This window comes from Streptomyces sp. NPDC057287 (assembly GCF_042667905.1).
Taxonomy (GTDB): Bacteria; Actinomycetota; Actinomycetes; order Streptomycetales; family Streptomycetaceae; genus Streptomyces.
Genome location: NZ_JBHUYV010000007.1, coordinates 1 through 110,211, shown reverse-complemented (window position 1 = coordinate 110,211; position 110,211 = coordinate 1). Strand labels below are relative to the sequence as shown.

Annotated in this window: 108 protein-coding genes, 1 other RNA gene and 2 pseudogenes (1 of these 111 only partly in view); 61 read left to right on the top strand and 50 right to left on the bottom strand. The window is 72.3% G+C overall.

Annotated features, from left to right (window positions below; all coding sequences use genetic code 11):
- The 3 genes in view from efeB to ACFUNE_RS15665 are tightly spaced (at most 22 nt apart) and all read left to right on the top strand, a layout consistent with a single transcriptional unit that may run on beyond the window.
- Positions 1-394, top strand: partial view of an iron uptake transporter deferrochelatase/peroxidase subunit gene (gene efeB / locus ACFUNE_RS15675; protein ID WP_383567076.1) — the 3' end only. 875 nt of this gene lie to the left of the window's left edge; 394 of the gene's 1,269 nt are visible here — the last part of the coding sequence; its start codon lies beyond the left edge, outside the window; its stop codon occupies positions 392-394.
- 22 nt (positions 395-416) lie between these two features.
- The gene (gene efeU, locus ACFUNE_RS15670; RefSeq protein WP_383567073.1) at positions 417-1,352 is read left to right on the top strand and encodes an iron uptake transporter permease EfeU; all 936 of its coding nucleotides are present in this window, start codon (positions 417-419) and stop codon (positions 1,350-1,352) included.
- Positions 1,264-2,262: a hypothetical protein gene (locus tag ACFUNE_RS15665; protein ID WP_383567070.1), complete on the top strand. Its 999-nt coding sequence runs from the start codon at positions 1,264-1,266 to the stop codon at positions 2,260-2,262. The genes efeU and ACFUNE_RS15665 overlap by 89 nt, the downstream gene beginning before the upstream one ends.
- A gap of 69 nt (positions 2,263-2,331) precedes the next feature.
- On the opposite strand, the gene ACFUNE_RS15660 is transcribed toward ACFUNE_RS15665, so the two are convergent.
- Both ACFUNE_RS15660 and ACFUNE_RS15655 read right to left on the bottom strand, forming a co-directional pair.
- Positions 2,332-3,075, bottom strand: a complete 744-nt coding sequence (locus ACFUNE_RS15660) for a bifunctional DNA primase/polymerase (protein ID WP_383567067.1) — start codon at positions 3,073-3,075, stop codon at positions 2,332-2,334.
- A gap of 142 nt (positions 3,076-3,217) precedes the next feature.
- Positions 3,218-3,853, bottom strand: a complete 636-nt coding sequence (locus ACFUNE_RS15655; RefSeq protein ID WP_383567064.1) for a TetR/AcrR family transcriptional regulator — start codon at positions 3,851-3,853, stop codon at positions 3,218-3,220.
- 148 nt (positions 3,854-4,001) lie between these two features.
- Here ACFUNE_RS15655 and ddaH point away from each other — a divergent pair.
- Positions 4,002-4,868, top strand: a pseudogene (gene ddaH / locus ACFUNE_RS15650) (dimethylargininase); the annotation flags it as partial.
- On the opposite strand, the gene ACFUNE_RS15645 reads toward ddaH, so the two are convergent.
- Positions 4,865-5,857 carry a small ribosomal subunit Rsm22 family protein gene (locus tag ACFUNE_RS15645; RefSeq protein ID WP_383567061.1) on the bottom strand — a complete coding sequence of 331 codons (993 nt, stop codon included), beginning with the start codon at positions 5,855-5,857 and terminating at the stop codon, positions 4,865-4,867. The pseudogene ddaH and the gene ACFUNE_RS15645 sit on opposite strands and share 4 nt — an antisense overlap.
- Positions 5,858-6,022: 165 nt before the next feature.
- Between ACFUNE_RS15645 and ACFUNE_RS15640 the strand changes: the two genes are divergently transcribed.
- Positions 6,023-7,333 carry a hypothetical protein gene (locus ACFUNE_RS15640; RefSeq protein WP_383567058.1) on the top strand — a complete coding sequence of 437 codons (1,311 nt, stop codon included), beginning with the start codon at positions 6,023-6,025 and terminating at the stop codon, positions 7,331-7,333.
- 37 nt (positions 7,334-7,370) lie between these two features.
- Here ACFUNE_RS15640 and ACFUNE_RS15635 read toward each other — a convergent pair whose 3' ends face one another.
- Positions 7,371-8,762, bottom strand: coding sequence for a Bcr/CflA family multidrug efflux MFS transporter (locus ACFUNE_RS15635; protein ID WP_383567055.1), 1,392 nt, complete (start codon positions 8,760-8,762; stop codon positions 7,371-7,373).
- An 85-nt stretch (positions 8,763-8,847) separates the two neighbouring features.
- Here ACFUNE_RS15635 and ACFUNE_RS15630 point away from each other — a divergent pair, with 85 nt between their 5' ends.
- Positions 8,848-9,855 (top strand): Gfo/Idh/MocA family protein, encoded by a 1,008-nt coding sequence (locus ACFUNE_RS15630; protein ID WP_383567051.1) that lies wholly within the window; start codon positions 8,848-8,850, stop codon positions 9,853-9,855.
- 17 nt (positions 9,856-9,872) lie between these two features.
- Here ACFUNE_RS15630 and ACFUNE_RS15625 read toward each other — a convergent pair whose 3' ends face one another.
- Positions 9,873-11,540, bottom strand: a complete 1,668-nt coding sequence (locus tag ACFUNE_RS15625) for an alkaline phosphatase D family protein (protein WP_383567048.1) — start codon at positions 11,538-11,540, stop codon at positions 9,873-9,875.
- A gap of 142 nt (positions 11,541-11,682) precedes the next feature.
- On the opposite strand from ACFUNE_RS15625, the gene ACFUNE_RS15620 reads away from it, so the two are divergent.
- The 3 genes from ACFUNE_RS15620 to ACFUNE_RS15610 all read left to right on the top strand — a co-directional run bounded on the left by ACFUNE_RS15620 (position 11,683) and on the right by ACFUNE_RS15610 (position 14,042).
- Positions 11,683-12,438: an SDR family oxidoreductase gene (locus ACFUNE_RS15620; protein ID WP_383567045.1), complete on the top strand. Its 756-nt coding sequence runs from the start codon at positions 11,683-11,685 to the stop codon at positions 12,436-12,438.
- Positions 12,439-12,575: 137 nt separating this feature from the next.
- The gene (locus ACFUNE_RS15615; protein WP_383567042.1) at positions 12,576-13,040 is read left to right on the top strand and encodes a lamin tail domain-containing protein; all 465 of its coding nucleotides are present in this window, start codon (positions 12,576-12,578) and stop codon (positions 13,038-13,040) included.
- A 147-nt stretch (positions 13,041-13,187) separates the two neighbouring features.
- Positions 13,188-14,042, top strand: a complete 855-nt coding sequence (locus tag ACFUNE_RS15610) for a PhzF family phenazine biosynthesis protein (protein ID WP_383567039.1) — start codon at positions 13,188-13,190, stop codon at positions 14,040-14,042.
- A gap of 25 nt (positions 14,043-14,067) precedes the next feature.
- Here ACFUNE_RS15610 and ACFUNE_RS15605 read toward each other — a convergent pair whose 3' ends face one another.
- Together ACFUNE_RS15605 and ACFUNE_RS15600 are read right to left on the bottom strand one after the other, a co-directional pair.
- Positions 14,068-15,066: an aldo/keto reductase gene (locus ACFUNE_RS15605; protein ID WP_383567036.1), complete on the bottom strand. Its 999-nt coding sequence runs from the start codon at positions 15,064-15,066 to the stop codon at positions 14,068-14,070.
- Positions 15,067-15,160: 94 nt separating this feature from the next.
- On the bottom strand, positions 15,161-15,772 hold the full coding sequence (locus ACFUNE_RS15600; protein WP_383567033.1) for a TetR/AcrR family transcriptional regulator: 612 nt from the start codon (positions 15,770-15,772) through the stop codon (positions 15,161-15,163).
- Positions 15,773-15,879: 107 nt separating this feature from the next.
- Between ACFUNE_RS15600 and ACFUNE_RS15595 the strand changes: the two genes are divergently transcribed.
- The 3 genes from ACFUNE_RS15595 to ACFUNE_RS15585 all read left to right on the top strand — a co-directional run bounded on the left by ACFUNE_RS15595 (position 15,880) and on the right by ACFUNE_RS15585 (position 18,934).
- Positions 15,880-17,328 (top strand): MFS transporter, encoded by a 1,449-nt coding sequence (locus tag ACFUNE_RS15595; RefSeq protein WP_383567030.1) that lies wholly within the window; start codon positions 15,880-15,882, stop codon positions 17,326-17,328.
- A 44-nt stretch (positions 17,329-17,372) separates the two neighbouring features.
- Positions 17,373-17,954 carry a GNAT family N-acetyltransferase gene (locus tag ACFUNE_RS15590; protein ID WP_383567027.1) on the top strand — a complete coding sequence of 194 codons (582 nt, stop codon included), beginning with the start codon at positions 17,373-17,375 and terminating at the stop codon, positions 17,952-17,954.
- A gap of 77 nt (positions 17,955-18,031) precedes the next feature.
- The gene (locus ACFUNE_RS15585) at positions 18,032-18,934 is read left to right on the top strand and encodes a glycosyltransferase family 2 protein (RefSeq protein ID WP_383567024.1); all 903 of its coding nucleotides are present in this window, start codon (positions 18,032-18,034) and stop codon (positions 18,932-18,934) included.
- Positions 18,935-18,970: 36 nt separating this feature from the next.
- On the opposite strand, the gene ACFUNE_RS15580 is transcribed toward ACFUNE_RS15585, so the two are convergent.
- Positions 18,971-19,462, bottom strand: coding sequence for a GNAT family N-acetyltransferase (locus ACFUNE_RS15580; RefSeq protein WP_383567021.1), 492 nt, complete (start codon positions 19,460-19,462; stop codon positions 18,971-18,973).
- Positions 19,463-19,637: 175 nt separating this feature from the next.
- Between ACFUNE_RS15580 and ACFUNE_RS15575 the strand changes: the two genes are divergently transcribed.
- The 3 genes from ACFUNE_RS15575 to ACFUNE_RS15565 all read left to right on the top strand — a co-directional run bounded on the left by ACFUNE_RS15575 (position 19,638) and on the right by ACFUNE_RS15565 (position 22,135).
- Positions 19,638-20,168, top strand: coding sequence for a universal stress protein (locus ACFUNE_RS15575; RefSeq protein WP_383567018.1), 531 nt, complete (start codon positions 19,638-19,640; stop codon positions 20,166-20,168).
- A gap of 78 nt (positions 20,169-20,246) precedes the next feature.
- On the top strand, positions 20,247-20,675 hold the full coding sequence (locus ACFUNE_RS15570; protein WP_383567015.1) for a pyridoxamine 5'-phosphate oxidase family protein: 429 nt from the start codon (positions 20,247-20,249) through the stop codon (positions 20,673-20,675).
- Positions 20,676-21,103: 428 nt separating this feature from the next.
- The gene (locus tag ACFUNE_RS15565; protein ID WP_383567012.1) at positions 21,104-22,135 is read left to right on the top strand and encodes a 7-epi-alpha-eudesmol synthase; all 1,032 of its coding nucleotides are present in this window, start codon (positions 21,104-21,106) and stop codon (positions 22,133-22,135) included.
- A gap of 55 nt (positions 22,136-22,190) precedes the next feature.
- Here ACFUNE_RS15565 and ACFUNE_RS15560 read toward each other — a convergent pair whose 3' ends face one another.
- The 6 genes from ACFUNE_RS15560 to ACFUNE_RS15535 all read right to left on the bottom strand — a co-directional run bounded on the left by ACFUNE_RS15560 (position 22,191) and on the right by ACFUNE_RS15535 (position 27,322).
- Positions 22,191-23,456, bottom strand: coding sequence for a cytochrome P450 (locus tag ACFUNE_RS15560; RefSeq protein ID WP_383567009.1), 1,266 nt, complete (start codon positions 23,454-23,456; stop codon positions 22,191-22,193).
- Positions 23,453-24,061, bottom strand: coding sequence for an ATP/GTP-binding protein (locus ACFUNE_RS15555; RefSeq protein WP_383567006.1), 609 nt, complete (start codon positions 24,059-24,061; stop codon positions 23,453-23,455). Before ACFUNE_RS15555 ends, ACFUNE_RS15560 begins: the two co-directional genes overlap by 4 nt.
- A complete protein-coding gene (locus ACFUNE_RS15550; protein ID WP_383567003.1) occupies positions 24,042-24,413 on the bottom strand; it encodes a DUF742 domain-containing protein in 372 nt (123 codons plus the stop codon). Before ACFUNE_RS15550 ends, ACFUNE_RS15555 begins: the two co-directional genes overlap by 20 nt.
- Positions 24,410-24,820, bottom strand: coding sequence for a roadblock/LC7 domain-containing protein (locus tag ACFUNE_RS15545; protein ID WP_383567001.1), 411 nt, complete (start codon positions 24,818-24,820; stop codon positions 24,410-24,412). The genes ACFUNE_RS15550 and ACFUNE_RS15545 overlap by 4 nt, the downstream gene beginning before the upstream one ends.
- A gap of 5 nt (positions 24,821-24,825) precedes the next feature.
- The gene (locus ACFUNE_RS15540) at positions 24,826-26,502 is read right to left on the bottom strand and encodes an ATP-binding protein (RefSeq protein ID WP_383566999.1); all 1,677 of its coding nucleotides are present in this window, start codon (positions 26,500-26,502) and stop codon (positions 24,826-24,828) included.
- 388 nt (positions 26,503-26,890) lie between these two features.
- Complete coding sequence (locus ACFUNE_RS15535) at positions 26,891-27,322, bottom strand: nuclear transport factor 2 family protein (RefSeq protein WP_383566995.1); 432 nt, start codon at positions 27,320-27,322, stop codon at positions 26,891-26,893.
- An 86-nt stretch (positions 27,323-27,408) separates the two neighbouring features.
- Here ACFUNE_RS15535 and ACFUNE_RS15530 point away from each other — a divergent pair, with 86 nt between their 5' ends.
- Both ACFUNE_RS15530 and ACFUNE_RS15525 read left to right on the top strand, forming a co-directional pair.
- Positions 27,409-27,978 carry a PadR family transcriptional regulator gene (locus ACFUNE_RS15530; RefSeq protein ID WP_383566992.1) on the top strand — a complete coding sequence of 190 codons (570 nt, stop codon included), beginning with the start codon at positions 27,409-27,411 and terminating at the stop codon, positions 27,976-27,978.
- Positions 27,965-28,822 carry an SGNH/GDSL hydrolase family protein gene (locus tag ACFUNE_RS15525; protein ID WP_383566989.1) on the top strand — a complete coding sequence of 286 codons (858 nt, stop codon included), beginning with the start codon at positions 27,965-27,967 and terminating at the stop codon, positions 28,820-28,822. Before ACFUNE_RS15530 ends, ACFUNE_RS15525 begins: the two co-directional genes overlap by 14 nt.
- A 290-nt stretch (positions 28,823-29,112) precedes the next feature.
- Here the strand turns inward: ACFUNE_RS15525 and rnpB are convergent.
- The 3 genes from rnpB to ACFUNE_RS15510 all read right to left on the bottom strand — a co-directional run bounded on the left by rnpB (position 29,113) and on the right by ACFUNE_RS15510 (position 31,699).
- Positions 29,113-29,512, bottom strand: an RNA gene (rnpB, locus tag ACFUNE_RS15520) — RNase P RNA component class A.
- A gap of 78 nt (positions 29,513-29,590) precedes the next feature.
- Complete coding sequence (locus ACFUNE_RS15515) at positions 29,591-30,112, bottom strand: TetR/AcrR family transcriptional regulator (protein WP_383566986.1); 522 nt, start codon at positions 30,110-30,112, stop codon at positions 29,591-29,593.
- A 147-nt stretch (positions 30,113-30,259) separates the two neighbouring features.
- The gene (locus ACFUNE_RS15510; RefSeq protein ID WP_383566983.1) at positions 30,260-31,699 is read right to left on the bottom strand and encodes an RNB domain-containing ribonuclease; all 1,440 of its coding nucleotides are present in this window, start codon (positions 31,697-31,699) and stop codon (positions 30,260-30,262) included.
- Positions 31,700-31,833: 134 nt separating this feature from the next.
- Here ACFUNE_RS15510 and yaaA point away from each other — a divergent pair, with 134 nt between their 5' ends.
- Together yaaA and eda are read left to right on the top strand one after the other, a co-directional pair.
- Positions 31,834-32,634, top strand: a complete 801-nt coding sequence (gene yaaA, locus ACFUNE_RS15505) for a peroxide stress protein YaaA (RefSeq protein WP_383566980.1) — start codon at positions 31,834-31,836, stop codon at positions 32,632-32,634.
- Between the two features lie 93 nt (positions 32,635-32,727).
- Complete coding sequence (gene eda, locus ACFUNE_RS15500) at positions 32,728-33,375, top strand: bifunctional 4-hydroxy-2-oxoglutarate aldolase/2-dehydro-3-deoxy-phosphogluconate aldolase (protein ID WP_383566977.1); 648 nt, start codon at positions 32,728-32,730, stop codon at positions 33,373-33,375.
- A 39-nt stretch (positions 33,376-33,414) separates the two neighbouring features.
- Here eda and ACFUNE_RS15495 read toward each other — a convergent pair whose 3' ends face one another.
- From ACFUNE_RS15495 to ACFUNE_RS15480, 4 genes are all read right to left on the bottom strand, one after another.
- Positions 33,415-34,695 (bottom strand): bifunctional RNase H/acid phosphatase, encoded by a 1,281-nt coding sequence (locus ACFUNE_RS15495; RefSeq protein ID WP_383566974.1) that lies wholly within the window; start codon positions 34,693-34,695, stop codon positions 33,415-33,417.
- The gene (locus ACFUNE_RS15490; protein WP_383567782.1) at positions 34,695-35,438 is read right to left on the bottom strand and encodes a zinc ribbon domain-containing protein; all 744 of its coding nucleotides are present in this window, start codon (positions 35,436-35,438) and stop codon (positions 34,695-34,697) included. Before ACFUNE_RS15490 ends, ACFUNE_RS15495 begins: the two co-directional genes overlap by 1 nt.
- The gene (locus ACFUNE_RS15485; protein ID WP_383566972.1) at positions 35,435-36,271 is read right to left on the bottom strand and encodes a Nif3-like dinuclear metal center hexameric protein; all 837 of its coding nucleotides are present in this window, start codon (positions 36,269-36,271) and stop codon (positions 35,435-35,437) included. The genes ACFUNE_RS15490 and ACFUNE_RS15485 overlap by 4 nt, the downstream gene beginning before the upstream one ends.
- A gap of 84 nt (positions 36,272-36,355) precedes the next feature.
- A complete protein-coding gene (locus tag ACFUNE_RS15480) occupies positions 36,356-36,520 on the bottom strand; it encodes a hypothetical protein (RefSeq protein WP_383566969.1) in 165 nt (54 codons plus the stop codon).
- 197 nt (positions 36,521-36,717) lie between these two features.
- Here ACFUNE_RS15480 and ACFUNE_RS15475 point away from each other — a divergent pair, with 197 nt between their 5' ends.
- The 5 genes from ACFUNE_RS15475 to ACFUNE_RS15455 all read left to right on the top strand — a co-directional run bounded on the left by ACFUNE_RS15475 (position 36,718) and on the right by ACFUNE_RS15455 (position 42,537).
- Positions 36,718-38,328: a hypothetical protein gene (locus tag ACFUNE_RS15475; protein WP_383566966.1), complete on the top strand. Its 1,611-nt coding sequence runs from the start codon at positions 36,718-36,720 to the stop codon at positions 38,326-38,328.
- A 519-nt stretch (positions 38,329-38,847) separates the two neighbouring features.
- Positions 38,848-39,765: an ABC transporter ATP-binding protein gene (locus tag ACFUNE_RS15470; RefSeq protein WP_383567779.1), complete on the top strand. Its 918-nt coding sequence runs from the start codon at positions 38,848-38,850 to the stop codon at positions 39,763-39,765.
- The gene (locus tag ACFUNE_RS15465) at positions 39,762-40,484 is read left to right on the top strand and encodes an ABC transporter permease (protein ID WP_383566963.1); all 723 of its coding nucleotides are present in this window, start codon (positions 39,762-39,764) and stop codon (positions 40,482-40,484) included. Before ACFUNE_RS15470 ends, ACFUNE_RS15465 begins: the two co-directional genes overlap by 4 nt.
- Positions 40,485-40,495: 11 nt before the next feature.
- Positions 40,496-41,680, top strand: coding sequence for a sensor histidine kinase (locus tag ACFUNE_RS15460; protein ID WP_383566960.1), 1,185 nt, complete (start codon positions 40,496-40,498; stop codon positions 41,678-41,680).
- Positions 41,681-41,904: 224 nt separating this feature from the next.
- Positions 41,905-42,537, top strand: a complete 633-nt coding sequence (locus ACFUNE_RS15455; protein WP_383567776.1) for a response regulator — start codon at positions 41,905-41,907, stop codon at positions 42,535-42,537.
- A 105-nt stretch (positions 42,538-42,642) separates the two neighbouring features.
- Here the strand turns inward: ACFUNE_RS15455 and ACFUNE_RS15450 are convergent, their stop codons facing one another.
- A complete protein-coding gene (locus tag ACFUNE_RS15450) occupies positions 42,643-44,157 on the bottom strand; it encodes an MFS transporter (RefSeq protein WP_383566957.1) in 1,515 nt (504 codons plus the stop codon).
- Positions 44,158-44,402: 245 nt separating this feature from the next.
- On the opposite strand from ACFUNE_RS15450, the gene ACFUNE_RS15445 reads away from it, so the two are divergent.
- Entirely contained in the window at positions 44,403-45,932 is a 1,530-nt protein-coding gene (locus tag ACFUNE_RS15445; RefSeq protein WP_383566954.1) for an MFS transporter, read from the top strand.
- Here the strand turns inward: ACFUNE_RS15445 and pepE are convergent.
- Together pepE and ACFUNE_RS15435 are read right to left on the bottom strand one after the other, a co-directional pair.
- Positions 45,898-46,626: a dipeptidase PepE gene (gene pepE, locus ACFUNE_RS15440; RefSeq protein ID WP_383566951.1), complete on the bottom strand. Its 729-nt coding sequence runs from the start codon at positions 46,624-46,626 to the stop codon at positions 45,898-45,900. The two genes, ACFUNE_RS15445 and pepE, sit on opposite strands and share 35 nt — an antisense overlap.
- Before the next feature lie 69 nt (positions 46,627-46,695).
- Positions 46,696-47,523 carry an IclR family transcriptional regulator gene (locus ACFUNE_RS15435; protein WP_383566948.1) on the bottom strand — a complete coding sequence of 276 codons (828 nt, stop codon included), beginning with the start codon at positions 47,521-47,523 and terminating at the stop codon, positions 46,696-46,698.
- A gap of 148 nt (positions 47,524-47,671) precedes the next feature.
- Between ACFUNE_RS15435 and ACFUNE_RS15430 the strand changes: the two genes are divergently transcribed.
- The 6 genes from ACFUNE_RS15430 (at position 47,672) to ACFUNE_RS15405 (ending at position 54,074) form a co-directional block, all read left to right on the top strand.
- Positions 47,672-48,625 carry a DUF1177 domain-containing protein gene (locus ACFUNE_RS15430; RefSeq protein WP_383566945.1) on the top strand — a complete coding sequence of 318 codons (954 nt, stop codon included), beginning with the start codon at positions 47,672-47,674 and terminating at the stop codon, positions 48,623-48,625.
- Positions 48,625-50,016 (top strand): cytosine permease, encoded by a 1,392-nt coding sequence (locus ACFUNE_RS15425; protein ID WP_383566942.1) that lies wholly within the window; start codon positions 48,625-48,627, stop codon positions 50,014-50,016. The genes ACFUNE_RS15430 and ACFUNE_RS15425 overlap by 1 nt, the downstream gene beginning before the upstream one ends.
- Positions 50,013-51,320: a M20/M25/M40 family metallo-hydrolase gene (locus ACFUNE_RS15420; protein ID WP_383566940.1), complete on the top strand. Its 1,308-nt coding sequence runs from the start codon at positions 50,013-50,015 to the stop codon at positions 51,318-51,320. The genes ACFUNE_RS15425 and ACFUNE_RS15420 overlap by 4 nt, the downstream gene beginning before the upstream one ends.
- A 94-nt stretch (positions 51,321-51,414) precedes the next feature.
- Entirely contained in the window at positions 51,415-52,110 is a 696-nt protein-coding gene (locus tag ACFUNE_RS15415; protein WP_383566937.1) for a class I SAM-dependent methyltransferase, read from the top strand.
- Between the two features lie 22 nt (positions 52,111-52,132).
- A complete protein-coding gene (locus ACFUNE_RS15410) occupies positions 52,133-53,062 on the top strand; it encodes an N-acetylmuramoyl-L-alanine amidase (protein ID WP_383566934.1) in 930 nt (309 codons plus the stop codon).
- Between the two features lie 184 nt (positions 53,063-53,246).
- Positions 53,247-54,074 (top strand): DUF5336 domain-containing protein, encoded by an 828-nt coding sequence (locus ACFUNE_RS15405; RefSeq protein WP_383566931.1) that lies wholly within the window; start codon positions 53,247-53,249, stop codon positions 54,072-54,074.
- Between the two features lie 78 nt (positions 54,075-54,152).
- Here the strand turns inward: ACFUNE_RS15405 and ACFUNE_RS15400 are convergent, their stop codons facing one another.
- Complete coding sequence (locus ACFUNE_RS15400; RefSeq protein ID WP_383566928.1) at positions 54,153-54,932, bottom strand: maleylpyruvate isomerase N-terminal domain-containing protein; 780 nt, start codon at positions 54,930-54,932, stop codon at positions 54,153-54,155.
- Positions 54,933-54,971: 39 nt separating this feature from the next.
- The gene (locus ACFUNE_RS15395) at positions 54,972-55,529 is read right to left on the bottom strand and encodes a hypothetical protein (protein WP_383566925.1); all 558 of its coding nucleotides are present in this window, start codon (positions 55,527-55,529) and stop codon (positions 54,972-54,974) included.
- A gap of 140 nt (positions 55,530-55,669) precedes the next feature.
- Here ACFUNE_RS15395 and ACFUNE_RS15390 point away from each other — a divergent pair, with 140 nt between their 5' ends.
- The gene (locus ACFUNE_RS15390; RefSeq protein ID WP_383566922.1) at positions 55,670-55,963 is read left to right on the top strand and encodes a hypothetical protein; all 294 of its coding nucleotides are present in this window, start codon (positions 55,670-55,672) and stop codon (positions 55,961-55,963) included.
- An 87-nt stretch (positions 55,964-56,050) separates the two neighbouring features.
- Here the strand turns inward: ACFUNE_RS15390 and ACFUNE_RS15385 are convergent, their stop codons facing one another.
- The 4 genes from ACFUNE_RS15385 to ACFUNE_RS15370 form a co-directional block, all read right to left on the bottom strand.
- Positions 56,051-56,422, bottom strand: a complete 372-nt coding sequence (locus tag ACFUNE_RS15385) for a VOC family protein (protein ID WP_383566919.1) — start codon at positions 56,420-56,422, stop codon at positions 56,051-56,053.
- A 218-nt stretch (positions 56,423-56,640) separates the two neighbouring features.
- Positions 56,641-57,711, bottom strand: coding sequence for a prenyltransferase (locus ACFUNE_RS15380; protein ID WP_383566916.1), 1,071 nt, complete (start codon positions 57,709-57,711; stop codon positions 56,641-56,643).
- Positions 57,708-58,439, bottom strand: a complete 732-nt coding sequence (locus tag ACFUNE_RS15375) for a class I SAM-dependent methyltransferase (protein WP_383566913.1) — start codon at positions 58,437-58,439, stop codon at positions 57,708-57,710. The genes ACFUNE_RS15380 and ACFUNE_RS15375 overlap by 4 nt, the downstream gene beginning before the upstream one ends.
- 52 nt (positions 58,440-58,491) lie before the next feature.
- Complete coding sequence (locus tag ACFUNE_RS15370) at positions 58,492-59,805, bottom strand: glycosyltransferase family 4 protein (protein WP_383566909.1); 1,314 nt, start codon at positions 59,803-59,805, stop codon at positions 58,492-58,494.
- Between the two features lie 231 nt (positions 59,806-60,036).
- Here ACFUNE_RS15370 and ACFUNE_RS15365 point away from each other — a divergent pair, with 231 nt between their 5' ends.
- The 7 genes from ACFUNE_RS15365 to ACFUNE_RS15335 all read left to right on the top strand — a co-directional run bounded on the left by ACFUNE_RS15365 (position 60,037) and on the right by ACFUNE_RS15335 (position 66,434).
- On the top strand, positions 60,037-60,642 hold the full coding sequence (locus ACFUNE_RS15365) for a TetR family transcriptional regulator (protein WP_383566905.1): 606 nt from the start codon (positions 60,037-60,039) through the stop codon (positions 60,640-60,642).
- A 153-nt stretch (positions 60,643-60,795) separates the two neighbouring features.
- Positions 60,796-62,034, top strand: a complete 1,239-nt coding sequence (locus tag ACFUNE_RS15360; RefSeq protein WP_383566902.1) for a substrate-binding domain-containing protein — start codon at positions 60,796-60,798, stop codon at positions 62,032-62,034.
- Positions 62,035-62,037: 3 nt separating this feature from the next.
- Entirely contained in the window at positions 62,038-62,829 is a 792-nt protein-coding gene (locus tag ACFUNE_RS15355; RefSeq protein ID WP_383566899.1) for an ABC transporter ATP-binding protein, read from the top strand.
- Positions 62,826-63,569, top strand: a complete 744-nt coding sequence (locus ACFUNE_RS15350) for an ABC transporter ATP-binding protein (RefSeq protein ID WP_383566896.1) — start codon at positions 62,826-62,828, stop codon at positions 63,567-63,569. The genes ACFUNE_RS15355 and ACFUNE_RS15350 overlap by 4 nt, the downstream gene beginning before the upstream one ends.
- Positions 63,569-64,456, top strand: a complete 888-nt coding sequence (locus tag ACFUNE_RS15345; protein ID WP_383566893.1) for a branched-chain amino acid ABC transporter permease — start codon at positions 63,569-63,571, stop codon at positions 64,454-64,456. Before ACFUNE_RS15350 ends, ACFUNE_RS15345 begins: the two co-directional genes overlap by 1 nt.
- Positions 64,453-65,547, top strand: coding sequence for a branched-chain amino acid ABC transporter permease (locus ACFUNE_RS15340; protein ID WP_383566890.1), 1,095 nt, complete (start codon positions 64,453-64,455; stop codon positions 65,545-65,547). The genes ACFUNE_RS15345 and ACFUNE_RS15340 overlap by 4 nt, the downstream gene beginning before the upstream one ends.
- On the top strand, positions 65,544-66,434 hold the full coding sequence (locus tag ACFUNE_RS15335; RefSeq protein ID WP_383566887.1) for an alpha/beta fold hydrolase: 891 nt from the start codon (positions 65,544-65,546) through the stop codon (positions 66,432-66,434). Before ACFUNE_RS15340 ends, ACFUNE_RS15335 begins: the two co-directional genes overlap by 4 nt.
- Positions 66,435-66,456: 22 nt before the next feature.
- Here the strand turns inward: ACFUNE_RS15335 and ACFUNE_RS15330 are convergent, their stop codons facing one another.
- The gene (locus ACFUNE_RS15330; RefSeq protein WP_383566884.1) at positions 66,457-68,439 is read right to left on the bottom strand and encodes a helix-turn-helix domain-containing protein; all 1,983 of its coding nucleotides are present in this window, start codon (positions 68,437-68,439) and stop codon (positions 66,457-66,459) included.
- Positions 68,440-68,497: 58 nt separating this feature from the next.
- Positions 68,498-69,283 carry a 3-hydroxybutyrate dehydrogenase gene (locus ACFUNE_RS15325; RefSeq protein WP_383566881.1) on the bottom strand — a complete coding sequence of 262 codons (786 nt, stop codon included), beginning with the start codon at positions 69,281-69,283 and terminating at the stop codon, positions 68,498-68,500.
- A 260-nt stretch (positions 69,284-69,543) separates the two neighbouring features.
- Here ACFUNE_RS15325 and ACFUNE_RS15320 point away from each other — a divergent pair, with 260 nt between their 5' ends.
- Positions 69,544-71,028 (top strand): PHB depolymerase family esterase, encoded by a 1,485-nt coding sequence (locus ACFUNE_RS15320; protein ID WP_383566879.1) that lies wholly within the window; start codon positions 69,544-69,546, stop codon positions 71,026-71,028.
- On the opposite strand, the gene ACFUNE_RS15315 is transcribed toward ACFUNE_RS15320, so the two are convergent.
- Positions 71,010-71,528 (bottom strand): hypothetical protein, encoded by a 519-nt coding sequence (locus ACFUNE_RS15315; RefSeq protein WP_383566876.1) that lies wholly within the window; start codon positions 71,526-71,528, stop codon positions 71,010-71,012. The genes ACFUNE_RS15320 and ACFUNE_RS15315 overlap by 19 nt on opposite strands.
- 258 nt (positions 71,529-71,786) lie before the next feature.
- On the opposite strand from ACFUNE_RS15315, the gene ACFUNE_RS15310 reads away from it, so the two are divergent.
- The 5 genes from ACFUNE_RS15310 to ACFUNE_RS15290 are packed head-to-tail and all read left to right on the top strand — an operon-like array spanning position 71,787 to position 77,401.
- Entirely contained in the window at positions 71,787-73,046 is a 1,260-nt protein-coding gene (locus ACFUNE_RS15310) for a prenyltransferase/squalene oxidase repeat-containing protein (protein WP_383566873.1), read from the top strand.
- Positions 73,043-73,732, top strand: coding sequence for an SCO2322 family protein (locus tag ACFUNE_RS15305; RefSeq protein ID WP_383566870.1), 690 nt, complete (start codon positions 73,043-73,045; stop codon positions 73,730-73,732). The genes ACFUNE_RS15310 and ACFUNE_RS15305 overlap by 4 nt, the downstream gene beginning before the upstream one ends.
- Positions 73,729-74,874 carry an energy-coupling factor transporter transmembrane protein EcfT gene (locus tag ACFUNE_RS15300; protein ID WP_383566867.1) on the top strand — a complete coding sequence of 382 codons (1,146 nt, stop codon included), beginning with the start codon at positions 73,729-73,731 and terminating at the stop codon, positions 74,872-74,874. The genes ACFUNE_RS15305 and ACFUNE_RS15300 overlap by 4 nt, the downstream gene beginning before the upstream one ends.
- Complete coding sequence (locus ACFUNE_RS15295) at positions 74,871-76,586, top strand: ABC transporter ATP-binding protein (protein WP_383566864.1); 1,716 nt, start codon at positions 74,871-74,873, stop codon at positions 76,584-76,586. Before ACFUNE_RS15300 ends, ACFUNE_RS15295 begins: the two co-directional genes overlap by 4 nt.
- Positions 76,583-77,401, top strand: a complete 819-nt coding sequence (locus ACFUNE_RS15290; RefSeq protein WP_383566861.1) for an ECF transporter S component — start codon at positions 76,583-76,585, stop codon at positions 77,399-77,401. Before ACFUNE_RS15295 ends, ACFUNE_RS15290 begins: the two co-directional genes overlap by 4 nt.
- 1 nt (position 77,402) lies before the next feature.
- Here ACFUNE_RS15290 and ACFUNE_RS15285 read toward each other — a convergent pair whose 3' ends face one another.
- From ACFUNE_RS15285 to aroQ, 3 genes are read right to left on the bottom strand one after another with little or no spacing between them, the layout of a single operon-like run.
- On the bottom strand, positions 77,403-79,196 hold the full coding sequence (locus tag ACFUNE_RS15285) for a bifunctional sugar phosphate isomerase/epimerase/4-hydroxyphenylpyruvate dioxygenase family protein (RefSeq protein ID WP_383566858.1): 1,794 nt from the start codon (positions 79,194-79,196) through the stop codon (positions 77,403-77,405).
- A gap of 20 nt (positions 79,197-79,216) precedes the next feature.
- Complete coding sequence (locus ACFUNE_RS15280) at positions 79,217-80,080, bottom strand: shikimate dehydrogenase (RefSeq protein ID WP_383566854.1); 864 nt, start codon at positions 80,078-80,080, stop codon at positions 79,217-79,219.
- The gene (aroQ, locus tag ACFUNE_RS15275) at positions 80,077-80,547 is read right to left on the bottom strand and encodes a type II 3-dehydroquinate dehydratase (protein ID WP_383566851.1); all 471 of its coding nucleotides are present in this window, start codon (positions 80,545-80,547) and stop codon (positions 80,077-80,079) included. The genes ACFUNE_RS15280 and aroQ overlap by 4 nt, the downstream gene beginning before the upstream one ends.
- A gap of 155 nt (positions 80,548-80,702) precedes the next feature.
- On the opposite strand from aroQ, the gene ACFUNE_RS15270 reads away from it, so the two are divergent.
- Together ACFUNE_RS15270 and ACFUNE_RS15265 are read left to right on the top strand one after the other, a co-directional pair.
- Positions 80,703-81,365, top strand: coding sequence for a TetR/AcrR family transcriptional regulator (locus ACFUNE_RS15270; RefSeq protein ID WP_383566848.1), 663 nt, complete (start codon positions 80,703-80,705; stop codon positions 81,363-81,365).
- Between the two features lie 245 nt (positions 81,366-81,610).
- Complete coding sequence (locus ACFUNE_RS15265) at positions 81,611-82,975, top strand: MFS transporter (protein ID WP_383566846.1); 1,365 nt, start codon at positions 81,611-81,613, stop codon at positions 82,973-82,975.
- Between the two features lie 76 nt (positions 82,976-83,051).
- Here the strand turns inward: ACFUNE_RS15265 and ACFUNE_RS15260 are convergent, their stop codons facing one another.
- Positions 83,052-85,094: a bifunctional glycosyltransferase 87/phosphatase PAP2 family protein gene (locus tag ACFUNE_RS15260; RefSeq protein ID WP_383566843.1), complete on the bottom strand. Its 2,043-nt coding sequence runs from the start codon at positions 85,092-85,094 to the stop codon at positions 83,052-83,054.
- A 189-nt stretch (positions 85,095-85,283) separates the two neighbouring features.
- Entirely contained in the window at positions 85,284-86,375 is a 1,092-nt protein-coding gene (locus ACFUNE_RS15255; RefSeq protein WP_383566840.1) for a serpin family protein, read from the bottom strand.
- Positions 86,376-86,435: 60 nt separating this feature from the next.
- Between ACFUNE_RS15255 and ACFUNE_RS15250 the strand changes: the two genes are divergently transcribed.
- The gene (locus ACFUNE_RS15250) at positions 86,436-86,912 is read left to right on the top strand and encodes a GNAT family N-acetyltransferase (protein WP_383566837.1); all 477 of its coding nucleotides are present in this window, start codon (positions 86,436-86,438) and stop codon (positions 86,910-86,912) included.
- 18 nt (positions 86,913-86,930) lie between these two features.
- On the opposite strand, the gene ACFUNE_RS15245 is transcribed toward ACFUNE_RS15250, so the two are convergent.
- On the bottom strand, positions 86,931-88,976 hold the full coding sequence (locus tag ACFUNE_RS15245) for a DHA2 family efflux MFS transporter permease subunit (protein WP_383566834.1): 2,046 nt from the start codon (positions 88,974-88,976) through the stop codon (positions 86,931-86,933).
- Between the two features lie 138 nt (positions 88,977-89,114).
- Between ACFUNE_RS15245 and ACFUNE_RS15240 the strand changes: the two genes are divergently transcribed.
- Both ACFUNE_RS15240 and ACFUNE_RS15235 read left to right on the top strand, forming a co-directional pair.
- Entirely contained in the window at positions 89,115-90,122 is a 1,008-nt protein-coding gene (locus ACFUNE_RS15240; RefSeq protein WP_383566831.1) for a peptidoglycan-binding protein, read from the top strand.
- 201 nt (positions 90,123-90,323) lie between these two features.
- A complete protein-coding gene (locus ACFUNE_RS15235) occupies positions 90,324-90,986 on the top strand; it encodes an HAD-IA family hydrolase (RefSeq protein ID WP_383567773.1) in 663 nt (220 codons plus the stop codon).
- A 435-nt stretch (positions 90,987-91,421) separates the two neighbouring features.
- Here ACFUNE_RS15235 and ACFUNE_RS15230 read toward each other — a convergent pair whose 3' ends face one another.
- A complete protein-coding gene (locus ACFUNE_RS15230) occupies positions 91,422-92,636 on the bottom strand; it encodes an amidohydrolase family protein (protein ID WP_383566828.1) in 1,215 nt (404 codons plus the stop codon).
- A 102-nt stretch (positions 92,637-92,738) separates the two neighbouring features.
- Between ACFUNE_RS15230 and ACFUNE_RS15225 the strand changes: the two genes are divergently transcribed.
- Positions 92,739-93,206, top strand: a complete 468-nt coding sequence (locus tag ACFUNE_RS15225; RefSeq protein ID WP_383566825.1) for a MarR family winged helix-turn-helix transcriptional regulator — start codon at positions 92,739-92,741, stop codon at positions 93,204-93,206.
- Positions 93,207-93,354: 148 nt separating this feature from the next.
- Here the strand turns inward: ACFUNE_RS15225 and ACFUNE_RS15220 are convergent, their stop codons facing one another.
- Complete coding sequence (locus ACFUNE_RS15220) at positions 93,355-94,089, bottom strand: ABC transporter permease (RefSeq protein WP_383566821.1); 735 nt, start codon at positions 94,087-94,089, stop codon at positions 93,355-93,357.
- A 231-nt stretch (positions 94,090-94,320) separates the two neighbouring features.
- On the opposite strand from ACFUNE_RS15220, the gene ACFUNE_RS15215 reads away from it, so the two are divergent.
- From ACFUNE_RS15215 to ACFUNE_RS15200, 4 genes are all read left to right on the top strand, one after another.
- Positions 94,321-94,965 carry an HNH endonuclease family protein gene (locus tag ACFUNE_RS15215; RefSeq protein WP_383566818.1) on the top strand — a complete coding sequence of 215 codons (645 nt, stop codon included), beginning with the start codon at positions 94,321-94,323 and terminating at the stop codon, positions 94,963-94,965.
- A 93-nt stretch (positions 94,966-95,058) separates the two neighbouring features.
- Positions 95,059-96,735, top strand: coding sequence for an alkaline phosphatase D family protein (locus tag ACFUNE_RS15210; RefSeq protein ID WP_383566815.1), 1,677 nt, complete (start codon positions 95,059-95,061; stop codon positions 96,733-96,735).
- Between the two features lie 112 nt (positions 96,736-96,847).
- On the top strand, positions 96,848-97,306 hold the full coding sequence (locus ACFUNE_RS15205; protein ID WP_383566812.1) for a DoxX family protein: 459 nt from the start codon (positions 96,848-96,850) through the stop codon (positions 97,304-97,306).
- A 205-nt stretch (positions 97,307-97,511) separates the two neighbouring features.
- A complete protein-coding gene (locus tag ACFUNE_RS15200; protein ID WP_383566808.1) occupies positions 97,512-98,171 on the top strand; it encodes a DedA family protein in 660 nt (219 codons plus the stop codon).
- Between the two features lie 16 nt (positions 98,172-98,187).
- On the opposite strand, the gene ACFUNE_RS15195 is transcribed toward ACFUNE_RS15200, so the two are convergent.
- The 5 genes from ACFUNE_RS15195 to ACFUNE_RS15175 form a co-directional block, all read right to left on the bottom strand.
- A complete protein-coding gene (locus ACFUNE_RS15195) occupies positions 98,188-98,409 on the bottom strand; it encodes a DUF2277 domain-containing protein (RefSeq protein ID WP_033299756.1) in 222 nt (73 codons plus the stop codon).
- A 42-nt stretch (positions 98,410-98,451) separates the two neighbouring features.
- Positions 98,452-99,822 carry a DUF1254 domain-containing protein gene (locus ACFUNE_RS15190; RefSeq protein WP_383566804.1) on the bottom strand — a complete coding sequence of 457 codons (1,371 nt, stop codon included), beginning with the start codon at positions 99,820-99,822 and terminating at the stop codon, positions 98,452-98,454.
- Between the two features lie 22 nt (positions 99,823-99,844).
- Positions 99,845-100,273: a hypothetical protein gene (locus ACFUNE_RS15185; RefSeq protein WP_383566802.1), complete on the bottom strand. Its 429-nt coding sequence runs from the start codon at positions 100,271-100,273 to the stop codon at positions 99,845-99,847.
- A 114-nt stretch (positions 100,274-100,387) separates the two neighbouring features.
- Positions 100,388-100,732: a hypothetical protein gene (locus tag ACFUNE_RS15180; protein ID WP_383566799.1), complete on the bottom strand. Its 345-nt coding sequence runs from the start codon at positions 100,730-100,732 to the stop codon at positions 100,388-100,390.
- A gap of 5 nt (positions 100,733-100,737) precedes the next feature.
- Positions 100,738-100,953 carry a hypothetical protein gene (locus ACFUNE_RS15175; protein ID WP_383566796.1) on the bottom strand — a complete coding sequence of 72 codons (216 nt, stop codon included), beginning with the start codon at positions 100,951-100,953 and terminating at the stop codon, positions 100,738-100,740.
- Positions 100,954-101,149: 196 nt separating this feature from the next.
- Here ACFUNE_RS15175 and ACFUNE_RS15170 point away from each other — a divergent pair, with 196 nt between their 5' ends.
- The 3 genes from ACFUNE_RS15170 to ACFUNE_RS15160 all read left to right on the top strand — a co-directional run bounded on the left by ACFUNE_RS15170 (position 101,150) and on the right by ACFUNE_RS15160 (position 103,157).
- The gene (locus tag ACFUNE_RS15170; RefSeq protein ID WP_383566794.1) at positions 101,150-101,662 is read left to right on the top strand and encodes a hypothetical protein; all 513 of its coding nucleotides are present in this window, start codon (positions 101,150-101,152) and stop codon (positions 101,660-101,662) included.
- A gap of 112 nt (positions 101,663-101,774) precedes the next feature.
- The gene (locus tag ACFUNE_RS15165) at positions 101,775-102,332 is read left to right on the top strand and encodes a flavoprotein (RefSeq protein ID WP_383566790.1); all 558 of its coding nucleotides are present in this window, start codon (positions 101,775-101,777) and stop codon (positions 102,330-102,332) included.
- A gap of 279 nt (positions 102,333-102,611) precedes the next feature.
- The gene (locus tag ACFUNE_RS15160) at positions 102,612-103,157 is read left to right on the top strand and encodes a hypothetical protein (protein WP_383566786.1); all 546 of its coding nucleotides are present in this window, start codon (positions 102,612-102,614) and stop codon (positions 103,155-103,157) included.
- 167 nt (positions 103,158-103,324) lie between these two features.
- Here ACFUNE_RS15160 and ACFUNE_RS15155 read toward each other — a convergent pair whose 3' ends face one another.
- The gene (locus tag ACFUNE_RS15155) at positions 103,325-103,657 is read right to left on the bottom strand and encodes a hypothetical protein (RefSeq protein WP_383566783.1); all 333 of its coding nucleotides are present in this window, start codon (positions 103,655-103,657) and stop codon (positions 103,325-103,327) included.
- Between the two features lie 233 nt (positions 103,658-103,890).
- Positions 103,891-105,255 carry a glutamate decarboxylase gene (locus ACFUNE_RS15150; protein WP_383566780.1) on the bottom strand — a complete coding sequence of 455 codons (1,365 nt, stop codon included), beginning with the start codon at positions 105,253-105,255 and terminating at the stop codon, positions 103,891-103,893.
- Between the two features lie 402 nt (positions 105,256-105,657).
- On the opposite strand from ACFUNE_RS15150, the gene ACFUNE_RS15145 reads away from it, so the two are divergent.
- Positions 105,658-105,855, top strand: a complete 198-nt coding sequence (locus tag ACFUNE_RS15145; RefSeq protein WP_383566777.1) for a DUF6959 family protein — start codon at positions 105,658-105,660, stop codon at positions 105,853-105,855.
- Between the two features lie 56 nt (positions 105,856-105,911).
- Here the strand turns inward: ACFUNE_RS15145 and ACFUNE_RS15140 are convergent, their stop codons facing one another.
- A complete protein-coding gene (locus ACFUNE_RS15140) occupies positions 105,912-106,334 on the bottom strand; it encodes a hypothetical protein (RefSeq protein WP_383566774.1) in 423 nt (140 codons plus the stop codon).
- Between the two features lie 205 nt (positions 106,335-106,539).
- On the opposite strand from ACFUNE_RS15140, the pseudogene ACFUNE_RS15135 reads away from it, so the two are divergent.
- Positions 106,540-106,770, top strand: a pseudogene (locus ACFUNE_RS15135) (tyrosine-type recombinase/integrase); the annotation flags it as partial.
- 502 nt (positions 106,771-107,272) lie between these two features.
- Here ACFUNE_RS15135 and ACFUNE_RS15130 read toward each other — a convergent pair.
- Entirely contained in the window at positions 107,273-109,030 is a 1,758-nt protein-coding gene (locus ACFUNE_RS15130) for a DUF262 domain-containing protein (RefSeq protein WP_383566771.1), read from the bottom strand.
- Between the two features lie 189 nt (positions 109,031-109,219).
- Between ACFUNE_RS15130 and ACFUNE_RS15125 the strand changes: the two genes are divergently transcribed.
- Entirely contained in the window at positions 109,220-110,005 is a 786-nt protein-coding gene (locus tag ACFUNE_RS15125) for a hypothetical protein (RefSeq protein WP_383566768.1), read from the top strand.
- The last annotated feature ends 206 nt before the right edge of the window (positions 110,006-110,211 follow it).

The following is a 110,211-nucleotide window of genomic DNA, read 5'->3' as shown; positions in this document are numbered from 1 at the left end:
TCCGCTGCAGGAGCAGGAGGACATCTTCGGCCGCGACAAGGGCGAGGGCGCACCGGTGGGCAGGGCGAAGGAGCGCGACGAGCCGTTCCTGAAGGCGATGCTGCCGACCGCGCACGTGCGGCTGGCACACCCGGACACCAACGGCGGGGCGACGATCCTGCGCCGCGGCTACTCCTTCACCGACGGCACGGACGGTCTGGGCAGGCTCGACGCCGGCCTCTTCTTCCTCGCCTACCAGCGGGACGTGCGCGCGGGGTTCATCCCTGTGCAGCGCGGCCTCGCCGCCTCCGACGCGCTCAACGAGTACATCCAGCACGTGGGTTCGGCCGTCTTCGCCGTTCCGCCCGGCGTCCGTGACACGGACGACTGGTGGGGCCGGACGCTGTTCTCGTGACCGACACCGTGGAAGGACCGGCATGTTCGGCAACTATCTGATCGGGCTGCGCGAGGGTCTCGAAGCCGGCCTGGTCGTCTGCATCCTCATCGCCTACCTGGTCAAGACCGGACGCCGCGACGCGCTGCGCCCGGTGTGGACCGGTATCGCCATCGCCTGCGCCCTCTCGCTGGCCTTCGGTGCCGCGCTCGAATTCGGCTCCCAGGAGCTGACGTTCGAGGCGCAGGAGGCGCTCGGCGGGTCGCTGTCGATCGTCGCCGTCGGGCTGGTCACCTGGATGGTGTTCTGGATGCGGCGCACCGCGCGGCACCTGAAGCGGGAGCTGCACGGCAGGCTCGACTCCGCTCTCGCGATGGGCACGGGCGCGCTGGTCGCCACGGCGTTCCTGGCGGTGGGCCGCGAGGGCCTGGAGACCGCGCTGTTCGTCTGGGCCTCGGTGCGGGCGAGCGGGGAGGGATCCTCCTCGCCGCTGGTCGGGGTGCTGCTGGGAATCGCGACCGCGATCGTGCTGAGCTGGCTGTTCTACCGGGGCGCCCTGCGGATCAACCTGTCGAAGTTCTTCACGTGGACGGGCGGCATGCTCGTGATCGTGGCGGCCGGTGTCCTCGCCTACGGCGTGCACGACCTGCAGGAGGCCCGCTTCCTCGGCGGCCTGGCGGACAAGGCGTTCGACGTCACGGCCACGGTTCCGCCGGACAGCTGGTACGGCACCCTGCTCAAGGGGATCTTCAACTTCCAGGCCGATCCGACCGTCCTTCAGGTCACGGTGTGGGCGCTGTATCTCATCCCCACGCTCACGCTGTTCCTCGCCCCGGTAGGGTTCAGGCGGTCAGTGCGGACGACGGATCAGAAGGCGCAGAAGGCAACGGATGAGAAGGCTGGGTCGACTGGCGGCGGGGCTCGCGACGGCGACGGTACTGGTGGTGACGGCGAGCGGCTGCGTGACGGTACACGGTGAGCTGGAAGTCGTGCCGGGGGCGACGAAGTCCGAGGCCGCCGAAGCCCTGGAGGACTTCACCGTCGCGTACAACAAGGCGGACAAGGCCTACGATCCGGACCTCGACGCGGACCGGGTGACGGGTTCGCTGGGTGCGATCAACCAGGCCGGTCTGGTCGCGCGGCGCAAGAACAGTCCGCAGGGCAACGCGGCCCACAAACCGCTGGAGCTGACCGACGCCTCGTACGTCATCCCCAGGAAGGCCGGCTGGCCGCGCTGGTTCCTCGCGGACACCGACTCCAACCGCGACCAGGACGGCGGGAAGCTGGACACGCGCTGGCTGCTGGCGTTCGTCCGCACCGGGCCGGACGCCCCGTGGAAGGTCTCCTACCTGGCGGTCGCCTCCCCGTCCGAGATCCCGAAGTTCCGCAAGGACGCCGACGGCTGGGCGCAGCCCGTGCCCTCGGCCGGCACCGACGCGGCCCTGGCCACCTCGCCGGCGGAGCTGAGCGGCACGTACACGGACTACCTCAGGGACGGCGCACCGGACGTGTTCGCTCCGGGGTCGATGACCTCCGGCTGGCGGGACGCGCGGAAGAACACCCGCAGGGCGGGCTTCTCCTACCAGTACGACGACCGGGCGCTGGATTCCGGGACGTTCGCGCCGCTGGGCCTGACGACGGAGGACGGCGGGGCGCTGGTCTTCTTCAGCAGCAAGCACTTCGAGCGGCAGACCGCGGCGCGGGGACTGCGGCCGACGGTCACGGCGGACGTGCAGGCACTCCTGACCGGCGAGGTGAAGAGCACCCTCACCAAGGAGCGCGTCTCCAGTCAGCTGGTCTACGTGCCCAAGAAGGGTGCCGGTGAGGCCGACGGCAAGGTGCGTGTGCTGAACCGGCTGCCCGGTCTGGTCGCGGCGCAGGGCTCCTGACTGCCGCGGGCGGCAGGGCCCGCGGGGTCCGTCGCCCGGCGGCCGCGCGCCTCCGGGTCCCGGGCGGGCTCAGCGGCTGAGCGGCCAGGCCACCGAGTCGTGGTCGAGGTCGCTCTGGTCCGCGGTGTCGGCGTACTGCGCGCAGGCGTCAGTGAGGGTTTCGAGCAGGGTCAGCGGGTCGGGCAGCGGGTTCTCCGGGCCACGGATCCAGTGCACGTCCAGCTCACCGGGGAGCCGTGCGGGCGGCAGGAGGGCGTAGCTGCCGCGGCAGTGCCAGCGGAGGCCCGGATGCTCGTCCATGGTCTCGGGGTGGCAGTCCAGCTCGCAGGGCCACCACTCGTCCTCGTCCTCGGGCGTGCCGCGGGTGGCGGTGAAGAAGAGCATCCGGTCCGTGCCGGACTGGGCCACGGGGCCGACGTCGATGCCGGCGGCGATGAGCTTCTCCAGGGCGACGCGCCCCGCGGAGAGGGGGACGTCCAGGACGTCGTGGATCATGCCGGTCGCTGTGATGAAGTTGGCCAGCGGCTGGTTGGCGGCCCAGCGCTCGATCTGCGCGCTGTCCGTCGTGGACTGCGTCTGCCAGGCGAACGAGACGGGGTGCCGGGCGGGGGTGGGACAGCCGACGCGTTCGCACGAACATCGGTACCCGACCGGGTGCGCGGCGGGCGAGATGGGCATGCCCGCCTCGGCGACGGCCAGGAGCAGCGCCAGCCGGGCGGCTTCCTCGGCCTCCGGCTGCGGTTTCGGCCGCCTGCGCAGCCACTGGGAAATCCTGCCCTCTGTGCCGCGATAGCGGCCGGAATCGGCGCCCATCTATCCCCTCACCTCAGCGGTTGTACCTCCATGGTCCCACCATCCTGCTCCTAGGGTGGCCAGAGTTCCCAAGCGGGGTGTCCGGGCCGCCGAACAGGGGCCGGCGCGCATGTGCGGTATGTCACGAAACGCCTGTCGGGTCTCACGGCCGGACGGAGAGCCCCCGCAGCGCGTGATCGACGACGGCGTCGGCGTACGCGTGGGTCAGCGGAAGGGTTCTCAGCAGCCAGCGGTGCGTGAGCGGGGCGACCAGGAGCTCCAGCGCGACCCGCGGATCGATGTCCTCGCGCACCTCACCGGCCTCCTGGGCGGCCCGTAGCCGTGTGACATACAACTGAAGCTGGGGTTCGAGCAGATTTTCGACGAATTGTGCCCCCAGCGCCGGATCCATGATGCCTTCGGCGGTCAGGGCCCGGGTCGGTGCCGCGGCCGCGGGGTCGTTCAGTCCGTCGACCGTGGCCCGCAGGACCAGCTTGAGGTCGGCCGCCAGGTCGCCGGTGTCGGGGATCCCCAGCTCACCGTCCTCGGCCACCCCCACCCCCTCCACGTCCGCCGACCGGCGGGCGCCCTCGTCGGTGAACGCCTCCATGAGCACGGCCGCCTTCGACGGCCACCAGCGGTAGATCGTCTGCTTGCCGACGCCGGCCCGGGCGGCGATGCCCTCGATCGTCGTCCTCGCGTACCCCACCTCGCCGACGAGTGAGAGCGCCGCGTCGCAGATCGCACGGCGGGAGCGGTCGCTGCGGCGGCTGGAGTCGGGGGCCTTGTGAGGTGACATCCGGCCAGCCTAGAGGGTCACGGGCCGATACGTATCGTCTTGCCGCCTGCCCGGTCACCCCGCAGGAACCACCCGAACGGATCACAGCGCGGCGGCCCGGGGCGGCGCACCATGAACTCACGCACACACCCCGTGCGCATCCCACCGTTCCGCGGCACCGGCCGCCGTTCGTGAGGAGCCTGATTTGACCCGTGACGCCACCCCTCGTCGCTACCTGATGTGCGCCCCGGCCCACTTCGAGGTCACGTACTCCATCAACCCGTGGATGGACCCGTCCAAACCCGTGGACCTGGCCCTGGCCACCACCCAGTGGGAGGACCTGCGCGACCGCTACCGGGCCCTCGGCCACACCGTGGAGCTCCTCACCCCTCGCCCCGACCTGCCCGACATGGTGTTCGCCGCCAACGGGGCCACCGTGATCGACGGCCGGGTGCTCGGCGCACTGTTCGCCTACCGGGAGCGGTACGCGGAGGCCGAGGCGCACCGGGAGTGGTTCCGGGCCAACGGCTTCACCGAGATCCACGAGCCGGCCCATGTCAACGAGGGCGAGGGCGACTTCGCCGTGACCTCGTCCTACCTGCTGGCCGGACGCGGCTTCCGGTCGAGCCCGCTCTCCCACGACGAGGCCCAGGAGTTCTTCGGGCGCCCGGTGATCGGTCTCGATCTGGTGGACCCGCGCTACTACCACCTGGACACGGCGCTGTGCGTGCTCGACGACGCGGCCGACGAGATCATGTACTACCCCGGGGCCTTCTCGCCGGGCAGCCGGTCCGTGCTGGCCCGGCTCTTCCCCGGCGCGCTGCTGGCCGAGGAGGCGGACGCCGTCGCGCTGGGCCTCAACGCGGTCAGCGACGGGCGCCACGTGCTGCTCCCGCAGGCCGCCACGGGCCTCTTCGACCCGCTGCGGGACCGGGGCTTCGAGCCGGTCCCGATGGACCTGGGCGAGCTGCTCAAGGGCGGCGGCAGCGTCAAGTGCTGCACGCAGGAGCTGCGGGCCGGGGACGTCAGCCCCTAGTCCTCCTCGGGCGGCGGCCAGGCGTCGCCCCACGCGGTGTCCCGGGCGGCACGGTAGAGCGTGCCGTGCCGCTTGGTGACCGTGGCGCGCCGCAGGCCCTCGTCCCGGGTGCAGAGCTCCAGCAGCACCTGGCCCTTGCGGATCTGCGGTCTGCGGGTGACCCGGGCGGTGACCGGGGCGGTGGGGAAGCGGGTCGCCACGACGTAGCTGAACTTCTCGTCCTCGTGGCTGAGCGTGCCGCCCTTGACCTGGCGGTGCAGGGAGGAGCGGCTGACCCGGGCCGAGAAGTGGCACCAGTCCGTGCCGCGCTCGATGGGGCACGCCTCGTCGTGCGGGCAGGGGGCGGCCACGGTCAGGCCGGCGGCGATGAGCCGGTCGCGGGCCTCGATGATCCGGTCGTAGCCGTCCGGGGTGCCCGGTTCCACGATCACCACGGCCTGCGCCGCCGCCGCGGCGTCCACGACCGCGGCCCGGTCCTCCGGCGTGAGCTCCTTGAGCACGTACGAGACCGTCACCAGATCCGCGGGCGCCGGGGCCGGTGACACGCCGATCCGCGCCCGCTCCCAGGTGGCGGACCGCAGGCCCGGGACACCCGAGGCCTCGGCCAGCTCGCGGCCGAGCGCCAGTGCGGGCTCCGACCAGTCCAGGACGGTCGTCCGCGGCCCGTCCCAGGCCCCGGCGACCGCCCAGCTCGCCGCGCCCGTACCGCCCCCGATGTCGGTGTGGGTGGCAGGGGCCCAGTCCGGTGCGGCCTCGCGGAGTGCGCCGAGGCAGGACCGTACGGCCTCGTACGTCGCGGGCATCCGGTACGCGGCGTACGCGGCGACGTCCGAGCGGTCCCGCAGGATCGGGGCATCGGTGGGGGTGGTCCCGCGGTAGCTGGCGATCAGCCGGTCGACGGCCTGCGCGGCCTGCGTCGGGGGCAGCCCGTCGAGCAGGGCGGCCAGCGCCGCACGCAGGGCTTCCGCGGTGGGGAGGGTGTCGTTCACCGCCGAATTGTAGGCGCTGCGGACCCGCTCCCCGCAGTCCGGCGGTCCGGGACGGAACCGGGACGGAACGGCTACCGGACCGAACTGCTCTTCGCCATGGGCCCGTTGCTACGCTGGCCGACGCCGCATCGGGGATTGCTCAGGGCTTGGCCCGCCGGGGGGACCATGAGACAGAGGATCGTGCGCCTGGCTCTGGTGGGCGGGGTGCTCCTCCTCGCCCTGCTCCTCCTGCTGGCGACCTGCGGGGGCGGTGGCGGCGGCGGGGAGGACGACGAGCCGGAGAAGCCCGCGAGGAGGAGCGCCGGCCCCGCCACGCAGCTGAACGTCCCGCCGGAGTACACGACGGGGCGCGGCTGGGAGGTCGTCGGCGCGGGGCCCGACTACGCCGTCTCGCACACGACGGGCCGGCTGGCCTATCTGGTGGAGGCCCCCGGCCGCCGCTACCGGCTGCGGACCCTCGACACGGAGACCGGCCGGGCGGGCTGGAGCGGCGAGGCCTGGCGGCCGCCGGACCCGCTGCGCTTCCCGAAGCTGCTCACCGTCGCCAAGGACGACCGGCAGTTCTTCGTGACCTGGTCGTTCGGGAAGACCGGCGGCGGGCTCACCCCGGCGCAGACGTTCGTCTCCCTCGACGTGTACGACGTGGTGGACGGCGAGCGCCGCCGTGTCGAGGTGCCCTGGACCGGCGCGCCGACCGTCACGGCCACCGGTCCGGGCGTCCTCATCAGCGACGGCAGGGCGAACAGCGCGGTCGTGGACCCGGTCAGCGGTGAGGTGTCGGAGATTCCCACGTCCGCGGTGACGTATCCGAAGGGCTGCACGGCCTGCAAGCAGCTCACCGAGGTGCGCGGGCAGACCGCGGAGGGGCTGCTGCTGAGCGGGGTGCGCGAATTCTGGGTGCGGGGCGGCTGGTTCAGCAGGAAGACAGCCCCGAAGGGCGCGGACCCCGCGACCGGGGTGCCGACCGCGGTGGCGCCCGGGCTGATCCTGGCGAAGTGGCGACCGGCCAAGGGCGCGAAGCGGGCAGCCACCCACCAGATGTGGACGGTCCATGACGCGGCGACCGGGAAGCCGGTCGTCTCGGTGGAGTGCCACACCCCGGCCATAGAGCCGGGCAGCTATCCCCGGGCCGTCGTCTCGCCCTCGGGCGGTTACCTGGTGGCGGGCAACCTCGCCTTCGACCTGAAGGCCCGGAAGGCGTTCTGCTTCGAGGAGGCGGACGGCTCGGCACAGCTCACGCTCGCGTCGGTGACGGACGGGGGCAGTGCCTACGGCGCGACCACCGCGCGTGACGCGGACGAGGCCCTGGAGGGCGACGGGGGCGGCCCGGTCACGGTGAGCTTCACGACCTGGGACGTCGAGGCGCTGGCGCCGAACACGCGGCTGCCGGAGGTGGAGAGCTCCGGCGTCGGCGTGTTCCGCTGGACGGACCGCAAGGACCGGCTGCACCTGCTGGGCTATCCGCGGGTGGGCTGAGCCGGAGCCGGCCGGGACCCGCCCGGCCGGCCACGGGTCACTTCAGCAGCGGCTGCCGCGTGCCGCCCGTCCGCTGCCACGGTCGGCAGAGCAGCAGGAAGCACACCACCGCGGACAGGGCGCAGACCACCTGCACCACGGCCATCGGCACCGCGGTCCTCTCGCCGGCGATCCCGACCAGGGGTGACGCGATGGCACCGATCAGGAACTGGGACGTCCCCAGCAGCGCGGAGGCGGAGCCCGCCGCGTGCTTCGTGCGCATCAGGGCCTGGGTGTTGGTGTTGGGCATCGCCAGCCCCATGGCGGACATGAGCACGAACAGCCCCGCGGCCACCGGCAGCAGGCCGACCTCACCGAAGACCCCGGACGTCATCAGCAGCAGGGCGACGGCCGCCAGGGAGATGACGGTCAGGCCGAAGCCGAGCGCCTTGTCCAGGCTGACCCTCCCGACGAGCAGCTTGCCGTTGATCTGGCCGACGGCGATCAGCCCGACGGAGTTGATCCCGAAGAGCAGGCTGAAGGTCTGCGGTGAGGCCCCGTAGATCTCCTGCACGACGAACGGCGACGCGCTCACATAGGCGAAGAGCGCGGCGAAGGCGAGGCTGCCCGCGATCATGTAGCCGGTGAACACCCGGTCGGCCAGCAGTCCGCGCATGGTGCGCAGCGCGTCGCCGACACCGCCGGTGTGCCGCCGCTCCGGGGGCAGCGTCTCGTGGAGCCACTTCCAGACGACGAGGGTCAGCAGCACGCCGACGAGGGTCAGGACGACGAAGATGCCCCGCCAGTCGGTGAACTGCAGCACCTGGCCGCCGATCACGGGCGCGATGACGGGGGCGACCCCCGAGATCAGCATCAGCGTCGAGAAGAACCGGGCCATCTCGTCACCGTCGTAGAGGTCACGCACGACGGCCCGGGAGATCACGATGCCGGCCGCACCGGCCAGGCCCTGGAGGAGGCGGAAGCCGATGAGGAGTTCCGCGGTGGGGGCCACGGCGCAGATCGCGGTGGCCAGCACGTAGACGACCATGCCGAGGAGCAGCGGCGTGCGCCGGCCCCAGCGGTCGCTCATGGGTCCGACGACGAGCTGACCGAGCGCCATGCCGGTGAGGCAGGCGGTCAGGGTGAGCTGGACCGTCGCGGCCGGCGCGTGCAGCGCGCCGGTGACCTCCGGGAGAGCCGGGAGGTACATGTCCATCGAGAGGGGCGGCAGGGCGGTGAGCCCGCCCAGCACCAGCGTGACCAGAAGTCCGGCCCGCCGTGCGGTGGTCGTGGAGGCGGCCGGGATGCCCGGCGCCATGGTGGTGGAGATGGCCGGGACACCCGCAGCGGTGGGGGTGGCGGTGGCCTGGGCGCTGAGTGCGGCGCCCTTGCTGGTCGTCGGTATGTGCTCGTCTTCTTGCTGGGCCCGGCTCGCGCCGCTGTCCGGCATCCTCGTCTCCGCTTCGTTGAAACCACATCTATGCTCTCAGGTCAGTCGTAGTGGTCGATACCTTTTTGCGTGGGAGCGGACGGGCATGAGCGGGACTGTGCGTTGGGGTGTACTGGCGACGGGCGGCATAGCCGCGACCTTCACGGGGGACCTGCTGGCGATGAAGGAATCCGGCGCGGAGGTCGTGGCGGTCGCCTCGCGCACGGAGGCCTCCGCGAAGGCGTTCGCCGACCGGTTCGGGATCGAGCGGGCGTACGGCAGCTGGGCGGAGCTCGTCGCGGACGAGACCGTCGACGTCGTCTACGTCGCCACCCCGCACTCCGCACACCGTGAGGCGGCGGGGCTCGCGCTGGAGGCCGGCAAGCACGTGCTGTGCGAGAAGGCGTTCACGCTCAACGAGCGCGAGGCGCGGGAGCTGGTGGAGCTGGCCCGGGAACGCGGGCTGTTCCTGATGGAAGCCATGTGGACGTACTGCAATCCCCTCGTCCGCCGGATGACGGAGCTGGTGCGGGACGGCGCGATCGGCGAGATCCGCACGGTACAGGCCGACTTCGGCTTCGCGGGCGCCTTCGGGGCGGAGCACCGGCTGCGGGATCCCGCGCTGGGCGGCGGCGCGCTGCTGGACCTCGGGGTCTATCCGGTGTCGTTCGCGCAGCTGCTGCTGGGTGAGCCGGACCGGGTGCAGGCGGACGCACTGCTGTCCCCGGAGGGCGTCGACCTGAACACCGGGATGCTGCTGGGCTGGGACTCGGGTGCCACGGCGCTGCTGAGCTGCTCGATCGTGGGCGACCTGCCGACCTCCGCGACCGTCACCGGCACGGCGGGGCGGATCGACCTCCCGCGGGACTTCTTCCACCCGGACCATTTCGTCCTGCACCGTCCGGGGCGCGAGCCCGAGAAGGTCGTGGCGGGCCCGGGTCCGCAGGGCCTCTCGGGCCTGCAGTACGAGGCCGCGGAGGTGACGCGGGCGCTGCTGGCGGGCGAGAAGGAGTCCCCGCTGGTGCCGTTGGAGGGCTCGCTGGCCGTGATGCGGACGCTCGACGCGGTACGTGACCGCATCGGCGTCCGCTATCCGGCGGACCGCCTCGCCTGACCCCGTGCGGGGCCGGCTCAGGCGGGGGTGAGCCCCGGGTTCCCGGCCTCGGTCACGAAGGAGCCGGCCGTGGCGACGGGCGCACCGGGCGTGGTGACCGCCGAAACCGTACGGAAGTCGGCGCGGGCCTCGTCCCGGTCGAGGGTGACGAGCGCGTAGCCGCGGCGGCCGTTGTAGAACTTCAGGTGCGGGTTGGCCCCGGTCAGGTTGTCCCAGTTGGCGGGCTTGTCGGCGCCGTCCTTGCCGCTGGCGATCGAGGTGGCCACGATCTCGGTGCCGACGGTCCGGGAGGACGGGTCGTCGAAGTCCTTCTTGAGGTCGAAGCCGTAGCCGACGTGCACGTCGCCCGTGAGGACCATCAGGTTCTCGATCCCGGCCGCCTCCGCGCCGTCCATGATGCGCTTCCGGGAGGCGGGGTAGCCGTCCCACGAGTCCATGGACAGCTTGTAGGCGCCGCCCGGCACGTCGCGCCGCTGCGCGAAGGTGACCTGCTGGGGCACGACGTTCCACAGGGCGCCGGAGTTCTTCCAGCCGTCGAGCAGCCAGCGCTCCTGGGCCGCGCCCGTCATGGTGCGCGACGGGTCCTCGGACTCCGGGCCGGGGATCTTCCAGCCGTCGCCGTACGCCTGGTTGCTGCGGTACTGCCGGGTGTCGAGGATGTCGAACTGGGCGAGCCGGCCGAACTGCAGGCGGCGGTAGAGCCGCATGTCGGGTCCGACGGGGCGCTGCGGGGCGCGCAGCGGCTGGTTCTCCCAGTACGCCCGGTAGGCGGCGGCCCTGCGCAGCAGGAACTCCTCCGGGGGGACGCTGTTCTCAGGGGTGTCGCCCGCGTAGTTGTTCTCGGTCTCGTGGTCGTCCCAGGTGACGACGAAGGGGTGCGCGGCGTGGGCGGCGCGCAGGTCGGGGTCGGACTTGTAGAGGCCGTACCGCATGCGGTAGTCCTCCAGCGTGAGCGTCTCCCGGTTGAAGTGGTCCGGCAGGACGCGGTCGGTGTAGCCGCGGGCTCCGCCGGCGGCGGTGACCGCGTACTCGTAGAGGTAGTCGCCGAGGTGGAGGACCACGTCGACGTCCTCCTCCGCGAGGTGGCGGTAGGCCGTGAAGTAACCGTCGTGGTACGCCTGGCAGGAGACGGCGGCCAGGCTCAGCGACCCGGTGCGGGCGCCGCGCTCGGGTGCGGTCCTGGTGCGGCCGGTGGGGCTGGTCCAGCTGCCGGCGCGGAAGCGGTAGTAGAAGACCCGGTCGGAGTCGAGCCCGCCGACGTCCACGTGGACGCTGTGGCCGAATTCGGGGTGGGCCGTGGTGGATCCGCGCCGGACGGTCCGCCGGAAGCGTTCGTCGCGGGCGATCTCCCAGCGGACCTCGACGCGCTCGGCGGGCAGCCCGCCGTCGGCCTCGTACGGGCGGGGCGCGAGTCTCGTCCACAGGAGCACGGACTCCGGCAGCGGGTCCCCGGACGCCACCCCGAGGGTGAAGGGGTCCTCGGTGATCTTCCGGGCGTCGAGCTCGGCGGCGGCGGCCGTGCCCGCGCCGGGCAGGCCGACGGTGAAGGCCAGTGCGGCCGCGGCGCCGGTGGCCGTGAGGAAACGGCGGCGCCCCACACCGGGGCCGAGCCGTCGCGCGGCCTCGCGCAGCTCGGCGGAATGACCGTGCTGACCGGGCGTCCTGCTGATCTGTGCGGGTGTCATATGCCCCTCCCCTGCCGGATGTTGTCAGAGGTATTGGAGTGCGGGACGACGACTTCCCGTTGGCACGTACACAACATCCGAATGGCGGTGCGATGAGCACCGGGTGCAGGCCGCCCGGAAACCTCCCGTACGCTGCCGGGCCATGAACGCTGAGCAGAGAATCGCAGTCGTCACAGGTGCGGGATCGGGGATCGGCAGGGCGGTCGCCGTCACCCTTACGAGTGCGGGCTGGACCGTGGCTCTGGCGGGGCGCCGGGCCGGAGCCCTGGAGGAGACGGCCGCCGCGGCCGGCCCGGGTACGGCGGTGTGCCTGCCCACCGACGTGAGCGACCCGGCCGGCGTGGCCGCACTCTTCGCCGCAGTGCGGGACCGCTTCGGCCGGCTGGACCTGCTGTTCAACAACGCGGGGACGTTCGGGCCGCGCTCCGCCCCGGTCGAGGACCTCGCGTACGAGGACTGGCGGACGGTGGTGGACGTCAACCTCACGGGGACGTTCCTGTGCGCGCAGGCCGCCTACCGCCTGATGAAGGAGCAGGACCCGCAGGGCGGCCGGATCATCAACAACGGCTCGATCTCGGCCCACGCACCGCGTCCGCACTCCATCGCCTACACGGCGACGAAGCACGCGGTGACCGGGCTGACGAAGTCGCTGTCGCTGGACGGCCGGCCGTACCGGATCGCCTGCGGGCAGATCGACATCGGCAACGCGGCGACCGACATGACGGAGCGGATGAGCACGGGGATCCTCCAGGCCAACGGCGAGGTCGTCGCCGAGCCGGTGATGGCGGCGGACGACGTCGCCCGGACCGTCCTGCACATGGCGGAGCTGCCGCTGGAGGCCAACGTCCAGTTCGCGACGGTGCTGGCGACGGCCATGCCGTACGTGGGCCGAGGCTGATCATTCTCGATCCGCGCTTGCCCGGAACTCACCCTCGAATGGCGGAATTTGCGAATTTCAACCATCGAGTCCGGGCAAGCGCGTGCTGCCCGTATGCTGCTGACCTTCACCGAATGAACACAGAAGGACCACAAAGCATGCGCATACGCACCGCCGCGCCCCTCGCCCTGGCCGCCGCCACCGCGCTGGCCGGCTCGCTCCTCGCCACGGCTCCGGCCTCGGCGGCCTCCCATCAGGGCGGGCTGCACCTCGGCAAGATCCAGTACGACAGCCCCGGCAAGGACACCCGGACGAACACGTCCCTGGTCGCCGAGTACGTGGACATCCACAACAACGGGAAGTCCGCGCTGCAGCTCAAGGGCTACAAGCTGAAGGACGACACCGGCTACACGTACACCTTCCCCGGCTACACCGTCGCCGCCGGAAAGACGGTCCGGGTGCACACCGGCAAGGGCAGGAACTCCGGGGCCCACGTGTACTGGAACCGCGGTTCGTACGTCTGGAACAACACCGGCGACAAGGCGCGGCTGATCAAGCCGAGCGGCGCGCTCCTGGACTCCTGCTCCTGGGGCAGGGGCACCGGCGTGAAGGTCTGCCACTGACCGCAGTGAACGGGCCGCCGCGGCCGGGGGGGGTCCGTGGAGCGGCCAGGGGGTGGCCCGGGGAGTCAGGACCCCGGGCCACCCCTGCGTGCACCCCGTGGGGCCCTTCCGGGAATGACCGCCTGCACGCCGCGGTTGACCTGCGACATGAGCTCACACGGCAGCGCCGAGGTCCTCCGCTACACCGCTTTCTCCGCCGACCCCGAAGGGGGCAACCCGGCCGGGGTCGTCCTGGACGCCTCCGGCCTGGACGACGCGGCGATGCTCGCCGTCGCGGCGGAGCTCGGGTACAGCGAGTCGGCGTTCCTCACGGCACCGGACGGCCACGGCGGGCACACCGTCCGCTACTTCAGCCCGAAGGCCGAGGTCCCCTTCTGCGGCCATGCCACGGTGGCCGCAGCCCTCGCGCTCGCCGAGCGGGACGGCCCGGGCGACCTGGTGTTCTCCACCCTCGCCGGCACGGTCCCGGTCAGCGTCGCCCGCGAGGGCGGCGAGCTCCGCGCCACCCTCACCAGCGTCGAGCCGCACACCGAGGACGTCTCCCCCGAGGACGTGACGGAGGCCCTGGCCGCCCTGGACTGGCCGGCGGCCGACCTGGACCCGGCGCTGCCCCCGCGCATCGCCTTCGCCGGGGCCCGCCACCTGGTGCTGGCCGCCGCGACCCGGGAACGGCTGGCGAACCTCTCGTACGACTTCGCCCGCCTGGAAGCCCTCATGCACCGGCTGGACCTGACGACCGTCCAGCTGGTCCGGCGGGAGTCCGGCACGGTCTTCCACGTCCGCGACCCGTTCCCGGTCGGCGGCGTGGTCGAGGACCCGGCGACGGGCGCAGCGGCCGCCGCGTTCGGCGCGTACGCACGCGAGCTGGGCCTCGTCCCCGAGGACGCGGTCCTCACCCTCCACCAGGGCGCCGACATGGGCCGCCCCGGCACCCTCACCGTCGAGCTGCGGTCCGGTGACCCGCGGGTCAGGGTGAGCGGGACGGGGACCCGGATCGGCTGACCCGCGCACCCCGCCCACCCCTCCCTCAGGTGAGCAGGCGGGCGATCTCCGCCATCTGCGCCGGGGCCAGCGGGCCGTGGGCGAGGGCGCCCGCGTTCTCCTCCGCCTGGGCGACCGTCCGGAAGCCGGGGATCGGCACCGTCCGCCCGCTGCGGCCCCACAGCCAGCCGAGGGCACCCTGGGCGAGGGTGCGGCCGTCCGCCGTCAGCACCTCGCGCACCGCCTCGACGCGCGGCGCCCAGTGCGCCGAGGGCACCCCGCCCGCCTCGAACCAGTGCAGCCACGCGGGCGGGGCGGACCGGATGTCACCGGCCGCCGCCCGCCGGCCCGGATCGCGGGCACCGGCGAGGAGGCCCATGGCCAGCGGGCTCCGGACGACGCTGAGCAGGCTCCGCTCCTCGCTCAGACCCAGCACCTCCGGAGCGTCCTCCAGCACGTTGCAGGCGTGCTGGACGGCGGCGCAGTGCTCGCCTCCGGCGAACAGTGCCGCACGCTCCGGGTCGTCGGTGCTCCACCCGTAGGCCCGGATCAGCCCCTCGGCCACGAACCCCTCGCAGGCGTCGCGCAGTTCGGCCGCCTCGTCGAGCGGGGTGTCCCCCAGGTGCAGCTGGAAGAGGTCGATCCGGTCGGTCCCCAGCCTGCGCAGTGAGGCGACGAGCGCCCGGCGGGCATACGCCGGCGACCTGTCGGCTCCGTCCATCGTGCGGGCCCGCTCGTCGAACAGGTTGCCCCACTTGGTGGCGACGACGGCCTCGTCCCGCCTGCCCGCGAGCGCCCTGCCCAGCACGCGCTCGCTGTGCCCCGCCCCGTACACGTCGGCGGTGTCGAAGAATCGCACCCCGAGGTCGAGCGCCCTGCGGATCGCGGCCACCGACTCCTCGTCGTCGACCTTGCCCCAGCCGAGCGGGCTGCCGTCGGGCGTCGACCACTCGCCCCCGATCGCCCAGCACCCGAAGCCGAGTGCGCCGACCTCGATCCCGCTGCGGCCCAGTGTCCTCTTCTGCCAGTCCGTCTCTGTCTGCATGTCGGCAGAAGCTACGAGTTGAAGTGCACGAGAAGTCAAGCGCCCGCCGTTCCCCGCCCGCACGGGCCCGGTCACGCGTGTGCGGGCCCCGCCGTCAGTCGGCGTACACGCCCGCTCTCGCCGCCGCCACGGCTGCCGCGGCCGCCCGGTCGGCGACCGTCTCGTCGAGGGGGTCGCCGCTGGCCAGCAGCCGGTAGTAGAGGGGCGCCGACACAGCCCGGACCACCTCGCGCGCGTCGGTACCCCGGGGCAGCTCGCCCCGCGCGACCGCCGCGTCCACGCAGCCGGCCCACTCCTCGATGCGGACCGCGTAGAAGCGGTGCAGGGCCTCGGCCGTCCGGGCGTCGCAGGTCGCCGCCGCGACGACGGCGGCGAAGAGGGGGCCCTGGCGCGCGTCGGTCAACGTCCGCACCACCAACCGCGCGTTGGCCCTGAGGTCCTCGTCCAGGGAGCCCGTGTCCGCGCGCGGGACGGACTGCTCCGCCATCTCCGTCAGCAGATCGGCGACGAGCCCCGCCGTGGTGGACCAACGCCGGTAGACCGTCGTCTTGCCGACCTCCGCGCGGCGGGCGACATCGGCGAGATCGAGCCCGCCGAAGCCCTGCTCGACCAGCGCGTCACCGGCGGCGCGCAGCACCGACTCCCGCACCCGGGCCGTGCGCCCGCCGGGCCGGACCGTGCCCGGCTCCACTTCCTCAGCACCCATAACGGCTCTCCAGTTCCATTAATAGCCCACTCGCTGGTACGGTGACGCACATACTAACGGAACGAGAGAACCGTTAGCACTTCCGAGCCTTCAGGAAAGGGCACCCCATGTCCACCTCCAGCAGCACGGCACCCGCCACCGCACCTCCCCGGGCCCCGGCCGTCCGCATGACAGGCCGGCAGAAGCTCGTGCTCACCCTCCTCCTCGGCGCGCAGTTCATGATCGCCGTGGACTTCTCGATCCTGAACGTCGCCCTGCCCGCCGTGGGCGAGGGCCTCGGATTCTCCCTCGCCCACCTCCAGTGGATCGCCACCTCCTTCGCCCTCGCCGCCGCCGGATTCACCCTGCTGTTCGGGCGCGTCGCCGATCTGGTCGGCCGCAAGCGCCTCTTCACCGGCGGCATGGTCGTCCTCGGCCTCTCCTCGGCTCTCGGCGGGCTCGCCACCTCTCCCGAGGTCCTGCTCACCGCACGCGTGCTCCAGGGTCTGGCCACCGCGGCCGTCACCCCCGCCGGACTCGCGCTGCTCACCACGGCGTTCAGGGAGGGCCCGCTGCGCGAACGCGCCCTCGGCCTCAACGGCGCGCTGATGTCCGCCGGCTTCACGGCCGGGGCGATCCTCGGCGGGCTGCTCACCGATCTGCTCTCCTGGCGCTGGGCCTTCTTCGTCAACGTCCCCGTCGCCGCCCTCGTCGTCGCCCTCGCCCCGTCCGTCATCACCGACTCGCGGCCGGCCGAGCGGCCGAGGCTCGACCTGCCGGGCGCCGCGGCCGTCACCGGCGGGCTGCTGCTCCTCGTGTACGGCCTGACGCAGGCGGGCGAGTCCGGCTGGACCACCCCCACCACCCTGACCGCACTGCTCGTGGGCGCCGCGCTCCTCGCCGGGTTCTGGTTCGTCGAGAAGCGGGCCGCCGCGCCCCTCGTTCCCGTGCACATCCTCAGGCGGCGCACCGTCGTCTGGGGCAACGCCACCGGGCTCATCGCCTTCGTCACCGAGACGTCCCTGGTCTTCCTGCTGACGCTCTACCTCCAGGAGGTCCTCGGCTACTCGCCCCTCGCCACCGGCCTCGCGTTCGGGGTCCTGGGCATCGGGACCGTGATCGGCGGCATGCTCGGCGGCCGCGCGGTGGGCCGGTTCGGCAGCCGGCGCACCATCGTCACGGGCGGCGTCGTCCAGGCCGCCGCCACCCTTTCCCTGGTGGCGCTCGGCACCTCCGGCGGCTGGATCGCACTCCTGCTGGCAGCGACCTTCGTCGGCGGCGTCGGCAACATGCTGATGATCGTGGGCTTCATGGTCACCGCCACCTCCGGCCTCCCCGACGAGGAGCAGGGCCTGGCCACCGGTCTGGCCACGATGACGCAGCAGGTCGGCATCACCATGGGGATCCCCGTGATGAGCGCGATCGTCACCGCGCGGGCGGGTACGGACACCGGGCCCGGCGCGGTGCTGTCCGGGGTCTCGGCGGCGGTCCTCGTCAACTCGGCGCTCGTCCTGGCGGGGGCCCTGCTCGCCGGGGTGTTCCTCGGCCGGTCCGACGGCCGGACGTCCGCAGGGTGAGTCGGGTCCGGGCGGCGGGGCGCGGGCGCGGCAGGATGACGCACATGGCACAACCGCTGACCGTCCCCAGCATGACCGCCGGAGCGGATTTCGTCCTGCGCCCCTGGGAGATGAGCGATCTGCCCCTCATCCGCGAGGCGGCGGAGGACGACTACATCCCGCTGATCACCACGATCCCCTCGCCCTACTCCGACGAGGCGGCCGAGGCCTACGTCAGACGCCAGTGGGACCGGGCGGCCACCGGGCGCGGGTACCCGTTCGCCATCGCCCGCACCCGGGACCGCCGGCCGGTCGGCTCCATCGGCCTCTGGCTCGCGGACGCGCCGGAGGGCAGGGCGTCGCTCGGCTACTGGATGACCGCCCCGGCACGCGGCCAGGGGGTCGCGGGAGCGGCACTGCGCACGGTCACCACCTGGGCCCTGCACGAGCTGCGCATCCCCCGGGTCCAGCTCCTGGTCGAGCCGTGGAACACGGCCTCACTGAGGACCGCCGAGAGCGCCGGCTACCGGCGCGAGGGCCTCCTCCGCGACTGGCAGGAGATCGGGGGACGGCGCCGGGACATGCTGATGTACTCCCGGCTGAACGGGGACCGGCCCTCCGGTGACCGGGCACCCACGGGAAGCTGAACGCGAGACGTTACGATCGCGGGCACCGCGCAGGACCGCGGTGCCGCAGCAGCCGAAACCCCCTGGAGAGCCGAGCTTTGTCCGTACCACGCGTCGGTGTAGCCATCGTGACCATGGGGGACCGTCCGCAGCAGGTCGAGGCGCTCCTGGCGTCGGTGGCCATGCAGGATGTGCGGCCCTCCCGCGTGATCGTCGTGGGCAACGGCTCCCCGCTTCCGGACTACCGGTCGTTCCCCGGCCTGACGGACCTCGCCGGCGGTGTGACACTGCTCGAACTCGACGAGAACCTCGGCTGCCCCGGTGGCCGCAACGAGGCGCTGGAAGCGCTCGCGGGTTTCGGGGACGTGGACGTGGTGATCGAGCTGGACGACGACGGTCTCCTGGTGGACAAGGACGTGGTCGGCACGGTCCAGGAGCTGTACGCCGCCGACCCGCGCCTCGGCATCGTGGGCTTCCGCATCGCGGACGAGCACGGCGGGACTCAGCGCCGGCACGTCCCGCGCCTCCGGGCCGGGGACCCGATGCGCGGCGGCCCGGTCACCGCGTTCCTCGGCGGCGGCCACGCGCTCTCCATGGAGATGCTCGCCGGAACGGGCCTCTGGCCGGCCGAGTTCTTCTTCACCCACGAGGAGACCGACCTGTCCTGGCGGGCTCTCGACGCGGGCTGGAAGATCCTCTACGAGCCGCGGCTGCTGCTCCAGCACCCCAGGACGTCCCCGGCGCGGCACGCGGTCTACTACCGCATGACCGCCCGCAACCGTGTCTGGCTGGCCCGGCGCAACCTGCCCTTCCTCCTGGTCCCCGTCTACCTGGGCACCTGGCTCCTCCTCACCCTCGCGCGCACCCGCTCGGCCTCCGGCCTGCGCGCCTGGGCGGCCGGCTTCGCCGAGGGGGTGCGCACCGAGTGCGGGCAGCGCAAGCCGATGCGCTGGCGCACGGTGTGGCGGATGACGCGCCTGGGCCGCCCGCCGGTCATCTGACCGCTCGGGGCCGCCCCCCACCGGCGGCCCGGCCGGTCACCCGGTCCCTACCGCGTCCGGCCGGCCGGACGCAGTCCACCGGTAGAGCACGTCCGGCTCCTTCTCCTCGTTGCGGCCGCCGTCGTCGTAGGCCACGGCGACGAAGCCGTGCCGCTCGTAGAAGGCGCGCGCCCCGGAGTTGCGCTGGAACGTGTAGAGGCTCAGCTCCCCGCTCGAAGCCTCCTTCACCTGCTCCAGCAGGCGTGTCCCGATACCCCGCCGCAGGGTGTCCGGCCGCAGGTAGAGCTGGTCGAGCTCGTCCCCGTCCAGGGAGGCGAAGCCCAGCAGCTCCCCCGTCTCCCCCTCGGCCACCCACACCCTGGTGCCGGGGAGCAGCACATGGGTGATCCAGGCGAGCGTGTCCTCGTCGCTGTGCACCCGCGTCAGACCGGGCAGCGCCGCGTCCCGTGACGTGAGGAAGACGCGGGTGATCTCCTCCGCGTCCCCGGCGTCCGCCGCCCTCAGCCGTACGGACGTGTCCTGAGCCATCCTGTCGCTCCCCCCAGCCGGTGAACGCACAGGTATACCAGGAGCGCCCGTCGGGCGTCAGCGGCCCGTCATGATCGGCGCCCCGTGCGTCAGAGGGCCGTCAGCACCGCGGCCGGGCGGCCGCTCGCGCGCTGAGATGGGGGCGACGGTTCGGCGATCGAGAGAGGCGGACTCCATGCGGCCCGGAGTCGTGGTCGGAGTGAGCGGGACACCCGGAAGTCTGACGGCGCTGCGCCGGGCAGCCACCGAAGCCCACCTGAGGAATGCCGAGTTGTGGGCGGTTCTGGCCTGGGACACCCCCGGCGCGGGCTTCGGCGGCCGGGCCGGCACCGGCCCGGCGCCCTCGCTCCGGCTGTGCCGCACGGATGCGGCCGAGAGGCTGCGCGACGCCCTCACCACGGCCTTCGGCGCGGGCGGGGCCGGGGTGCCGGTCGTCGGGCGGGTCGTACGGGGCACCCCCGGAGCCGTACTGGTGGGGACGGCCGCCGCCGAGGGCTGCCTGCTGGTGGTCGGAACCGGTCCGCGCGGTGCGCTGCACCGCTGCCTGTGGCCGTCCGTGGCCCGCTACTGCGTGGCCCACGCCCCGTGCCCCGTACTGGCCGTACCGCCGTCCCCCGTCCGGCGCGAGCCGGCCGCCGCTCAGCGCGGGAACGCCTGGCGGCTGCGGCCGGACGCCCGGGGACTCGTGGACCGGGACGGCGTGTGACTACCCGTCCGGACCGGGGCAAACGTTGCATAATGCGGCCGAAGGCAACGCCTACCGCCCCACCCGAGGAGTTCAGCCGTGGCTTTGACCCGCGAAGAGCGTGAGCAGTTTCTGGCCGAACCGCACGTCGCCGCGCTGGCCGTGGACGCGGTGGAGGACGGCCGGGCCCCACTCACGGTGCCGATCTGGTACATGTACGAGCCCGGCGGCGACCTGTGGATCATGACGGGGCGCGACTCCCGCAAGGGCACCTCCATCGCCGCGTCGGGCCGCTTCAGCATCATGGTCGACCGCGTCACTCCCACCGTCCGCTACGTCTCGGTCGAAGGGCCGGTCGTCTCCACGACACCCGCCACCCGCGAACAACTGGTGGAGGTCTCCTCGCGCTACCTCCCCGCCGAGAAGGTCGAGGGCTACGTCGACTTCGCCTGGAAGGAACACGGCGAGCAGGTCGTCATCCACCTGCGACCCCAGCACTGGCTCAGCTCCGACCTGGGCGAGGCCTGAGCCCTCGCCCGCACCGCCGCCGGTGACCCCCGAGACCTGCCCGGCCGTACGGGCCGGGGCGTGAGGCCGGGGGCGCCGGTGAAGGCGGCATCCCGCCACCCGCACCCCCGGACGCACACCCGGAGCGGCCCGAAGCGAGCCACCGACGCGGACGCGGCACACTTCGGCGATCCACGTGAGGAAACGGGGCAGGCGTCAGCCAACTCCTCCTTTTCGCCCGGCCGGGCACCATGTGAAGCCTTCATTCCGATGGGAATTCTTCCTTCCGATCTTGTGGCATAGATCGTTTAGGCTCTGGGCAGCATCACGGCGCACATGATGAGTCATCAATTTGTGGCTCAAAACGCGCACTTCGAGTCAATGGGCGTCAATCCCGATCGCCCGGTCGCAGGGCGGGGGCCTGTGAATCGTCTCAAGAGAGGACGCCAATGCCACAGGACGTCACATTCGACCTCCCCTTCGATGCCCCGGTGAGCGAGCACCTCGCTCACGCCCGCGAGCGCCACCTGCGCTGGGTGTGGGAGACGGGTCTGGTGCGCAGCCAGGCGGGGTTCGAGGAGTACCGGTCCTGGGACCTGCCCCAGGCCGCGGCCCGGACGTACCCCCACGCCTCGGCCGACGACATGGTCGTCCTGATGAACTGGTTCTCCCTGGCCTTCCTCTTCGACGACCAGTTCGACGCCGGGAGCCCCGACCGCGCGGACCGCATAGCGGAGGTCGCGCGTGAGCTGATAGCCACCCCGCTGCGCCCCGCCGGGACGGCTCCGCGCGTCATCTGCCCGATCACCACCGCCTGGGCCGAGGTGTGGGCACAGCTCTCGGCCGGCATGTCCCTGGCCTGGCGGACCCGCTTCGCCGCCTCGTGGGGGCGCTTCCTCGTGGCCCACACCGAGGAGGTCGACCTGGCGGCCAAGGGCCGCGCCGGGACACTCGGCATAGAGGAGTACGCGGAGTTCCGCCGCCGCACCGTGGGCATCCACCACAGCATCGACGCGGGTGAACGCAGCCGCGGCTTCGAGGTGCCGGCGCAGGTGCAGGCACACGACCTGATGGTCAGGATGCGGGACCTTGCGGCGGACACGATCGGGTTCATGAACGACATCCACTCCTTCGAGCGGGAGAAGCGCCGAGGGGACGGCCACAACCTCATCGCCGTACTGCACCGTGAGCGTGGCGGCACGTGGGAGGAGGCCGCCGACGAGGCGTACCGGATGACCACGGAATGCCTCGACGAGTACCTCGAACTGGAGGCGCACGTCCCGGTGATGTGCGAGGAGCTCGGCCTCGGCTCCGAGCAGCGCGACCAGGTGCGGATGGGCGTGGAAGCCATCCAGCACTGGATCAGCGGCAACTACGAGTGGGCGCTGACCTCGGGCCGCTACTCCGCCGCGAAGGAGGGCCCGGCGGCGACGGCGGAGCTGGCGGGACGCGGTTCGCTGGACGACCTGCTCACCGTCTGACACACCGTTCCCGCCCGGCCGGAAGGTACGGCCGGGCGGGAACGGATGAGTGGACTCAGACGGACTGCGCGGTGAACTCGACCGGCAGGGCGTCCAGACGCGCCTCCCAGGTGGAGGCGGTCGAGGTGAGCTCGTCGGCGCCCACGGCCAGGCGGAGGCCGGGCAGCCGGTGCAGCAGGACGTCGACGGCGGTCTCGATGATGGCCTGGCCGATGTTCTGGCCGGGGCATTCGTGCGGACCGCCGCTGAACGCGAGGTGCGACTGGTTGCCGTGGACGGAGACACCGGAATCCGGCCGGATCTCCGGGTCGAGGTTGCCCGCGGCGAGCCCCAGCACCAGCAGGTCGCCCTCCTTGATCTGCGTACCGCCGAGCTCGAGGTCCGCGGTGGCGAAGCGCCCGGGGAGGACCGCCAGCGGGGGCGTGTTCCACATGACCTCCTCGACGACCTCGGAGACCGCCCGCTGGCCGCTGACGAGCCCCGCCAGACGGGAGGAGTCGGTGAGGATCAGCTCCAGCACCCGGGCCAGCAGATTGCTGGTCGTGGTGTGCGCGGTGATCAGCACCAGCCGCAGATGGCCGAGGATCTCACCCTCGTCGAGGCCCGCCGCGTGGTCGAGCAGCCCGGTCGTGAAGTCGGGGCCGGGCTCGATCCGCTTGCGCTCGGCGAGCTCCCCGAGGATCCGCATGATGCGGTCGTTGTGCGCGAGGGCGTCCGCGCCGCCCTTGATGACCTGGGCGCAGGAGACCGCGAGGCTGCGCCCCTCGGCGGCCGGGAGCCCGAAGAGCCGCGTCAGCACGAGCATCGGCAGGTACTCGGCGTAGTCGCCCACCAGGTCCGCGCCGCCCTTCCCGGCGAACGCGTCGATCTGCTTGTTCGCGAAGTGCGTGACATGGCGCCGGATACCGCGCCCCGCGAGGGTGTCCAGGTTGTCGGTGACCGCCCTGCGCAGCCTGCGGTGCGGCTCTCCGTCCTGGGAGACGCAGTCGGGCCGCCAGCCGAGCATCGGGATCAGCGGCGAGGTCTCCTCGACGCCCCCGTCCTTCCAGTCCTGCCAGATGCGCGAGTCCCGGCTGAACTGGAGGGGGTTGTCGAGCACCCGCCTGCTCTCGCGGTAGCCGAGGACCAGCCAGGCGCGGACGTCCCCCTCCAGGAGTACGGGCGCCACGGCTCCGTGCTCCTTGCGCAGCCGCCCGTAGATGCCCTGCGGGTCGATCGCCGCGTCCGGCCCGTAGAGCCGGGTGAGGCCGTCGGCCCCTCCGTGCATGACGGGGCAGCCGCGGGGGGCGTCCGTGTCGTTCTCCGGGTGTCCGTCGGTCATCGGGGCTCCAGAGCGACGTCGGAGCGTGCCTTGAGATGGCGTATCAGCGCGATCAGCACGTCACGGCTGGAGGTCCGGTCGCGGGCGTCGCAGGTCACGACCGGGGTGTGCTCGGGGATGTCCAGGGCGTCCCGGATCTCCTCGACCGGGTGGTCCTTGGAGTCCGGGAACACGTTCAGGGCGATGACGAAGGGGACGTTCTGACGCTCCATCTCCTCGATGGCCCGGAAGCTGGAGGCCAGCCGCCGGGTGTCCACCAGGACCACGGCTCCCAGGGCGCCCTTGAACAGGCCGTTCCACAGGAACCAGAAGCGCTCCTGTCCCGGTGTCCCGAAGAGGTACAGCACCAGCTCCTCGTTGATGCCGATCTTGCCGAAGTCGAGGCTGACGGTGGTCTGCTGCTTGTCCGCCACCCCGATCAGGTCGTCGACGTCCACGCTGGCCTGGGTCAGCGTCTCCTCGGTGGTGAGCGGCTTGATGTCGCTGACCGAGCGCACCAGGGTGGTTTTCCCGGTGCCGAAGCCCCCGGCGATCATCACCTTCACCGAGCGGGTGCCGCCGCCGGCCGCCTGCCGGCCGGGATGGTCAAAGCCTTTGAAGTCCACTGAGTACCTCCTCAAGGAGCGCGAGGTCGGGCCCGCGGCCGGCGCCTGACGCCGGAATGGGATCGCGGGCCTCGACGCGGCCTGCGTCCAGCAGATCGGCCAGGAGCACCGCGAGAATGTTGAAGGGCAATCCGAGGTGGGCGCCGAGTTCGGCCACCGACAGCGGATCGCGGCAGCGCCGGAGAATCTCCTCGTGCTCGTGCTGCAGGCCGGTCCCGGCTGCGGCACGGGAGATGATGAGGGTCGCCACGTCCAGGGTCGACGCCGAACCCCCCGGTCCGCTGCGCCCCCCGGTGAGGACGTAGTAGCGCTCAAGACCGGGCGGGTCCGTCGGCCGGCGGGGACCACTCATCCAGAGTGCTCCTCCAGGCGCGGGCTGGTGCCGAGGAGCTCACCCATCCTGCGCGCCAGGTCCCTCATCTGGTGGCCGAGCAGGCCCTGGTCGAGCCCTTCCCTGGCGACGACGCCGAGGTACGTCTCCACACCGGCCCGCACCACGAAGAGGTGGCCCCCGTCGACCTCGATCATCGCCAGGCGGAGCTGCCCCGCGTACTTGGGGAATTGCTCGGCCACGGGCTGTGCGAGCGCCTGCAGCCCCGCGACCACGGCGGCGAAGCGGTCCACGTCGTCCGGATCGTCGGCGCCGTAGGAGGTGATGGCCTTGCCGTCGCTGGATGCCACGAGGGCGAAGCGGATCTCCCGGATGCTCTCCGTCAGATCCCGGAGCGCCCAGCTCACGTCGGTTCCCTGCTGCGTCATGTGGACTAGTCGCTCTCTTCAGTGCGGTTGTACTCGCGGCCGGCAGTCGTCTCGCGTACGCCCGGGCCGGCGTCCTCGGTCCTCACCTCCGGCCGGGCGCTCTCGCGTCCGGCCGTGGCGAAGGCGGCGAGGCCGGCGAACGACGCGTCCGGGGGCACGGGGGCCATGGACTCCGCCGGCCGGCCGGTGGCGTCCGGCCGGGCAGCCGGTGCGTCGGCCCGCCTGCTCCTGCGTCGGGGCAGGCCCCCGGGCGTGGTGTCCATGAGGCCGCCGGCTTCGGTGCTGTCCACCGGCGCGGCGGTTCCGGCCGGCACGGGGACGGGCTCCGCCCTCTCCATGACGGCGGGCGCGGCCGGCCCGGTGACGGGGGCGGGCAGATGGCTGAAGTACTTGTGGGGGACCACCACGACCACGGAGGTGCCGAGCCACGGCGAGTCCGCGAAGGTGACCCGGATGCCGTAGCGGCGAGCCAGGGCGCCCACCACGCGCAGACCGAGGTTGGCGTCCTCCGACACACCGCCGAGGCCCGGGCCCTTCGAGGTGCCCGCGATGGCCTGCTCCGCCTCGCGCTTCCGCTCGTCGCTCAGGCCCTTGCCCGCGTCCTGGATCTCGATGCCGACGCCGTTGGGCACCTCCTTGCCGGAGACGACCACGGGCTCGGTGGGCGGCGAGTAGCGTGCCGCGTTGTCCAGGAGATGGGCGAAGATCAGGGTGAGGTGGTCCACCAGGCCGCCGTCGACACCGAGTTCGGGCAGGTGACGGACCTGGATGCGGTTGAAGTCCTTGATGCGGCCGATGCCGCCCCGGACCACGCTGAGCAGCCGCTGGGGCTCCTGCCACTGGCGCCCGGGCCGGTCCGAACCGCCGAGTACGCCGATGCTTGCCGCGAGGCAGTCGGCAGGGCCGATCTCCTGGTCCAGCTCCATGAGGCCCTGGGCCACGGCGGGCAGGCGCCCGTGCTCGCCCTGCATCTCGTGCAGCCGGCCGCGAAGCCTGCCGGTCAGCACGTGGATACGGCTGCCGATACCGACTACGGCCTGTTCGGCGGAGGTGGAACGATTCAGCTCTTCTTCGACGCCGAGCAGCGCGGTCCGCAGGACCCTGCGCAGCGCCGCGCGCAGCTCCGGACTCGCGTCGGCCTCCTGGCCGACCTCCGCCAGGATGTCGTCGATGGCCTCGCCGTCCCGCAGTCGCGCGACCGCTTCGGGGAGGTGCGTCTCACCGAGTCGGGCGACGACGGCCTGCTGGAGCGCGAACCGCTGCTCCGTGGCGTCGGCCCGTGCGGCGATGCCGGCCTCGTAGGCCTGCGTGTGTTCCGCGATCCTGGCATCGAAGTGGGCTGCCTGCTCGCCCAGTTGCGCTTCGAGGGCCGAGCGCTCGGATGCGAATCTCTGCTCCCGGCCGCGCACGTCCGCGTACAGCTGCTGGGAGTGCTCGGCCTGAGCGGAGCGGAATTCGTCGCCCGCGCGGCGGAGCTGGGACCGGGTCCGGATCAGGAGCCTCACACAGACCGAGCCGGCGACGGTGACCGCCGCGCCCGCGAACGTCGCGGGTATCTGGACCTCGTCGGGTCCCGCCACTGCGGTGACGACGGTTCCAGCCCCTAAGGCCAGCGGCATCAGCCACCAGCCGAACCAAGCGACCGGGGCGCGTGCCGCCGGGGGTGGAGTGGCAAGTTCCATCTGCATCCTTCGAGAGCAACACTTTCGAGCTGGGGGCGGCGCAGGCGTGGCCCGTGGGGAGCGCGCGCAGCATCGCGGCAGCCGAGTGACTTCGCGTCAACTCGCCGCGCCGCCAAGGAGCCTATCGGGTTCCAGATCGAATTGATCAACCGTCCTCCGCATACCGGGAGGTATTCGATCATGCTCTGGCCGGAACTCTCCGGCCGTGCTCGCGCACACCCCTTGAACAGCACCGGATCATCACCCCACCCCCTCCACCGGAGGCCGGTCACGCCTGGCCGGAAGGTGCGGAAGCGACCGCTCCGGGCGAAGGCCCCGGAGACACCCGCTCCCGATCCAGATTCCGCTTCCCGTTCCGATTCCGCTCGACCCCGCTTCCGGTCGCGTTTCAGCCGCCGTCGGGCAGAGGCGCGAGGCCGTCGGCGACCAGGCCGGCGAGCACCGCCTCGCCCAAGGCGTGCACCGCGGACTGCGGGCGGACCATCACGGTGAACTCCTTGATCCGGCCCGCCTCGTCGAACTGGAGCATGTCGATGCCGTGGATCTGCTTGCCGTTCACGGTCGCCCGGAAGACGAGGATCGCCGACGGAGCGTCCTCACCGCCGGCCCCTGCCTCGGCCGTGCCCTCGAAGTCCCCGACGTAGCGGAAGTCCTCGAAGGTGCGCAGCAGGACTCCGAAGAGACCCGACACCATGGGCTTGCCCTCGAAGGGCGTGAACTTCACCGGGCTGTGGAGACGGATGTCCTCGGTGAACAGGTCGTCCAGCGCTGCGAGATCGTGCTTCTCCACAGCGGCGCGGAAGCGTTCGGCGGTCTCCATGACCCCTCCTCTTACTCAACAATGTGACTAGTCAGTTTCTTGAGTATGATGGAGCGGCGGACAAGAAAAGGGAAGGGGCCTCTTCGATGGCCTTGCGACATGCCGTGCTGGCGGCGCTGCTGGACGGCGAGTACAGCGGATACCAACTGGCCAAGGCGTTCGACATCGGCGTCGCGAACTTCTGGCACGCCCTGCCCCAGCAGCTGTACGCCGAGCTGGCGAAGCTGGAGAAGGACGGGCTGGTCGCCGGCCGGCAGGTGGTCCAGGAGACCCGGCCCAACAAGCGGCTCTTCCGGGTCACCGACGCCGGTCTCGCCGAGCTGGAGAAGTTCGCCGCCACCCTGTCGAAGCCGTCCTTCATCCGCGACGACCTGCTCGTCAAGGTCCAGGCCGCCGACCACATCGGCCTCGCACCGGTGATCGAGCAGCTGGAGGAACGGGCGTCCGCCGCAGAGGCCAGGATCGAGCTCTTCGGCAAGCTGCTGCGGCAGATGCGCGGCGACACCGACGAGGAGGAGTTCCTGCTCCGGGGCGAGCGGATCGGGCCCTACCTGACCTGCCTGCGGGGCCTGGCGTTCGAGCAGGACAACCGGGGCTGGTGCCTGCGCATCTCAGCCGTTCTCCGTGAAAGGCGGACCGTTCATGAGCAGCGGTGAATACCTGCGTTACGTCGCCCTGGGCGACAGCCAGACCGAAGGGGTCGGGGACGGCGACGACACCGCCGGACTGCGGGGCTGGGCCGACCGGCTCGCCGAGCACCTCTCGGCCGTCGACCCCTCGCTCACGTACGCCAACCTGGCCGTACGCGGACGCGTCGCCCACCAGGTCCGCGCCGAACAGCTGGGGCCCGCCCTCGCTCTGCGCCCCGACCTGGCCTCGGTCGTCGCCGGGGTCAACGACCTTCTCCGGCCCCGGTTCGACGCGGCGGAGGTGGTCGGCCACCTGGAGGAGATGTTCGCCGCGCTCACCGCGGCCGGGGCCCACGTGGTGACCCTCACCTTCCCCGACATCGGGAAGATCGCGCCGATCGCCCGGCCTGTCAGGTCCCGCGTGTTCGAACTCAACGACCACATCCGCGCCGCGGCCGCCCGGCACGGGGTCACGGTCACCGAAGCCGCGGGACACGCGGTCACCACCGACCCGCGCCTGTGGAGCACCGACCGGCTCCATTCGAGCCCGCTGGGCCACGAACGGATCGCCGCGGCCGCCGCCTACGCCCTCCGCCTGCCCGGGAGCGACGACGCCTGGTCGCTCCCGCTGCCCCCGCTGGCGGTGCCCTCCGCCCGGCAGGCCGCATTGGCCGAACTGCGGTGGACGGCCGCCTTCCTCGGCCCCTGGCTGCTACGCCGCCTGCGCGGCCGGTCCTCCGGCGACGGCCGCACCGCGAAACGCCCCCTGCTCCTGCCACTGAGCGCGACGACGGCGTCCGCCGCCCCGCCTCGGCCCCTCCCGGCGGAACCGCCCGAAGCGACGGACAGATCATCGACCGGCGCCCCCTGAGGGGCCGCGCAGGGTCTTGCCGGATACCGGGTGGGGCGCACACGGACGATGCTCGATGCCTCGGGCGAGGTGAGGCGCCGCGCAGGGTCTTGCCGGGGACGGACGGCGCAGCATCCGGCGCCGGAGAGGGCGAGCCCCGCTCCGCCCGGAGTGCGGTGCTCGCCGTCACGGCGGGCCTCACCACCGCGGCGGTCGCGGCCGGGCAGCCCGATGCGCAAGGCTGCGGAAGCCGGATGAGGGCCCCCGACGCAGGTCGGAGGCCCTCACCGAGGCAATACCGCTGGTGGCGGCAGACGAGTCGGGCTGTACGCCGGGTTCTGTCGCCCGGTCGCCTCGCGGCGGCCGGGGAGACGGCCATCCATCTAGGACCGGCATTGCTGCCGGTCTCGTGCGGTCTACCCGCGAACTCGGGCGGGCAGCCCTCGGACGTTCGCGCAGGAGCACCGAGGCGCTCCCTCTTGACCTTGCTCCGGGTGGGGTTTACCTAGCCGCCTGAGTCGCCTCAGGCGCTGGTGGTCTCTTACACCACCGTTTCACCCTTACCGGGGACCGAGGTCCCCGGCGGTCTGTTTTCTGTGGCACTGTCCCGCGGGTCACCCCGGGTGGCCGTTAGCCATCACCCTGCCCTGTGGAGCCCGGACGTTCCTCGGGAGGATCCGGGGATCCTCACGCGGCCGTCCGCCCGGCTCGTCTGCCGTGGTGACCATGCTACCCGGCGGGGCGGGCGGCTCCGTGCGCCCGTCGTGCGGCGCCGCCCGCGCGGAGCCGTCAGACGGTGAAGGCGCTGATGCCCGCCTCCCAGGCCGCCGAGAGGTCGGCGCCCGGAGGGAAACGGCCGTTGAGTTCCAGGACGAGCATCCCGTGGGCGAAGGCCCAGGCCGCCCGGGCCCGGTCCTCGTCGCCGCCCGCGGCGCGGACCAGCGGGGCCGCGGCGGCGTCCGCCGCCGCTCCGTCGGGCAGGACGCGCCCCATCGTGAGCAGGTAGAGGTGCGGGTGGGCGAGGGCGTGGGCGCGGTACGCGGTGGCGAGCGCGGAGAAGGAGCCAGGGGCAGCCGCCTCGGCGGCCTCAAGGACGCCTGCGGTCTCCCGGAGCATCTCTGCGGCCAGCGCCGCGACCACGGACGACTTGTCCGGGAAGTGCTTGTAGAGGGACGGCGCCTTGACACCCACCCGGTCGGCCAGCCGGCGCATGGTCAGCGCTTCCGGGCCCTGCGCCTCCAGAAGAGCGCGTGCGGCCGCGATGATCTGCCCGGGCCTGCCGGCCGTGGGGGCGATGGCGAGGTCACTCACGCATAAGACCTTCCCTGGTACGGAGTCGGTACGCAGCCCGTAGCCGAGTACGTGATCGTACGAGAGGGGGACAAGCCGGTCGCCGGGGGCCTCGGCGACCGGCGGCCGTGGGGTCCGGCCGCCCCGGCGAGCGTCCGGTCGTGGCGCTCACGCGGGGGCGAACAGGACCTTCGGCGGGTCGAGGTCGGCCCGGGTGAGGCGGACGCGCAGGCGTTCACCCAGCGGAAGAGGGCCGGCGGACTCGATCCGGGCGACGATGGCCGGGTCCTCGATGTGGACGGTGCCGACGCCGGGATCGCCGTCCTTCACGTCGATCACGAATCCGTCGAAGACCTCGCCCGCCCTGTCGCCCACCAGGGCCGCCTCGACAAGGTCGACGCACTCGCGCTCCACGGTGTTCGCACGGCGGGTGCCCCCGGCCATCTCCTCGGGCAGACCCGGCAGCGCCCGGAGCACCCATTCCGGCGGCTCCCGCCCAGCGGTCGCCGCGAGGCACAGCTCGGCCGCGTAGCGGTCGACGAGGCGGCGCAGCGGGGCGGTGCAGTGCGTGTAGAGCTCGGCGACGGCGGCGTGCACGGCCGGGGTGGGGAGGTCTCCGTGCTCGAACACGCTGTATCCGGCGCCGCGCAGGAGCGTGGTGCACTCCTGGAGGAACGCCGCGTGGCTGCCTCTCGCGGGGTCGAGGGAGCGCACCACCTCGGCGTACGGGACGTGGTGCGGCCAGTCGATGCGCAGGGCCTCGGCGGAGCGTCTGAGCCGGGCGACGGCGCCGTCGGGGGCGACCGGCAGCGTCCGGAGGATGCCGGTGCCCGAGTCCCGCATGATCCCCGCGGCGGCCATGCCGGTCAGCAGGGAGATCTGGGCGTTCCAGCCGTCGGCGGGCACGGGCGCGCGGTAGTCGAGGCCGTAGCCTCCGCCGCGTTCGACGATCTCCTGCTCGGGTACGCCGAGCGAGATGCCGCCCCGGGCGACCTCCTGTTGTTCCCGCAGCAGCCCGATGTCCCGGAGCAGGACGAGGGGATCCTCCGCGGTGCCGGCGTCGATCTGCCGCTGGACGCCGGTGTGGTCGAGCTTCGCACGGCTGCGTACGAGGGCCCGGCGCACCTCGGCGGCGACGGCGCGGCCGTCGGTGTCGAGGTCGATCCGCCAGAGGGCGGCGGGACGGGTCTCTCCGGGGAGCAGGCTCGCGGCCCCCTCGGAGAGCACCGGGGGGTGCAGGGGGATCCTGCCGTCGGGCAAGTAGAGGGTCGTCACCCGCCGGTGGGCCTCGTCGTCCAGCGCTCCGCCGGGCCGGACGAAGGCGGCGACGTCGGCGATGGCGTAGTGCACCCGGAAGCCGTGCGGGCGACGCTCCAGGCACATCGCCTGGTCGAGGTCCGTGGAGGCCGGCGGATCGATGGTGAAGAACGGCAGGTCCGTGGCGTCCTGGTGGCCCGACAGGTCCGGTGACTCCGCCGCCTCCCCGGCCTCGGCGAGGACGGCGGGCGGGAAGCCGGCGGTCAGGCCGAGCCCGGTGCGCAGGGCGCTCAGGGCCGTCCGCAGCGGGGTGCCGTCCGCACCGGTCACGTGAAGCTGGCGGCGGGGCATGCCACCGAGCGTAGGCCGGTGCGGCGGGGTCGGCATCCCGGTCTCCCCGGCGGGCCCGGGAGCCCCCGGCCCGTACCCTTGCCGGGGGCTCCCACACGCGCGGGGCCCTGTGCCGCGTATGAAGGAGAAGCCCCGTGCTCGTGCTGTTGCCGCCCTCCGAAGGTAAGGCCGCCTCGGGGCGCGGGGCACCGCTGAAGCCGGAGTCGCTCTCGCTGCCGGGCCTCGCCGACGCGCGTGCCGCGATCCTCGACGAGCTCGTCGAGCTGTGTCTGGCCGACGAGGACAAGGCCCGCGAGGTGCTCGGTCTGAGCGAGGGGCTGCGCGGTGAGATCGCGAAGAACGCCGAGCTGCGCACGGCCGGCACCCGGCCCGCCGGGGAGGTCTACACGGGGGTGCTGTACGACGCCCTCGACCTGGCCTCGCTGGACACGGCGGCGAAGCGGCGGGCCGGGAAGTCGCTGCTGGTCTTCTCCGGGCTGTGGGGCGCCGTGCGGGTGGGCGACCGGATTCCCTCGTACCGCTGCTCGATGGGGGTGAGGCTGCCGGGCCTGGGCGCGCTGAACGCGTACTGGCGCGCCCCGATGGCGGCGGTGATGCCGGAGGCGGCCGGGGACGGGCCCGTCCTGGACCTGCGCTCGTCCGCGTACGCCGGGGCGTGGAAGCCCGCGGGCGCCGTCGCGGAGCGTACGGCGAGCGTGCGGGTGCTCCAGTCCCGGACGGTGGACGGGGTGGAGAAGCGGTCGGTGGTCAGCCACTTCAACAAGGCGACGAAGGGCCGGATGGTCCGCGACCTGCTGGTGTCCGGGGCCCGACCGAAGGGTCCGGCGGAGCTGGTGGAGGTGCTGCGCGACCTCGGGTACGTGGTGGAGGCGCAGGCTCCCGGGCGGGCGGGGCGGCCCTGGGCCCTCGACGTGGTGGTCACCGAGATCCACTGATCCGGGCCCCACCGCGCTCGGCGCCACGGCGACACGTTGCAGCATGCGCAACGCGCGTTGCGCAGTGTGCGGTTCTCGCGGCAGGATGAGTCCATGACCTCCTCCGCGCCCGCCGCCGTGTCCGCTTCCGTGCTGGACCTCGCCCCCGTCGTCCCCGTCGTCGTCCTGGAGGACGCGGCCGACGCGGTGCCGCTGGCCCGCGCGCTCGTCGCGGGCGGACTGCCCGCGATCGAGGTCACGCTCCGGACCGCCGCCGCCCTCGACGCGATCCGGGCGATCGCGTCGGAGGTCCCCGGGGCTGTGGTCGGCGCGGGCACGGTGATCTCCCCGGCACACGTGGACGAGACCGTCGCGGCCGGAGCGCGCTTCCTGGTCAGCCCCGGCTGGACGGACGCCCTCCTGGACGCGATGAAGGCTTCGGGCGTGCCGTTCCTTCCCGGCGTCTCGACGACCTCCGAGGTGGTCGCGCTGCTGGAGCGCGGGATCACGGAGATGAAGTTCTTCCCGGCCGAGGCCGCGGGCGGCACCGCCTATCTGAAGGCGCTGTCCTCGCCCCTCCCCCAGGCCCGTTTCTGCCCGACGGGCGGCATCTCGCTCGCCTCGGCACCCTCGTACCTGGCCCTGCCCAACGTCGGCTGCGTGGGCGGCAGCTGGATGGTGCCCGCCGACGCCGTGGCGGCCCGGGACTGGGCGCGCGTGGAGCGGCTGGCCGCCGAGGCGTCGGCACTGGGCCGCGGCTGAGCCCCCGCGGTCGCGGACCGCGCGGGTGCTCCGCCCGCGCTACCGCAGGTGCGAGGTGTCGTTGAGGAGCCTCAGCGACGGGTTCCCGTCCGCGTAGTACGCCACCGTCGAGACGGAGGCGGGTGAGAGCTCCATGCGGAAGAGCGACTCCGGCGGCGCGCCCAGCGCGAGCCTGACCAGGGTCTTGATCGGCGTGACGTGCGTGACCAGCAGCGCGGTGCGGCCGGCGTAGCGGGCGATCAGCCGGTCGCGGGCCGCCGAGACCCGTTCCTCCACCTCGGCGAAGCTCTCGCCGCCGCCCGTGGGAGCCGCGTCGGAGGACGCCAGCCAGGCGGTCAGGTCGGAGCCGTACCGCTCCCTCACCTCGGCGAAGGTGAGCCCCTCCCAGACGCCGAAGTCCGTCTCGCGCAGGCCCTCCTCGATACGGACCTCCAGGCCGAGCCGGTCGGCCACGGCCTGTGCCGTCTCACGGCAGCGGCGCAGCGGAGAGCTGACGATCTCCTGGACCGTGCCCTGCGCGGCGAACGCCTCCGCCGCGCAGGCGGCCTGGTGGCGCCCGGTGTCCGAAAGCTCGGGGTCGCTCCCGCCGCTCCCCGAGAAACGCTTCTCGGGGGTGAGGGCCGTCTCCCCGTGCCGGAGCAGGATGAAGGTGGCGGGCGCACCCAGATCGGGCGCACTCCCCCAGCCCACCTGCGGGGCGGCCGTCGTGTCCGCCTGCGGGGCGGTCCGCGGGGCGGCCGTCGCCGGGCGGGCGGCGGCCATCGCGGCGCGTACCTTCGCCGCTCCCGCCGTCGCGTCACCGGGCGGGCCCGACGGGGGCGGCGGCTCCTCCGGGAGGGCCCGGGTCCGGGTGGCCCCCGTATCGGCCGTGGAGGCCCCGGGGTCCCACTGCTCGCCCCGCGCGCCCGCGTCCATCGCCTCGTTGGCGAGCCGGTCGGCGTGCTTGTTCTGCGCGCGCGGGATCCACTCGTACGTGACCGAGGAGGCGGGCAGGATGCCTGCGGCCTCCTCGGCGAGCGGCTTCATGCCGGGGTGCTTGATCTTCCAGCGGCCCGACATCTGCTCGACCACCAGCTTGGAGTCCATCCGGACGTGCACCTGCACGGTGGCGTCCGGCAGCAGCGCCTTCGCCGCCTTCAGGCCGGCGATCAGCCCCTTGTACTCGGCGACGTTGTTGGTCGCGACGCCGATGTACTCGGCGGCCTCGGCGAGCGTCCCGCCGGTGACCGGGTCGAGGACGACCGCACCGTAGCCGGCGGGCCCCGGGTTGCCCCGGGAACCTCCGTCGGCCTCGACGACCAGCTGGCGGGGAGCGGTCATTACAGGCCCGACTCCGACGTGCGGACGAGGATGCGGTGGCAGTTCTCGCAGCGCAGCACGGTGTCGGGGGAAGCGGACTTCACGTCGTTGACCTCGGTGATGTTCAGCTCCAGACGGCAGCCCTCGCAGCGGCGCTGGTAGAGCCGGGCCGCACCGACGCCGCCCTGCTGGGCGCGCAGCTTGTCGTACAGCTTGAGCAGGTCGGCGGGTACCGCGCCCGCGACGACCTCCCGGTCCTTCGCCACGGTGGCGGCCTCGGCCTCCAGCTCCTGGGTCGCGGCGTCGCGGCGGGCGGTCGCGTCGTCTGCCTTGGCCTGCACCGCACCGACGCGCTCGGTCAGTTCGGCGACACGTTCCTGAGCGGACTCGCGGCGCTCCATGATCTCGAGGACGACGTCCTCCAGGTCGCCCTGGCGCTTGGCCAGCGAGGTGATCTCGCGCTGCAGGCTCTCCAGGTCCTTGGGCGAGGAGACCGTGCCGGAGTCGAGCCGCTGCTGGTCGCGGACGGCGCGCTGGCGCACCTGGTCGACGTCCTGCTCCGCCTTGGTCTGCTCGCGGGTGGTGTCGCTCTCCTCGGTCTGCGAGGCGACGAGCAGGTCGCGCAGCTGCGCGAGGTCGCTGCCCAGCGAGTCGAGCTCGGCGTGCTCGGGGAGCGAGGTGCGCCTGTGGGCGAGCTGCGAGAGGCGTACGTCGAGTGCCTGGACTTCGAGGAGTCGGATCTGGTCGGCGGGCGCGGCGTTCAGTTGGGGGCTCCAGAAGAGTGGTGGGTGGTCCAGGGGTCGGTGACCTGCTTCGAGACATGGACCCGCAGGTCCCATCCGTGGCGGTCGGAAAGTGCGTCGAGCTGCGCGGCGGCCTGCTCGCACCAGGGCCATTCGGTGGCCCAGTGTGCGGCATCGACGAGGCCGAGCGGCGAGTGCTGGACGGCCTCGGAGGCCGGGTGGTGGCGCAGGTCCGCCGTGAGGAACGCGTCCACACCGGCGGCGCGTACGGCGTCGAGGAGGCTGTCGCCGGAGCCGCCGCTCACCGCGACCCGGCGCACGATCGCGTCCGGGTCGCCGGCCAGCCGGATGCCCTGCGCCGTGGCGGGCAGCCGTGCGGCGGCGCGGGCGGCGAAGTCGCGGAGGGACTCGGGGTGGTCGAGCTCGCAGATCCGGCCGAGCCCGCGGCGGCCGGTGGCGTCGCCGGGGTCCGGCACCAGCGGGCCGGTGACCCGCAGGTCCAGGGCGCCGGCGAGGGCGTCGGAGACGCCGGGGTCGGCGGTGTCGGCGTTGGTGTGCGCGACGTGCAGGGCGATGTCGTGCTTGATGAGCCCGTGCACGACCCGGCCCTTGAAGGTGGAGGCGGCGACCGTCGTCGTACCCCGCAGATAGAGCGGGTGGTGGGTGACGATCAGCTGGGCCCCGAGGTCGCGGGCCTCGTCGGCGATCCGCTGGACGGGATCGACGGCGAAGAGGACCCGGTCGATCTCCGCCGAGGGATCGCCGCAGACCGTGCCGACGGCGTCCCATCCTTCGGCCCGCTCGGGTGGCCAGAGGGCGTCGAGTTCGGCGATGACTTCAGACAGACGGGGCACGGGGGAAAGGCTACCTGTCCGCCGTGCCCCGCCGCCCCTGGCGGCCGGACCCCGCACAGGGGGAACGGCGGCCGGTACGAATCGTTACTCGACGAGGCCCGCGCGGAGGCCGTCCAGGACGAGGTTCGCCGTGGCTCCGTGGCGGACGAGGCCGGCCGGGGCTCCGTGCCGGACGAGGTTCGCCGACGTCCCTCCGGGGCCCGGGTACCGCGTCCCGGCGGACCGGTCCGGGGCCTGCCGGGCCTTCACGGCGCGGGGGGTCTCCCACAGCGGGCCGGCCGGGGCGGTGCCGTCCCCGGTGGCCTTGCACGGGAGTGCGCAGCACAGTCCGCCCTGCCTCCGCAGGCGAATCAGGACATCGACACCCTTATGTGTGAAGTGGTGTGGCCTGTGTTGTCCGTCGGGGCGTCCGAAACCTAGCTTCTGTTGCCGGAGGTGACCGGACCATGACTGCCTGTGCCATCGAGGACACGACCGCCGGAGTCGCAAGGGCGGCCGCGACGGCCGAACCCGCGCCCGCGCCCGCTGTACCGGACGGGCCCGAGGGGCCCGGAAATCCCCACGCCGCGGGTGCGTCGGACGAGGGTGCCGATCCGGTCAGAGCGACGCCACACGACCGGGATGCCGACCCGCCGGCACCGACCGCCCCGGAGACACCGGCCGCCCCGGAGGCCGGCCCGATGCTGTCCGCCGGCCCGCCCGGCACGGGGGCGACGGGCCCCGCCGTCGGTCCTGGCGGGCGGCCCCCGTCCGGAGAGACCACCGCTCCCACCACTCCTGCCCCGCCCGGCACGCACGGCGGGGCCCGAGGAGCTGTCGCACCCGTGCCTCCCCTCCCCTCCGTCCCTCCGCTGCCGCCCGCGCCGCCCGTTCCCCCCATCCCGTCGGCACCGCCCGCACCACCCCTGGCGCAGACGGACGAGGAGCCCCTGGCGCAGACGGACGAGGCGCCCCGCCCCGTGCCGCCCCCGCTCACGATCGCCGCCGACCACTCGTACGCGGCGCGGCTCACCACGGCCGGGGAGCCCGCCGGGCCGGCCCGGTTCGCCGAACGCTGGACGCTGGACGGCCCCGAGCCCTACGCCGTGTCCCTCCCCCTCGACCGGCCGGAGCAGGCCGGGTCGGACGTGCTGCCGCTCTCGGACGGGCGGGTCCTGATCCGGCGGGAGCCGGCCGCCGGCCGGCACACGTTCTCGCTGCTGTATCCGACGGGGCCCGGCACGGGCGAGCTCCCCCTGGGCGCCCTCGTCTGTGCGGAGCTCGCGCTCCTGCCCCCGTCCCCGGACGGCATGAGCGCCTACGCCCTGCTTCCCGGAGTCCGCTCCACCGGTGTCTGGCTGGTGGCGGGCGGGGCGTTCGGCCCCGAACACGTCGCCGACGTCCCGGGGCGCTGTTCGGGCGGCGCCTGGCTGGACCGGGAGGGCCGGCTGCTCGCGCTGGACCGGCAGATGCCGGGAGGCGGCCCCGTGAAGGCGGTCGTCGTGGACCTGGAACGCGGCGGTGAGGTGACCCCGCTCCTGCAGATCGCGCCGGAGAGCAACGACCGCCTGCTGCTGGCCGACGCCGACAGCGGCCTGCTGCTGGTCCGCTCGGACGCGCCCGGCCACGACCGGCTCGGCTGGGGCGTGCTCGGCAGCTGCCTCCCGGTGCGCTTCCCGGAGTGCCTCCGCACACAGGACGGGGCGTTGACGCCGTTCGCCGTGCAGCCGGGCCAGATGCTGATGCCGGAGAGCTGCGCGGTCGCTCTGCGGATCGACGGTGCGGAGGGCAGCTGGGTGGGGCTGTGGCGCCCGGCGGGGCGCCGCCTGCACCAGTTCGCGGCGCCGGCCGGGTGGGCCGCCGGATCCGGTTTCTGGACACGGGAAGGAGTGCTGCACCTGCCGTACGCGCAGGAGGGCACGCCCTGTGCCGTGGCGCTCCTGGAGACCCCCGTGGACGACCCCCACCCGGCCGTCGCGAACGGAACGGGCGCGTCCGGGTCCGCTCCGGCTCCCGCGGTGTGCACACCCGTCCCACTGGGGCAGGCGCCCCTCACCGGACGCCCCGCACCTGGATAAACTCTGGCCCGGGCTACGCAGCCGTTCCGCGCGGGCGCCGACGGTGACCGCGCCGGATGGCGGCGGGGCTGCGATACACACGTAAGCGATTGCAACGGGGAGACTTCCCACATGTCTGAAGCCCGAACCGACACGACCCAGACGCGTCCGCCCCAGGCGGACACGGAACGGGCCGAAGCCGGCGGCTACGGAAAGCACCGAGGAGGCGCATCTGCGGAGAGCATGACCGCGCAGCCGCACGGGCGTCACCGCCGTCCCTCCGAAGGGGGTGGCAGCGCGGCGGCCTGAACCGCTCCGTACGGCACGGGGGCCGTCGCAGCCATCGGCTGCGGCGGCCCCCGGCTGTGCGGCGGCGCCGCCCACCCAGGACATTTGTCACGGGCGAGTCCGTACATGCGCCTCTGCCGGACGGGAGCCGCGCTCCGTAGCGTCATGGACATGAAGCAGATAACGGGGATGCGGCCAGGGGCGCGGCCAACGGCGTTGCGGCCGACGGGAATCACGACGACCGGCCCGGCGGTGTGTTTCACCGGAGCCGTCAAGACGTTCGGCAGGGCGGGCAGCACCGTCCGCGCCGTCGACGGAATCGACCTCACCATCGAGCGCGGCGCGACCGTCGCCCTCCTGGGCCGCAACGGCGCGGGCAAGTCCACCACCGTCGGGCTGCTGCTGGGGCTGGACGTCCCCGACTCCGGGACCGTGCGGCTCCTGGGCGAGACCCCCGACCGGGCGGTCCGCGCCGGACTGGTCGGTGCGATGCTCCAGGACGGCCGCCCGATCCCCCGGGTGACGGTGCGTGAGCTGGTCGCCTTCGTCGCGTCCACCTATCCGCGCCCGCTGCCGGTCGCGGAGGCACTCGCCCTGGCGGGGATGGCGGAGTACGCGGACCGGCGCATCGACAAGCTCTCCGGCGGCCAGATGCAGCGCGTCCGGTTCGCCGTCGCACTGGCGGGCGATCCGGACCTGATCGTGCTGGACGAGCCGACCTCCGCCCTGGACGTCGAGGCGCGCCGCGCCTTCTGGGACTCGATGCGCTCGTACGCGCGGCGCGGCAACACCGTCCTGTTCTCCACCCACCACCTGGAGGAGGCGGACGAGAACGCCAACCGGATCGTCGTCCTCGACCGGGGCCGGATCGTCGCGGACGGCACCGGCGAGACGATCCGGCGGGCGGCGGGCGGCAGCCTGGTCTCCGTCGACCTGGCGGGCCGCCCGGCGGACGGGCTGGACTCGCTGCCGGGCGTGGTGGGCGTCGACGTACGCGGAGGCCGGGCGCTCCTGCGTACGGACGACCCCGACGCGACCGTGGTGGAGCTGGCCCGGATCGGAGCCGTACGCGGCATCCGGGTGAGCGGCGCCACGCTGGAGGACGCCTTCCTCGCCCTGACCTCACCCGGAACGCCGGGTACCGCCGCTGCGAAGGAGTTCCTGCGATGACCGCGTACATCCTGCTCGAAATCCGCCGGACCTTGCGTGACACCGCGTTCCTGGTCTTCGGGACCGGCATGCCGGTGCTGATGTACCTGCTCTTCACCAATCTGGGCGGGGCCGGCGCCTCCGGCGACTGGAGGGCCGCGTCGATGGTCGGCATGGCGGCCTACGGCGCGCTCGTCTCGTCCATGTCGATCGGTACGGGCATCGCCTCCGACAAGTCCCTGGGCTGGCTCAAGCAGTTGCGCATCACACCGCTGGGCCCCGGACGCGCGGTGACGGGCCGGGCGGTCAGCGGCTCGGTGACGGTGCTGCCGACGGTCCTGGCCGTCCTGCTGGCGGGTGCCACGGTCAACGGGGTGCGGATGGCGGCCTGGCAGTGGATCGTGCTGGTGCTGCTGCTGTGGGTGGGGGCGCTGCCGTTCACCCTGCTCGGCATCGGCAACGGCTACCGCCTCACCCCGCAGGCCACCGGCGTGGTCAACGTGGCCTGCCTGATGGGGTTCGCGATCATCGGCGGACTGTGGTTCCCGCTGGAGGCGTTCCCTGGTTGGCTTCGTTCCGTCGGGGAGTTCACCCCGGCGTACGGATTCGCCGAGCTGGGCCGGTCGGTGGCCGCCGAGCACACTCCGGGAGCCGGTGCGGTGGCGGTGCTCGTCGGATGGCTGCTGCTGTTCGGCGGATACGCCGTGATCTCGTACCGCCGGTCCGCACGGACGATGTGATCGGAGTGGCGATGTCCCGCACGACACGACTGACCGGCCGGGGGAAGGGCCCCCGGCCGAGCGGCCGGGAGCGGCGGCCGGGGCCTCCCGGGCCGTACGCCCTGCTGCCGTGGCTGCTGCTCGGGCTGGGCGCCTTCTCCAACCTCTGGCAGGGGGAGACGCCGAACCCCTGGGTCGGCGCCCTGGGTCTCCTCACCTTCAACTCCCTCTACACGTCGGTGGTGTTCCGCGGATTCGACCGCCGGAGGAGGGAGAGCACCACCTCGTACTGGCTGCTGGCCGCCATGGGCGCGGTCACCTTCTCCCTCGCGATCGGCTACGGGGGCAGCTGGCTGCTGTTCTTCCCGCTGCTCTCCCTGGCCTGCGGCACGATCCTGCGGGGCAGGTGGCTCGGGGCCGGGCTGTTCTCCCTGGCCGTGTGTGCGAGCCTCGTGGCCGTGTGGCGCGGGGACCACGCCTCCGAACCCTGGACGATCGGGTACGGGACCCTCATCTCCGGTGGGGTGACGGCCGCCATCCTCACGCTGTCGGAGACCGTGATGGAGTTGCGCGCGACCCGGCAGGAGCTGGCCCGCAGCGCCGTCGAGCAGGAGCGGCTGCGCTTCTCGCGCGATCTGCACGACCTGCTCGGCCACACCCTGTCGGTGGTCGTCGTCAAGTCGGAGGCGGCACGCAGACTCGCTCCGCACGACATCGATGCCGCGATCGCCCAGGTCACCGACATCGAGTCCGTGGGCCGGCAGGCACTCACCGAGATCCGGGAGGCGGTGACGGGATACCGCGAGGGGAGCCTGGCCACCGAACTGGACCGGGCCGGACCGGTGCTGGCCGCCGCCGGGATCGAGGCGGTCATCCACCGCTCGGGCCCGCCGCCCGCCCCGCAGACCGACGCGCTGCTGGGCTGGGTGGCCCGGGAGGCGGTGACCAACGCCGTCCGCCACAGCGGCGCGACCCGCTGTGTGTTCACCCTCGGTTCCGCGCGGGGGCGGGTCCGGCTGACCGTGACGGACGACGGAGCCGGCCCGGGACGCCCCACGGGCCCGGTGGACGGTACGGGGCTGAAGGGTCTCGCCGAGCGGCTGGCCGCCGCGGGAGGCTCCCTGGAGTCGGGCCCCGGGGCGGACGGCGGCTTCTTCCTGGCGGCGGAACTGCCGGCCGAGGTGCGGGAGGGCTCCGGACGGCGGGGCTGCGGCTGACGGGTGCTCCGCCGTGCCTGGAGGCGGGACCGCCGCTGACGGGTGCTCCGCCGGCCCGGGTGGCGGGACCACGGCGGGTGGCGGGACCGCGGCGGGTGGCGGGACCGCGGCGGGTGGCGGGACCGCGGCGGGTGGCGGGACCGCGGCGGGTGATCATCCGGCCGGGTGGCGGCGTCGGGCCTCCGCCGGGCCCCCGGCGGCCTACTCTGGGCCCCGTGAACGAGATGCCGCAGGACCACCGGCCCACCGGTTCGGTACGCATTTTGCTCGCCGAGGACCAGGGCATGATGCGCAGCGCGCTCGCCCTGCTGCTCGGGATGGAGCCGGACTTCGAGGTGGTCGCCCAGGTGGCCGACGGGGTCGGGATCGTGGATGCCGCGCTCCTGCACCGCCCGAGCGTGGCGCTGCTGGACATCGAACTCCCGGGCCGCAGCGGTCTGGACGCGGCGGCGGACCTGCGTACGGAGGTACCGGACTGCCGGGTGCTGATCCTGACCACCTTCGGGCGGCCGGGCTACCTCCGGCGCGCCATGGAGGCCGGGGCCTCCGGCTTCCTGGTGAAGGACGGCCCGGTGGGGGATCTCGCGAAGGCGATCCGGCAGGTGCTGGGCGGAGAGACCGTGATCGATCCGGCCCTGGCCGCCGCCGCACTGGGTGCGGGACCGAGCCCGCTGACGCCGAGGGAGCGGGACGCACTGAACGCCTCCGTGGACGGGGCGACGATCGCCGACATCGCGACGAGGCTGCGCCTTTCGGAGTCCACGGTCCGCAACTACCTCTCCTCGGCCATCGGCAAGACGAGCACCCGCAATCGCATGGAGGCGATGCGGGCGGCCCGCCGGCAGGGCTGGCTCTGACGGCAGGCAGCTCGGACGGCGCCGGCTCCGACCGCGGGCAGACTCTGGCAGCGGGCCTGCTCCCACGGCACCGGGAGCGTTCCCCCTGCCCCACCGGGCAGGGGCTCAGGCCTCCGGGGAGTGCAGTGCCGGCGCGGGCTCCTCGCCGGACCGTTCCGGCCGGGCCCCGGCCGGTGCGCCGGGGGGTCCGCCCGCGGTCCCGGCGCGACTGCCCGGCAGCCAGAGCAGCATCATCGCCGCTCCGGCCACCAGCACCACGGCGGACGTGCGGAAGGCCAGGGCGTATCCGGCCGTGATCTCGGCGGCTCCTCCGGAGCCGCCGGTGCGGGCGGCGGCGACCGTGGAGAGCACGGCGAGGCCCAGCGCGCCGCCCATCGTGCGGGAGGTGTTGACCAGTCCGGAGACGAGTCCGGCGTCGCCGGGAGCCGCGCCGGAGGTGGCGAGCGTCGCCAGCGGGGTGGAGGCCAGCCCGGCCCCGGCCATCATCAGGACCCCGGGGAGACAGACCGAGGTGAGGTAGGAGCCGTCCACGCCCATGGTGGACTGCCAGCCGAACCCGGCGGCGGCGACCAGGACGCCCGTCACGGCGAGGTTCTTGGCGCCGGTCCGCGCCATGATCCTGGGTGCGGCCTTCGATCCGGCGAAGACGGCGACGGACGTCGGCAGGAGGGCGAGGCCCGCCTGCAGCGGGGTGTAGCCCAGGACGTTCTGGGCGTAGACGGTCATGAAGTACCACATGCCGAACGTCGCCGACCCCAGCAGCAGCATCGACACGTTCGCCGCCGAGACGGCGCGCACCCCGAGCACCCGCAGCGGCATCAGCGGGGCGGCGGCCCGCCATTCCACCAGGACGAAGACGCCGAGCAGGGCCAGGCCGCCCAGCAGCGGCACCAGGGTGGCGGCGGCGGTCCAGCCGGAGGCCTCGGTCTGGACGATGCCGTACGCCGTCGTCGCCAGGCCCGCCGTGACGAGCACCGCGCCCAGCAGGTCCACCCGGCGCCGGTCGCCCGCCCGGCCCTCGGCCAGCCACACCGCCGCGCCGGCGATGACGAGGACGCCGATCGGCACGTTGATGAGCAGGACCCACCGCCAGGAGAGGGTGTCGGTGAGGACCCCGCCGATCAGCCCGCCGGCCGCCCCGCCGCCCGCGCCGACCGCCATCCAGGTGCCGATCGCCCTGGTCCGCGCCGGTCCCTCGGGGACGGCGGCGGTGAGGATGGTGAGCGTCGCCGGGGAGAGCACGGCGGCGCCGAGCCCCTGCCCGGCGCGGGCGGCGAGGAGCTGCCACCCCTCCTGGGCGAACCCGCCGGCCAGCGAGGCCGCCGTGAAGAGGCCGAGCCCGGTCAGGAACATGCGCTTGCGGCCGTATATGTCCGCGGCCCGGCCGCCGAGCAGCATGAAGCCTGCGAAGGCGATCGAGTAGGCGTTGACGACCCACTGCAGTCCGGGGGCGCTCAGGCCGAGGTCGGTACGCATGGACGGCAGCGCCACATTGACGACGGACACGTCGAGGACGACGAGGAACTGGCCGGTGCAGGCCGCGGCGACCACGGCCCACGTACGGGTCCTCGATCGTGCGGGCGGCCTCGGGGGCGTGGAGTCGTCATGCATGGGTGTCATACTCTCAGGCCACCCGTGGCCCGTACATCGGTTTCCGGTCCCCCATCGGACCCACCGGGTCTCCGCCCCTCGGCGTAGGACCTCCGCCGACTTCCCGGTTTTTACGCCGCGTTCACCGGAATAACGCGGGCGCAGGGAAGCGTTCAACATGCACACACTTGGCGGCCGGCGCTGCCCGTCGGCGCGCTGCCGCACGCTCCACCCGCTCACCCTTTCCGAACTTCCCCTGCCCGGAGGCCACACGTATGCGACGGACGAACGAACAGCGGGTCGGGGGCCTCCCCGGCCCGCGCAGGGGCAAGGGCGGCGGCGTCGTTCCCGTACTGGCCTTCGCGGGGATCACCGTCGCGGTGATGCAGACCCTGCTCGTCCCCGTCATCAAGGACCTGCCGTCCCTGCTCGGCACCGACCCGGCGAACGCGACCTGGGTGATGACGGCCACTCTGCTCGCCGGAGCCGTCGCGACCCCGATCATGGGACGGCTCGGCGATCTCTACGGCAAGCGGCGGATGCTGCTGGCCAGCCTCGCCGTGATGGTGGTCGGCTCGCTGATCTGCGCCTCCACCGACGATCTCGTGGTCATGATCGCCGGCCGGGCGCTCCAGGGCTTCGCCATGGGTGCGATCCCGCTGGGGATCGGCATCATGCGCGATGTGCTGCCGCGCGAGAAGCTCGGCTCGGCGATGGCCCTGATGAGCTCTTCCATAGGGGTGGGCGGCGGACTCGCGCTGCCCGCCGCCGCGATCGTCGCCCAGCACGCCGACTGGCACGCGCTCTTCCTCGCCTCGGCCGCACTGGGAGTGCTGGCCATGACCCTGACCGTCCTCGTCGTGCCGGAGCCCCCGCTGCGCGCGCCGGGGCGCTTCGACCTCGTCGGCGCGCTGGGGCTCGCCCTCGGGCTGGTCTGCCTGCTGCTGCCCGTCACCAAGGGTGCCGACTGGGGCTGGACCTCTCCCCTGACGCTCGGCCTGATCGCCGCGTCCCTGGTGGTCCTGGTGCTGTGGGGCCTGTTCGAGCTGCGCTCCCCGGCGCCTCTGGTGGACCTGCGCACCAGCGCCCGGCGCGAGGTGCTGCTCACCAACCTCGTCTCGATCATGGTCGGCGTCGCCTTCTACGCCGTCTCGCTGGTGCTGCCGCAACTGCTCCAGCTGCCCGCCTCGACGGGCTACGGCCTGGGGCAGTCGATGGTGGTGGCAGGGCTCTGCGTGGCGCCGCTGGGTCTGACCATGATGTTCGTGGCCCCGCTGTACGCCCGGATCTCCGCCCGCCGCGGCCCCAAGGTCTCCCTGATGCTCGGCATGCTGATCATCGCCGTCGGGTACGGGGCGGGCCTCGGCCTGATGAGCGCCGCCTGGCAGACCGTGGTGATCGCCGTGGTGCTCGGGGCAGGGATCGGGCTCGCGTACTCCTCGCTCCCCGCCCTGATCATCGGGGCGGTCGACGCCTCCGAGACCGGCGCGGCGAACGGCCTGAACACGCTGATGCGGTCGATCGGCACCTCGCTGTCGAGCGCGGTCATCGGCATGGTGCTGGCGAACACCTCGGTGCGGATGGGCGCGGTGGACGTCCCCTCCATGGAGGGGTTCCGGACCTCGTTCATGATCGCCACCGGTGCGGTGCTGATCGGGCTGGTGCTGGCCTCGTTCCTGCCGGCCCAGCGGAAGGCGCGTCCGGTGCTGCTGGCCAGCAGCGCGGGCGACGCGCGCGCCGCCGCGGAGTCCGCCCCCGTGGCGGTGCCGGTCAGCGCTCCGGAGCGTCGAACCTCGGCTCCGTAGCCAGCAGTCGGGACACATCGGTTCCGGCCGCGAGCTCCTGCGGCCGGACACCGCGGCCGAACAGGCGGGCGGGGTGGGCTCCCTGGACCGTCGCCCCGTCTCCCAGGACGCGGAGCCAGGAACCCTCGCGCAGACCGAGCACGGGGACGTCGTTCTCCTCGAGGAACTCGGTGAGCCGCTCCTCGCGGGTCTCGCCCTTGTGGGTGCTGGCCGGGTCCGGGTCCAGGTAGTGCGGATTGATCTGGAACGGGACCAGGCCCAGCGCGTCGAAGGACGGCGGCTGCACGATGGGCATGTCGTTGGAGGTCCGGAGTGTCGGCGCTGCCATGTTGGTGCCGGCGCTGGCGCCCATGTACGGCAGTCCGTTCCGGGCGGCGTCCCGCACGGCCTCGCGCAGGCCGGTGCGGTACAGGGCGTCCAGCAGCCGGAAGGAGTTGCCTCCGCCGATGAACACGGCGTCCGAGGCGGCGAGTTCGGCGACGGGGTCGGCGTTCTCGTGGACGCCGCGCACGGTGATGCCGGACGGCTCCAGGGCCGTACGGACGCGGGCGGTGTAGGCGGCGTGGTCGGCCAGCGCGTACGGCACGAAGGCCAGTCGGGCGTTCCCCGGGAGGAACGCGGTGACGGTGTCCAGAGCGTGCTCCAGGTAACCGCGGCCGTACTGGGTGGAGTTGGAGAGCAGCAGCAGATTCACGGGGGTTCCTCGTGCGGGTGGGACCGGCGGCATCGCACGGAGGCCGGCCGGGCGGTGTGCGGGCGGGGGTCAGGTGCTGCGGGGGCGGCCGGCCCGGGACTTCGGCCGCTGGGGCGGGTGGGTGAGCCGCTGCTCCAGCAGGTGGGCGGCGTGCCGCAGCGCGTCGAGCCGGTCCTCGGGAGCCCCCTGGAAGCGGTCCTCGCCGCCGCCGAGACTGAGGCTGCCGTAGGGCTCACGCCCCAGGAACACCGGTACGGCGACGGTCGCGATCCCGGCGTCGTACTCGCCTACGGTCCACGCGTACCCCTGGGCACGGACCTTCAGGAACTCCTGCTCCAGCAGGTCCGGGTCGGTGACGGTCCGGTCGGTGAAGCGGGCCATGGGGCGCCCCCGGAAGAGCCGGTGGCGCTGGTCGTCGGGCAGGTAGGCGTAGAAGGACTTGCTGGTGGCCCCGGCGTGCGCGGGGTAGAGCTCGCCGACCAGCGGGTAGTAGCGCAGCGGCCCGGTCTCGCCCTCCTCGGCGGCGACGCACCGCATGTGGAAGCTGTCGGGGAGGCAGAACAGGACGGTGTCGCCGGTGGTCCGGCGCAGCTCCTCCAGCACCGGCGCGGCCAGCAGCTCCAGCGATCCGGAGCGCTCCCAGAGCCGGCCGAGCCGCAGCACCGCCGGTCCGATGCGGTAGCGGCGGGTGACCGGGTCGGACACCAGGAAGCCGCGGCCCGCGAGCGTGGCCAGCAGACGCTGGGCGACCGAGGTGTCCCAGCCGAACTCCTCGGCGACCTCGGTGACGCCCCAGTCGGGACGCGTGCGCTCGAAGGCGAGCAGCACCAGGAGCGCCCGGTCGACGGTTTGCAGGGCCCCGGTGGGGGTGCGCCGGTCCAGATCGAATTCGGCCATCAGCATCTCACCATTCAGACCTGAATTGCAGATAACGGGAAATCATTGCGTTCAACGGTAGCGGATCCCGAATGTTGCTCCAGCACCCCGCCCCGCGCTTCCCCGTAGAAGCGCCGGGCGGGTGTCCCGCTCCGGAGAAAGGCCCCCCATGCTCAAGCACGTAATGGACATCGTCGAGCTGCTGGACGACCCGCAGGTCAGCGGCAAGTCGGTCGTCGGACACCTCGACTCCGTCGCCGGGGCCGAGGGCTCGTCCGCCGAGGTCACGACCGTCACCGGCGAGCGAGGGTCCACGGACTTCGTCCTCGTCCGCATCCCGGGCTCCCGGGGGCGCACGTCGGGGGGCGGCGCCCGGACCCTGGGCGTGGTCGGCCGGCTCGGGGGCGTCGGCGCCCGCCCCGAGGTGACCGGACTCGTGTCCGACGCCGACGGCGCGGCCTCGGCGCTCGCCACCGCCGCCAAGCTGCTGGACATGCGCCGCCGGGGCGACACGCTGCCCGGCGACGTGGTCATCGCCACGCACATCTGCCCGAGCGCCCCGACCGAGCCGCACGACCCGGTTCCGTTCATGGGGTCCCCGGTGGACATCGCCACGATGAACCGGCACGAGGTCACCGGAGAGATGGAGGCCGTGCTCTCCATCGACACCACCAAGGGCAACCGGATCATCAACCACAAGGGCCTGGCCCTCTCGCCCACCGTCAAGGAGGGATGGGTGCTCCGCGTCTCCGAGCAGCTCGGCGAGCTGCTTGCGGTGGTGACCGGTGAGCCGTTGGTCACGTACCCGGTGACCACGCAGGACATCACCCCGTACGGTAACGGTGCACACCACATCAATTCGATTCTCCAGCCCTCCACCGCGACCGCGGCTCCGGTCGTCGGTCTCGCGGTCACCTCGGCCGCCGCGGTGCCGGGCTGCCAGACGGGCGCGAGCCACGAGACGGACATCGCGTCCGCCGCCCGGTACGCCATCGAGGTCGCCAAGGCCTTCGGCGCCGGAACCCTGGACTTCCACGACGCGGTGGAGTTCGACAACCTCGTCAACCGCTACGGGTCGCTGGCTCACCTGCAGACCTTCGGCCGCACACCCCAGGAGTCCTGATGGCATCCGACAGCCGGGCCGCCACCACGGCCCCCGAGGCCAAGAGCATCGGCAGCGACGACTACGCGCTCTCCCGGGTGCCGCGCGACAAGCGCTTCGGCTTCTGGTCGATGCTCCTGCAGTGGCTGGCCCAGTCCGGGTCGATCTCCCAGTTCACGCTCGGCGCCACCATCGGCGTGGGAATGACCTTCGGGAACGCCTTCCTCGCCTTCACGCTCGGCGCCGTGATCCTGGAGATCGTGATCTTCGCGATCGGTCTGGCCGGGATGCGCGAGGGCCTCGCGACCCCGATGCTGACCCGCTGGATCGGCTTCGGCCGCAACGGTTCGGCCCTGGTCAGCTTCGTCATCGCGGTCAGCCTGGTCGGCTGGTTCGGCGTCCAGAACACCATCTTCGGCGACAGCGTCTCGGCGCTCGTCGGCGGCCCGTCCTGGATGTGGTGCGTCCTCGCGGGCATCGCGATCACCGCCCTGGTGATCTTCGGCTTCCGCTACATGGCCCTGTTCGCGAAGATCGTCACTCCGCTCTTCTTCGCCATGGTCGCCTGGTCGGTGATCACCACGCTGAACGACCACTCGCTCGGCGACCTGATCAGCTCGCCGCCGCCCGGTGAGACGATCCCCCTGGCGGTGGCCGCCACCGCGATCGCGGGCGGCTACATGACGGGCGCCATCGTCTCCCCGGAGATGACCCGCTACAACAGGAAGGGCTCGCACGTCTTCGTGCAGAGCGCGTCCTCGATGATCCTCTCCGAGTACATCGTCGGCATGGTCGGTGTGCTCCTCGGTCACCTGGTGAAGTCCAGCGAGGTCTCGCACATCGTGCTCTCCACCTCGGGCGCCTTCGGCGTGATCGTGGTCCTGATGTCCACCGCCAAGATCAACGACTGGAACCTGTACGGATCCTCGCTGGGCGTCGTCAACTTCTTCCAGGTCGTCTTCGGCAAGCGGCTGCACCGCGGGGTGGTCACCGTCGCCCTCGGCGCCGCCGGCACGCTCCTCTCCGCGGTCGGCATCATGACCCACTTCACGGAGTTCCTCTCCCTGCTGGGCGTGATGATCCCGCCGATCGGCGGGATCATCGTCGCGGAGTACTGGGTCGTGAAGCGGATGCGGCGCCCCCTGGACGAGACCCGCGAGGCGCAGACCCTGCCCGCGGCCTCGCCCACCTGGGTGCCGATGTCCCTGGCCATCTGGGTCGTGGCGTTCTGCGTCGGCAAGTTCTACGACGGCGGCATCCCCGCCCTCAACTCGCTGGCCACCGCCTTCCTGCTGTACTGCGTGCTCGGCCTGCTGGGCTGGGTCCGGCCGTACGGCACCTCCACCCTGGACGACGACGCGCACACCCCCGCTCCCGCCGCCCACGTCACCACCACGGCAGGAGCAGCATGAGCGTCGTCCCCGCGTCCGAAGAGGCCCAGGAGGAGGTCATCGGCCTCTGCGCCGAACTGATCCGCTTCGACACCTCCAACCCCACGAGCGACGAACGCGCGGCGGCGGACTGGGTGGTCGCCCGCCTCGCGGAGGCCGGCATCGAGTCCGTGCTGGTGGAGTCCGCACCCGGCCGGGCCAACGTCGTCGCGCGCATCGCGGGCTCCGACCCGTCCCGGGGCGCCCTGCTGGTCCACGGCCACCTCGACGTCGTGCCCGCCGACGCCTCCGAGTGGCAGGTCCCGCCGTTCTCCGGTGAGATCCGCGACGGCTACCTCTGGGGGCGCGGCGCGATCGACATGAAGGACACGGTCGCGGTCATGCTGGCCACCGCCCGGCACTTCGCCAGGACGGGTACGCGGCCGGCCCGCGACCTGGTCCTCGCCTTCCTCGCCGACGAGGAGGCGGGCGGGAAGTTCGGGGCGCACTGGCTGGTCGAGCACCGCCCCGAGCTGTTCGCCGGGGCCACCGAGGCGATCGGCGAAGGGGGCGGCTTCTCCTTCGCCATCGACGACACCAGGCGGCTGTACCCGATCGAGAACGCCCAGCGCGGCATGGCCTGGATGGAGCTCACCGCCACCGGGCGGGCCGGCCACGGCTCGTCCCCCAACGACGAGAACGCGGTCACCGATCTCGCCGAGTCCCTCACCCGCATCGGCCGCGAGACGTTCCCGATCAGGCTGATCGAACCCGTCCGCGCCCTGCTGGAGGAGGCCGCGCGCCTCTACGGGGTCGACTTCGACGAGGACGACATCGAAGGCACGCTGTCCCGGCTCGGGCCGGTGGCGGACTTCATGCAGGTGGTGCTGCGCAACTCGGCCAACCCCACCATGTTCACGGCGGGATACCAGACCAACGTCATCCCCGGGAGGGCCACCGCCCGGGTCGACGGCCGCTTCCTGCCCGGCCACGAGCAGGAGCTGATCGACACGGTCGACCGGCTGCTGCTGCCCTCCGTCAGCCGCGAGTGGGTCAACCACGACATCGCGATGGAGACGACGTTCGACGGCCCGCTCGTCGACGCGATGTGCGACGCGGTCCGCGCCGAGGACCCGGACGGCCACCCCGTCCCGTACTGCAACCCCGGCGGCACGGACGCCAAGGCGTTCACGCACCTGGGCATCCGCTGCTTCGGCTTCAAGGGGCTGAAGCTCCCGCACGACCTGGACTACGGCCGGCTCTTCCACGGCGTGGACGAACGCGTCCCGCTGGAGGGCCTGCGCTTCGGCGTCCGGGTCATGACCCGACTCTGGCAGAGCTGCTGACCTGACCCGGCAGCCTTGCCAGGGGCCTGCCCCGACCCGGGCCCACCCCATCCGTACGCCCCCGCCGACCTGTGTCGCGGGGGCGTACGGCACGATGGGACGCCGTCCGATCCACCGTCCCACCTGGAGGAACCCCGTGGCCGCCGAGCCCGCCCGTCCCGAGCCGGATGTTCTCGCCGCCTTCGAGGCCGCCAAGGGCTTCATGCCGGTCCGCGAAGGGCTGGCGCTGTACGCCGCCTCCGTCGAGGCCGCCGCGCTGGGGCTCCCGCTCCTGGAGGTCGGCACGTACTGCGGACGGTCCACGGTCCTGCTGGCCGCCGCCGCCCGGGCGGCCGGAGTGACGGCCCTCACCGTCGACCACCACCGGGGCAGCGAGGAGCAGCAGCCGGGGTGGGAGTACCACGACCCTTCGGTCGTCGACCCGGAGATCGGTCTGATGGACACGCTCCCGGAGTTCCGGCGGACCCTGCACCGGGCAGGCCTTGAGGAGCACGTGGTGGCGCTCGTCGGACGTTCCCCGCAGGTCGCGGCGGTGTGGGGCGGGCAGCTCGGCTTCGTGTTCATCGACGGCGGGCACACCGACGAGCACGCGACCGGCGACTACGAGGGCTGGGCGCCGAAGGTCGCCGAGGGCGGGCTGCTCGTGATCCACGACGTGTTCCCCGATCCGGCCGACGGTGGGCAGGCCCCGTACCGCGTCCACCAACGAGCCCTGGCTTCAGGGGCGTTCACCGAGATCTCGGTGACGGACTCGCTGCGCGTCCTGCGGCGTACGGGGGCGGGGACCTGAGGGGCACGGATAGCATCGCGACGTGCGCCACGACGACTTCCCTCCCCCCACCTCGCGCACGGGCCCGCGCCGCAGGCCCGTGCCGGCCGCCGCGGTGCTGGCCGGCGTCTGCCTGACCGCCGCCGGGTGTGCGGCCGGTTCCGGATCCGCCGAAGGGTCCCCGACCGCGTCCCGGCAGGCGTCGTCCGCGCCGGCCTCCTCCTCCTCGCCCCGGGTGTCACCGGCTCCGGACGCGAGCCCGTCGACGGGGCCCACGTCCGCGCGACCTCTGCCCCGGGGCCCGCTCACGGGCCGCACCGTGGTGATCGACCCCGGGCACAACCCGGGGAACCGCGACCACACCCGGGAGATCAACGCCTCGGTGGACATCGGCACCGGACGCAAGGAGTGCGACACCACGGGCACGGCCACCGACGCGGGTTACGCGGAGGCCCGCTTCACCCTCGACGTCTCCCGCCGGCTGCGCACGCTGCTGGAGGAGCAGGGCGCGAGGGTCGTCCTCACCCAGGACGGCGACCGCTCCTTCGGCCCGTGCGTCGACGAGCGGGCCCGGATCGGCAACAAGGAACGGGCCGACGCGGTCGTCTCGGTCCACGCGGACGGTTCCGCGACCGGCAACAGGGGATTCCACGTCATTCTCCCCGCGGCGGTGAGCGGCGGCGGCGCCGACACCGCGAAGATCGTGGCTCCCTCGCGTGAACTGGGAGTACGGATCGCCGGGAATTTCGTACGCGTTACCGGAAGTGCCCCTTCCAATTACATCGGCGGCGGCACCGGGCTGGACACCCGTGACGATCTCGGCGGCCTGAATCTGTCGACCGTGCCCAAAGTGTTCATCGAATGCGGCAATATGCGTGACCCGAAGGATGCCGCCCTGCTCACCAGCGAGGGCTGGCGCCGGAAAGCGGCTCTCGGCATTGCCGAGGGTGTCGGCAGCTATCTGAAGCGGTAGTTCCGCGGTGATGTGGCGACATTGGGGGGATAGCCGGTCCGAGGTCCGGGCAGCATCACAACCCGCCCGGGCAGACGATAGATTCATCCGTACGATGGGGAGCCGCCCCCGAGCTTCGCGCCGTACCCGCCGTCCGGCGGCATCGACGACCGCCCCGACGATACGACCGACTAAGGACCTTCACGTGAATATCCGATCCCTCACTCGAGGCGACGGCGTGGTGATCGGAGCAGCGGTCGTGCTGTTCATCGCCTCTTTCCTCGACCTCTCCGGCTACGACTGCCCCTCGGGCGTGGACTGCTCGGGCTACAGCGCGAACGCCTGGGACTCGCTCTCCATCCTCATGGGCATCTACCTGGCCGGCCTCATCGGCGCCGCGCTGCTGATCGTCAGCCGCGCGATGCCGGGCCGCAAGGTGGTCGGCTTCGAACTCGGCCAGTTCGGGGCCGCGTTCACCGTGTACGCGCTGTGGACCATGTTCTGGACGATCATCGACGCCGGTGACGCGGGCGCCGGTCTGATCCTGGGTCTGCTGGCCACCCTCGTGCTGGCGGGCGGCGCCGTCGCCACTCCGCTGGTCCCCGCCCTCAAGGCCCCGCTGATGGGCGCTCCGCGCCCGGCGCAGCCCGTGCAGCCGGCCTACGGCCAGCAGCCCGGACAGGGCTACGGCTACCCCGGTGCCCAGCAGCAGTTCGGCGCGCAGCCCGGCCAGCCCCAGCCGTACGGCGGCCAGCCGGGCCAGCCCGGTCAGCCGGAGCAGCACCAGCAGCCGGCCGCGCAGCAGGCTCCGCAGGGCGGCGGCGCACCCGCCGGCGACTTCACCCCGTTCTGGTTCGCGGTGCCGGTCGCCCGTCCGCTGTACGGCGAGGACGGCGCCCCGAACCCGATCGCCGAACTCGCGCCCGGTACGTGGTACCTCGCGGTCGAGCAGCGTGGTCCCGGGCTCATCGCCCAGACGCAGGACGGCCGTCGCGGCGTCCTCCAGGACACCACGGGCATCCAGCGCGGCTGAGCCGCCGCAGACCATGTGCCGACGGCCCCCGCCCTTCCGGGCGGGGGCCGTCGGCATGTGCGGGGACCCGGGCGGTGCTCAGCCGAAGGACGACCTGTCCAGCCAGAAGTCCAGCAGCCCCCGGTCACCGAGGACTTCGAGCCCGCCCTCGTCGGGCTTCTGCCGGCGGTTGAACGCCAGCATCAGTCCGGTCAGAGGGCCCCGCAGCGCCACGGTCGCCTTCTCGTGGGCGTGGCGCCAGGTGAAGCCGTCCTCGCCGAACTCGATCAGCCACTCCGCCCCCGGCACATCCGTGGCGTGCAGGTGCAAGGACCTGCCGCCGCCGCGCAGTTCGGCCGCCTCCGGGTCGCCCTCCGCCTGGGCGAAGGCGACGATCTGCAGCCACTCGGTGATCGTGTCGGCGGCCAGGTCGGGGGCCACCTCGTAGGCCGTCGCCGTGGCGAAGGCCGCGTCCGCCCGGTGGACGGCGGTCTCATGGGCCATGCGCCGCGCCCAGAAGGCGGTCCGGCGTTCCCACGCCCAGGTCCAGACCCCGGCGTCCGGGCCCGCCTCACGCAGGGCCTCCGCGGTCGCGGCGGCGCCCTCCGTCAGCCAGGCGCGCAGAGCGGCGGCGTCGTCGCCCGCCGGGCCTCCGGTGTCCGGCACCTGGTCCTCGGGGATCTCCTCGGCCGCCCTGAGGCGGACCATCTCACCGGCCCAGCGGTGCGCGCCGCCGACGTGGAGGACGAGTTCACGCAGGTTCCAGTCGGGGCAGGTGGGGACCCGCCGGGACAGGCCGGCGTCCGTGACCAGCGCGCCCAGCAGGCCGGTCTGGGCCAGGATCTCGTCGCAGTAGCGCTCGTGCGCAAGGTGGGTCATCCTCGCACCCTATGCGCCGGGCCACGGCGTCCCGGCCGGTCATCCGCTCAGCTGGGAGGTGGACGGGACCTTGTTCCGCACCTCGGCGCCCGCACTCCTCCCGGCGTCCTTGATGCTGTTGATGACGCTCTCGAAGGCCCCGACGTCGCCGGCTCCCGCCTCGCCCTTGCCCAGCCTGGTGGCCACCTCCTTGAGCGACGCGATCCCGGCGGTCAGCGGCGCGACGGCCTTCGCGAGGAGCGGGTCGCCCTTGGCGTTGTCCGCCGCCGCCTTGAGCCGGTTGTACGTGAACGCCCCCGCGACGCCCGCCTTGACCACCGCGAACGTCCGCCCGTCCGCGCCCTTCTTGAACTTGCCGGCTCTGTACGGCTTCACGATCCACTGGTAGGCGGCCCCGGCGGCCAGGCCCGCGTTGGCCGCGAAGCGGGCCTTGGCCCACTTCTGCTGCTGGGCCGACGTCGTGGGACCCGGACTCGCGGAGCCGGCTGCCTGCGTGCCGCCACCGTCGCTGTCACCGCAGGCTGTGGCCCCCGCCAGCAGGGCACAGGAGAGCAGCAGCGCCACGACGAGCCGGCTGATGGGTGCGGAACGGGGCACGACGGGCCTCCCTGGCCGGGGTCTTCACAGCGAGTGACGTGATCCGGCACTCCTCGCCAGGCTCACCCGTGCGGGGGCCCGGCGCCACCCGGTGCGCGCCGTACGGGTTTCACCCACGGTAAAGCGGCAATCCGGAGAGCATGTCTCCCAGATCAGGTTCAGGAAGCAGTACCGCCGCACGTGTCATAGCCGTCGTCGCGGACATCATGGCATTCATCATCATTCTGTGGATCCTGATGTACCTGCTCGACGCCAACCGGGGCAACGACCTGGTCCAGTGGGTCCAGGACTCCGCCCACTGGCTTGCCGGCTGGTCGTACGACCTGTTCACCTTCGACGAAGCGTGGGCACGGGTCGTCGCGGGTTACGGTCTGGCCGCCGTCGTCTACCTGTTCATCGGTCACGCGGTGGCGGGCAGGGTCCGTCGCCACTGATCCGCCGTCGGCAGCCGCGGCCTCTCGTCGGGTGCGAGCCCCCACTCGCTCCGGGCAAGGGGCCGCGGCGCGTTCGCGATCGGGGGCTCAGCCGGTGAGGGTCTTCTTCGGGCGTACCACGCAGAACTCGTTGCCCTCGGGATCGGCCAGCACCGTCCACGATTCGCTGCCGCTCTGCCCGACGTCGGCCCTGCGGGCGCCGAGTGCGAGGATGCGTTCGATCTCCGCCTCCCGGTCCTCGGCGGCGGACGTCAGATCGAGGTGCAGCCGGTTCTTGACGGTCTTGCGGTCCGTCACGGGCATGAAGCAGAGGCCGACCGGGGCGGTGACGTCCGGCCCGACCACGATCTCGCGCTCCCGCTCGGACAGGATCCGCCAGCCCAGTACCTCGGCCCAGAACCGGGCCAGGGCGGGCAGGTCGTGGGCGTCGATGACGATGTGGTGCAGCGACAGAGGCATGTCGGGCAGTGTGCCCGGCTGCCACCCGGGCGCAACCCCTGAGATCTCCCGGCTCCAGGGGCTGTCCCGTAATCCCTGGCGGGCGTACGACGACAGCTACGGCACCTCGCCGCGTTGTCGGAACGCCCGAATACATCCAGTATGCGGACGCCCCTCCGCCTTGCGACGCACCGCGTCTGACGCCGCGCGCTGATCCACCAGGGATTACGGGACAGCCCTCAGCAGCAGTCCGGTTCGAGCCCCGTCGGCAGCCGTTCGCCGCTGAAGACCGCGGTGGTCGCCTCGTCGCCCCCGAGCGCGGCCACCGCGAGCAGCAGTGAGCCGGCCGTCCAGGTGGTGAGCTCCTCCGGCCATATGGCCCGTTCGCCCTCGAAGACGTATCCCGTCCAGTAGAGGCCGCCCTCGGCCCGCAGGTGCTGGATGGACTGGAGGATCTCCAGGGCCCGGTCCGACTCCCCCGTCACCCAGAGGGCCAGGGCCAGTTCGCAGCTCTCGCCGCCCGTGACCCAGGGGTTGGGCAGCACACAGCGCACGCCGAGGCCGGGGACCACGAAGCTGTCCCAGCCGTCCTCGATCCGCCGCGTCGCCGCGGCGCCGGTGACCGCGCCGCCGAGGACCGGGTAGTACCAGTCCATCGAGTACCGGTTCTTGTCCAGGAAGCGCTCGGGGTGGCTGCGGATCGCGTGCCCGAGCGCACCGGCGGCCAGCTCCCAGTCGGGCTGGGCCTCCTCGCGCTGTTCCGCCAGCGCCAGCGCGCAGCGCAGCGCCTGGTGGACGGAGGAGGAGCCGGTCAGCAGGGCGTCGGTGACGGGCGTGCCGTCGGCTTCCCGCTTCCAGCCGATCTCGCCGCCGGGCTGCTGGAGCCGCAGCACGAATTCGATCGCGGCGTAGACCGTCGGCCACATCCGGTCGACGAAGGCGTCGTCACCGGTGGCGAGGTAGTGGTGCCAGACGCCGACGGCCACGTAGGCGCAGAAGTTGGTCTCGCGCCCGAGGTCGGTCGGCCGGTCCGGGTCGCCGTCGTGGTAGGCGGCGTACCAGGAGCCGTCCTCGTTCTGGTGGCGGGCCAGCCAGGCGTAGGCGCGGGCGGCTGCCTCGTGCTCACCGGCCGCGTCCAGCGCCATCGCGGCCTCGGTGTGGTCCCACGGGTCGAGGTGGTGGCCGCGGAACCAGGGCAGCGCCCCGTCCTCGCGCTGCACGGCGAGCAGCGCGGCCACGGTCTCGGCGGCCTGTTCCGCGGTCAGGACGCCCGGCAGGACGAGGTGTTCGGTCTGCTCCGGCGTGCTCACGCCTCGGCCTTCGGCAGGTGCGGCTTGGTCGCGTACGCGACGAAGCTCTTGCCGACGACCGGGTTGAGCAGCTGCTCGGCGACCCGGGTGGCCATGGGCTTCTTCATGATGTCCCAGACGAGCAGCTTGTGATAGGCGCGCACCGGCAGCGCCTTCTCGTTGTCCACCCCGAACGCGCACTTCAGCCACCAGTAGGGGCTGTGCAGCGCGTGCGCGTGGTGGGTTCCGTAGGGCTTGAGTCCGGCTTCCCGGATCCTGCCGAGGAGTTCGTCGGCCTTGTAGATGCGGATGTGGCCGCCCTCGACCTCGTGGTACGCGTCGGAGAGCGTCCAGCAGACCTTCTCCGGGCCGTAGCGGGGCACGGTGATCGCGATCCGGCCGCCGGGCTTCAGCACGCGGACCATCTCGGCGAGCACACCCTTGTCGTCCGGGATGTGCTCCATGACCTCGGAGATGATCACGACGTCGAAGGAGGCGTCGGGGAACGGCAGGTTGAGCGCGTCGCCCTCCATCGCGGTGGCGGTCGCGCCCGCGGGCGCCTCACCGGCCTCCTTCATCGCGGCGAACCACTTCGCGACCTCGCGGATCTCCTCGGCGTTCTGGTCGAGGGCCACCACCTGGGCGCCGCGCCGGTAGCACTCGAAGGCGTGCCGGCCGGCGCCGCAGCCCAGATCGAGCACCCGGTCGCCTGCGGCGAGCGGGAAGCGGGTGAAGTCGACGGTCAGCACGGGGGCCTGCCTTCGAGGTCGGAGGTACGGGTTCCGGGAGCCACGGGGACGCTCACCTGCGGGCTCCCCGGGCGGCGATCGACTGACGGTACAGCTCGACGGTACCGAGAGCGGCCCTGGCCCAGGTGAAGTTGGCCAGCACCCGGGCGCGGCCGGCCGCGCCGAGGCGGGCGCGCAGTTCGCGGTCGCCGAGCAGCCGGTCGAGAGCGGCGGCGAGGGCGCCCGCGTCGCCGGGCGGGACGGCGAGGCAGGTCTCCCCGTCGGGGCCGGTGACCTCGGGGATCGCGCCGCCGGTGGTGGCCACCAGCGGGGTCCCGGTGGCCATCGCCTCGGCGGCGGGAAGCGAGAAGCCCTCGTACAGCGAGGGGACGCAGGAGACCTGGGCGCTGCGGACCAGGTCGACGAGCTCGGCGTCGCTGATGCCCTTGACGAACTCGACGGCGTCCTGGAGCCCGTAGCGCTCGATGGCCTGGGCGACGGGGCCGCGCTCGGCACGCCTGCCGACGACGACGAGGTGCGCCGCCGGGTTCTCGGTGCGGACCTTGGCGAGCGCCTCCACCAGGTGGACGAGGCCCTTCAGGGGCACGTCGGCGCTGGAGGTGGTGACGATCCGGCCGGGGACCTCGGCCACCGAGGGGTCGGGGGACCAGAGGTCGGTGTCGGCGCCGATGTGCACGACGTTGATACGGTCGCGGCGGACCCCGAGGTGCTCGGTGATCTCCTGCTGGGAGGAGCCGGAGACGGTGAGGACCGACGGCAGACGGCGGGCGACGCGCTTCTGCATGCGGGTGAAGGCGTACCAGCGGCGCACGGACAGACGGCGGCGCCTCGACCCGGCGGCGTCCAGGTCCAGTCGGCGGTCGACGGTGATCGGGTGGTGGATCGTGGTGACGAGAGGCGCGCCGAGGTCCCCGAGCAGGCCGTAGCCGAGCGTCTGGTTGTCGTGCACGACGTCGAAGTCGCCGCGCCTGGCGAGGAGATGGCGCCGGGCCCGCAGGCTGAAGGTGAGGGGCTCGGGGAAGCCGCCGGTCCACATGGTGGCGACCTCGGCGAGGTCGATCCAGTCGCGGTACTCACCGCGCCGGGGGGTGCGGAACGGGTCGGGCTGGCGGTACAGGTCGAGGCTCGGCAGCTCGGTGAGCGGGACACCCTCGTCGAGTACGGGATAGGGCTGGGCGCCGATCACTTCGACGCTGTGGCCCAGCCGGGCCAGCTCGCGGCCGAGGTGGCGGACGTATACGCCCTGGCCGCCGCAGAAGGGGTTGCCCTTGTAGGTCAGGAGTGCGATGCGCAACGGCCGGTCACCGTCGGTGCCCGACGTACCACCGCCCGCGAGGGGGCCTGACTCTATGGCCTCAGCGGTCACACTCGGCCCCCTTCTCACTGCGTTTTCGCCGGAGCGTAACCGGTCGCGCTAATCTAGAACAAGTTTCAGACTCGTTCGTTCAACACGCACCGAATCTACCGGCAGGTAGCGTCGGCGTGACGGCCGGATCAGGTGATTCACGCCACGACGGACGCCCTGGCCGGCTGTGCGCGCCCGGAGACCGGCGGCCGGCCGGACAGGTAACCGGTTCTCCCTTTTTGGATGGGGCAGATGACAGCGGAAGCCAGGCCGGCAGCGAGTCCCCTGACGGAACGCCAGGAGGCCCGCCGACGCGGCATTCTGCGGGCCGGCGCGCAGCTCGCCGGGCGGGGCGGTTTCGAGGCCGTGCAGATGCGTGAGGTGGCCGACGCCGCCGGGGTCGCCCTGGGCACGCTCTACCGCTACTTCCCCTCCAAGGTCCATCTGCTGGTCGCGATCATGCAGGACCAGCTCCAGCGTCTGCAGATCACGCTCCGCAGGCAGCCGCCCGGCGGGGACGACGCCGCCCAGCGGGTCGCCGAGACCCTGATGCGGGCCTTCCGGGCACTCCAGCGCGATCCCCACCTGGCGGACGCCATGGTGCGGGCTCTGACCTTCGCCGACCGCGGGGTGAGTCCCGAGGTGGACGCCGTCTCCCGGCTGACGACGGCGATCGTGCTGGACGCGATGGATCTGGAGGACCCCACGCAGGAGCAGCTGTCCGTGGTCCGCGTCATCGAGCACACCTGGCACTCGGCCCTGATCACCTGGCTGTCGGGCAGGGAGTCGATCGCGCAGGTGAAGCGGGACATCGAGACGGTGTGCGGACTGATCGACCGGCCGGCCGCCACGGGCTGACCGGCCCGCCGGCGGAGACCCGCCGGGACCTGCCCATGTGCGGCGCCCACACCGGCACCCGGCCAGGTGGGGTGCCCTGCACCATGTCGACGGCGCCACGGTGTTCGTACGGTTCGGCCCACATCACCCGAACCTGCCGAGGAGCCGGTCACCATGCGTCGCAGAGCCGTAGGCACCGTCCACAGAAGAACCCTGACCGCGGCCGTGCTCGGCGCCTCCGCCCTGCTCCTGGCGGGATGCACCGCCGCCGGACAGGCGGGCGGCTCCGGGTCCGGCAGCGGGTCCGAGGCCGACGAGGCCGTGAAGGTGGGGCTCGTCTACTCCCGTACGGGGCTGCTCGCGGCATACGGGAAGCAGTACCGCGACGGGTTCATGGCCGGACTCGACTACGCGACGAAGGGCACCGGCAAGGCGGGCGGCCACCCGATCGAGGTCACCGAGCAGGACGACGCGGGCGATCCCGGCAAGGCGGTGTCCGCCGCGAAGAACCTGATCGGCAAGGGCTACAAGGTGCTGGCCGGCACGACCGACTCCGGTGTCGCCCTCCAGATGGCACCGCTGGCCGCCCAGAACAAGGTGCTCTACGTCAACGGCCCGGCCGCCACGGACGCGGTCACCGGGGTCAACGGGTACACCTTCCGCTCCGGCCGGCAGTCGTACCAGGACATCCTCACCGCGGGCACCATGCTCGGGGACCCGAAGGGCAAGAAGGTGACCGTCCTCGCGCAGGACTCCACCTTCGGCCAGGCCAACGTCGCCGCCGTCAAGGCCGTCCTGGGCGCCGAGGGGGCGACGGTGGGCTCGGTCCTGGCCCCGCCCAGCGCCACCGATCTGACGCCTTTCGCCCGCCAGGTCAAGGCCGGCGGCCCCGACCTGGTCTTCGTCGCCTGGGCGGGCGCGACCGCCCCCGCCCTGTGGACCGCGCTGGACCAGCAGGGCGTGCTGAGCGCCGGAAAGGTCGTCACCGGGCTGGCGGGGACGGCCTCGTACCCGGTCTTCGGGGCCGCCGGGGCGAAGGTCTCCTTCCTCGCGCACTACTTCCCCGGCGCCGGCGGCGGCAACGCCGTGGAGAAGGCGATGGTCCACGGCGTCGAGAAGGCGGGCGGGACGCCCGACCTGTTCAGCACCGACGGGTTCACCGCGGCGCAGATGATCGTGCGGGCCGTCGAGGAAGGCGGTGCCACCGACACCGGGGCGATGGTGAAGGCCCTGGAGGGCTGGAGCTTCGACGGGGTGAAGGGCAGGCAGCAGATCCGCGCCGGGGACCACGCGCTGCTGCAGCCGATGTTCACCGCGAAGCTGAGCGGCACGGGCGCCGCGGCGAAGCCCGAGCTGGTGAGCACGGAGCCGGGCGACACCGTGGCACCGCCCGCGAAGCCCTCGGCGGGCTGAGCGGTGACCGCACCCGGCACCGCCACCGCGCGGGAAGAGGGGACACGGGCGGGCGCTCCCGTGCTCCGACTGGACGGACTGGGCTGGCGCGTCGGCGGGGCGGCCATCGTCGAGGACGTCACCTTCTCCGTCCGGGAGGGCGAGTTCCTCGCCTTCATCGGGCCCAACGGGGCGGGAAAGACCTCCCTGTTCAACCTGATCAGCGGGATCGTCCGGCCCACCGCCGGCACCCTCGCGCTCGACGGCGCGGACCTGACCGGCCTGCCCGTGCACACCCGTGCGCGGCGCGGGATCGGCCGGACGTTCCAGACCTCCAGCCTCTGGCCGCAGATGACCGTGGCCGAGCACGTCCGGCTGGCCGCCCAGGCCCGGCACGGCGGCTCGCACCGGCTGTGGCGGCGCGCGTCCCCGTACGCCGCAGAGGTGACCGGCGTGCTGGAGCGCACCGGCCTCGGCCACCGCGCCGGGGCGAATGCGGCGGAGCTCTCCCACGGCGAGAAGCGCAAGCTGGAGCTCGCGGTGCTGCTGGTGGGCGAGCCCCGGCTCATGCTGCTCGACGAGCCGATGGCGGGGGTGAGCGCGGAGGAGGTGCCCGCACTCACCGAGCTGATCCGCACCCTGCACCGCGAGGAGGGCCGCACCGTGCTCATGGTCGAGCACCACATGGACGTCCTGCTGGATCTCGCCGACCGGCTGGCCGTGATGCACCACGGCCGCCTCCTGGCTCTGGACACCCCCGCCGCCGTGACCGCCGACCCGGTCGTCCAGCAGGCCTACCTCGGGGAGGGACTGTGACGGCGCCCGCGCTGCTCGTCGTCCGCGGCCTGCGGGTCCTGATCGGCGGCCGGCACATCCTGCACGGCGTGGACCTGGAGGTGGCGCGCCAGGGCGTGACCGCGCTGCTCGGCCGCAACGGGGCCGGCAAGACCACGACCGTACGCGGCATCCTCGGGCTGGTCCCGCGCGAGGGGAGCGTGCTCCTCGACGGCGAGGAGACCGTCGGCCTGGCCACGCACACCCTGGTCCGCCGGGGCATCGGCTACGCCCCCGAGGACCGGGGGATCTTCGCCGGCCTCACCGTCGCGGAGAACCTGCGGCTGGCCGAACGCCGGGGCGCCGAAGGACCCGCGTACGACCTGGTCCACGAGCTCTTCCCCGAACTGAAGCTTCGCAGCGGACAGTTGGCCGGGACCCTGTCCGGGGGCCAGCAGCAGATGGTGGCGATCGGCCGCACCCTGCTCAACGGCAACCGGCTGATCATCGCCGACGAGCCCACCAAGGGCCTGGCCCCCAAGGTCGTGACCGAGGTCGCCCAGGTCCTGGAGCGCGCCGCCGAGGCGGTGCCCGTGCTGCTCGTCGAACAGAATCTCGCCGTCGTCCGCCGCCTCGCCGAGCACTGCGTGGTGCTCGCCGACGGACGGACGGCCCACCGGGGCGACGCGGCCGGACTGCTGGGCGACGCGGAGGCCACCCGCCGGCTGCTCGGCGTGGGCCACGGCCCGCTCGCTCCCCACACCGCGGAGGCGGATTCCTGATGTCCACCATCGTGCTGCTCACCATGACCGGACTCGGTCTGGGGGCGCTCTACTTCCTCGTCGCGTCGGGGCTCTCACTGATCTTCGGCCTGATGGACGTGCTCAACTTCGCCCACGGGGCGCTGCTCTCCATCGGCGCGTACGGCACCTGGTGGGCGGCGTCCGGCAACCTGCCCGGTGCGGGCCCCGGAGGGTGGGGCTTCGCCCTCGCGGTCCTGTTCGGGACGGCCGTGGGCACGCTCGCCGCCGTCGTGCTCGAACTGGCCGTCGTACGCCCCCTCTACACCCGGCCGCGCGAGCAGGTGCTCGCCACGGTCGGTGTGGGGCTGGCCGTGCCCGCCCTGCTGTCGGGGATCTGGGGTTCGGACGCCCGGACCTTTCCCGGCCCCGAGGCGCTCTCCGGCACCTTCGGGCTGCTGGGCGCCGAGGTGCCGGTCAACCGGCTGGTGCTGGTCGCCGCGGCGGTGGCCGTCCTGGTCGCCCTGCGGCTGTTCCTCGGCCGGACCCGGCACGGCCTGGTCGTACGGGCCGGGGTCGAGGACCGGGCGATGGTCACCGCGCTGGGCATCGACGTCCGCAAGGCGTTCACCCTGGTCTTCGCGATCGGCGGCTGCGCGGCCGCGCTGGGCGGGGCCCTCGGCGGACTGTACTTCGGCTCGGTCGACCCCCGGCAGGGCACCTCCCTGCTGATCTTCGCGTTCGTCGTCGTGGTCACGGGCGGCATGGGGTCGGTGACCGGCGCGGCCGTGGCGGCCGTGGTCATCGGCCTGGTCCAGCAGTTCGCCAACTACTACACCGCAGCGGGCCTCGGCGACCTGGCGGTCGTCGTCCTGCTCGCCGCGCTGCTGCTCTTCCGGCCGCGCGGACTGACCGGGAGGCTCGCGTGAGCACCGCCACCACACCCGCACCCGCCCCCACCGCCGCGCCCCCGGCGCCCGGTCGCGACCGGGCCCGGCCGCTGCGCTGGTGGCCGGCCGCCGTCCTCGTGCTCCTGATCGTCGCGCCGTACAGCGCCCTGCCCCTCCCCGGGCTGCTGGACGGCCCCGTCGGGAGCCCGGGGAGTCTGCAACTCCTGGCGACCTGCCTGCTGTTCGGCGCCCTCGCCACGGGCTACGACCTCCTGCTGGGCCGCACCGGTCTGCTGTCCTTCGGGCACGCCCTGTACTTCGCGGCGGGCAGCTACGCCACCAACACGCTCCTGCTGGAGGCGGGCCTGCCGTTCGCCGCCGCCGCGGTCCTCGGACTGTGCTTCGGCGCCGCGCTCGCCCTGGTGCTGGGCTCGGTGAGCCTGCGGGTCACCGGCATCGGCTTCTCCATGGTGACGCTCGCCTTCGCGCAGGCCGGCTCGATCCTCGTCTCCCGCAACCCGGGCGGCTTCACCGGAGGGGAGGAGGGCCGGGCGGCTCCGGCGGAGCTGCTGCCCTCATGGCTGGTCGGCATCGACCACACCGCGAATCTGTACTGGATCGCGCTGGCCTACCTCGTCCTCACCCTCGGCGTCGTCCACTGGGCGGTGCGCTCCCCCACCGGCCGGGTCTGGGAGGGCATCAAGGAGAACGAGCGCCGGGTGGAGGTGCTGGGCCTGAAGCCGTACGGGTTCAAGCTGACGGCCTTCGTCCTGGCCGGGGCGCTGGCGGCGGCGGGCGGGCTCGTCCATCTGCTGCTGACCGGCGGCTCCACACCCCAGACGACGACCTCCGACTTCACCCTGTCGCTGCTCGTGATGGTGGTGCTGGGCGGCTCGGGCACCCGCTGGGGCCCCATGGTCGGCGGCATCCTCTACACCTGGGCCGACCACCGGCTCGGCGACCTCGCCGGGTCGGGCGCGGTCTCCGACCTGCCCGCGGTCCTGCGCGTGCCGCTCTCCCAGCCGCTGTTCCTGCTCGGGATGCTGTTCGTCGCCGTGGTACACCTGCTGCCGGGCGGCCTGGCCCGGCTGCCGTCCCGTCTGCGCAGGACCCGCGAGGAGAACCGATGATCCCGTACGAGGAGATACGCGTCCCCGTCACCGGCGGTGAACTGGCCGCGCTGCGCTGGCCCGCCCGGGAGGCCGGCGCACCGGTGGTCGTGGCCCTGCACGGCATCACGGCCAACGCGCTGTCCTGGGCCGCGGTCGCCCGCCACCTGGCCGGCCGCGTCGCCCTGGTCGCCCCCGACCTGCGTGGCCGGGCCGGGAGCGCGGGGCTGCCCGGCCCGTACGGCATCGCCGCCCACGCGGACGACGCGGACGCGCTCGCGAAGGCGGCCGGTGACGGCCGGCCGGTGCTGGCGGGCCACTCGATGGGGGCGTTCGTGGCGGCGCTCGCCGCGGTGCGGCACCCGGACCGCTTCGGCGAACTGGTGCTCGTGGACGGCGGGTTCGGCTTCCCAGCCCCCACCCACCTGTCCGCGGACGAGCTGCTGACGGCGGTGATCGGGCCGGCCATGGACCGGCTCGCGATGACGTTCCCCGACCGGGACGCCTACCGGTCGTTCTGGCGGGCCCATCCCGCGTTCGGCGGCGAGGGCTGGTCACCGGAGGTGGACGCGTACATCCAGCGCGATCTGACGGGCGTGGCACCGGCGATGCGCTCCGGCTGCGTGCTGGAGGCGGTCCGCACGGACGGGGTGGGCCTGTTCCAGGACGAGGTGCTCGCGGCCGTACGCGAACTCCCGCAGCCCGCCACGCTGTTGTGGGCCCGGCGGGGGCTCATGAACGAGGAGCAGGGGCTGTACGACGAGACCCGGCTGGCCGCCGCGGGCCAGCCGGACACGAAAGTCGGGGCGGTCCCCGTCGAGGACGTCAACCACTACACCGTACTGACGGGCGACAAGGGCGCCGGCGCCGTGGCCGACGCCCTGCTGCGGGCTGCCGTCCCGCACTGAGGGGCCCAGGGCCGGGACGCCCCTACGGGGTGTCCCGGCCTCCCGCCAGCAGGTGCAGCCGCAGGGCCAGTTGCAGCTCCAGGGCGCGGTCGGGCTCGTTCCAGTCGCGCCCCAGGAGCACCTGGATGCGGTCGAGGCGCTGCACCACGGTGTTCACGTGCACGTGCAGCTCGTCCTTGGCCCGGATCAGGCTGCCGCCCGCACCGAAGTACGCCCGGAGGGTCCGCACGAGATGGGTGCCGCGCCGCTCGTCGTAGCGCAGCAGCGGGCCCAGTACGGCGGTCACGAAGCCGTCCACGTCCTTGGCGTTGCCCAGCACGACCCCCAGGAAGCCGAGCTCGTCGACGCAGGCGCCCTCGCCCTCGCGCCCCAGCACCCGCATGGCACGCAGGCACCGCGCGGCTTCCGCGTAGGCGGCGGCGAGTTCGCGGACGCCGCCTGCGGGTCCCGTGCCGGCGACGGTGACGGGCGCCTGGACGAGGTGCCCGAGCTGTGCGGCAGCCGCGCGCGCGGCGTCCCCGGCGGCCGAGCGGGAGCGGCCGTCGCAGTCGATCAGCAGCACGACGGTGCCGGCGTGTTCGGCGCTCACGCCGTGGATGTCACCGCCGAACAGATACCGCATCGCGGCGCCGCCGAGCCTCTCCCGGGCCGTCGCCTCCGCCACCAGCAGCAGGTGCGGCCGGTCCAGGTCGATGCCCAGTCTCCGGCCCCGCTCGGCCAGCCCGGCGGGATCGCGCTCCGGGTCGCCGAGCAGGTCGCTGATCAGCTCTCCCCGTATCCGGTTCTCCGTCTCGGCGACCGTGCGGCGCAGCAGCAGGAGGAGCCCGGTGACGACCGCGGCGCGTTCGAAGAGCCGCCGGTCGGAGTCGTCGAGCCGGTCGGGCCGGTGCAGCACCAGGCCGGCGAGGAGTTCCTGTCCGGCGAGCACCGCGCAGATCCAGCGGCCGTCGCGGTGCACGGCGCGCGCCCCGTGGCGGGACTCCTCGGCGGTCGTGGCGAGCCAGCCGGCGTCCATGCTGTCCGCGGCGAGGCCCGAACCGTCGGGCCGTACGGCCGCCAGTGGGCGCCCGCCCGGGTCGTGGATGGTCAGGGGGCTGTCGAGGAGTCCGGCGACGGACACGGCGACGTCCTTCACGTCGCCGCCGCGCAGCACCAGGTCGGTGAGCCGGTCGTGGGCCTCCTCGGCACGCCGCATGGCGGCCGAGTGCGCGCGGACGGCGGCGTTGGCCTCGGCCAGCTCGGCGTTGGCCCCGGCGAGTTCCGCCAGGGCGGTCCGGGTGTCGTCCAGGGCCCGGGCGGTGTCGATGGCGATGGCGGCGTGCGCGGCGAGCGAGCAGAGCAGGGCCACCTCGTCGGGGCTGAAGACCCGCGCGGCGCGGTCGGCCGCGAAGAGGACGCCGATGACCTTTCCCGTGCCGCCCCGGCTGGAGCCGAGCAGCAGGGGGACGCCGAGGATGGCGACGAGCCCCTCGTCCAGCACACCGGCGTTGATGTTGCGGGTGTGGCGGAAGCGCTCGTCGGTGCGGTAGTCGGGGGTCGCGTACGGGCTGGCGGTCTGCGCCACCAGTCCGCCGAGCCCCTCGCCCAGTTCGAGGCGGAGCCGCTGGAACAGCACGGACACCGACCCGTCCGTCACCCGCATGTAGGTGTCCCCGGCCTCCTCGTCGGGGAGCGTCAGATACGCGGTGTCGGTGCCGAGCAGCATCCTGGCCCGCCGCACGATCGCCTTCAGCACGTCGTCCAGGTCCCGGGAGGCCGCCAGGTCGCCCGCCGTGTCGAAGAGGGCGGTGAGCTGGAGCTCCCTGCGCCGGTGCTGGCGCAGGGCGCCCCTGATCCGCAGGGCGGTGGCGGCCGCCCGCTCCACCTCGGCCAGTTCGGCCGGGGACACGCCCGCGGCCCTGGCCTCCGAGGTGACGGCGCCCAGTTCCTCGGCGGGGGCGTCGTCGGCCAGCAGGTCGAGGAGGCGCGCGAGGAGGGGCGCGGCGGCGGGGGGCGGTTCAGACATGTGCGGCCATCGTTCTTCCGGCTTCCATCGTTCTCCGGGCTTCCTGGGTCGGTCGGGTTCAGTTGGCGGTCCAGCCGCCGTCCATCGTGAGGGAGCTACCGGTGATGTGGCCGGTGCCGGGTCCGCACAGCCACAGGACGGCGCCTGCCACGTCACCGGGCTCGATCAGCGACTTGAGGGCGCTGCGCTCCAGCAGCACCCTGCCCACCACCTCCTGCTCGGAGATGCCGTGGCTGCGGGCCTGGTCCGCGATCTGGTCCTCCACCAGGGGCGTGCGGACGTAGCCGGGGCTGACGCAGTTGCTCGTCACGCCGTGCGGCGCCGCTTCGAGTGCGACCACCTTGCTGAGCCCCTCCAGTGCGTGCTTGGCCGAGACGTAGGCCGACTTGTAGGGACTGGCCCGCAGCCCGTGCACGGACGAGATGTTGACCACGCGGCCCCAGCCGCGTTCGTACATCCCCGGGAGCGTGCGGCGCAAGATGCGGAACGGTGCTTCCACCATGACGCGGTGGATCAGCGCGAAGCGGTCCGGCGGGAACTCGTGCACGGCCGCCACGTGCTGGAGCCCCGCGTTGTTGACCACGATGTCCGCGTCGTCGGGCAGCCCGTCCACCGCCTCGGCCACCGAGAGGTCGGCCACCCAGGCCGTCCCGCCGATCCGTGCCGCGAGGCTCTTGGCGGCGTCGCCCTGTTTGTCCACCACGTGCACATGGGCCCCGGCGGCGGCGAGCGCCTCGGCGCAGGCCAGTCCGATGCCGCTGGCGGCCCCGGTGACCAGGGCGGTGCGCCCGGCGAGGGCCGAGGGGGCGAGGGGGTCGTGCTGGGGGGTCCGGGAAGTCTCCATGGGCGTCACCGTAAGGACGTCGCGGTCCGCATCACATGGGGCCGGTGCACACACCCCGGCGCGGCCGCATGGTGCCGGCGTACGTGGTGCGGTCCGGCGGGCCCGGCGCGCGTCCGGCGCACCGGGAGCGGGCGCAAGGGGAGCGCCGCACACAGCGGTGGGCGGCGGATGTCCGCCTGCCACATGGGCGGCCCCGCCTCCGGCTCATAGGTTCCGGCAGCAGTCCCCCACGCCCGCCCGCCCGATGAGGAGGCCCCACCGTGCGCCCACCGATCCTGCGACGCCTGCTCCGCCGCGTCGCCTCCGTCGCCGTCTGTGCCGTGCTCCCCCTTCTGGCCGCCCATCCGGTCTCCGCCGCCCCCGCGGCCCCGGCGGCCGCCGGTCTCCAGCAGGTCACCGGCTTCGGCTCGAACCCCGGCAACCTCCAGATGTTCGCGTACACCCCCGACACCGTGGCGGCGGGCGCTCCGCTCGTCGTCGCCCTGCACGGCTGCACCCAGTCGGCGAACGCCTACTACACCAACTCGGGCTGGCCGAAGTACGCCGATCTCTGGGGCTTCGACGTCGTCTTCCCGCAGACCACCTCGGCGAACAACGCGCTCTCCTGCTTCGGCTGGTTCGACCAGGCGGAGAGCACGAGGGGCAGGGGCGAGGCCGCGTCCATCGTGCAGATGGTCGAGTACGCGAAGAAGACGTACGGCTCCGACGGCCGCCGGGTCTACGTCACCGGGCTCTCGGCGGGCGGCGGGATGACCGCCGACCTGCTGGCCGCCTACCCGGACGTCTTCGCCGGCGGGTCCGTGGCCTCCGGGCTCCCCGCGCAGTGCGCCACCGGCCAGGCCGCCGCGTCCGCCTGCCAGACGGGGCCGCAGAAGCTCTCGCCCGCCCAGTGGGGCGACAAGGTCCGCGGCTCCTACCCGGGCTGGACGGGCCCCTGGCCCCGGGTGGCGATCTGGCAGGGCACCTCGGACTACACCGTCTACCCGGCCAACGCCACGGCCCTGCGTGACCAGTGGACCGACGTCTGGGGCATCGGCCAGACCCCGTCCAGCACCCAGAGCCTGCCCGGCGGCACCACCCGGAGCGTCTACGCCGACACGTCCGGGCAGCCCGCCGTGGAGACCTACTCGGTCTCCGGCATGGGCCACGGCCTGCCGGTGAGCCCGGGGTCGGGCGCCGACAGCTGCGGGTCGACGGCCGCCTACTTCCTGAACACCGTCTGCTCGTCGTACCACACGGGTGTGTTCTGGGGACTGGACAAGGGCGCCCCGGGCGGTGGGGAGGGCCTGCCCGCCCCGGCCGGCCTGAAGGTCACCGGGGTCACGGGCAGCACGGCCTCACTGGCGTGGAACGCGGTCACGGGCGCGGCCTCCTACGCGGTGTACCGCGACGGGACGAAGGTGACCACGACCGCCTCGACGTCCTTCACGGACACCGGGCTGACCGCAGGCACCTCCTACCGCTACTCCGTGACCGCGACGGACTCCTCGGGGGCCGCAGGGGCGGGATCGGCCGCGGTGACCGCGACCACCTCGGGCGGTACGGCACCCGCGCGGTGCTTCACTGCGACGAACTACGCGCATGTGACGGCCGGCCGGGCGCACACCTCGGGCGGCCACGCCTGGGCGAACGGTTCGGAGCAGGACATGGGGCTGTACAACGTCTTCGTCACCCACACCCTGCGCGAGTCCCCGGCGGGCCACTTCGTGATCGCCGACTCCGGCTGTCAGGCCGGGTCCTCGTAGTCGCCCCTGATCTTCCCGGGCAGCCGGCAGCCGTCCTCGACCGCGGTGAGGTACACGGTCCGCCCGGCGTTCTCCACCGCGTAGTACCGGGCGTACAGCTTCCAGCCGCGCTTGGCGAGGGTGCGGTAGGTGACGTCCCGCTCGGCGTGGCTGGAGACGATCTCCCAGTCGTGCTGACGCAGCCGCAGCACCGTCGCCTCGAACGCGCCGGCGGAGTCCGCCGCCGGCGCGTAGCCCGTCCAGGGTGCGACGCACGTCCGCCAGTCGCCCTCCGGCAGCCCGGTCGTGGAGGTGTCGCCGGGCGGGAGGCCTCCGGCCACGGCGAAACCGGCTATCTCGTCGGCGACCGTCTCCGCGGTGAGCGGGGGGAGGGGCACCCGGGTCGCCCGGGGCACGGTCTCGGTCTCCCCCACGAGACCGCAGCCCGCCGTCACCGTCATGCATCCGGCCGCCACCGCGGTGACAGCCGCCGTCCTTCGTCTGCGCACTGCTGTTCCCACTCAGGTCGTTCCTCCCCACGGGCACGCGCCCATGTGACCCCCGCGGGAGTTTCGCATGGGGCCTGACCTGCTGGGAAGGCCCTTCACCGACGCGGTGCGGCTGTCCGCCCGGAGGGGGCCGGAAGCGCCCCGGTAGAGTGGGCGGGTCGCCATCATGCCCGTACAGGGGGAAGCCGGTGCGAATCCGGCGCCGACCCTTCCCCGACCGCTCGGCCGAGCTCGAGCGGGGGAAACCCCATTCGAGAGGCCCAGTCAGCCATGTCCGTACGCCGCCGCGTGGCCGCGCTCGCCTTCACCGCCGTGCTCTGTGCATCGGCCGCCCCGGTGGCGGTCGCCGCGCCGGGGCCCACCCCGTCCCCCTCCACGCCGGAGCTCCCGGCCGGGCTGTACGGCACCAAGGACCCGACGTACGACGGAGTGTGGCGCCAGTCGCTCGCCTTCCTCGCCCAGAAGGTCGAGCTGGTCACGCCCGCCACGAAGTCGGTGGACTGGCTCGTCGGCCAGCAGTGCGCGAGCGGTGCCTTCGCCGCGTACCGCGACGCCTCCGGGCCGTGCGACGCCAAGACGGTGGCGGACACCAACGCCACGGCGGCAGCCGTCCAGGCCGTGGTCGAGCTCGGCGTGCACCGTGAGGTCGTGGACAACGGGGTCAGCTGGCTCAAGTCCGTCCAGAACAAGGACGGCGGCTGGGGCTACAACCCGGGCAGTCCGAGCGACGCCAACTCCACCGCCGTCGTGACCGGGGCCCTGGCCCGGGCGGGCGTGCCGCTCGCCGACGTCACCAAGGCCGGCGGGAAGACCCCGTACACCGCGCTGCAGACCTTCGCACTGCCCTGCGGCGGCGAGGGCGGCGGGGCGTTCGCCTACCAGCCGGACAAGGACGGCAAGCTCACGGCCAACGCGGACGCCACGGCGGCCGCGGTGATCGGCGCGATGGGCAAGGGCATGGCCGCGGGGAACTCCAACGCGGTGAAGGCCCCCGTCTGCAAGGAGGGCACCGGCCTCACCGTCGAGCAGACCGCGCAGAACGGCGCGTACTACCTGGCGAAGACGCTGGCCGGGTCCGGTCATCTGGACCTGCCGCCGATGCCGGGCGCCGAGGAGTCCGACCCGCAGCCCGACTTCGGCAACACCGCCGACGCCGTCGTGGCGCTGGCGGCGGCCGGCCACAAGGACAAGGCTGCCGGAGCGGTCGCCTACCTGGAGAAGCACGCACAGGGCTGGGCGAAGGAGGGCGGGCCCGCCGCCACCGCGCAGCTGGTGCTCGCCGCCCACGCGACCGGCGGCGACGCCCGTGACTTCGGCGGCGTCGACCTCGTCCGGCAGCTCAACGCGACAGGTCCGGCTCCCGCCGCCACCGCCGTGCCCTCGCCGACCGCGACGGCGCCCTCGAAGCCCGCGGACACGAGCAGCGACGACGAGGGCCTCGGCCTCTGGTGGATCATCGGCATCGGTCTCGCCTTCGGCGCGGGCATCGGCTTCCTGCTCAGCGGACGCCGGAAGAACCAGCAGCTGTGAGGCGCCCGCTGGGCACGGCGGCGCTCCTTCTCCTCGTGGGCGCCGTCCTCGCCGTGCTGGGCGCGGGAAGCGCACAGGCGGCCGGATACCGCTACTGGTCGTTCTGGGAGGGCGACGGCGGGAAGGGCTGGACGTACGCCACCCAGGGGCCTTCCGTCGTCCGGCCCGACGACGGCGCGGTGCAGGGTTTCCGCTTCTCGGTGAGCGAGGACTCCCAGGACTCGGCGCAGCCGCGCCGCGCCCCGGGCTTCGGAGCCGTCTGCGCGGGCACCCCGGCGAAGGACGGCCGGAAGCGGATCGCGCTGGTCATCGACCCCGGCACGGCCGCGGACGCGCCGGACGGCGAGGAGCCGCCCGAGCTGCGCACCGCCTGCGCCCAGGTGGCGCCGGAGGCCAGCACGGCGGAGGCCCTCGCCTCGGTGGCGAAGCCGCTGCGCTACGACAGCTCCGCGATGCTCTGCGCGATATCCGGCTATCCGCGCTCGGGCTGCGGTGAGCAGACCGGGGACGGCGGATCCGGGAAGGCCGACGGCACGGCCGAGGCATCGCCCTCCGGCGACGACGGCGCGGCCGGCGACGACGGCGGTGGCTCCGGCGGCGGCCCGTCGGCCGGTGTGCTCACGGGCGTCGGCGCGGTGCTCGTCCTGGGTGTCGCCGCAGTGCTCCAGGCCCGCCGCCGCCGATGACCCGCTCCACCGGCCCGGCCCGGCTCCACCCCGGCCTGCGCGCCCCCGGGGCCACCCGCGCCAACGCCCTCCCGGCCGGGGCCTGGTGGCTGTGGGCGCTCGGACTGGCGACGGCCGCGTCCCGCACGACCAACCCGCTGCTGCTCGGGCTGCTGGTGGGAGTGGCCGGCTACGTGGTGGCGGCACGCCGCACGGACGCCCCGTGGGCCCGTTCGTACGGGGCCTTCATCAGGCTGGGGCTGTTCGTCGTCGCCGTGCGCCTCGTCTTCTCCGTCGTCCTCGGCTCTTCCGTGCCGGGTACGGAGACCCTGTTCACGCTCCCTGAAGTGCCGTTGCCCGACTGGGCGCAGGGCGTCAGGATCGGCGGCCGGGTCACCGGCGAGCAGCTGGTCTTCGCCCTGTACGAGGGCGCGAAGCTGGCCGCGCTGCTGATCTGCGTCGGGGCGGCGAACTCCCTGGCCAACCCGGCCAGGCTGCTGAAGTCGCTGCCCGGCGCACTGTACGAGGTGGGGGTGGCCGTCGTCGTCGCGATGACGTTCGCGCCGAACATGGTCGCCGACGTGGCCCGGCTGCGGACCGCCCGCCGGCTGCGCGGCCGTCCGACCGGCGGCATCCGGGCCGTGCTCCAGATCGGGCTGCCCGTGCTGGAGGGCGCACTGGAACGTTCGGTGGCCGTGGCGGCGTCGATGGACGCGCGCGGGTACGGCCGCACCGCCCAGGTCCCGCCCGCCGTCCGCCGCACCACCCATGTGCTGACGCTCGGCGGGCTGCTGGGTGTGTGCGCGGGGACGTACGGGCTGCTCGCCGCGCAGGGCGCCGCGCACGGACTGCCGTTGCTCCTGGCCGGGCTGGTGGCGGCGCTGGCCGGACTGCGGCTCGGCGGGCGCCGCTCGGTCCGCACCCGCTACCGCCCCGACCGGTGGGGCGTACGCGCCTGGCTCGTCGCGGCCTCGGGCGCGGCCGTCGCGGCGGCGATGATCCTGGCGGGCGCCGTCGATCCGGACGCACTGCGGCCCGGTGTCGTCCCCCTCACCGCCCCCGTCCTCCCCCTGTGGCCCGCCGCCGCCGTACTGATCGGGCTGCTGCCCGCCGTGGTGGCACCGCTGCCCGCTTCCCCCTCGGACTCCAAGGAGCGCACATGATCCGGTTCGAGCACGTCTCCGTGCGGTACGAGGGCGCCGGGAGCCCCACCCTGTCCGGGGTCGACCTCACGGTCCCCGAGGGCGAGCTGGTCCTGGTCGTCGGTCCGTCCGGTGTCGGCAAGTCGACCTTGCTGGGTGCCGTGTCGGGTCTCGTGCCGCACTTCACCGGCGGGACCCTGACCGGCCGGGTGACGGTCGGCGGCCGGGACACCCGCACCCACAAGCCGCGTGAACTCGCCGATCTGGTCGGCACGGTGGGCCAGGACCCGCTGGCCCACTTCGTGACGGACACCGTCGAGGACGAGCTGGCGTACGGCATGGAGTCCCTGGGCCTCGCCCCGGACGTCATGCGGCGCCGCGTCGAGGAGACGCTGGACCTGCTGGGTCTCGCCGAGCTCCGGGACCGGCCGATCGCCACGCTCTCCGGGGGCCAGCGCCAGCGGGTCGCCATCGGCTCGGTCCTCACCCCGCACCCCAGGGTGCTGGTCCTCGACGAGCCGACCTCCGCCCTGGACCCGGCGGCGGCCGAGGACGTCCTGGCGGTGCTCCAGCGGCTGGTGCACGACCTGGGGACGACGGTGCTGATGGCCGAGCACCGGCTGGAGCGGGTCGTGCAGTACGCCGACCAGGTCCTGCTGCTGCCCGCGCCGGGCACCGCACCGGTCATGGGCGCCCCCGCCGACATCATGGCGCTGTCTCCCGTCCGGCCACCGGTGGTGGCCCTGGGCCGGCTGGTGGGCTGGGATCCGCTGCCGCTGTCGGTGCGCGACGCCCGGCGCCGGGCGGTGGACCTGCGGGAGCGGCTGGCCGACGTGGAACCGCCGCCGCGCGAGACTCCTGCGGACACCTCCGTGACCCCGCTGCCGTCACCCGCCGCGCCCCGGCCCGGATTCCTCGGCCGGCTCCTGGGACGCCGCCCGCACACCGCGCCCTCCGGGCCTCTCGCGGGCGGCGGCGCCACCCGGGTCGAAGGGCTCGGGGTGCGGCACGGGCGGGTCCAGGCGCTGCGCGGGGTGACACTGTCCGTCACACCGGGCGAGACCGTGGCCCTGATGGGCCGCAACGGCGCGGGCAAGTCGACCCTGCTGAGCACACTCGTCGGGATGACCGCGCCGACCACGGGTTCCGTCCTCGTCGGCGGCATGGAGCCGTCCCGCACCGCGCCGCGCGACATGGTGCGCCGGGTCGGGCTCGTACCGCAGGAACCCCGCGACCTGCTGTACGCGGACACGGTCGCGGCCGAGTGCGCGGCGGCGGACTCCGACGCGGGCGCGCCCGCGGGCAGCTGCCGGGCGCTGGTCTCCGAGCTGCTGCCCGGGGTGCCGGACGACGTCCATCCCCGTGACCTCTCCGAGGGGCAGCGGCTCGCCCTGGCCCTCGCCCTGGTGCTCACCGCCAGGCCCCCGCTCCTCCTCCTGGACGAGCCGACGCGCGGCCTCGACTACGCGGCGAAGGCCCGGCTGGTCGGCGTACTGCGGCGGCTGGCAGCCGGGGGACACGCGATCGTCCTGGCCACGCACGACGTGGAACTGGCGGCGGAGCTGGCGGACCGGGTGGTGATCCTCGCCGACGGTGAGGTGGTCGCGGACGGACCGACCCGGCAGGTCGTGGTCTCCTCCCCCGCGTTCGCCCCGCAGACCTCGAAGATCATGGCGCCCCGGGAGTGGCTGACCGTGTCCCAGGTGCGTACGGCCCTGGAGGGACTCGCATGAGGTCCGGGTCCGGCCGCCCGGTCCGGCTCGGCCCCCGTGCCGTTGCCGCGCTCGTCCTGGTCAGCGCGGTCGGGCTGGTCGCGTTCGGCTGGCCGCTGCTGGCCGGGGCCGGCTCCGGGCTCGCGCACGCCGAGGACGCGCCGTGGCTGTTCGCCGCGCTGCTGGTCCTGCTGGTCGCGGTCGTCGTCGCGACGATCGCGGACTCCGGTCTGGACGCGAAGGCCGTCGCGATGCTGGGGGTCCTCGCGGCGGTCGGCGCGGCACTGCGTCCGCTGGGCGCGGGGACGGCGGGGCTGGAGCCGATGTTCTTCCTGATGGTGCTGAGCGGCCGGGTGCTGGGCCCCGGCTTCGGCTTCGTGCTCGGCTCGGTGACCATGTTCGCCTCGGCGCTGCTGACCGGCGGCGTCGGGCCGTGGATGCCCTTCCAGATGCTGTCGATGGGCTGGTTCACCATGGGCGCGGGCCTGCTGCCGGGCCCGGACCGGCTGCGCGGCCGGGGCGAGCTCCTGATGCTCGCGGCGTACGGATGCGTGGCGGCGTTCGCGTACGGCACGGTGATGAACCTGTACGGCTGGACGATCGTGCCGGGGCTCGGCTCGGGGATCTCCTTCGTCGCGGGCGCCCCGCTCCACGAGAACCTGGTCCGCTTCCTCGCGTACTGCACCGCCACCTCGCTCGGCTGGGACCTGGGCCGGGCGGTCCTCACCGTGGCCCTGACCCTGGCCGTCGGTCCCACCCTGCTGCGGGCCCTGCGCCGGGCCACCCGCCGCGCGGCCTTCGACGCGCGGGCCGGCTTCGAGGTCCGCGCGGAGTGAGTCAGCCGGCCAGTGCGTGCTGGGCGGCGAGCCTGACGGGGGCGTTGCCGACCCCGTATCCGTCGTATCCGCCGACGCGCTCGACGAGTTCGAAGAAGACCCGGCCGGCCGTCACGGTGTAGCAGTGCCGGAACTCCCCCTTCTCGTCACGGTCGTACAGGATGCCGAGTTCGCGGTAGGTCTCCAGCTCGCCGGGGGCGAACTCGTAGCGGGCGTCCAGGTCGTCGTAGTAGTTGGCGGGGACCGGCAGCAGCCGGGCCCCGGCCGCGAGGGCGCGGCGGACCGTGGTGACGAGGGCGTCGGTGAGCAGGGCCACGTGCTGGGGACGCCCTCCGCGGACGCCTTCCTCCGTGGGCGAGGCCCCGACGCCGAGCGCGATGCGCACGGTGCCGTCCTCGTTGCTGACGGCCCGGCTGCGGAGCAGGCCGTACGGGTCGGCGAGGTCGACGCTCGCGTGGGGGCGGAGGCCGAGCACCCCGCGGTGGAAGAGGGTCGCCTCGTCGAAGTGGTGCCACGGCTGGGTCAGCGCGACGTGGTCGACGCGGGTGATCCCGATCGGTGCGGGGATGTGCGGGGTGCGTGCGAAGTCACCGGTCCAGCCGGTGGCACCGGAGCGGTCGGTGGCGCAGAAGAAGAACTCGGTGCCGTCGGGCGCGGCCACCGCGTCGAGCGGCGCGTCGCCGGGCGCGCGGCGCCGGGGCAGGACGGGGGCGAGCAGCGACTCGGCCCGGGCGGAGGCGCCCGCCGGGTGGGGGCTCTCCAGGCCCACCGCGGTGAGCGAGGGCTCCGTACGGTGGCTGCCGGTGCCGGTGTTGAGCAGGATGCGCGCCTCGCCCTGCTCCCAGAGGTCCACCGGTTTCCCCGCGTGCCTGGCCGTGCGGGAGAAGCCGAGCGCGGTCAGCAGGGGCACGATCCTGGCGGTGTCGGCGGTGGCGATCTCGACGAAGGCGAAGCCGGTGGGGACGACCGGCGCCGGGGGCTCGGCCAGGCCCGCGGCCTCCTGGAGCAGCGTCAGCGAGCGCCGGGCGTCGACCGCGGTGCGGCCCGCGTCCGCCTGGCGGAAGACGTCGTTGAACACTTCGAGGGAGAGCGGCCCCTCGTATCCCGCGCGGACGGCGGCGCGCACCGGTCCGGCGACGTCGAGGTCGCCCTGGCCGGGGAAGCACCGGTGGTGGCGGCTCCACTGGAGCACGTCGAGAGCCATCAGCGGTGCGTCCGCGAGCTGCAGGAAGAAGATCTTGTCGCCAGGGAGGGCCTCGATCCCCGTGACGTCGGAACCCCGGGCGAGGATGTGGAAGCTGTCGAGGCAGACGCCGAGGGCGGGATGGTCCGCCGCTTCGACGATGCGCCAGGCGTGTGCGTACGTGCTCACGTGGCGGCCCCACGCCAGCGCCTCGTACGCGACGCGGATCCCGTACTCCTGGGCCAGGTCCGCCAGCCGGTGCAGCTGTTCGGCGGCGAGGGCGTCGTCGTCGACGGCGTGCGGCGACACGCTGGAGCAGACCAGGACGGTGCCGGCGCCGAGCCGCCGCATCAGCCGGAACTTGTGCTCGGCGCGCCGCAGATTGCGGGCGAACTCGTCCGCGGGGACTGCTTCGATGTCGCGCATCGGCTGGAACAGCTCGATCGTCAGGCCGAGATCGGCGGTCAGGTCCCGGATCTCCTCCGGGCCGAGGGGGCTTCCGATCAGGTCGTTCTCGAAGATCTCGACGCCGTCGAAACCTGCGCGTGCCGCCGCGGTGAGCTTCTCGGTGAGTGTTCCGCTGAGCGAGACGGTGGCGATGGACGTGCGCATGTCGGTCCTCCTGCGGGGGTTCAGCGCGCGGACGTGAGAGCGGCGATGTCCGCGAGCATGCGAGCGGTGTCGGGTTCGCGGCCGGTGAAGAGCCGGAAGGAGTCGGCGGCCTGGTAGACGGCCATGCCTCCGCCGTCGAGGGTGGGACAGCCCAGGGCGCGGGCGGTGCGGACGAGGGCCGTCTCCAGCGGCCGGTAGACCACCTCGGCGACCCACAGTCCGGGGTGCAGCAGGTCTGCGGGGAGCGGCAGTCCGGGGTGGGCGGCCATGCCGATGGGTGTGGCGTTGACCAGGCCGTCGGCGCCCGCCGTACGGTCCGCGATCTCCAGGAGGTCCGCGGACGCGGCACGGCCGGGGCCGAAGTGGCGGTTCAGGGAGACCGCGAGGGCGGCGGCCCGCTCGGGGACGGCGTCCAGCACGGTGAGCCGGCCGGCGCCGAGACCGAGGAGGGCGTGGGCGACGGCCGCTCCGGCACCGCCCGCCCCCAGCTGCACCACCCGCTCCAGCGGCGCGTCGGGCAGACCGCGCGCGAAGGAGGCGGCGAAGCCGGTCACGTCGGTGTTGTGGCCGATCGCGAGATCACCCTCGAAGACCACGGTGTTGACCGCGCCGAGCGCTTCGGCCTGCGGAGACAGCGAGTCGAGACGGGCGAGGACCTGCTGCTTGCAGGGGTGGGTGACGTTGAGGCCGTCATAGCCCATGGCGCGTGCGGAGCGGACGAGCTCCCCGGTCCTCTCCGGCGGGACACCGAGTGCGCCGATGTCGATGAGGCGGTAGAGGTAGCGCAGTCCCTGCCGGTCCGCCTCCCGTTCGTGGAGGGCGGGACTGAGCGAGGGGCCGATGCCGGAGCCGATGAGGCCGACGAGGTACGAGTCCGGACTCACCGGTTCTCCTCCAGGAGGTGGGCGAGGTGGGTGAGCGCCAGGGCGTACCCGTGGGCCCCCGCCCCGCAGATGACGGTGTCGGCGACGGCCGAGACGTGGCTGCGGTGCCGGAAGGCCTCCCGCCGGTGGATGTTCGAGAGGTGGACCTCCACGACGGGCAGCTCCACGGCGGCGAGGGCGTCGCGCACGGCGACCGAGGTGTGGCTGTATCCGGCGGGATTGATCACGATGCCCCGGTGCGCGGTGCGGGCCTCATGGACGGCGTCGATCAGCACCCCCTCATGATTGCTCTGCCGGCAGTCCGCGCGCAGGCCGTGGGCCGCCGCGGTGCTGCGGCAGAGCTCGTCGATGCCGGCGAGGGTGTCCGTGCCGTACACCTCGGGCTCGCGCAGGCCGAGCAGGTTGAGATTGGGGCCGTTCAGCACGAGGACGGGGACGCCCGGGGGCGGGACCGGTGGGTTCGGCATCGTTCACTTCCCGTGGACACATCGACTTAATGTACGGACTGGTTAGTTAGTCATACCCAAAGAGCGCCCCTCAGGGAAGACCCCCGGCCGAATCAGCCGCCCGGAACACCCGCTCTACAATCGCGAGCACGCACCGCCTGCCGCGAAGGATCGGGATGACCAGCACCGAAGGACCCGCCCAGCCCGCCGTGCGGACCCGCGACGCGGCGCGCACCAGGGACGAGATCCTCACCGTGGCGACGCGCGAGTTCGCCCGCATCGGCTACGCGGGCGCCCGGGTCGACGAGATCGCCGCCCTCACCCGCACCACGAAGCGGATGATCTACTACTACTTCGGCGGCAAGGAGCAGTTGTTCACCGCGGTCCTGGAGCGGGCGTACAGCCGGATCCGGGAGGCCGAACAGCTGCTGGACGTCGAGCACCTCGACCCCGTGGCGGCGGTCCGCCGGCTGGCCGAGGTGACCTTCGACCATCACGAGGAACACCCGGACTTCATCCGCCTGGTCAGCATCGAGAACATCCACGAGGCCGAACACATCGCCGCTTCCGCCGAGTTGAGCCGTATCGGCTCACCGGCGATCGAGGTGCTGCGGCGCATCCTCGACACCGGACGCGCGTCCGGGCTGTTCACGGCGGACGTCGACGCCGTGGATCTGCACGCGATGATCAGCTCGTTCTGCTTCTTCCGCATCGCGAACAGACACACCTTCGGCGCGCTCTTCGGCCGCGACCTGGTGGACGGCGGCCGGCGCGAGCACTACCGGACCATGCTGGGCGACATGATCATCGCCTACCTCACGGCCGACCGGGCGGCCTAGGGGCGGGACGGCCCGGGACGTTCCGGGAGCACGGGGCCGCACGCCCGCCCGGACCGGGGCCCTGGGCACTCGCGGACCGGGGACGCACGCCCGCCCGGGCCGGGGGCGGATTCTGCGCGAACCCTTGACAGGGAAGCCAACTGCTCGCAGCATCCGTAGCCATCCGCAACTAACTACCTAGTGCGTTAATTAGCCGGGTCCGCTCGTCTCTCCCCCGCACGGAACGTCCCCCGAAGGAGCCCGACGTGACCGCTCACGACCCTGCCTCCGGTCCCCCGCCCCGGTCGCAGGCCCAGCCCCGCAAGGCCGCGCTCGCCGCATGGATCGGCAGCGCGCTGGAGTACTACGACTTCTTCATCTACGGCAGCGCGGCGGCGCTGATCTTCCCCAAGGTCTTCTTCGACGAGTCCGATCCGGCCGACGCGACCCTGATGTCGCTGGCCACCTTCGGTGTCGCCTACGCCGCCCGCCCGGTCGGCGCGCTCTTCCTCGGACATGTCGGCGACCGGCTCGGCCGCAAGAAGATCATGGTCTTCACGCTGATGCTGATGGGATTCTCGACCTTCCTCATCGGCTGTCTGCCCACCCGCGACCAGATCGGCGGAGCGGCGCCCGTCCTGCTCGTCCTCCTGCGGATCCTCCAGGGCATCTCCGCGGCGGGCGAGCAGGCCAGCGCCAACTCGATGAGCCTGGAGCACGCGCCGCAGCACCGGCGCGGCTACTTCACCAGCTTCACCATCAACGGGACCCAGGCCGGCCAGCTCATCGCGACCCTGGTCTTCATCCCGGTCGCCGCCCTGCCCGAGGAGCAGCTCCTGTCCTGGGGCTGGCGCATCCCGTTCTGGCTGAGCGTCGCCGTCGCGGTCACCGGGTACGTCATCCGCCGCACCCTGGAGGAGACCCCGGTCTTCACCGAGCAGGCGGCGACCGAGGGAGTGGCGAAGATGCCGCTGGCCGTGCTCCTGCGCGACCACTGGGCCGATGTGCTGCGGGTCGTCGCGGCCGCCGTGATCGCCACGGTCAGCACGATCTTCACCGTCTGGGCGCTGGCGTACGCGACCGGCGACGCGGTCGGCCTGAGCCGCACCGGCATGCTGTGGGTCGGCGCGCTGGCCAACGGCGTCGCCCTGTTCGCCATCCCGCTGTGGGCCCGGCTCTCCGACCGCGTCGGCCGCCGGCCGGTCTTCCTGACCGGCGCGATCGGCAGCGCGGTGGCGATGCCGCTGTACCTGTGGACGATCTCGACCGGCAGCTTCCCGCTGGTGCTGATCACGGGCGTGCTGGTCTTCGGCGTGGTCTACAGCGCGGCCAACGGCATCTGGCCCGCCTTCTACGCCGAGATGTTCCCCACCCGGGTCAGGCTCTCGGGCATGGCGATCGGCACCCAGACCGGCTTCGCCATCGCCGGTTTCGCCGTGGCCTTCGCCTCGCAGATCGCCGGCCCCGACGGCGACAACTGGGCCGGGGTCGCGCTCTTCGCCGCCGCACTCTGCCTGCCGCCGGTCGTCGCCGCGTTCTCCGCCCGGGAGACGGCCCACGTGGAGACGGACCACCTGGGCGAGCGGAACAGCGGGAGGGCCGTGGAGGCCGGGGTGTCGGTCAAGGCCTGACCGGCGCCCCCTGCGAAAGGGTGCGAGAGGGTGCGGGGAGAGCTCTCCCCGCACCCTTTCGCCCCGTCCGCGGGCGTTACGCCTTGCTGCCCGCCGGCTCGGGCACGGGCTGCCCGGCGGTGTCCCCGGCCCCACGGTCCGGCGGTCCGGCCTCGCCGGCGCCGGCCCGGAGCCTCCGCGGACCCGCCAGGGCGTAGGTCAGTCCGAAGCCCGCGGCCACGACCGCCGCGCCTCCGACCGCGTCCAGCACCCAGTGATTTCCCGTGGCGACGATGGCGGAGACCGTGAAGACCGGGTGCAGCAGCCCCAGGACCTTCATCCACGCCTTCGGTGCGAGCAGCACGATCACCACTCCGCACCACAGGGACCACCCGAAGTGCAGCGAGGGCATCGCCGCGTACTGGTTGGTCATCGCGGTCAGTGCCCCGAAGTCGGGGCTGTCGAGATCCTGGACCCCGTGGACGGTGTCGATGAAGCCGAGTCCCGGCATCAGGCGCGGCGGGGCCAGCGGGTAGAGCCAGAACCCGAGGAGTGCGAGGACGGTTGCGAACCCGATGGAGGTGCGGGCCCAGCGGTAGTCCGAGGGCCGTCGTACGTAGAGCACACCGAGGATCGCGAGCGGCACGATGAAGTGGAACGTCGAGTAGTAGTAGTCGAAGAAGTCGCGCAGCCAGGGGACGGTGACGACCGCGTGGTTGGCCCAGTGCTCGATGTCGATGTGCAGCCACTGCTCGGCGGCGTGGATCTGACGGCCGTGCGCCTCGGCGGTGCCGCGCCCGGCGGTCGCCGCCAGCCGGACCTGCGCGTAGGCGGAGTAGACGACCCGGATGAGCAGGAGCTCCAGCAGCAGGTTGGGGCGGCTGAGCACCCGCCGCCAGAACGGCAGCAGCGGCACCCACGCGACGCGCGCCGGCACCGGCTTCGCGTAGTCGGTGGGAATCGCCCGCTGCCAGTGGGGCGAGGTGCGGGGCAGGAAGGGCACGGCGCAGGCCGCGCCGAGCGCGGCGACGAGCAGCACGTTGTCGCGCACGGGAAGGACGACGCCGACGTTGGGCAGCAGCATCTTCCCCGGCAGGGTGAGGACGAGCACCACCACCGCGGGCCAGACCAGCCGGTCCGCGGCCCGGGTGCCGACGCGGCCGACGACGGCGAGCAGGACCCAGAGCAGCTGGTGCTGCCAGGCCGTGGGTGAGACGGCGACGGCGACGCAGCCGGTGACCGCGACGGCCAGGAGCAGCTGTCCGTCCCGGGCGTAGCGGACAGCGCGGCGCAGCCCGAGGACGACGACTGCTGCGGCCAGGGCCAGGAACAGTGCGATCTCCAGGGGGCCTTCGAGCCCGAACCGCAGCAGCGCGCCGTGCAGGGACTGGTTGGCGAGACTGTCCGGCCGGTCGCCGAGTCCGGCACCGGCGAGGTGGTGCACCCAGTAGGCCCAGGAGTCGCGCGGCATCACGATCCAGGCCAGGGCCGTGCAGACGGCGAAGGTGGCACCGCCGCTCACGGCGGCCCGGCGTCTGCCGGTGAGCCAGAACAGGACGGCGAAGAGCAGGACGGCGGGCTGGAAGGCCGCGGCGATGCCGGTCAGCACGCCCGGGAGGCGCTCACCGCGCAGCGCGAAACAGGCGAGGAGCACCAGCAGGACCGGCAGGATGCTGGTCTGGCCCAGGAACAGGGTGTTGCGGACGGGCAGCGACACCATCAGCAGGGTGATCGCGACGGGCGCCGCGAGGAAGGCGGTGCGCCGGCTCACCGGTGCGGGCAGGGCCCGGACGGCGACGTAACCGAGCAGGACGACGAGCAGCAGCGACCCGAAGGTCCATACGACGCCCAGGGCCTGCTCGGCCGAGACCGTCAGCGGCTTCAGCACCAGCCCGGCGAACGGCGTCCCCGTGAACCTGCCGGGGTCGTACAGGGAGCCCGCCATGTGCAGGACGCCGGTCGCGCCGGTCCAGGTCTCCAGATCGGTGAGGCGTTCACCGGGGGGTGTCCGCAGCACCACCGCGACCTGCCGTACCGCCAGGACTCCGACGAGCAGCCAGAGGACGGCTCTGGCAACCGCGGCCCTCGCCCCGGGATCCGCCGCCGCGTTCCCCCGCACACTGCGCTCCACATCTGTCACGCTGCGCCGACCCTCCCGTTCGCATGCACTGTCCCCTCGGCCCGGGTATGTGCGGATGAAGCCTCGCATTGCCCTATGAGGTAGACACAATCAACCCCCTCTTCGCCTGACTGTCACCACCGATTTGCCGAAAGAATGCCCGAATACCTCTGGGAGGCCGGTCCGAGAAGGCTCCGGGCCAGGCCGGGATCAGTGCTCGTACCGGGGAACGCCCGCCTGCCAGCCCACGAAGAGGGGGACGTCTCCGGTGCCGTCCAGGACGACCACCCCGAAGGGCCGGTCGAAGGCGATGTGCCGCACCACCCGCGGGACCGGGGCGGCGGACCGTGCGGCCACGACCGTGACGGCCGCGGCCTCCACTCCCTGCTCGGCGATCTTCACCACCGTTTCCTGGACCACTTCCGAGAGGTGGAGGGGCACGGTCGAGAGACCGGAGAAGTCCGCCGCGGCGGGGTCGGTCGCGAGCCGCACACCGAGCGCCGGCAGGTGTTCGGTGACTCGTATCTTCGTCCGCAGGGTGAAGCGGGGCAGTGCGAACGTCACCTTGTCGGCCTCCACCGGGGCCCGCGTCTCCTCGGGGGCCCACGCCGAGGGAAGGACCCGTGCGGCTCCCTGGCCCGGCTCCCCCAGGACGAGTCTGACCCGTACCGGCGGAGCGCCGTCCGCCTCCCGCCGGCAGCGCAGCTCGACGACCTGGGCGCCGGAGGCGGTCCACACGTCCCGCGGGGGCGCCGTGGCGTGCATCGTCTCCACCGGCGCACCGGTGCCCGTCGCGTCGGTGAAGAGGGCGTCACGGGTACGGGACCTGTCGAAGGGAAGCTCCCAGAACGCCTTCAGCGCCAGCACGTTGACCAGGGCGAGGGCGACGTCGTCGCCGACGTCCAGCGGCAGCCGCTCGATCAGGCCCCGGGTCCGCTCGCGCGCCCACGCGTCGATCTCCGCGGCGTCGACCGGACCGAACGGGACGTCCGGCAGCGACCGTACGTACTCGGGGTGGAGCGGCGCCGTGTTCCACACCCGGGTCGCCACGTCCAGCGCGTCGGTGCGTCCCCAGTCCCGTGCCGCGTCCGTCACCACAGCCGCGGCCTCCGGCCCGGCGACGCCGAGCAGGGTCCGCAGTTCCACGGCCGTCCGGGTGCGGGCCCCCACCGCGACGGCGGTCATGGCGAGCCACAGTCCGGCGGGCGAGCACACGAAGTCGCCGCCGGACCGCTCCAGCTCCCGTGTCCACCGCTCCCCGAGCTGCCGCACCACTTCGGCCGTGCCGGTGTCCCGCATCATCACTGCCCCCTGCGCGAATTGGTTTCGTCGTCCGGTCGTGCGACAGCCAGAATGGCCCCCATGACCTGGAACGTGGCCCCCGAACGCTTCGACAGCCCCGAATCGGCCCTGCTGTTGCGCGACTACTACGACGAGGTGGCGAGCCGCTACTGGGGCCGCCCGGCGACGGCCGCGGAGATCGACGACGGGCTGGAGGACGACGGGGCCGACCTGCTCGCCGCGCCCACCGGCGCGTTCCTGGTGGGGCGGTACGAGGGCAAGCCGGCGAGCTGCGCGGGCCTTCGGCTGGTCGACGCGACGACGGCCGAGCTGACCCGGGTGTACGTCCGGCCCGCCTTCCGCTCGACGGGCGGCGGCGGCCTGCTGCTCGCGGGCATCGAGAGCGCCGCGCGGGCCTTCGGGGTGCGGTGGATCCGGCTCGACACCCGGAACGACCTGGTGGAGGCGCGCGGCCTGTACGCGAAGCACGGGTACAGGGAGGTCCCCGCGTTCAACCGGGGCCCCTACGCGGAGCACTGGTTCACCAAGGAGCTGTGAGCCCGCCCGACCGGGCGGTCAGCCCACCGAGTGGTCCGGGCGGGGTTCGGGCATGTGCGGCCGCTCCCTGCTCGACCCGCTCACCTCGGCGGACAGCTCCGACACCAGGCGGACCAGGTCGGTGGGCCGGTCCGGGCCCCACCAGTCGCCCAGCATCTCGGCCAGGGACTCCTCACGGGCCCGGGAGAGCAGGACCACGGCCTCCGCGCCCCGCTCGGTGAGGACCAGCTGCATCCCCTCACGCCGGGCATAGCCCTGTCCCTCCACCTGCCGCGCGGCCGAGGTGATCACCCGCAGGGGCACGGGGGCGACCTCGGCCAGCCGGCCGGGCTCGACGGCGCCGTGCCGTTTGATGCGCAGCAGCAGCCAGCTGGCGGCGGGCTGCAGGTCGTACCCGGCCTTCGCGGTGATCTTCTCGTAGATCTCCCGGCGCCCCTCCCTGGTGGCGAGCACCGACAGGGCGCGGGCGCACTCGTCGTAGGAGGAACGCTGGACCGGGTTCGAGGCCAGGGTCTCGCTGGTGTCGGGCGCCGTCACCGAGCCGCGCAGGGGCTCCTCCTTGAGGAACCAGGCGAAGAGGAACGCGACGAGGACGACGGGGACCGCGTAGAGGAAGACGTCGGTGATCGAGGTCGAGTACGCGCCGAGGACCGAGGGGCGCAGGTCCGCCGGGAGACTGCCGATGGCCCGGGGGTCGGCGGCGAGGGCGTCGGCGTCGACACCGGGCGGGAGGGAACGCCCGCTGAGTGCCTCATCGAGTTTGCCGGTCAGCCGGTTGGTGAAGACGGTGCCGAAGACGGCCACGCCGAACGACGCGCCGATGGACCGGAAGAAGGTCGCGCCGGACGTGGCGACGCCGAGGTCCTCGTAGCCGACGGAGTTCTGCACGATCAGTACGAGCACCTGCATCACCAGGCCGAGTCCGGCGCCGAAGACGAAGAAGCAGAGGCTCATCGTCCAGGTGGAGCTCGTCTCGGAGAGCGTGTGCAGCAGCAGCAGGCCGACGGCGGTGACGGCGGTGCCGGCGATCGGGAAGACCTTCCACCGGCCCGTCCGGCTGACGATCTGGCCGGAGCCCGTCGAGGTGATCAGCAGGCCGAAGACCATCGGCAGCATGTGCACGCCGGACAGGGTGGGGGTGATGCCGTGCACGACCTGGAGGAAGGTCGGCAGGTAGGTCATCGCGCCGAACATCGCGAAGCCGATGACGAAGCTGATCACGGCGACGAGGCTGAAGGTCCGCCTGCGGAAGAGCTTCAGCGGCAGCACGGGTTCCGCCGCACGGCGTTCGGTTGCCACGAAGGCGACGAGCAGCACCACGGCGAGGACCGCCAGGGCGATGATCTGCACGGAGCCCCAGGCCCACGTGGTGCCGCCGAGCGAGGCGACGAGCACCAGGCAGGTGGCGACGGCGGCGATGAGGAAGGTGCCCAGGTAGTCGATGGTGTGCTTGGTGCGGCGGACCGGGATGTGCAGGGCCGCCGCGATGACGAGCAGCGCGACGACGCCGATCGGCAGGTTGATGTAGAAGACCCAGCGCCAGCTGAGGTGTTCGGTGAAGAGTCCTCCGAGCAGCGGCCCCAGGACACTGGTCACGCCGAACACCGCGCCGAACAGCCCCTGGTACTTGCCCCGTTCCCGCGGGGTGACGATGTCGCCGACGATCGCCATCGACAGCACCATCAGCCCCCCGCCGCCGAGCCCCTGGAGGGCGCGGAAGCCGATCAGCTGGGGCATGTTCTGGGCCATGCCGCAGAGCGCGGAGCCGATGAGGAAGATGACGATGGCCGTCTGGAAGAGCCTCTTGCGGCCGTACTGGTCGCCGAGCTTCCCCCAGAGCGGGGTGGCCGCGGTCGCCGCCAGCAGGTAGGCGGTGACCACCCACGACAGATGGTCCAGGCCCCCCAGCTCGCTGACGATCGTGGGCAGCGCGGTGGACACGATGGTCTGATCGAGTGCGGCGAGCAGCATGCCGAGGAGCAGCGCGCCGATGGACACCAGGACGTTCCGCCGGGAACGCCCCTCGCCTGTGCCAGGGGGCGGCGGGCTCACCTGCTGGGCCATGAACGTCTCCTCCGGTCCGCTTGACCCCATCCTGGCCGCTGTGTGCCGTTATGGCCTGCCGAGCCGCCGGACGGGCGTTGGGCTTCCCTGCGACGGCCTGCATAATCGCAGGCAGTTCAAAGGGGAGGGGAACCCACGATGACCGGACATATGTGCCCGGAGTGCGGCAGCGAGCAGGACGCGAGACCCGGGGCGGCCTGTGCCTGCGGAGCGCGCACGGCGGGGCGGGACGCCCGGGCGGAGGAGATCACCGCGGCGGGGCGTGACGCCCGCTCGGCGGAGATCGCGGCGGCCGAGGACTTCGACCCGTTGCGGATCCGGCCCTACGTGAGGCTGGACGGCGCCGCGGAGGAGCACCCGGCCCCCGCGGCGGCCACGACGATGCCGCTGTTCCTCGACGGTCCGGCGGACGGAGGCCCGAGGGCGTCGAGCGGAGCACCGGGGGCGGCGCCGGGCGCGCTGCCCGATGCCGTCGTCGTGGACGAGAGCCGTCGGCGTACCGCCTCCGCCTACGCGGGTAGCGGGCCGGACCCCGTGCAGCCGCGCCGTCGACGGCCGTTCGCCGTGGCCGCCGTGGGGGCCGCCGTGGCCGCGGTGGTGGGCACGGCGGCTTTCGCGGGCGGACTGTTCGACGACGAGGACGGCCGGGACTCGGCACTGCCCGAGGTCACGGCCACGGCGCCGGACAGGGGCGGGGAGCCCGCCGCGTCGGTGTCCGCGTCCCCGTCGGCGTCCCCCTCGGCCACGCCGTCCAGCTCGGCCACGACCTCGCCCTCGGCCTCCCCCAGCCCTTCGGTGAGCCCGTCCGCGTCGCGCTCGGCAGCCGCTCCCGCGTCGCCTTCGCCCTCCGCGTCCGCGACGACGGCGCCCCCGACGACGACAGCGGCGCCGCCCGTGGAGGAGGTGTCGGCGGGCACGCTGCGGCCCGGCGACCAGGGCGCCGAGGTCTCCGAACTCCAGCGCAGGCTGCAGGAGGTCTGGGTCTATCGCGGACCGGACGACGGCGCCTACTCGGAACGGGTGGAGCAGGCCGTCGCCGAGTACCAGAGGTGGGTGTCGGTCACCGGCGATCCGTCGGGCGTCTACGGCCCGGAGACCCGGCGCGCCCTGGAGGCGCACACGAACGGCAGGGGGCGCCGGTCCTGACGGCCCGGACCCTCCGGCGGGCGGGGCCGGAGCCCCTTCCGGCCCCTGGATTGGCGTTTCGGCACATGTTTTTGTATCGTGGGGGAACAAAGTAGCCTCCGCCCGTTCTCCCTGACCGGCGGGCGGGGCTACTTGTTTTCTTCACCCGCAGTTTCTTCACCCGCAGCCATGAGCTGTTCCCCCGCGTTCTGGAGCATGCCGATGTCGGCCACCGTCCTCGAAGCCCGCGCCCTCCTGCTGGACATGGACGGCACCCTGGTCAATTCCGACGCGGTGGTGGAGCGCTGCTGGCGCCGCTGGGCGATCGCACAGGGCCTCGACCCCGTGGCGGCCCTCAAGGTGGTCCACGGCCGCCAGGGCTACGCCACGATGGCCGCCCTGCTGCCGGACCGCCCCATGGAGCAGAACTACGCGGAGAACCGGGTCATGCTCGCCGAGGAGACCGCCGACACCGACGGCGTGGTGCCCATCGGCGGCGCCCCCGCCTTCATGGCGTCCATCGCGGGACTCCCGCACGCGCTCGTGACCTCGGCCGACGAGGCGCTCGCCCAGGCCCGGATGACGGCGGCGGCCCTGCCGATGCCGGAGACCCGCGTGACCGCCGAGATGGTCGGGGCCAGCAAGCCGGACCCGGAGGGCTTCCTCAAGGGCGCGGCCGAGCTGGGCTTCGCCCCCGCGGACTGCATCGTGTTCGAGGACTCCGAGGCCGGCATCGCGGCGGGCCGCGCGGCAGGCATGCGCGTCGTCGGCGTCGGCCCGCGTGCGGCGGCCCTCTCCCCCGACGCCCACGTCGAGGACCTGACGCAGCTCCGGGTGGAAGCGGGCCCGGACGGCTCGATCCGTCTGCACGTCGACACCCTGTGACCCACCTGCCCCACCGGGCCTCGACCTGAGACCCCGGTTCGGGCCGGTGTGACGGTGTTCCGGAGCACTCGTGCCGGTCGTGCGGCACGGCCGGGCCCTCCGTGGTCACAGCCGGGTGGCGAACCGGCCGCCGGGCTGCTTCCCCGGCACCCTCCACCCACCTGCCCGTGCTCCGGCACGGCCGGGACGCGCTCGCCGGCGAGTTGCCCGCCCACCCGCCCGAAGACACGCGCGGCGACAGCGAGTCGACCCCGCTCCACCCGTACTCCGCGAGGGCGCTCGACCAGTTGCTCCTCGAATTCGCCCGGTTCTGCGCGCCGCGCGGTCATCCGCTCCAGCAGCCCGGCACCCACCGGGCGGATCGCGTGAGTGCGCCGTACCGCGGCGCGCGGGAACCGGACAACCGCACGCTTCCCCCGAGGGGCAGCCCTGCGGTCAGGCCGCCAGGCGTGTCCCGCGGCGCCAGACGGCGCGGGTGTTGAGGGTGTCGCTGATCGTGCGGGTCGGGTCTCCGTCGACCAGCAGGAGGTCGGCGCGCAGCCCTTCGGCGATGCGGCCCCGGTCACCGAGGCGGAAACGGCGGGCCGTGGTCGCGGTGGCCGCCCGCAGGGCCCGTTCGGGAGTGAGGCCGGCCGCCACCAGGTACTGCAGCTCGTGGTGCAGGCTCGCTCCGTGGGCCAGACCCCCGAAGAACGTCTCCGGCATGGAGACATCGGTACCGGCCAGCACGTCGACGCCGGCGGCGTCCAAGGCGCGCACCGTGTCGTACACGTCGTCGAGCCTGCCCTGCGGGTAGCGGTTGTAGCTGGAGCGCAGGGTCCGGTCCCACGCGCTGTCGAGGCGTGCGGCGACTCGGGGATCATCGGCGAGTTCACTCCCGGTGATCCCCATCATCGAGGCGTTGAGAGTGACGCAGGGAATGACGAACATGCCCGCGTCCTTGACGATTCCGATGATCTCGGCGGTGTGCGGCTGGTCCATGAACACGTGGGTGAGGCCGTCGATGCCGGCTTCCGCGGCCATCCTGGTGGCGTCCACGGTCAGCGCGTGGGCCACGGTCAGGGCGCCGTACTTCCTGGCTTCGGCGACGCCGGCGTTCACGGTGGCCCGGTCGAGCGAGGGCAGCCCCGGGTGCCCCTCCACGCTGCCGTCGTCGATCATGAACTTGATGTAGTCGGAGCCGCGCGCGAGGAGCTGGGGCACGAAGGCGACCGCTTCCTCGGGAGTGGTGGAGAACGGCATCAGGGGCATCACCGGGGGGAGATCCCACTTCGGCCGGAAGCCTTCGGGCATCAGCTCGCTCGGGTGGCCTCCGGGGGGTGTGATGGCGAAGCCCGAGGAGCGCACGTCCGCCTGGGTGTCGTCGTCGGCGATGGGACCTCGGTTCTCCCGGGTGTTCATCCCCTGCATCTCCAGTTCGGTCGTCACCCCGAACCTCAGGGCGAGCGCCAGGGAACCCGGAGCGGAGTGGACATGGGCGTCGATGAGCCCCGGCAGCAGGGTGGCGCCGCTGCCGTCGACGATCTCGCTGCCCTCAGGAACGTCGCCGCCGACATGGGCGATCCGCCCGCCGTCGATGACCACGGTCCGCACGCCGACCGCCTTCTCCCCGTCGAAGATCTGCGCGCCTGTGATCGCGGTGAGCGCCATAGCGGTCCGCCTCGTTTCCTCGCTCGTTCGAATTTACATACCCAACGCTATGCAATTACTTGATGGTATGCAAATGTGCCGACCTGGCCTAGACTCGGTCGCATGAGCAGCGCGTCCTCCTCCGAGCAGTCCTCCGACGACCTGGCGCTGGACCAGATCGGGCCGGCGCTGTCACGGTTGCGCCGCCGCGCACCGGCATCGAGCAAGGACCTGTCCCGCAACCTCGTACTCAACGTGATCGCCGACGCGCCGGGCGAGACGACCGTCGGCGGCCTGGCCGCCGAGATGGGCGTCGCCCAGCCTGTGACCAGCCGGACGGTCGCCGCCTGCATCGCGGATGGACTGCTGCGCCGGGCGGCGTCCCAGTCCGACGGGCGCCGTACCGTGCTCGAACTCACCGAACACGGCGAGGCCGAACGCAACCGCTTCGCCGCCGAACAGCGCAAAGCCTTCGAGGAGATCACCGCCGCGTGGTCACCGGAGGAGCGGATCCAGTTCGCACACCTCCTGGCCCGATACGGAACCGACGCCACCGCGTGGTCCAGGAAACGGGTGGCCGACCGCGACTGAATCCGCGCGCCCCGGAGGCGCCCGTCGGCGGACCGGGCTCAGGCCGACCGGAAGAACGGTCCTCGCCGCGAGCGCTCGCACGACGGCCACCCCACCGCGCGGCCCTCACCACGGACCCGCCCGCGGACCGTCCGCCGCGTACCTGCCCTCACTCCCGGTGCAGCAGCCCCCGCGCGATCAGCTCCAGCACCAGCGCGACGGCGACCGCCTGCACCGCCATCAGGGCCACCAGGACGAAGAGCTGCACGGCGCCCGCCTCCACCGGTGAGGCGCCGCCCAGCAGCATGCCCACGAAGGCCCCGGGGAGCGTGACGAGCCCCACGGTCCGGGTCTGGTCCAGTCCCGGCAGCAACGCGTCCGACGCCACGGGACGGGCGATCTCCAGCCGGGCGTCCCGGTCGAGCAGGCCGAGCGCCATCCCGGCCTCCACCTCCCCACGCCGTGTCCCGAGTTCGTCGAGCGCGCGCCGCCCGCCGAGCACCGTCGCGGTGAGTGCGCCCCCGATGAGGATGCCGGTGACCGGGATGATCGCGATGCCGCGCACCGGGAGGAGCCCGGTGAGCAGCAGCGCCACGACGACGGGCACGACCCCGGCCCCGACCGGCAGCGCGGCCCACCACCAGGTGCGGTTGGGGGTGATCCGCCGGCCCGCGGTGCGCACCGCGACCGCGAACATCAGCAGCAGGAAGCCGAGCAGCGGGCCCGGGGAGCGCACGACCCAGCCGATGAGCAGGGCGACGGCGGCCAGCTGGACCGCCGCGCGCAACCCGGCGACGGCGATCTCGCGGGACCGGCCGAGCGAGGCCCACGCGGCGACGGCGGCGGCGAACACCAGGAGTACGGCGAGCACGACGCCGAGCGCGGGACCGACCGGAAGCAGCACGCGGCCACCCTAGGGGGTGCGTCCCGACCGCCCTCGAACCGCCCGCCCGTCAACCTCGCTCCTCGAACAGCCTTCGGACGGGACGTCAGAGCTATCGTCCTACCCCTTGATGTGACGTGCGCATGTCGCCACTCTGTTACCTGGCGACCACCCCACCGAAACCCCACGCCGCCACGATGGTCCGGCTGCGCCGGTCGCTGCTCAACATCCCCCCACATCAAGGGAGTTCATATGTCCGGAATCTACGCGCGTCGCATAGCCGTCGTCGCCGCCTCGGCCGCGCTCGCCGCAACCACCGGGCTCCTTACGGCCCCCACCGCCCAGGCCGCGATGCCCACCCCGGTCAGCGCCTCGACCGCCCGTTCGTATCTGACCGCGCTCACCGTCTCCACCGAGGGCTCCTCGTCCGGCTACAGCCGCGACAAGTTCCCGCACTGGATCACCCAGTCGGGAGCCTGCAACACCCGCGAAGTGGTGCTGAAGCGCGACGGCACCGGCGTGGTCCAGGACTCCGCCTGCGCCGCGACCAGCGGCAGCTGGTACTCGGAGTACGACGGCGCCACCTGGACCGCCTCCGGGGACCTCGACATCGACCACATGGTCCCGCTCGCCGAGGCCTGGCGCTCCGGTGCCAGCGGCTGGACCACCGCCCAGCGCCAGTCCTTCGCCAACGACCTGACCCGTCCGCAGCTCATCGCCGTCACCGACAACGTCAACCAGTCCAAGAGCGACCAGGATCCGGGCGAGTGGCTGCCGTCGCGCACGGCCTACCGCTGCACCTACGCCCGCGCCTGGGTGCACGTGAAGCACTACTACGGCCTCAGCGTCGACTCGACCGAGAAGAGCGCCCTGCAGTCCGTCCTGAACGGCTGCTGACCCGCCCTCCCGTACAGGGCGGCCCTACCCGCCCTCCTCCGTCGTTCCGTACCCTACGGAGCCACCGGTGACGGCGACGCGAGGAGGGCACACATGGCCGGGCTACGCCTGGGACCGCTGCTGAGGTACGTCGACTGGGAGTCCGGCTCCCGGGCGACGGTCTGGGTGGAGGCGACCAGGCCCTGCACGGCGGAGGTCCGCTGCGCGGACGGGGCGGCCGGCACCTCCCCCACCTTCGCGGTGGAGGGACACCACTACGCCCTGGTGGTGGTGACGGGCCTGACGGCCGGCTCGACCACGCCCTACGAGGTGCTGCTCGACGGCCGGCGCGTCTGGCCGCCCGAGGACTCCCGCTTCCCGCCGAGCACCATCACCACCCCCGCCGTACCGCAGCCGGAGGAGGCTGATCCGGTCCGGGTCGCCTTCGGCTCCTGCCGCTGGGCGGCCCCGCCCGCCCACGGGCACGACCCGATCGGCCCGGACGCGCTCGACACACTGGCGGTCCGCCTCGCCGCCGACCCCGAGGCCGTACGCCCCGACGTCCTCCTGCTCCTCGGCGACCAGGTGTACGCGGACGAGACCTCGGAGGCGACCCGGAAGCGGCTCGCGGCGCGCCGTGACCTGAAGGAGGCGCCGGGCGCCGAGGTCGCCGACTACGAGGAGTACACCCAGCTCTACGACGAGTCCTGGCGCGACCCGGACGTGCGATGGCTGCTCTCCACGGTCCCCAGCTGCATGATCTTCGACGACCACGACGTCGTGGACGACTGGAACACCAGCGGCGCCTGGGTCCAGGACATGCGCCGCACCCCGTGGTGGCACGAGCGGATCGTCAGCGGCCTCATGTCGTACTGGGTCTACCAGCACCTCGGGAACCTCTCCCCCGACGCGCTGGAGGCCGACCCCGTCTACGCGGCCGTACGCGCCGCCCCGGACGGGACGGAGATCCTGCGCGGCCATGCCGCGGCCGCCGACGCCGACCCCACCCGGACCCGGTGGAGCTACCGGCGTGTTTTCGGCCGAGTACGGCTGCTGATGGTGGACACCCGGGCGGCCCGGGTCCTCGAGGAGCAGCAGCGGACGATGCTGCGCGACTCGGAGGCCGGGTGGCTGCGGGACGAGATGCTCACGGACCCCGACTCCTACGACCATCTGCTGATCGGCACCTCGCTCCCGTGGCTCCTGCCACCGCTCATACACGACGCGGAGACCTGGAACGCGGCACTGTGCCGCGGCGAGCGGGGCGAGCGCTGGGCGCGCCGCGGGGAAAAGGTACGCCGGGCCGGTGACCTGGAGCATTGGGCCGCGTTCCCGGACTCGTTCCGCCGGCTGTCGGAACTCCTGCGGGAGGCCGGAAGCACCCGAGGCGCCCCGGCGACGATATGCGTGCTCTCGGGCGATGTGCACCATGCGTACGTCGCCGAACCCCAGTGGTCCGACTTCACCCCGGACGGCACTCCCGCCGCACACATCCTGCAACTGACCTGCTCTCCCATCCACAACTCCGTCCCCGGATACATCCGCACCGGCTTCCGCTTCGGCTGGAGCCGGGCGGGCCGGTGGCTCGGGCGCGCGCTGGCGCTCCACGGGCGGACGGGAAGGCCTCCGATGCGCTGGGACAGGACGGGCGGACCGTGGTTCGGCAATCAGCTCATGACCCTCACACTGCGTGGCCGGAAAGCTGCGCTGACATTGGTTCAGGCCAGAGCCACGCCCTCGGGGGCGCAGCTCGAGACCGTCCTGGAGCGCTCCCTGACCTCGAACGAGTGACCTATTTCTGGCCAGTCGACAGAATGTTGAACTTGCAAGCAATAGTGAGGTCACCCTAACCTGATGGGCCCCGATCGGTTCACGTCCCCAGACCGAAGGAGCCCCACCTCCCATGTCCATCCGTCTGAACCGGGCCCAGCCCTACGCACTCGCCGTCTTCCGTGTCGTCATCGGCTTCCTCTTCGCCTGCCACGGCGCCGCCTCCCTCTTCGGGATCCTCGGCGGCTCCATGGGCGGCGGCACCATACCCACCGGCACCTGGCCGGGCTGGTACGCCGCGGTGATCCAGCTCGTCGGCGGCACCCTGGTCGCACTCGGCCTCGGCACCCGCATCGCCGCGCTGATCTCCTCCGGCTCGATGGCCTACGCGTACTTCAAGGTCCACCAGCCCGAGTCGCTGTTCCCCCTGCAGAACGGCGGCGAGGCGTCGGCGGTCTTCTGCTGGACGTTCCTGCTGCTGGTCTTCACCGGCCCCGGCGCCGTGGCCGTGGACCGGCTGTTCTCCTCGCGCGGCGGCTCCGCGCGGGAGAGCGGGCCGGTGCGCGAGAAGGCTCAGGCCGTCTCGGTCTGACCGCACGCTCCCCACGCCCCGGCCCCCCTCGCCCCGAGGGGGGCCGGGGTCGTACGTGACCTCCGCAACATCAGCCGCCCACCCACCGAATACCAGGTGAACCGGGTCAACGGCAGGCGTACGCTGTACAGCTGGCCCTGCCGCTCATGCCGCTCCCCTGCGACGTCGCGGCGTTGACACGGAACACGGGATAGGGGAGTAGAAAGTGCTCGAGAGTGTGGGTGCGCTGACCGGCAGCCCATGGATCTACGCAGCGGTCGCCCTCTCGGTACTCCTGGACGTCTTCCTGCCCGTCCTCCCCAGCGGCGTGCTCGTGATCACCGCGGCCACGGCCGCGGCCGCCGGCACCACGACGGTCACCGCCGCGGCCGGCGAGGCCACCCGGCAGGTGCCCTCGCTCCTGGCGCTGACCCTCTGCGCGGCCACCGCCTCGGTGCTGGGCGACCTCGTGGCCTACCGCCTCGCCTGGCGCGGTGGCGAGCGCCTCGACCGGGCCATCGCCCGGTCCCGGCGCCTCACCTCCGCACAGGAGCGCCTCGGCGCGGCGCTGAGCCGTGGCGGCGGGGCACTCGTGGTGGTCGCCCGCTTCGCCCCGGCCGGCCGCTCCGTCGTCTCCCTGGGAGCGGGCGCCGCCCACCGCAAGGTGAAGGAGTTCCTGCCCTGGTCCGCCGTGGCCGGAGTGGCCTGGGCGGCCTACAGCGTGGGCCTCGGCTACTTCGGCGGCCAGTGGCTGGGTGCGAGCTGGCTCGGCACGGCCGTGTCGGTCCTCGCCCTGTTCCTGGCGGGTGCGCTGGCGGCACTAGTCGTCCGCCGCCCCGCCCACGCCTCCGCCGCCCCGGCAGCCGGAGCCACGGCCGGGACCTGAGGGCCCTCCCGGTCGCTCAGACCCGGGCGGCGCCCCGGATCTCCAGGCCGTCCAGCAGCCGCTGGGTCGCCTCCGCGATCTCGGCCACGGCCCGGTCGAAGACCTCCTGGTTGTGCGCGGCGGGCGCGCGGAAGCCGGACACCTTGCGCACGTACTGAAGGGCGGCGGCTCTCATCTCCTCCTCGGTGGCCTCTTCGGGGATGGCGGGCGGACGAAGCGTCTTGATGCTGCGGCACATGCCTCCAGTGTGCGACGCGCCACTGACAACGCACCCCAGGACCTACGGGACGTCCGCGAGGTCCTCCCGCTCCCCGAGCCTCCAGACCGGGGGGACGACGTGGTCCCCGTCGAGTACGGCCTGGTCGGGCAGGTGGAGCCGCAGCACCGGCAGGAAGGCACCGGCCGGCACAGGGAGCCAGTTGGCCGCCGCGTCGGGGTCCTCGGGCCTCTCCGCGGACAGGTGCAGCGTCAGCGAGCCGTCGGCGCCGTACGCCAGCCCCGGCGTCCGCTTCCCGATCGCGTACCGTCCCGCCTCGTTCGCGACCAGGTGGCCCCCCGGGCTGTCGTACACGGTCAGCGACCAGAACGCCCGGACCGGGGGCGGCGGCGCGAGGCGCAGGACGTAGCGATGGGATCCGTCGAGGGGGCGGCCGCGGGAGTCCTGGGACGTGTGCGCGTACACCGCTTCGTACCCGTGCGGCAGCCACTGCCCACGCCGCGCCGCCACCGCCCTGACCAGGTACGACGCCTCCCGGTCGGCAATTCTCCACTCCGGCGAGCCGAGCGTGCCGACGCCGAGGTGGTCCAGGTTGTGGTCCCTCAGGTGCGGAACCGTCCGCCAGGCGCCCGGGTGGCCTCCTGGCGCCTGCCGCCGGGCCGCCTCCTCCACCCGCAGCCTGCCCAGCGCGAGCCCCCGCCCCAGGGCGCGCACGAGGCCGGGCCCGGCGGAGACGTACGGCGAGATGCCCTCCTCCAGGAGCCCGAGGGGCTGGAAGCGGTCCTGGTAGGCGCGATCGGCGGCGGCGGGCGGGAAGTCCGCCATCCACACCCGGAGCTCCTCGAAGAACCGCAGTCGCCCCGGCACCCCGGACTCGGTCGCGGGAAGCCCCGTCCGGTGGGCCCGGTCGCCGAGGTGCGTGAGCGTGAGCTCCTGCTGGAGCGCCCTGACGCGGGGCATGTCCTCGGGGCCGTCGCACGCGAGGCGGCCCATGACGGAGACGACGGAGGTGGGCGCGTCGATCACTCCCGAGACCCCGTCGGGCACGGTGCGGGACCAGCCGGGCGGCACGACCAGCCAGTCCCCCTCCCCCGTGCCGGTCGCCCGGGAGCCGAGGTAGGCGAAGGCGTTGCCCCACGCGTCCACGAACTGAAGGACGTAGTACGCGCCACCGGTGTCCGGGACGTGCAGCCTGACCGGCCCTCCGGACAGGTCGAGCTGGGCGAGCGCGTCGACGAGGTCGGCCGGGGCGAACGGGACGTGCGTGCCCGGGGTTGCCGGTCCGTCCGCATGGGCGAAGTCGTTGAACGGCGCGGGCGCCAGCGTCCCGCAGCCCTCCTGGAGGCAGGCCTGCACCGCCGACAGCCGGCGGACGAGCGGCGCCCCGTAGACGTACGCGTCGGCGGCCAGCGCCGTGATCGCGTCCGGCTCCATGCGGCCTCGCCCCGGGTTCACGTCAGATGACCGGCTTCGCCCGGTGGGCGCAGAGGGCCCAGATCACGAAGGTGTCGAGCGCGACGGAGATGATCGCCCATACCGGCTGGTACGGCAGCCAGACGAAATTGGCGATCAGGTTCAGCGCGGCGAGCCCGATGCCCACCCCCCAGGCCCAGGCGGTGCCCTTGAGGATGCCCCATCCGACGAACACCAGGATCACCCCGAGGACCAGGTGGATCCATCCCCAGGTGGTGATGTCGAATTTGAACGTGTAGTTGCTGATGCGCGTGTACACCTCGTCGGACGCGATGCCCGCGATCCCCTTGACGATGGAGAGAATGCCGTCGACGAGCAGCACGACCCCCGCGAACATCACCCCTCCGGCCGCCCAGGGGCCGCCGGGGTCGGAGGGCCGCGAGGTGCCGGGTGCGGATGCTGACTGGGCCATGGGACTCCTCCACTCGACGAACCGCCCCGCACTGCCGCGGGCAAATCCGACCCTGTGCCCCCGCCTCCCCCGCCACGACCCCGACGCATCCGTTCGGGTGACGGGCCACGCCGCTCAGGGCGCTCCCACCGTCACGACCTGCCCCTGCGCGTCGACGGTGAGCGCCACCCGCTCGACCTCGTTCGTCAGCGCGAGGGCCCCCCACACCACGCCCCACACGCAGCACGAGAAGACCGTCAGGAAGGCGTGCAGCACATGGTTGACGGGCTGACCGCGCACCAGGACGGCCTGGCTCCCGGACCGGGACTCCACCCGCCATCCGGCCGCGACCCGCCTGCTCACGACCCAGTCGAGGATCAGGCCCCGCTGCGAGGCGTCGGGCGCCCCTCCGCTCGCCCCGTAGTAACCGGGGGGCGGCTCCAGCGACGCCTCGGGCCGGTGCGCTCCACGACGCCTCACGGGGCTCACCTCCAGGTTTCGAGATCTCCGCCTCGCCACTCGATCAACTCCGGCTGGTCCAGATCGATCTCGTCGTCCCCCTGGGCGAACCCGGCGCGCCGCAGGTACGAGGCCACGTCCCCGCGCCCGTGCGCCAGCCCGACGATCTGCCCGCGCACGGTCACCCGCCGCCCACCGGTCGGCGAGGGCGGATAGACGATCACAGGCGGATGTCCGGACATGCCTCCACGGTCTCCCGCACCCCGCCCACTCGCATCCCGGGGCGGACGGGGCGCGGTGCCCTCCGAGCGCGCCGGCCGGCTCACCCCGTTGCGGGCGGCGTACCTCGGCCAGGCTCATCACAGCCGAACCGTTCCCACAGGCACCGATCTCCGACTGCTCGCAGCAGGCCGGTCCTCACTCGCTAGGGTCTCCGGCATGACCTCCGCCATAGCCGCCATGATCACCGCAGTCGTCGGAGTGCTCGGCACGCTCTTCGCGCCGGTGATCACCAGTTGGGTGACGAAGCGCCAGCGGACGGCGGAGAACCGGGTGGAGGAGCGGCGGCGGCTCCTGGAGGACCGGCGCGGCGCGTACACCGCGATGAACCGGGCGACCGGCCATTTCCACACCCTTCTCAAGGACGCCCTGCACCGCACGCGCGACGGCGTCTGCACCGACGACGACCGGGCCCGTCTCGAAGAGGGCCGACGCGACTACCGCGACCGGTACGCCGAGGCCCAGATGATCGTTCCCGAGACCGTCCTCGACGCCTCCCGCGAGCTCAACGTGGTCCTCGCCGGAACGGACGCCGCCCTCAAGCGCATCCACCGCGGAATCCCCCGTGACGGCGAGACGGCCGAACGGCTGCTCCTGGACCTCAGAGCCGCGGACCCGAAGCTCTCCGCCATGCACCGCATCATGCGTCAGGATCTCGGCGTCCTCGACTGACCTGCCGCCGTACGCGACGGCTACCGGAAGCCGCCACGGTCGTGGTACGTCTCTGCTGTGTACGTACTGCCGGCCGGAGAGGCGTACGACGAAGGGTGGAGGAACGGTGGGTATGGGCAGCCGCGGAGTGCTGGCGGTCGTGGGCACGGCGACCGACGGAGTCGGGCAGCTGCGCGGCGGCCTGGTGGAGCCGGCCATCGCCCTGGGCTGGCAGGTGGCCGTGACGCTCACCCCGAACGCCGGCCGATGGCTGAGGGCCGACGGCGAGCTGGACCGGCTGGAGTCACTCACCGGCCTGCCGGTACGCGATACGCCCCGCCTCCCGGCCGAGCCCCGCCCTCACCCCGTCGCCGACTGCTACGTCGTCGCACCGGCGAGCGCGAACTACGTGGCCAAACTGGCCCTGGGCATCGCGGACAACCAGGCACTGACGCAGGTGGGCGAAGCACTGGGCACGGCCGGTGTCCCGGTGGTGGTGTTCCCGCGGATCAACGCGGCGCACGCTCGGCACCCCGCGTGGGAGGGCCACATCGAGGCGCTGCGAAGGGCAGGCGTGGAGTTGGTGTACGGGGCCGACGTCTGGCCGCTCAGCGAACCGCGCCAGGAACCTGCGGAACGGGAGCTCCCGTGGACCGCGATCCTGAACCGCGTGGGCCCCAGATCCGGTTGACGCGACGCTCCCCCGGATCGCAGCGAAGCCCGGATCACCTGAAGTACGTGGACAAGCGGACGGGGCGGGACCCGAACCGCCCGAGCACCGCCACCGGCCCACGAGTCACAGCGTCGCGGCTCGACGGCTCGACGACTCAACGACTCAACGACTCGACGACTCGACGACTCGACGACTCGACGACGATGGTGCCGCGGGAGGGATTGGATCACGGGCGTAGGATCCGCCCGGCGCATGGAGCGTGCACGGCTGGGGGGGCTCATGAGTGGTTCGGGAAGAATGGATTCGCAGGCCGAGGGCAGCGTGTCCGACGGAAGGTCTCGCGCGCGTCGCCTGCTGTCACGCCTGGTGATCACCGTGCTCGTCCTGGCGATCCCGGTCGGAGGAATCGTCTGGCTGTTCCAGGACGAACTCTTCCACCCGTTCGGTGACGCCCGCGCCTGCGACGGGAGCGACGCGCAACTGTCGGACGTGATCGGCGCCGGGATGGCACCGATCCCCGCAGACGCCTCCGACATTCACTACTTCACCCGGGACGGCCGCGCCCAAGTCTCCTTCGTGAGCGGCCGGATACCCGAATTCCTCGACCGGGCCGGCTTCGCCACCGACCAGAAGCCCCTGTTCGACAAGCAGGACGGGGGCGCCTACGCGCTCGCCGACGGCGAGAGCGAGCTGCCGGAAGGCCTGTGCGGCCCCGGTATCCGGGGCCCCGTGTGGAGCTACTCCGGTACGGCCGTCAGCGTGCTGGTGGAACGCTCCGACATCAACCCCGACTCCTTCCGGACCCCGGCAGCCCGCGCGATAGTCACGTACACCAGTCCCTGACCACGACTGCTGCCGGTCACCGCACACGGCCCATCCCCGGTCCCCGGAGCGGCGGAAGCCAGCACCTGGCTCCGACAGCGGCCGTCGACGAAATGCACCGCGCCCGCCCGTCGACGATCACGGACGGGCGCAGGCGGTCACGGGTGTTCACGAACGGTCACGGGCGGTCACGGGTGTTCTCGCAACGCCGCATACGCCCGCTCGACTTCGCCCAGGTACTGCTCCAGACGGAAGCGAACCTCCTCGATGACCCCGCCGTCGAGGCCGGGGTACGTCAGGCCGGACCACACGACCGTCCCGCCCCGAAGCAGAACCCGGATGGTCAGCCTGTCCGGCCCCGACTCGGGCCACTCCTGGGCCGCCACCTCCACCACGCCCGGCATGTCCTTCGGATGGAGCGGCCCGCCCGGACGGAGCAGTCGCCCCGGAGCCAGGCCCGCCATCCTGCTGTCGCTGCGCGCCACCAGGTCGAGGCCGTCGACGAAGAGGTACGTGTGCACGCCGGTACACGCTGACGGTCCGGGGCAAGCGCCGATGAGCAGAGTGCTCATCTCACCACCGTCGCTGCGGCCACCTGGCGCGACGGCCCTCAGCGCGCGCGGGGGCCTACGTGGCATCTGCCTGAGGGGAGGTCATGGGCCGATCGTAGGGACTACGCCCGCCGCAACTCGCAGGACCCCTGTGCGAATGAGGCCCTCCGAGCGAGCGCAGGTGCACAGGGAGCGGCGGTGCGTCAGTAGCCCGTACCGCGCTTCACCTGTGCCCGCTCGACCCCGTGAGTCGCACCCTTGCCGTCCAAGGTGCGGCACGCGTCGACGATGTCCTGGCTCAGGCGGTCGATCTGCTCGCGGCTCAGGGTCTCCTTGACCAGGGCACGCATGATCTTCACCCGCTCCGCGTTGGGTGGGAGGGTGTACGCCGGCACCATCCAGCCGCGCTCGGCCGAGAGCTGCCAGGCGACGTCGGACTCGTCGTAGGAGTGCTTGCCGACGAGGCGGAAAGCGGCCAGGGGCAACTGCTCGAGGTCGCTGCCGATCACTTCGAAGCGGCCGCTGCTGCGCAGGTTGTCCGCCAGTGCATTGGCGTTCTCCTGCATCACCTTCATGACGTAGGTGTATCCCTGACGGCCGAGCCGTACGAAGTTGTAGTACTGCGCGAGCACCATCGACGCGCCGGTGGAGAAATTCAGCGTGAAGGTCGCATCGGTCTTGCCCAGGTAGTTCTCGTAGAACACGAGGTCCTTGGCCAGGTCGGCCTCCTCACGGAAGACCAGCCAGCCGATGCCGGGGTAGACCAGACCGTACTTGTGACCCGAGACATTGATCGACCGGACCTGCTCGAGCCGGAAGTCCCATTTCGAGTCCGGGTAGAGGAAAGGCCACACGAAGGCGCCGCTGGCACCGTCGACATGGATCGGGATGTCGAGGTCCCGCTCCTTACGGATGTCCCGTAGGAGCTTGTCGATCCCGACGACGTCATCCTTGTGGCCGGTGAACGTAGTGCCGAGGACGGCGACGACGCCGATCGTGTTCTCGTCGAGATGGGGCTCCACGTCCTCCGGACCGATCGTGTACTTGCCCTCCGCGAGCGGCACGATCCGCGGCTCGACGTCGAAGTAGCGGCAGAACTTCTCCCACACGACGTGGACGTCCCCGCCGAAGATCAAGTTGGGCCGATCGATCGACAGGTTGGCCGCCTGGCGGCGCTCGCGCCATTTCCACTTCAACGACAAGGCGCCGAGCATGATCGCCTCGGACGATCCCTGGGTCCGGCATCCGGTCGTCCTGCCGGGCGCGTGGAAGAGATCGGCGAGCATGCGTACGCAGCGCTGCTCGATCTCGGCGGAAATGGGGTACTCCGCATGGTCGATGAAGTTGCGGTGCAAATTCTCCGCAATGAGCCGCTGCGCCTCCGGCTCCATCCACGTAGTGACAAAGGTGGCCAGATTGCGCTGCGGATCGCCCTCCATGGCGAGATCGACGTCCACGAGCCTCATGGCGTCCGTCGCGGCCATGCCTTTCTCGGGAAATGTGTCCGAGGGGGCGGGCTCGGTCAGAAAACGATTGCCGAACAGGGCCGCGTCGTCGCGCTTCGTCATTCGCCGATTCAAGCAGCGCCGGAGCGAGCCTTCGGGATGACGCGCCGAGGCACAACAGCAAGGGAGACCACCACGCCCACCCCGCTCCGGCCGGCGCTCAGGAGCGACGCCTGTCCCGGGCGGAGCCCGAGTATTCCCACCGGAGGCAGGGCCTGAAAGCCGAGGGCTCGGTCTCGCCTCACGCCCTCCGGGCCCACCCACCGCGGCAACACATTCATCTCGCCGTATTCGGCGCCGCCTGCCTTCGCCACACAGCCCTCACGGGGAACTGGATTCCCTGCGAACAGGCGGCGGGCGACAATGCGGAGCAACAAGCGGCCACAGGGCGGTGGCGCCGGAAAACGGGGGAAGCATGATCTACGTCATTTCCATGACGGTCGTGTTCGCGGCCGCGATCGGGATGTGCTTGGTCGCACCGCGGCGCAGAGTGACTCTCTCTCCGCCATCCGCAGCGAAGTTGCCGAAGTCGTCGAGGCCTGCGACCAGGGCGACCTCGCCGGGGCACGGGAAACCGCCGGCCTTCTGCTGACCGACCTCGATGCCCTGCTGGCGCGGTACACCGCCGCACTGGACGCCCACACGATCCCGCGGCCGTACTGATCGCCAGGCTCTGAGCTTGGGTCCGTGACGCGCACTCCGACCGGATTGACCGCTGGTCAGGTGGCAGTCGCTGTCTCCTCGGACTCGGTGTTCAGCAGTGCCACCAGTTCGCTCAGGTCGTTCGAGACCATAACTTGGGCGAGACGTCCAGCGACCGCCACGACCCTCGGCCATGCTGTTGCTTGCAGGTACTGCTCGTCGGTGTCGTCCGGAGCCTCGGAGTCCGCGGCGTTGAGCGCGGAGCCCAGCTGACGCATGAGGTCTACCTCCTCCTCGGTCCGCAGACTGGTACCGAGGTACAGCTCTGGTCGGTCGGCGTCGCAGAAGTCGTCGAAGAGCACGTGAAAGATGTGGTCCACGTTCTCGAAGGCTGAAGGGTCGAGCCACACCGCTTGCTGCCACGGAGGGTTGGCCAGTGCCAGCACAGCCGGCACGAGGTTGACGCGGAAGTCTGCTAGGCGTTGCCTGTCCTCGGTCACAGGGCGGAGAGTAGGGGCGCCGCGTGGCGGTGTCGATTCCTCCCCAGCACCAAGTTGGTACGACTTCACCGCGGGCGCGCGTCGGCGGCGGCAGCGCCGAGCGGGCCGAAGGGCAGGAGCACGGGAGCGGCCAGAGCCTGGAAGCGCGCCCGGAGGAGTGGAGCGGAGTCGGGTGCCTTGATGAGGTAGAGAAACTCTAACCGCGCGGGGCGCTGGGACTGCCAGGCTTCGTGTCATCCGACGGCAAGCAGCCCGGCACGGCTGCGCGACGCTGCTGCCCCAGCCCGGCGTCCCGCCCCGCGTCGTGATGGAGATCCTCGGCCACATTCAGATTACGGTCACGATGAGCATCTACGCCCACGTCGTCCAGGACACGCAGCGCGAGGCCGTGAGTCACCTCCACCGCATGCTGAAGCGGCAGCGTCCCGACCGTTGATGACCACGCCCGTTGATGTCAGAAGTAGACGTCAAAGGCCCCCAACCATGATCGGTTGGGGGCCTTTGCACTGGTGGGCGCGGACGGTTTCGAACCGCCGACATCTGCTTTGTAAGCCTGGCACCCGGCGCTAAGACGTCCTCGCTGGCCACCCGCCTTCTGAGGCACTGGGCCAGTCAACGCAGCGCCTACGCCGTCGCGCGCCCTAGTTGACCGTGGCTAACCGCTCGATCTGGCACGGATCTGGCACGTCGACACCGGCCTTGTAAGTTCGATCTCAATCGGACGCGGACAGTCTTCACAACGGGCCGGTATGCCGTGTCTGGATGCCTGATGCCATCGGCATCCGTCGTCGTTGATGCCAACGTTGGATGTCAGCCGAATAGCTCCGACTCCGGATAGACAACCGACCGCTCCCCTTGACCGGACTCACGTACCCATAGCTGCCGACAGCCCCATCCGCCCACGTCCCACTATCTCTCGAGCGCTGTCATCTCCAGCCTCACAGCCATTCAGTTCCACTGGGCCACACATCTACGGCAATCTTAGCCAGTCTCCGTTGTCGTGCTTCGATTCCCGCAGTTTGCCACTTCTTTTCTTGTGTGTTCCAGAGTTCCTCCAGGCCTGTTCCGGATGAGACCAGCAAGGCGGAGTCATAATACAGATGCGCCTTATCTGGAAATTGAAGTGCGGCAATGCTCGCATTCTTCTTCCCAGTCAGGAGAGTCAGGTTTCCGAGGCGGCTAACCCAAGAGTCGTGATCGTCTAGACGCGTACCGTCGGTAGGTTTCTGGGGATAGACATACTCCACAAAGACTTTTCCGTCCCCGAGCACAACTTCCTCATGTACCTCATCCGCAAGGCGCAGATGTTGCTCGATCTTTGAGAGTAGGTAGCGGGACTGGGACTGCTTCGGGATCGATGCTTCGCGGAAATCGGCTAGGAAGGTTTCATCGTCCGGGATCCATCCCAAAATCTTGCGTACCACCTCATCGATAGAGGCGCCACGCGCAATCTCTTTGGCCGCACTAAAGAGGTTCTCCTCCAGAAGGGTCGACTCTCGACGACCAACTACAGTCCAGCGAACGTAGTAGCTGATTGAGGCATTGAGAAGGGGCTGAAGCTCAGAGTAAGCAACTACTCCTGATGCCGATAGCAGGAGAGGGTACAGAGCATCTGCACTCATGGCCCTTACCTCAGCAAGCGACGCGTCGAAGTCGAGATCTCCGGTATTACTCGTGATTAGCTCAGCGTACCGCCCAGCAGCCCCCTCGAGCTCAGCCGAGAAAGCGCCCACCCCGTACAGTTGAGGTCGTTTGTCGAAATGCTCACTCAACTGTTTACGGATAATCGAGTACAGGCTATGGGATTTTACATCCCCGTTCTTCGATACCCAAAAATGGCGCAGAAACTTTTCAATCTCTTCTCGGCGCTCGAAACCATCAAGGAGCGATCTCCAGGCGTCATTAACTCGGTCTTTTTCGTGGGTGCTCCTACTCTTTTCCATGAGGAAATTGCGAACGAGGTCTACGGTCGAAAGATCCTTTCCTCGTGAATTGATAGTCTCGAAGACCTCGTTTGCGTCACTGGACGAGGGGGTTTGAATTTCCACGAACACCAGACCGTTGATCAAACATTCTCGCAACGAGTCCAGATAGTCTAGCCGCGCTTCCGCGTCCTCGTACATTTCGAGGCAGTTGCTAATTTTCGAGCGGAAGTATGCATATGCGTCGACGATAAGTCGATGGGAAGGGCGGGAGGGGCTTTCAATTCGCGGACAGGCTCCCGTAATTTCACTCCAATCCTGGATGTGGTCGCGGAAAAAATCGCGGTCAAACAACGATAGAACCAGGAAGTACTCCATGGGGTCCTTGCGCCCGGACTTGCGCGCAATGTAGTCCCGTTGGATATTGTTGGCGCTTGAGATGCCCTCTGCGGACTTCATTCCCCAGAGTGCGTCTCTGATGGCAGCGATAAGGATCGTCGACGTCGTGAGTCGCTGTTGCCCATCAAGTAGGGAGCGCGCTTGAATGGAGTCTGCTGTAATGGTGACCACTGGGCCAATGAAATACTCTGACGACGACTCGTTTCCATTTTCGCGGGCTTCCTTGAATTTCTCGATATCCGACCAAAAAACATCAACCTCCTTTTTTGTCCATGCGTATTGCCGTTGACTGTCATCTGGTACGTGGACTACGGGGTTGTTGGCGCCGATCAATTGTCCGAGAGTTTGACGTTGGGCTTGCTTGATGATGGCCATTCGAGGAACCTCCAGTCAGCACGGGGGTCAGATCCTACCGTTGGCAGTCCGCGGCCGTGTCCAGAAGAGGGGAGCGCGTGATCCGTTCCGTGCGATCGTCCGGAGTCCTGTGAGTGCCGGCCTGGCGGGCCAGGTGCCTGGTAGATTTGTGTGCCAACGGGTGCTCCGCGCAAGAGGATTGGTGGGGGAATGGGCATTTCGAACGAGAACACGGCAGCACATCACTTGCACACTCTGCTGCAAAAGGTGCGCGACTCAGGCGAGGCCACCTTGCGTAACGGGTGGTGCAAGGTCCTCGATGCTGACGTGAACAGCGTCGACTTTAGTAAGCGGTACTCCGAGGTCGCTGTGCTGCTTCAGATGACTATCCGTCAATTGGATGCTCTACCCGACAGGTCTCGTGCGCGATGTGAGCGCTATGCACCTGATTGGTGGATGATGGTCGTCCAGCCCAATCATAATTGGAGTGATAACAGCCGAAGTCCCGCGGCGCTTTTTGCGCAGGATAAGCTCGATCATCTCGAATCTGCTGCAGATCTAATCTCGGGGAACCTGGTGGGGTCGGGTGCAGCCCCTCGGAGTGCTGATCTTGAAGAAATGACAAGGCAGTGCAATGAATGGATTGACCTCCTCGCTGCGATGGGAGAAGACGAGATAAATGGGCCAGTTCGAGATGCGCTAGTATCGCAAATCCGGCACCTGCTTTGGCTAATCGACAACGTAACACTATTCGGCGGGGCTAGGGTAGCCGAAGAGGCTAGCGGTGTTATCGGTTCACTTACCCAGGCTGGGGCGACGCTCGTAAACGTGCAACCAAATAATGCTGGTCGGTGGAAGAATGCCATGCTTGGCCTGCTTGCTGCGTGCGTAGTTTTCAATCAGGCGGTTCCGATTGCTCAAGAGTCGATCGAGAATGGTAGCGGCCTCGTTAAGGAGATCGTTTCGGTTGTCGATGAGTTTGGCTCTGATAAGTAGCGGAGAAGCGAAAGGAGAGGGGCCTCGCAGAGGCGGGACTTGTTCCTCCTCTGCTGAGCTGATCCGACTTCGGGTGCCGACCCCCGCCTTTTCGACCCACCACTCGCCCTAGCTCCCATCCCGTCCGCCTTCGACCCACACACCGTGGAGCGGGCGTGGTTCAGGGCGTCAAGGTGGAGCGCGCCACTGTACGAACGACCTTGACG

Excerpts from the sequence above, each read along its gene's own strand:
- efeU (WP_383567073.1), top strand. The coding sequence starts at position 417 with ATGTTCGGCAACTATCTGATCGGGCTGCGCGAGGGTCTCGAAGCCGGC.
- ACFUNE_RS15665 (WP_383567070.1), top strand. The coding sequence starts at position 1,264 with ATGAGAAGGCTGGGTCGACTGGCGGCGGGGCTCGCGACGGCGACGGTA.
- ACFUNE_RS15660 (WP_383567067.1), bottom strand. The coding sequence starts at position 3,075 with ATGGGCGCCGATTCCGGCCGCTATCGCGGCACAGAGGGCAGGATTTCC.
- ACFUNE_RS15655 (WP_383567064.1), bottom strand. The coding sequence starts at position 3,853 with ATGTCACCTCACAAGGCCCCCGACTCCAGCCGCCGCAGCGACCGCTCC.
- ACFUNE_RS15640 (WP_383567058.1), top strand. The coding sequence starts at position 6,023 with ATGAGACAGAGGATCGTGCGCCTGGCTCTGGTGGGCGGGGTGCTCCTC.
- ACFUNE_RS15635 (WP_383567055.1), bottom strand. The coding sequence starts at position 8,762 with ATGCCGGACAGCGGCGCGAGCCGGGCCCAGCAAGAAGACGAGCACATA.
- ACFUNE_RS15630 (WP_383567051.1), top strand. The coding sequence starts at position 8,848 with ATGAGCGGGACTGTGCGTTGGGGTGTACTGGCGACGGGCGGCATAGCC.
- ACFUNE_RS15625 (WP_383567048.1), bottom strand. The coding sequence starts at position 11,540 with ATGACACCCGCACAGATCAGCAGGACGCCCGGTCAGCACGGTCATTCC.
- ACFUNE_RS15620 (WP_383567045.1), top strand. The coding sequence starts at position 11,683 with ATGAACGCTGAGCAGAGAATCGCAGTCGTCACAGGTGCGGGATCGGGG.
- ACFUNE_RS15615 (WP_383567042.1), top strand. The coding sequence starts at position 12,576 with ATGCGCATACGCACCGCCGCGCCCCTCGCCCTGGCCGCCGCCACCGCG.
- ACFUNE_RS15610 (WP_383567039.1), top strand. The coding sequence starts at position 13,188 with ATGAGCTCACACGGCAGCGCCGAGGTCCTCCGCTACACCGCTTTCTCC.
- ACFUNE_RS15605 (WP_383567036.1), bottom strand. The coding sequence starts at position 15,066 with ATGCAGACAGAGACGGACTGGCAGAAGAGGACACTGGGCCGCAGCGGG.
- ACFUNE_RS15600 (WP_383567033.1), bottom strand. The coding sequence starts at position 15,772 with ATGGGTGCTGAGGAAGTGGAGCCGGGCACGGTCCGGCCCGGCGGGCGC.
- ACFUNE_RS15595 (WP_383567030.1), top strand. The coding sequence starts at position 15,880 with ATGTCCACCTCCAGCAGCACGGCACCCGCCACCGCACCTCCCCGGGCC.
- ACFUNE_RS15590 (WP_383567027.1), top strand. The coding sequence starts at position 17,373 with ATGGCACAACCGCTGACCGTCCCCAGCATGACCGCCGGAGCGGATTTC.
- ACFUNE_RS15580 (WP_383567021.1), bottom strand. The coding sequence starts at position 19,462 with ATGGCTCAGGACACGTCCGTACGGCTGAGGGCGGCGGACGCCGGGGAC.
- ACFUNE_RS15575 (WP_383567018.1), top strand. The coding sequence starts at position 19,638 with ATGCGGCCCGGAGTCGTGGTCGGAGTGAGCGGGACACCCGGAAGTCTG.
- ACFUNE_RS15565 (WP_383567012.1), top strand. The coding sequence starts at position 21,104 with ATGCCACAGGACGTCACATTCGACCTCCCCTTCGATGCCCCGGTGAGC.
- ACFUNE_RS15560 (WP_383567009.1), bottom strand. The coding sequence starts at position 23,456 with ATGACCGACGGACACCCGGAGAACGACACGGACGCCCCCCGCGGCTGC.
- ACFUNE_RS15550 (WP_383567003.1), bottom strand. The coding sequence starts at position 24,413 with ATGAGTGGTCCCCGCCGGCCGACGGACCCGCCCGGTCTTGAGCGCTAC.
- ACFUNE_RS15545 (WP_383567001.1), bottom strand. The coding sequence starts at position 24,820 with ATGACGCAGCAGGGAACCGACGTGAGCTGGGCGCTCCGGGATCTGACG.
- ACFUNE_RS15540 (WP_383566999.1), bottom strand. The coding sequence starts at position 26,502 with ATGGAACTTGCCACTCCACCCCCGGCGGCACGCGCCCCGGTCGCTTGG.
- ACFUNE_RS15535 (WP_383566995.1), bottom strand. The coding sequence starts at position 27,322 with ATGGAGACCGCCGAACGCTTCCGCGCCGCTGTGGAGAAGCACGATCTC.
- ACFUNE_RS15530 (WP_383566992.1), top strand. The coding sequence starts at position 27,409 with ATGGCCTTGCGACATGCCGTGCTGGCGGCGCTGCTGGACGGCGAGTAC.
- ACFUNE_RS15525 (WP_383566989.1), top strand. The coding sequence starts at position 27,965 with ATGAGCAGCGGTGAATACCTGCGTTACGTCGCCCTGGGCGACAGCCAG.
- ACFUNE_RS15510 (WP_383566983.1), bottom strand. The coding sequence starts at position 31,699 with ATGCCCCGCCGCCAGCTTCACGTGACCGGTGCGGACGGCACCCCGCTG.
- eda (WP_383566977.1), top strand. The coding sequence starts at position 32,728 with ATGACCTCCTCCGCGCCCGCCGCCGTGTCCGCTTCCGTGCTGGACCTC.
- ACFUNE_RS15495 (WP_383566974.1), bottom strand. The coding sequence starts at position 34,695 with ATGACCGCTCCCCGCCAGCTGGTCGTCGAGGCCGACGGAGGTTCCCGG.
- ACFUNE_RS15475 (WP_383566966.1), top strand. The coding sequence starts at position 36,718 with ATGACTGCCTGTGCCATCGAGGACACGACCGCCGGAGTCGCAAGGGCG.
- ACFUNE_RS15465 (WP_383566963.1), top strand. The coding sequence starts at position 39,762 with ATGACCGCGTACATCCTGCTCGAAATCCGCCGGACCTTGCGTGACACC.
- ACFUNE_RS15460 (WP_383566960.1), top strand. The coding sequence starts at position 40,496 with ATGTCCCGCACGACACGACTGACCGGCCGGGGGAAGGGCCCCCGGCCG.
- ACFUNE_RS15455 (WP_383567776.1), top strand. The coding sequence starts at position 41,905 with ATGCCGCAGGACCACCGGCCCACCGGTTCGGTACGCATTTTGCTCGCC.
- ACFUNE_RS15450 (WP_383566957.1), bottom strand. The coding sequence starts at position 44,157 with ATGACACCCATGCATGACGACTCCACGCCCCCGAGGCCGCCCGCACGA.
- ACFUNE_RS15445 (WP_383566954.1), top strand. The coding sequence starts at position 44,403 with ATGCGACGGACGAACGAACAGCGGGTCGGGGGCCTCCCCGGCCCGCGC.
- ACFUNE_RS15435 (WP_383566948.1), bottom strand. The coding sequence starts at position 47,523 with ATGGCCGAATTCGATCTGGACCGGCGCACCCCCACCGGGGCCCTGCAA.
- ACFUNE_RS15430 (WP_383566945.1), top strand. The coding sequence starts at position 47,672 with ATGCTCAAGCACGTAATGGACATCGTCGAGCTGCTGGACGACCCGCAG.
- ACFUNE_RS15425 (WP_383566942.1), top strand. The coding sequence starts at position 48,625 with ATGGCATCCGACAGCCGGGCCGCCACCACGGCCCCCGAGGCCAAGAGC.
- ACFUNE_RS15420 (WP_383566940.1), top strand. The coding sequence starts at position 50,013 with ATGAGCGTCGTCCCCGCGTCCGAAGAGGCCCAGGAGGAGGTCATCGGC.
- ACFUNE_RS15415 (WP_383566937.1), top strand. The coding sequence starts at position 51,415 with ATGGGACGCCGTCCGATCCACCGTCCCACCTGGAGGAACCCCGTGGCC.
- ACFUNE_RS15400 (WP_383566928.1), bottom strand. The coding sequence starts at position 54,932 with ATGACCCACCTTGCGCACGAGCGCTACTGCGACGAGATCCTGGCCCAG.
- ACFUNE_RS15390 (WP_383566922.1), top strand. The coding sequence starts at position 55,670 with ATGTCTCCCAGATCAGGTTCAGGAAGCAGTACCGCCGCACGTGTCATA.
- ACFUNE_RS15385 (WP_383566919.1), bottom strand. The coding sequence starts at position 56,422 with ATGCCTCTGTCGCTGCACCACATCGTCATCGACGCCCACGACCTGCCC.
- ACFUNE_RS15365 (WP_383566905.1), top strand. The coding sequence starts at position 60,037 with ATGACAGCGGAAGCCAGGCCGGCAGCGAGTCCCCTGACGGAACGCCAG.
- ACFUNE_RS15360 (WP_383566902.1), top strand. The coding sequence starts at position 60,796 with ATGCGTCGCAGAGCCGTAGGCACCGTCCACAGAAGAACCCTGACCGCG.
- ACFUNE_RS15345 (WP_383566893.1), top strand. The coding sequence starts at position 63,569 with ATGTCCACCATCGTGCTGCTCACCATGACCGGACTCGGTCTGGGGGCG.
- ACFUNE_RS15335 (WP_383566887.1), top strand. The coding sequence starts at position 65,544 with ATGATCCCGTACGAGGAGATACGCGTCCCCGTCACCGGCGGTGAACTG.
- ACFUNE_RS15330 (WP_383566884.1), bottom strand. The coding sequence starts at position 68,439 with ATGTCTGAACCGCCCCCCGCCGCCGCGCCCCTCCTCGCGCGCCTCCTC.
- ACFUNE_RS15325 (WP_383566881.1), bottom strand. The coding sequence starts at position 69,283 with ATGGAGACTTCCCGGACCCCCCAGCACGACCCCCTCGCCCCCTCGGCC.
- ACFUNE_RS15310 (WP_383566873.1), top strand. The coding sequence starts at position 71,787 with ATGTCCGTACGCCGCCGCGTGGCCGCGCTCGCCTTCACCGCCGTGCTC.
- ACFUNE_RS15300 (WP_383566867.1), top strand. The coding sequence starts at position 73,729 with ATGACCCGCTCCACCGGCCCGGCCCGGCTCCACCCCGGCCTGCGCGCC.
- ACFUNE_RS15295 (WP_383566864.1), top strand. The coding sequence starts at position 74,871 with ATGATCCGGTTCGAGCACGTCTCCGTGCGGTACGAGGGCGCCGGGAGC.
- ACFUNE_RS15290 (WP_383566861.1), top strand. The coding sequence starts at position 76,583 with ATGAGGTCCGGGTCCGGCCGCCCGGTCCGGCTCGGCCCCCGTGCCGTT.
- ACFUNE_RS15285 (WP_383566858.1), bottom strand. The coding sequence starts at position 79,196 with ATGCGCACGTCCATCGCCACCGTCTCGCTCAGCGGAACACTCACCGAG.
- aroQ (WP_383566851.1), bottom strand. The coding sequence starts at position 80,547 with ATGCCGAACCCACCGGTCCCGCCCCCGGGCGTCCCCGTCCTCGTGCTG.
- ACFUNE_RS15270 (WP_383566848.1), top strand. The coding sequence starts at position 80,703 with ATGACCAGCACCGAAGGACCCGCCCAGCCCGCCGTGCGGACCCGCGAC.
- ACFUNE_RS15255 (WP_383566840.1), bottom strand. The coding sequence starts at position 86,375 with ATGATGCGGGACACCGGCACGGCCGAAGTGGTGCGGCAGCTCGGGGAG.
- ACFUNE_RS15250 (WP_383566837.1), top strand. The coding sequence starts at position 86,436 with ATGACCTGGAACGTGGCCCCCGAACGCTTCGACAGCCCCGAATCGGCC.
- ACFUNE_RS15245 (WP_383566834.1), bottom strand. The coding sequence starts at position 88,976 with ATGGCCCAGCAGGTGAGCCCGCCGCCCCCTGGCACAGGCGAGGGGCGT.
- ACFUNE_RS15240 (WP_383566831.1), top strand. The coding sequence starts at position 89,115 with ATGACCGGACATATGTGCCCGGAGTGCGGCAGCGAGCAGGACGCGAGA.
- ACFUNE_RS15235 (WP_383567773.1), top strand. The coding sequence starts at position 90,324 with ATGTCGGCCACCGTCCTCGAAGCCCGCGCCCTCCTGCTGGACATGGAC.
- ACFUNE_RS15230 (WP_383566828.1), bottom strand. The coding sequence starts at position 92,636 with ATGGCGCTCACCGCGATCACAGGCGCGCAGATCTTCGACGGGGAGAAG.
- ACFUNE_RS15225 (WP_383566825.1), top strand. The coding sequence starts at position 92,739 with ATGAGCAGCGCGTCCTCCTCCGAGCAGTCCTCCGACGACCTGGCGCTG.
- ACFUNE_RS15215 (WP_383566818.1), top strand. The coding sequence starts at position 94,321 with ATGTCCGGAATCTACGCGCGTCGCATAGCCGTCGTCGCCGCCTCGGCC.
- ACFUNE_RS15210 (WP_383566815.1), top strand. The coding sequence starts at position 95,059 with ATGGCCGGGCTACGCCTGGGACCGCTGCTGAGGTACGTCGACTGGGAG.
- ACFUNE_RS15205 (WP_383566812.1), top strand. The coding sequence starts at position 96,848 with ATGTCCATCCGTCTGAACCGGGCCCAGCCCTACGCACTCGCCGTCTTC.
- ACFUNE_RS15195 (WP_033299756.1), bottom strand. The coding sequence starts at position 98,409 with ATGTGCCGCAGCATCAAGACGCTTCGTCCGCCCGCCATCCCCGAAGAG.
- ACFUNE_RS15190 (WP_383566804.1), bottom strand. The coding sequence starts at position 99,822 with ATGGAGCCGGACGCGATCACGGCGCTGGCCGCCGACGCGTACGTCTAC.
- ACFUNE_RS15185 (WP_383566802.1), bottom strand. The coding sequence starts at position 100,273 with ATGGCCCAGTCAGCATCCGCACCCGGCACCTCGCGGCCCTCCGACCCC.
- ACFUNE_RS15175 (WP_383566796.1), bottom strand. The coding sequence starts at position 100,953 with ATGTCCGGACATCCGCCTGTGATCGTCTATCCGCCCTCGCCGACCGGT.
- ACFUNE_RS15170 (WP_383566794.1), top strand. The coding sequence starts at position 101,150 with ATGACCTCCGCCATAGCCGCCATGATCACCGCAGTCGTCGGAGTGCTC.
- ACFUNE_RS15165 (WP_383566790.1), top strand. The coding sequence starts at position 101,775 with ATGGGCAGCCGCGGAGTGCTGGCGGTCGTGGGCACGGCGACCGACGGA.
- ACFUNE_RS15160 (WP_383566786.1), top strand. The coding sequence starts at position 102,612 with ATGGATTCGCAGGCCGAGGGCAGCGTGTCCGACGGAAGGTCTCGCGCG.
- ACFUNE_RS15150 (WP_383566780.1), bottom strand. The coding sequence starts at position 105,255 with ATGACGAAGCGCGACGACGCGGCCCTGTTCGGCAATCGTTTTCTGACC.
- ACFUNE_RS15130 (WP_383566771.1), bottom strand. The coding sequence starts at position 109,030 with ATGGCCATCATCAAGCAAGCCCAACGTCAAACTCTCGGACAATTGATC.
- ACFUNE_RS15125 (WP_383566768.1), top strand. The coding sequence starts at position 109,220 with ATGGGCATTTCGAACGAGAACACGGCAGCACATCACTTGCACACTCTG.